This is a genomic window from Diaphorobacter limosus (assembly GCF_033100095.1).
GTDB classification, from domain to species: Bacteria; Pseudomonadota; Gammaproteobacteria; order Burkholderiales; family Burkholderiaceae_C; genus Alicycliphilus; species Alicycliphilus limosus.
Genome location: NZ_CP136921.1, coordinates 3,065,001 through 3,177,824, shown reverse-complemented (window position 1 = coordinate 3,177,824; position 112,824 = coordinate 3,065,001). Strand labels below are relative to the sequence as shown.

107 protein-coding genes, 1 tRNA gene, 2 rRNA genes and 2 pseudogenes (2 of these 112 running past the window's edge) are annotated in these 112,824 nt (G+C 67.2%); 46 read left to right on the top strand and 66 right to left on the bottom strand.

What is annotated here, in order from left to right; genetic code table 11:
* The 3 genes from P4826_RS15205 to priA form a co-directional block, all read left to right on the top strand.
* Window positions 1-591, top strand: the 3' portion of a protein-coding gene (locus tag P4826_RS15205; RefSeq protein WP_317701215.1) for a L,D-transpeptidase family protein. The gene continues 432 nt to the left of window position 1, outside the view; only the last 591 of its 1,023 coding nucleotides appear in the window; the start codon falls outside the window, past its left edge; its stop codon occupies window positions 589-591.
* A 19-nt stretch (window positions 592-610) separates the two neighbouring features.
* Window positions 611-1,729: a uroporphyrinogen decarboxylase gene (hemE, locus tag P4826_RS15200; protein ID WP_317701214.1), complete on the top strand. Its 1,119-nt coding sequence runs from the start codon at window positions 611-613 to the stop codon at window positions 1,727-1,729.
* 617 nt (window positions 1,730-2,346) lie between these two features.
* Window positions 2,347-4,551: a replication restart helicase PriA gene (priA, locus tag P4826_RS15195; RefSeq protein ID WP_317701213.1), complete on the top strand. Its 2,205-nt coding sequence runs from the start codon at window positions 2,347-2,349 to the stop codon at window positions 4,549-4,551.
* Window positions 4,552-4,560: 9 nt separating this feature from the next.
* Here the strand turns inward: priA and P4826_RS15190 are convergent, their stop codons facing one another.
* Together P4826_RS15190 and P4826_RS15185 are read right to left on the bottom strand one after the other, a co-directional pair.
* The gene (locus P4826_RS15190; RefSeq protein WP_317701212.1) at window positions 4,561-5,013 is read right to left on the bottom strand and encodes a helix-turn-helix domain-containing protein; all 453 of its coding nucleotides are present in this window, start codon (window positions 5,011-5,013) and stop codon (window positions 4,561-4,563) included.
* Window positions 5,010-5,183: a DUF4160 domain-containing protein gene (locus P4826_RS15185; RefSeq protein WP_317701211.1), complete on the bottom strand. Its 174-nt coding sequence runs from the start codon at window positions 5,181-5,183 to the stop codon at window positions 5,010-5,012. Before P4826_RS15185 ends, P4826_RS15190 begins: the two co-directional genes overlap by 4 nt.
* 246 nt (window positions 5,184-5,429) lie before the next feature.
* Between P4826_RS15185 and P4826_RS15180 the strand changes: the two genes are divergently transcribed.
* Window positions 5,430-6,554 carry a type II asparaginase gene (locus P4826_RS15180; protein ID WP_317701210.1) on the top strand — a complete coding sequence of 375 codons (1,125 nt, stop codon included), beginning with the start codon at window positions 5,430-5,432 and terminating at the stop codon, window positions 6,552-6,554.
* Window positions 6,555-7,518: 964 nt separating this feature from the next.
* On the opposite strand, the gene P4826_RS15175 is transcribed toward P4826_RS15180, so the two are convergent.
* From P4826_RS15175 to P4826_RS15145, 7 genes are all read right to left on the bottom strand, one after another.
* Window positions 7,519-8,325: a ChbG/HpnK family deacetylase gene (locus P4826_RS15175; RefSeq protein WP_317701209.1), complete on the bottom strand. Its 807-nt coding sequence runs from the start codon at window positions 8,323-8,325 to the stop codon at window positions 7,519-7,521.
* The gene (locus P4826_RS15170; RefSeq protein WP_317701208.1) at window positions 8,322-8,729 is read right to left on the bottom strand and encodes a GtrA family protein; all 408 of its coding nucleotides are present in this window, start codon (window positions 8,727-8,729) and stop codon (window positions 8,322-8,324) included. The genes P4826_RS15175 and P4826_RS15170 overlap by 4 nt, the downstream gene beginning before the upstream one ends.
* Window positions 8,726-9,679 (bottom strand): glycosyltransferase family 2 protein, encoded by a 954-nt coding sequence (locus P4826_RS15165; protein ID WP_317703771.1) that lies wholly within the window; start codon window positions 9,677-9,679, stop codon window positions 8,726-8,728. The genes P4826_RS15170 and P4826_RS15165 overlap by 4 nt, the downstream gene beginning before the upstream one ends.
* Entirely contained in the window at window positions 9,655-9,822 is a 168-nt protein-coding gene (locus P4826_RS15160; protein WP_317701207.1) for a hypothetical protein, read from the bottom strand. Before P4826_RS15160 ends, P4826_RS15165 begins: the two co-directional genes overlap by 25 nt.
* Window positions 9,823-9,838: 16 nt before the next feature.
* Window positions 9,839-11,416 (bottom strand): glycosyltransferase family 39 protein, encoded by a 1,578-nt coding sequence (locus P4826_RS15155; RefSeq protein ID WP_317701206.1) that lies wholly within the window; start codon window positions 11,414-11,416, stop codon window positions 9,839-9,841.
* Between the two features lie 352 nt (window positions 11,417-11,768).
* A complete protein-coding gene (locus P4826_RS15150) occupies window positions 11,769-12,722 on the bottom strand; it encodes an AEC family transporter (protein ID WP_317701205.1) in 954 nt (317 codons plus the stop codon).
* Between the two features lie 28 nt (window positions 12,723-12,750).
* Window positions 12,751-13,863 (bottom strand): ABC transporter substrate-binding protein, encoded by a 1,113-nt coding sequence (locus tag P4826_RS15145; protein WP_317701204.1) that lies wholly within the window; start codon window positions 13,861-13,863, stop codon window positions 12,751-12,753.
* 61 nt (window positions 13,864-13,924) lie between these two features.
* Between P4826_RS15145 and P4826_RS15140 the strand changes: the two genes are divergently transcribed.
* From P4826_RS15140 to P4826_RS15090, 11 genes are all read left to right on the top strand, one after another.
* Window positions 13,925-14,605 (top strand): response regulator, encoded by a 681-nt coding sequence (locus P4826_RS15140; RefSeq protein WP_317701203.1) that lies wholly within the window; start codon window positions 13,925-13,927, stop codon window positions 14,603-14,605.
* Complete coding sequence (locus P4826_RS15135; RefSeq protein WP_317701202.1) at window positions 14,592-15,962, top strand: sensor histidine kinase; 1,371 nt, start codon at window positions 14,592-14,594, stop codon at window positions 15,960-15,962. The genes P4826_RS15140 and P4826_RS15135 overlap by 14 nt, the downstream gene beginning before the upstream one ends.
* Before the next feature lie 120 nt (window positions 15,963-16,082).
* The gene (locus P4826_RS15130; protein WP_317701201.1) at window positions 16,083-17,372 is read left to right on the top strand and encodes an ATP citrate lyase citrate-binding domain-containing protein; all 1,290 of its coding nucleotides are present in this window, start codon (window positions 16,083-16,085) and stop codon (window positions 17,370-17,372) included.
* Window positions 17,373-17,385: 13 nt separating this feature from the next.
* Entirely contained in the window at window positions 17,386-20,106 is a 2,721-nt protein-coding gene (locus P4826_RS15125; RefSeq protein ID WP_317701200.1) for a CoA-binding protein, read from the top strand.
* A gap of 26 nt (window positions 20,107-20,132) precedes the next feature.
* Complete coding sequence (locus P4826_RS15120; protein WP_317701199.1) at window positions 20,133-21,449, top strand: CitMHS family transporter; 1,317 nt, start codon at window positions 20,133-20,135, stop codon at window positions 21,447-21,449.
* Window positions 21,446-21,934, top strand: a complete 489-nt coding sequence (locus P4826_RS15115) for a universal stress protein (protein WP_317701198.1) — start codon at window positions 21,446-21,448, stop codon at window positions 21,932-21,934. Before P4826_RS15120 ends, P4826_RS15115 begins: the two co-directional genes overlap by 4 nt.
* Complete coding sequence (locus P4826_RS15110; protein ID WP_317701197.1) at window positions 21,934-23,109, top strand: ABC transporter substrate-binding protein; 1,176 nt, start codon at window positions 21,934-21,936, stop codon at window positions 23,107-23,109. Before P4826_RS15115 ends, P4826_RS15110 begins: the two co-directional genes overlap by 1 nt.
* A gap of 53 nt (window positions 23,110-23,162) precedes the next feature.
* Complete coding sequence (locus tag P4826_RS15105; protein WP_317701196.1) at window positions 23,163-25,226, top strand: ATP-dependent helicase; 2,064 nt, start codon at window positions 23,163-23,165, stop codon at window positions 25,224-25,226.
* Window positions 25,227-25,496: 270 nt separating this feature from the next.
* A complete protein-coding gene (locus tag P4826_RS15100; protein ID WP_317701195.1) occupies window positions 25,497-25,814 on the top strand; it encodes a hypothetical protein in 318 nt (105 codons plus the stop codon).
* Entirely contained in the window at window positions 25,811-26,977 is a 1,167-nt protein-coding gene (locus tag P4826_RS15095) for a phospholipase A (RefSeq protein WP_317701194.1), read from the top strand. Before P4826_RS15100 ends, P4826_RS15095 begins: the two co-directional genes overlap by 4 nt.
* Before the next feature lie 224 nt (window positions 26,978-27,201).
* A complete protein-coding gene (locus P4826_RS15090; RefSeq protein WP_317701193.1) occupies window positions 27,202-27,588 on the top strand; it encodes a hypothetical protein in 387 nt (128 codons plus the stop codon).
* A 63-nt stretch (window positions 27,589-27,651) separates the two neighbouring features.
* On the opposite strand, the gene P4826_RS15085 is transcribed toward P4826_RS15090, so the two are convergent.
* The gene (locus P4826_RS15085) at window positions 27,652-28,152 is read right to left on the bottom strand and encodes a universal stress protein (RefSeq protein ID WP_317701192.1); all 501 of its coding nucleotides are present in this window, start codon (window positions 28,150-28,152) and stop codon (window positions 27,652-27,654) included.
* 60 nt (window positions 28,153-28,212) lie between these two features.
* On the opposite strand from P4826_RS15085, the gene tgt reads away from it, so the two are divergent.
* Together tgt and P4826_RS15075 are read left to right on the top strand one after the other, a co-directional pair.
* The gene (gene tgt / locus P4826_RS15080; protein WP_317701191.1) at window positions 28,213-29,385 is read left to right on the top strand and encodes a tRNA guanosine(34) transglycosylase Tgt; all 1,173 of its coding nucleotides are present in this window, start codon (window positions 28,213-28,215) and stop codon (window positions 29,383-29,385) included.
* A gap of 96 nt (window positions 29,386-29,481) precedes the next feature.
* The gene (locus tag P4826_RS15075; protein ID WP_317701190.1) at window positions 29,482-30,909 is read left to right on the top strand and encodes a GGDEF domain-containing protein; all 1,428 of its coding nucleotides are present in this window, start codon (window positions 29,482-29,484) and stop codon (window positions 30,907-30,909) included.
* A gap of 138 nt (window positions 30,910-31,047) precedes the next feature.
* On the opposite strand, the gene P4826_RS15070 is transcribed toward P4826_RS15075, so the two are convergent.
* The gene (locus P4826_RS15070) at window positions 31,048-32,109 is read right to left on the bottom strand and encodes a zinc ribbon domain-containing protein (protein WP_317701189.1); all 1,062 of its coding nucleotides are present in this window, start codon (window positions 32,107-32,109) and stop codon (window positions 31,048-31,050) included.
* A gap of 133 nt (window positions 32,110-32,242) precedes the next feature.
* Here P4826_RS15070 and P4826_RS15065 point away from each other — a divergent pair, with 133 nt between their 5' ends.
* Window positions 32,243-32,659: a PAS domain-containing protein gene (locus tag P4826_RS15065; protein ID WP_317701188.1), complete on the top strand. Its 417-nt coding sequence runs from the start codon at window positions 32,243-32,245 to the stop codon at window positions 32,657-32,659.
* A gap of 6 nt (window positions 32,660-32,665) precedes the next feature.
* Here the strand turns inward: P4826_RS15065 and P4826_RS15060 are convergent, their stop codons facing one another.
* The gene (locus P4826_RS15060; RefSeq protein ID WP_317701187.1) at window positions 32,666-34,570 is read right to left on the bottom strand and encodes an MFS transporter; all 1,905 of its coding nucleotides are present in this window, start codon (window positions 34,568-34,570) and stop codon (window positions 32,666-32,668) included.
* A 282-nt stretch (window positions 34,571-34,852) separates the two neighbouring features.
* On the opposite strand from P4826_RS15060, the gene P4826_RS15055 reads away from it, so the two are divergent.
* The 4 genes and pseudogenes from P4826_RS15055 (at window position 34,853) to P4826_RS15040 (ending at window position 38,769) form a co-directional block, all read left to right on the top strand.
* Entirely contained in the window at window positions 34,853-35,263 is a 411-nt protein-coding gene (locus P4826_RS15055; protein ID WP_317701186.1) for a YXWGXW repeat-containing protein, read from the top strand.
* A 91-nt stretch (window positions 35,264-35,354) separates the two neighbouring features.
* A pseudogene (locus P4826_RS15050) lies at window positions 35,355-36,158 on the top strand (Bug family tripartite tricarboxylate transporter substrate binding protein); the annotation flags it as partial.
* Between the two features lie 20 nt (window positions 36,159-36,178).
* Complete coding sequence (locus P4826_RS15045; RefSeq protein WP_317701185.1) at window positions 36,179-37,666, top strand: NAD(P)-binding domain-containing protein; 1,488 nt, start codon at window positions 36,179-36,181, stop codon at window positions 37,664-37,666.
* A complete protein-coding gene (locus tag P4826_RS15040) occupies window positions 37,663-38,769 on the top strand; it encodes a CMD domain-containing protein (RefSeq protein ID WP_317701184.1) in 1,107 nt (368 codons plus the stop codon). The genes P4826_RS15045 and P4826_RS15040 overlap by 4 nt, the downstream gene beginning before the upstream one ends.
* Window positions 38,770-38,809: 40 nt before the next feature.
* On the opposite strand, the gene P4826_RS15035 is transcribed toward P4826_RS15040, so the two are convergent.
* Both P4826_RS15035 and P4826_RS15030 read right to left on the bottom strand, forming a co-directional pair.
* The gene (locus tag P4826_RS15035; protein WP_317701183.1) at window positions 38,810-40,045 is read right to left on the bottom strand and encodes an FIST signal transduction protein; all 1,236 of its coding nucleotides are present in this window, start codon (window positions 40,043-40,045) and stop codon (window positions 38,810-38,812) included.
* A 50-nt stretch (window positions 40,046-40,095) separates the two neighbouring features.
* Window positions 40,096-40,872 carry a PhaM family polyhydroxyalkanoate granule multifunctional regulatory protein gene (locus P4826_RS15030; RefSeq protein WP_317701182.1) on the bottom strand — a complete coding sequence of 259 codons (777 nt, stop codon included), beginning with the start codon at window positions 40,870-40,872 and terminating at the stop codon, window positions 40,096-40,098.
* Window positions 40,873-41,113: 241 nt separating this feature from the next.
* Here P4826_RS15030 and P4826_RS15025 point away from each other — a divergent pair, with 241 nt between their 5' ends.
* On the top strand, window positions 41,114-41,545 hold the full coding sequence (locus P4826_RS15025; protein ID WP_317701181.1) for an HU family DNA-binding protein: 432 nt from the start codon (window positions 41,114-41,116) through the stop codon (window positions 41,543-41,545).
* A gap of 56 nt (window positions 41,546-41,601) precedes the next feature.
* On the opposite strand, the gene P4826_RS15020 is transcribed toward P4826_RS15025, so the two are convergent.
* The 20 genes from P4826_RS15020 to P4826_RS14925 form a co-directional block, all read right to left on the bottom strand.
* Complete coding sequence (locus P4826_RS15020; protein ID WP_317701180.1) at window positions 41,602-42,354, bottom strand: tyrosine-protein phosphatase; 753 nt, start codon at window positions 42,352-42,354, stop codon at window positions 41,602-41,604.
* Between the two features lie 91 nt (window positions 42,355-42,445).
* Window positions 42,446-42,522: transfer RNA gene (locus P4826_RS15015), tRNA-Met, on the bottom strand.
* Window positions 42,523-42,546: 24 nt separating this feature from the next.
* The gene (gene rplQ, locus P4826_RS15010; protein ID WP_317701179.1) at window positions 42,547-42,936 is read right to left on the bottom strand and encodes a 50S ribosomal protein L17; all 390 of its coding nucleotides are present in this window, start codon (window positions 42,934-42,936) and stop codon (window positions 42,547-42,549) included.
* 90 nt (window positions 42,937-43,026) lie between these two features.
* Window positions 43,027-44,022 (bottom strand): DNA-directed RNA polymerase subunit alpha, encoded by a 996-nt coding sequence (locus P4826_RS15005; RefSeq protein WP_317701178.1) that lies wholly within the window; start codon window positions 44,020-44,022, stop codon window positions 43,027-43,029.
* Window positions 44,023-44,134: 112 nt separating this feature from the next.
* A complete protein-coding gene (rpsD, locus tag P4826_RS15000) occupies window positions 44,135-44,758 on the bottom strand; it encodes a 30S ribosomal protein S4 (RefSeq protein ID WP_317701177.1) in 624 nt (207 codons plus the stop codon).
* A 92-nt stretch (window positions 44,759-44,850) separates the two neighbouring features.
* Window positions 44,851-45,255, bottom strand: a complete 405-nt coding sequence (gene rpsK, locus P4826_RS14995) for a 30S ribosomal protein S11 (protein ID WP_011793799.1) — start codon at window positions 45,253-45,255, stop codon at window positions 44,851-44,853.
* A gap of 15 nt (window positions 45,256-45,270) precedes the next feature.
* Window positions 45,271-45,636 carry a 30S ribosomal protein S13 gene (gene rpsM, locus P4826_RS14990; protein WP_317701176.1) on the bottom strand — a complete coding sequence of 122 codons (366 nt, stop codon included), beginning with the start codon at window positions 45,634-45,636 and terminating at the stop codon, window positions 45,271-45,273.
* A gap of 23 nt (window positions 45,637-45,659) precedes the next feature.
* Window positions 45,660-45,773, bottom strand: a complete 114-nt coding sequence (gene rpmJ, locus P4826_RS14985; RefSeq protein ID WP_003050535.1) for a 50S ribosomal protein L36 — start codon at window positions 45,771-45,773, stop codon at window positions 45,660-45,662.
* A 156-nt stretch (window positions 45,774-45,929) separates the two neighbouring features.
* On the bottom strand, window positions 45,930-47,249 hold the full coding sequence (gene secY / locus P4826_RS14980; protein ID WP_317701175.1) for a preprotein translocase subunit SecY: 1,320 nt from the start codon (window positions 47,247-47,249) through the stop codon (window positions 45,930-45,932).
* 23 nt (window positions 47,250-47,272) lie between these two features.
* The gene (gene rplO / locus P4826_RS14975) at window positions 47,273-47,704 is read right to left on the bottom strand and encodes a 50S ribosomal protein L15 (RefSeq protein ID WP_317703770.1); all 432 of its coding nucleotides are present in this window, start codon (window positions 47,702-47,704) and stop codon (window positions 47,273-47,275) included.
* Window positions 47,705-47,714: 10 nt separating this feature from the next.
* The gene (gene rpmD / locus P4826_RS14970) at window positions 47,715-47,897 is read right to left on the bottom strand and encodes a 50S ribosomal protein L30 (protein ID WP_317701174.1); all 183 of its coding nucleotides are present in this window, start codon (window positions 47,895-47,897) and stop codon (window positions 47,715-47,717) included.
* Window positions 47,898-47,911: 14 nt separating this feature from the next.
* Complete coding sequence (rpsE, locus tag P4826_RS14965) at window positions 47,912-48,433, bottom strand: 30S ribosomal protein S5 (RefSeq protein WP_317701173.1); 522 nt, start codon at window positions 48,431-48,433, stop codon at window positions 47,912-47,914.
* Between the two features lie 15 nt (window positions 48,434-48,448).
* Window positions 48,449-48,814 carry a 50S ribosomal protein L18 gene (gene rplR / locus P4826_RS14960; protein WP_317701172.1) on the bottom strand — a complete coding sequence of 122 codons (366 nt, stop codon included), beginning with the start codon at window positions 48,812-48,814 and terminating at the stop codon, window positions 48,449-48,451.
* Between the two features lie 11 nt (window positions 48,815-48,825).
* Window positions 48,826-49,359 carry a 50S ribosomal protein L6 gene (gene rplF / locus P4826_RS14955; RefSeq protein WP_317701171.1) on the bottom strand — a complete coding sequence of 178 codons (534 nt, stop codon included), beginning with the start codon at window positions 49,357-49,359 and terminating at the stop codon, window positions 48,826-48,828.
* Between the two features lie 27 nt (window positions 49,360-49,386).
* Complete coding sequence (rpsH, locus tag P4826_RS14950) at window positions 49,387-49,782, bottom strand: 30S ribosomal protein S8 (RefSeq protein ID WP_317701170.1); 396 nt, start codon at window positions 49,780-49,782, stop codon at window positions 49,387-49,389.
* 21 nt (window positions 49,783-49,803) lie between these two features.
* Window positions 49,804-50,109 carry a 30S ribosomal protein S14 gene (gene rpsN / locus P4826_RS14945; RefSeq protein ID WP_166067736.1) on the bottom strand — a complete coding sequence of 102 codons (306 nt, stop codon included), beginning with the start codon at window positions 50,107-50,109 and terminating at the stop codon, window positions 49,804-49,806.
* Between the two features lie 9 nt (window positions 50,110-50,118).
* Window positions 50,119-50,658 carry a 50S ribosomal protein L5 gene (gene rplE / locus P4826_RS14940; protein WP_317701169.1) on the bottom strand — a complete coding sequence of 180 codons (540 nt, stop codon included), beginning with the start codon at window positions 50,656-50,658 and terminating at the stop codon, window positions 50,119-50,121.
* A gap of 10 nt (window positions 50,659-50,668) precedes the next feature.
* Window positions 50,669-50,989 carry a 50S ribosomal protein L24 gene (gene rplX / locus P4826_RS14935; protein ID WP_317701168.1) on the bottom strand — a complete coding sequence of 107 codons (321 nt, stop codon included), beginning with the start codon at window positions 50,987-50,989 and terminating at the stop codon, window positions 50,669-50,671.
* A 10-nt stretch (window positions 50,990-50,999) separates the two neighbouring features.
* A complete protein-coding gene (rplN, locus tag P4826_RS14930) occupies window positions 51,000-51,368 on the bottom strand; it encodes a 50S ribosomal protein L14 (protein ID WP_047350286.1) in 369 nt (122 codons plus the stop codon).
* 208 nt (window positions 51,369-51,576) lie between these two features.
* Window positions 51,577-53,175 (bottom strand): glycerol-3-phosphate dehydrogenase/oxidase, encoded by a 1,599-nt coding sequence (locus P4826_RS14925; protein WP_317701167.1) that lies wholly within the window; start codon window positions 53,173-53,175, stop codon window positions 51,577-51,579.
* 127 nt (window positions 53,176-53,302) lie between these two features.
* On the opposite strand from P4826_RS14925, the gene P4826_RS14920 reads away from it, so the two are divergent.
* From P4826_RS14920 to P4826_RS14905, 4 genes are all read left to right on the top strand, one after another.
* A complete protein-coding gene (locus P4826_RS14920; protein WP_317701166.1) occupies window positions 53,303-54,070 on the top strand; it encodes a DeoR/GlpR family DNA-binding transcription regulator in 768 nt (255 codons plus the stop codon).
* Window positions 54,071-54,132: 62 nt separating this feature from the next.
* Window positions 54,133-55,629 carry a glycerol kinase GlpK gene (gene glpK, locus P4826_RS14915; RefSeq protein WP_317701165.1) on the top strand — a complete coding sequence of 499 codons (1,497 nt, stop codon included), beginning with the start codon at window positions 54,133-54,135 and terminating at the stop codon, window positions 55,627-55,629.
* 157 nt (window positions 55,630-55,786) lie between these two features.
* Window positions 55,787-56,623 carry a pyrroline-5-carboxylate reductase gene (gene proC, locus P4826_RS14910; RefSeq protein WP_317701164.1) on the top strand — a complete coding sequence of 279 codons (837 nt, stop codon included), beginning with the start codon at window positions 55,787-55,789 and terminating at the stop codon, window positions 56,621-56,623.
* A 314-nt stretch (window positions 56,624-56,937) separates the two neighbouring features.
* Window positions 56,938-57,870, top strand: a complete 933-nt coding sequence (locus tag P4826_RS14905; protein WP_317701163.1) for a CotH kinase family protein — start codon at window positions 56,938-56,940, stop codon at window positions 57,868-57,870.
* 79 nt (window positions 57,871-57,949) lie between these two features.
* On the opposite strand, the gene ubiA is transcribed toward P4826_RS14905, so the two are convergent.
* The 4 genes from ubiA to recG form a co-directional block, all read right to left on the bottom strand.
* Complete coding sequence (gene ubiA / locus P4826_RS14900) at window positions 57,950-58,822, bottom strand: 4-hydroxybenzoate octaprenyltransferase (protein ID WP_317701162.1); 873 nt, start codon at window positions 58,820-58,822, stop codon at window positions 57,950-57,952.
* Window positions 58,823-58,881: 59 nt separating this feature from the next.
* On the bottom strand, window positions 58,882-59,421 hold the full coding sequence (locus tag P4826_RS14895; RefSeq protein WP_013723143.1) for a Dps family protein: 540 nt from the start codon (window positions 59,419-59,421) through the stop codon (window positions 58,882-58,884).
* Between the two features lie 99 nt (window positions 59,422-59,520).
* Complete coding sequence (locus P4826_RS14890) at window positions 59,521-60,486, bottom strand: LysR substrate-binding domain-containing protein (RefSeq protein ID WP_317701161.1); 966 nt, start codon at window positions 60,484-60,486, stop codon at window positions 59,521-59,523.
* 74 nt (window positions 60,487-60,560) lie between these two features.
* Window positions 60,561-62,651 carry an ATP-dependent DNA helicase RecG gene (recG, locus tag P4826_RS14885; RefSeq protein WP_317701160.1) on the bottom strand — a complete coding sequence of 697 codons (2,091 nt, stop codon included), beginning with the start codon at window positions 62,649-62,651 and terminating at the stop codon, window positions 60,561-60,563.
* A gap of 94 nt (window positions 62,652-62,745) precedes the next feature.
* Between recG and P4826_RS14880 the strand changes: the two are divergent.
* Window positions 62,746-63,986, top strand: a pseudogene (locus P4826_RS14880) (cyclic di-GMP phosphodiesterase).
* Window positions 63,987-64,165: 179 nt separating this feature from the next.
* Here P4826_RS14880 and P4826_RS14875 read toward each other — a convergent pair.
* Complete coding sequence (locus tag P4826_RS14875; protein WP_317701159.1) at window positions 64,166-65,341, bottom strand: GGDEF domain-containing protein; 1,176 nt, start codon at window positions 65,339-65,341, stop codon at window positions 64,166-64,168.
* Window positions 65,342-65,504: 163 nt separating this feature from the next.
* Between P4826_RS14875 and queA the strand changes: the two genes are divergently transcribed.
* A complete protein-coding gene (gene queA, locus P4826_RS14870) occupies window positions 65,505-66,605 on the top strand; it encodes a tRNA preQ1(34) S-adenosylmethionine ribosyltransferase-isomerase QueA (protein WP_317701158.1) in 1,101 nt (366 codons plus the stop codon).
* 220 nt (window positions 66,606-66,825) lie between these two features.
* Entirely contained in the window at window positions 66,826-70,413 is a 3,588-nt protein-coding gene (locus tag P4826_RS14865) for a patatin-like phospholipase family protein (RefSeq protein ID WP_317701157.1), read from the top strand.
* Between the two features lie 57 nt (window positions 70,414-70,470).
* Here P4826_RS14865 and P4826_RS14860 read toward each other — a convergent pair whose 3' ends face one another.
* The 11 genes from P4826_RS14860 to trpE form a co-directional block, all read right to left on the bottom strand.
* On the bottom strand, window positions 70,471-72,075 hold the full coding sequence (locus P4826_RS14860; protein WP_317701156.1) for a gamma-glutamyltransferase family protein: 1,605 nt from the start codon (window positions 72,073-72,075) through the stop codon (window positions 70,471-70,473).
* 14 nt (window positions 72,076-72,089) lie between these two features.
* Entirely contained in the window at window positions 72,090-72,800 is a 711-nt protein-coding gene (locus P4826_RS14855) for a uracil-DNA glycosylase (RefSeq protein WP_317701155.1), read from the bottom strand.
* Between the two features lie 51 nt (window positions 72,801-72,851).
* Entirely contained in the window at window positions 72,852-75,149 is a 2,298-nt protein-coding gene (locus P4826_RS14850; protein WP_317701154.1) for a diguanylate cyclase domain-containing protein, read from the bottom strand.
* 129 nt (window positions 75,150-75,278) lie between these two features.
* Window positions 75,279-77,573, bottom strand: a complete 2,295-nt coding sequence (locus tag P4826_RS14845; protein ID WP_317701153.1) for a diguanylate cyclase domain-containing protein — start codon at window positions 77,571-77,573, stop codon at window positions 75,279-75,281.
* Between the two features lie 2 nt (window positions 77,574-77,575).
* Complete coding sequence (trpC, locus tag P4826_RS14840; protein ID WP_317701152.1) at window positions 77,576-78,376, bottom strand: indole-3-glycerol phosphate synthase TrpC; 801 nt, start codon at window positions 78,374-78,376, stop codon at window positions 77,576-77,578.
* A gap of 22 nt (window positions 78,377-78,398) precedes the next feature.
* Complete coding sequence (locus P4826_RS14835) at window positions 78,399-78,536, bottom strand: hypothetical protein (RefSeq protein WP_317701151.1); 138 nt, start codon at window positions 78,534-78,536, stop codon at window positions 78,399-78,401.
* A gap of 9 nt (window positions 78,537-78,545) precedes the next feature.
* Window positions 78,546-79,577 (bottom strand): anthranilate phosphoribosyltransferase, encoded by a 1,032-nt coding sequence (trpD, locus tag P4826_RS14830; protein ID WP_317701150.1) that lies wholly within the window; start codon window positions 79,575-79,577, stop codon window positions 78,546-78,548.
* Window positions 79,578-79,597: 20 nt separating this feature from the next.
* Window positions 79,598-80,257: a LysE family translocator gene (locus P4826_RS14825; protein WP_317701149.1), complete on the bottom strand. Its 660-nt coding sequence runs from the start codon at window positions 80,255-80,257 to the stop codon at window positions 79,598-79,600.
* Window positions 80,254-80,826, bottom strand: a complete 573-nt coding sequence (locus P4826_RS14820; RefSeq protein WP_317701148.1) for an aminodeoxychorismate/anthranilate synthase component II — start codon at window positions 80,824-80,826, stop codon at window positions 80,254-80,256. The genes P4826_RS14825 and P4826_RS14820 overlap by 4 nt, the downstream gene beginning before the upstream one ends.
* Window positions 80,823-81,149, bottom strand: a complete 327-nt coding sequence (locus tag P4826_RS14815; RefSeq protein WP_317701147.1) for a chorismate mutase — start codon at window positions 81,147-81,149, stop codon at window positions 80,823-80,825. The genes P4826_RS14820 and P4826_RS14815 overlap by 4 nt, the downstream gene beginning before the upstream one ends.
* A complete protein-coding gene (gene trpE, locus P4826_RS14810; RefSeq protein WP_317701146.1) occupies window positions 81,146-82,645 on the bottom strand; it encodes an anthranilate synthase component I in 1,500 nt (499 codons plus the stop codon). Before trpE ends, P4826_RS14815 begins: the two co-directional genes overlap by 4 nt.
* Before the next feature lie 354 nt (window positions 82,646-82,999).
* On the opposite strand from trpE, the gene P4826_RS14805 reads away from it, so the two are divergent.
* On the top strand, window positions 83,000-84,742 hold the full coding sequence (locus tag P4826_RS14805) for a methyl-accepting chemotaxis protein (protein WP_317701145.1): 1,743 nt from the start codon (window positions 83,000-83,002) through the stop codon (window positions 84,740-84,742).
* A 112-nt stretch (window positions 84,743-84,854) separates the two neighbouring features.
* Here P4826_RS14805 and gph read toward each other — a convergent pair whose 3' ends face one another.
* Window positions 84,855-85,568: a phosphoglycolate phosphatase gene (gph, locus tag P4826_RS14800; RefSeq protein WP_317701144.1), complete on the bottom strand. Its 714-nt coding sequence runs from the start codon at window positions 85,566-85,568 to the stop codon at window positions 84,855-84,857.
* Entirely contained in the window at window positions 85,565-86,245 is a 681-nt protein-coding gene (rpe, locus tag P4826_RS14795; RefSeq protein WP_317701143.1) for a ribulose-phosphate 3-epimerase, read from the bottom strand. Before rpe ends, gph begins: the two co-directional genes overlap by 4 nt.
* A 39-nt stretch (window positions 86,246-86,284) precedes the next feature.
* On the opposite strand from rpe, the gene apaG reads away from it, so the two are divergent.
* The 8 genes from apaG to P4826_RS14755 all read left to right on the top strand — a co-directional run bounded on the left by apaG (window position 86,285) and on the right by P4826_RS14755 (window position 93,771).
* Window positions 86,285-86,692, top strand: a complete 408-nt coding sequence (apaG, locus tag P4826_RS14790) for a Co2+/Mg2+ efflux protein ApaG (RefSeq protein WP_317701142.1) — start codon at window positions 86,285-86,287, stop codon at window positions 86,690-86,692.
* Complete coding sequence (locus P4826_RS14785) at window positions 86,689-88,677, top strand: site-specific recombinase (RefSeq protein WP_317701141.1); 1,989 nt, start codon at window positions 86,689-86,691, stop codon at window positions 88,675-88,677. Before apaG ends, P4826_RS14785 begins: the two co-directional genes overlap by 4 nt.
* Window positions 88,678-88,829: 152 nt before the next feature.
* The gene (locus P4826_RS14780; protein ID WP_317701140.1) at window positions 88,830-90,092 is read left to right on the top strand and encodes a cation:proton antiporter; all 1,263 of its coding nucleotides are present in this window, start codon (window positions 88,830-88,832) and stop codon (window positions 90,090-90,092) included.
* Window positions 90,082-91,206, top strand: a complete 1,125-nt coding sequence (locus P4826_RS14775; protein ID WP_317701139.1) for a YbdK family carboxylate-amine ligase — start codon at window positions 90,082-90,084, stop codon at window positions 91,204-91,206. The genes P4826_RS14780 and P4826_RS14775 overlap by 11 nt, the downstream gene beginning before the upstream one ends.
* The gene (gene thiL, locus P4826_RS14770) at window positions 91,199-92,173 is read left to right on the top strand and encodes a thiamine-phosphate kinase (RefSeq protein WP_317701138.1); all 975 of its coding nucleotides are present in this window, start codon (window positions 91,199-91,201) and stop codon (window positions 92,171-92,173) included. Before P4826_RS14775 ends, thiL begins: the two co-directional genes overlap by 8 nt.
* Window positions 92,174-92,254: 81 nt before the next feature.
* Complete coding sequence (locus tag P4826_RS14765) at window positions 92,255-92,713, top strand: low molecular weight protein-tyrosine-phosphatase (RefSeq protein WP_317703769.1); 459 nt, start codon at window positions 92,255-92,257, stop codon at window positions 92,711-92,713.
* An 18-nt stretch (window positions 92,714-92,731) separates the two neighbouring features.
* Entirely contained in the window at window positions 92,732-93,250 is a 519-nt protein-coding gene (locus P4826_RS14760; RefSeq protein ID WP_317701137.1) for a phosphatidylglycerophosphatase A family protein, read from the top strand.
* A 5-nt stretch (window positions 93,251-93,255) separates the two neighbouring features.
* The gene (locus P4826_RS14755) at window positions 93,256-93,771 is read left to right on the top strand and encodes a CinA family protein (RefSeq protein ID WP_317701136.1); all 516 of its coding nucleotides are present in this window, start codon (window positions 93,256-93,258) and stop codon (window positions 93,769-93,771) included.
* A gap of 15 nt (window positions 93,772-93,786) precedes the next feature.
* Here P4826_RS14755 and P4826_RS14750 read toward each other — a convergent pair whose 3' ends face one another.
* The 3 genes from P4826_RS14750 to P4826_RS14740 form a co-directional block, all read right to left on the bottom strand.
* Complete coding sequence (locus P4826_RS14750; protein WP_317701135.1) at window positions 93,787-94,611, bottom strand: YecA/YgfB family protein; 825 nt, start codon at window positions 94,609-94,611, stop codon at window positions 93,787-93,789.
* 447 nt (window positions 94,612-95,058) lie between these two features.
* Window positions 95,059-95,541 carry a putative toxin-antitoxin system toxin component, PIN family gene (locus tag P4826_RS14745; RefSeq protein WP_317701134.1) on the bottom strand — a complete coding sequence of 161 codons (483 nt, stop codon included), beginning with the start codon at window positions 95,539-95,541 and terminating at the stop codon, window positions 95,059-95,061.
* The gene (locus P4826_RS14740) at window positions 95,531-96,811 is read right to left on the bottom strand and encodes a THUMP domain-containing class I SAM-dependent RNA methyltransferase (protein WP_317701133.1); all 1,281 of its coding nucleotides are present in this window, start codon (window positions 96,809-96,811) and stop codon (window positions 95,531-95,533) included. The genes P4826_RS14745 and P4826_RS14740 overlap by 11 nt, the downstream gene beginning before the upstream one ends.
* Before the next feature lie 112 nt (window positions 96,812-96,923).
* Here P4826_RS14740 and P4826_RS14735 point away from each other — a divergent pair, with 112 nt between their 5' ends.
* Window positions 96,924-98,747, top strand: a complete 1,824-nt coding sequence (locus P4826_RS14735; protein WP_317701132.1) for a methyl-accepting chemotaxis protein — start codon at window positions 96,924-96,926, stop codon at window positions 98,745-98,747.
* A gap of 134 nt (window positions 98,748-98,881) precedes the next feature.
* Window positions 98,882-99,544: a PEP-CTERM sorting domain-containing protein gene (locus tag P4826_RS14730; protein ID WP_317701131.1), complete on the top strand. Its 663-nt coding sequence runs from the start codon at window positions 98,882-98,884 to the stop codon at window positions 99,542-99,544.
* A gap of 6 nt (window positions 99,545-99,550) precedes the next feature.
* Here the strand turns inward: P4826_RS14730 and P4826_RS14725 are convergent, their stop codons facing one another.
* From P4826_RS14725 to argS, 7 genes are all read right to left on the bottom strand, one after another.
* Entirely contained in the window at window positions 99,551-99,988 is a 438-nt protein-coding gene (locus P4826_RS14725) for an acyl-CoA thioesterase (RefSeq protein WP_317701130.1), read from the bottom strand.
* Window positions 99,989-100,007: 19 nt separating this feature from the next.
* The gene (locus P4826_RS14720) at window positions 100,008-101,552 is read right to left on the bottom strand and encodes an RNA polymerase factor sigma-54 (protein ID WP_317701129.1); all 1,545 of its coding nucleotides are present in this window, start codon (window positions 101,550-101,552) and stop codon (window positions 100,008-100,010) included.
* A 43-nt stretch (window positions 101,553-101,595) separates the two neighbouring features.
* A complete protein-coding gene (gene lptB / locus P4826_RS14715) occupies window positions 101,596-102,384 on the bottom strand; it encodes an LPS export ABC transporter ATP-binding protein (RefSeq protein WP_317701128.1) in 789 nt (262 codons plus the stop codon).
* A gap of 8 nt (window positions 102,385-102,392) precedes the next feature.
* Window positions 102,393-103,034, bottom strand: coding sequence for a lipopolysaccharide transport periplasmic protein LptA (gene lptA, locus P4826_RS14710; RefSeq protein ID WP_317701127.1), 642 nt, complete (start codon window positions 103,032-103,034; stop codon window positions 102,393-102,395).
* Window positions 103,035-103,150: 116 nt separating this feature from the next.
* A complete protein-coding gene (locus tag P4826_RS14705; protein ID WP_317701126.1) occupies window positions 103,151-103,783 on the bottom strand; it encodes a thiol:disulfide interchange protein DsbA/DsbL in 633 nt (210 codons plus the stop codon).
* 59 nt (window positions 103,784-103,842) lie between these two features.
* Window positions 103,843-104,472, bottom strand: a complete 630-nt coding sequence (locus P4826_RS14700) for an SPOR domain-containing protein (protein WP_317701125.1) — start codon at window positions 104,470-104,472, stop codon at window positions 103,843-103,845.
* A gap of 12 nt (window positions 104,473-104,484) precedes the next feature.
* The gene (gene argS, locus P4826_RS14695) at window positions 104,485-106,164 is read right to left on the bottom strand and encodes an arginine--tRNA ligase (RefSeq protein WP_317701124.1); all 1,680 of its coding nucleotides are present in this window, start codon (window positions 106,162-106,164) and stop codon (window positions 104,485-104,487) included.
* A gap of 122 nt (window positions 106,165-106,286) precedes the next feature.
* Between argS and P4826_RS14690 the strand changes: the two genes are divergently transcribed.
* Entirely contained in the window at window positions 106,287-106,619 is a 333-nt protein-coding gene (locus P4826_RS14690; protein WP_317701123.1) for a PsiF family protein, read from the top strand.
* A gap of 57 nt (window positions 106,620-106,676) precedes the next feature.
* On the opposite strand, the gene P4826_RS14685 is transcribed toward P4826_RS14690, so the two are convergent.
* The gene (locus P4826_RS14685) at window positions 106,677-107,132 is read right to left on the bottom strand and encodes a DUF2214 family protein (protein ID WP_317701122.1); all 456 of its coding nucleotides are present in this window, start codon (window positions 107,130-107,132) and stop codon (window positions 106,677-106,679) included.
* 21 nt (window positions 107,133-107,153) lie between these two features.
* Window positions 107,154-108,095, bottom strand: a complete 942-nt coding sequence (locus P4826_RS14680) for a LysR family transcriptional regulator (protein WP_317701121.1) — start codon at window positions 108,093-108,095, stop codon at window positions 107,154-107,156.
* Window positions 108,096-108,327: 232 nt separating this feature from the next.
* Between P4826_RS14680 and P4826_RS14675 the strand changes: the two genes are divergently transcribed.
* From P4826_RS14675 to P4826_RS14660, 4 genes are all read left to right on the top strand, one after another.
* Complete coding sequence (locus P4826_RS14675) at window positions 108,328-110,523, top strand: malate synthase G (RefSeq protein ID WP_317701120.1); 2,196 nt, start codon at window positions 108,328-108,330, stop codon at window positions 110,521-110,523.
* A gap of 103 nt (window positions 110,524-110,626) precedes the next feature.
* Window positions 110,627-110,839 (top strand): cysteine-rich CWC family protein, encoded by a 213-nt coding sequence (locus P4826_RS14670; protein WP_317701119.1) that lies wholly within the window; start codon window positions 110,627-110,629, stop codon window positions 110,837-110,839.
* A 26-nt stretch (window positions 110,840-110,865) separates the two neighbouring features.
* On the top strand, window positions 110,866-111,054 hold the full coding sequence (locus tag P4826_RS14665; RefSeq protein ID WP_317701118.1) for a 4-oxalocrotonate tautomerase: 189 nt from the start codon (window positions 110,866-110,868) through the stop codon (window positions 111,052-111,054).
* Between the two features lie 13 nt (window positions 111,055-111,067).
* On the top strand, window positions 111,068-111,835 hold the full coding sequence (locus P4826_RS14660; RefSeq protein ID WP_317701117.1) for a class II glutamine amidotransferase: 768 nt from the start codon (window positions 111,068-111,070) through the stop codon (window positions 111,833-111,835).
* A gap of 96 nt (window positions 111,836-111,931) precedes the next feature.
* On the opposite strand, the gene rrf is transcribed toward P4826_RS14660, so the two are convergent.
* Window positions 111,932-112,044 (bottom strand): 5S ribosomal RNA (gene rrf, locus P4826_RS14655).
* Between the two features lie 124 nt (window positions 112,045-112,168).
* Window positions 112,169-112,824 (bottom strand): 23S ribosomal RNA (locus P4826_RS14650) (it continues 2,217 nt past the right edge of the window).

The window sequence follows — 112,824 nt, the reverse complement described above, 5'->3', positions numbered from 1 at the left end:
CAGCACCGCCTGAAGCAGGTAGGCCATTACCAGGGCGCCGTGGACGGCCAGTACCAGCAGGCCACGCAGCAGGCGATTGCCGGCTTTCGCACCCAGGTCGGCCTGCCGGCCAGCACAGTGATGGACGAGCGCACCTGGGCGCGCCTGATCGCCAAGACGCGCAACCCGCGCTACGCCCAGCTGTTCGACAAGCCGCCTACCAGCCAGATGACGCAGGAGCTGGACACGCGCTGCCTGACGGGCAAGGTGGTGTGCATCTCCTGGGAGCAAAAGAAGATGTCGCTGGTGCAGGACGGCCGCACGCTGTTCACGCGCGCGGCGCGCTTTGCCCGGCCGGGCTGGGAGAGCGAGCGCGGCGAGTTCCGCATCTGGTACATGAACAGCGACACGGTCTCGACCATCTTTGGCGAGCGCACGCCCATGCCGTATGCCATCTTTTATGACAAGAACGTGGCCATCCATTACTCGGACGATTTCGACCAGGTGGGCTACGAGGGCGGCTCGCACGGCTGCAGCCAGCTGAACGACTACCAGACCGCCAAATGGCTGTATGAGCAGGTGAAGGTGGGTGACAAGGTGGTGGTGTATTGAGGCTGCGACAATCGGCCCCATGACTACCTCCTTTGCCCCCCTCGCCAACGACACTTTTTTGCGCGCCTGCCGCCGCCAGGCCACCGACTACACGCCCCTGTGGCTGATGCGCCAGGCCGGCCGCTACCTGCCCGAGTACAAGGCCACGCGCGCCAAGGCCGGCAGCTTCATGGGCCTGGCCACCAACGTGGATTACGCCACCGAGGTGACGCTGCAGCCGCTGGATCGCTTTGCGCTGGATGCGGCGATTTTGTTCAGCGACATCCTGACCGTGCCCGACGCCATGGGCCTGGGCCTGTCCTTTGCCGAGGGCGAGGGGCCGAAGTTCGCCAAGACCGTGCGCACCGAGGCCGACGTGGCCCAGCTGGCCGTGCCCGACATGGACAGGTTGCGCTATGTGTTCGACGCCGTCACCAGCATTCGCCGCGCCCTGAACGGCCGCGTGCCGCTGATCGGCTTCTCGGGCAGCCCCTGGACGCTGGCCTGCTACATGGTCGAGGGCGGCGGCTCGGACGACTACCGCCAGGTGAAGACGCTGATGTACAGCCGCCCGGACCTGATGCACCGCATCCTGGCCGTGAACGCCGACGCCGTGGCGCAGTATCTGAACGCGCAGATTGACGCCGGCGCCCAGGCGGTGATGATTTTTGACAGCTGGGGCGGCGTGCTGGCCGACGGCGCCTTCCAGCAGTTCAGCCTGGAATACACCCGCCGCGTGCTGGCGCAATTGAAGCGCACCGGCGTGGACGGCCAGGACGTGCCGCGCATCTGCTTCACCAAGGGCGGCGGCATCTGGCTGCAGGACATGAAGGCGCTCGACTGCGAGGTGCTGGGCCTGGATTGGACGGCCAACCTGGGCCAGGCGCGCGCCATCGTGGGCGGCAGCGCAGGCGGCCCGGGCAAGGCGCTGCAGGGCAATATCGACCCCAACGTGCTGTTTGCCCCACCCGAGGCCGTGGCGCGCGAGGCACGCGCCGTGCTCGACAGCTTTGGCCAGCCGCACACTGACCGCACGACGACCGGGCCGACGCATATCTTCAACCTGGGCCACGGCATCAGCCAGCACACCCCGCCCGAGCATGTGGCGGCCCTGGTGGAGACGGTGCACGGCTACTCGCGCCAGCTGCGTCAGCGGTGAATACCCACTCACATTGACGCGCATGAGGCTATGACTTATGCACATTTACGCCGGGGTGGCCATGGGGCGACAAAGCCCCACGCAGCCCCCGGCGCAACAGCGTCACGAAAATGAAACAGGCGCGCAAGTTATTGATTTATTTAAACAAGCCGGCCATGCCGCTTTTCTGGGCAGGCTAAACAAAGCCCGCTGCGACAAGGGCTTGCGGGCGCCGGGCCATGGATATCAACAATGTTATCCACAGAAATTCTGGACTTCGCCTGAATACCCTGCCAAATCAAGCACTTGCGGCCCAATGTGCAAGAAAGATCGAGTGCAGCGGCATCTGCCTAGCATATTTTGCGGCGACATCCGGCTATTGACAGCGCAGTTGTGCACATGTTTGGCGCAGCGGTGCCTGGCCAGGGCCAAGCGCCGGCAATTGCCGGGCCACGCCTTGGGGCATGACAAAGATCATTGATTCATATGGGGTTTTCTTTATTCGCGGCTGCAAATGGACTAGCACCCGGGCACGCAGCCATGCGGCCTGGCGGGCTGGTCACACGGGCTTTCAACAAAGTTATCCACAGACCCCCGATTGACTGTGGGCAAGGCGGCGCCAGCCGCGCGCTGCTGCCATGAACCTGCCCGCTGCAGCGCCCGCCGCGCATCTGCTGCAGGTGGCGGTGAGCACGCCCGCGCACAGCGCCCTGGGCGACTTGCTGAGCTATGCCTGCGACCGCCCGCTGCCCCCCGGCACCCTGGTGCGCGTGCCACTGGGCCGGCGCGAGGTGCTGGGCGTGGTCTGGGACGCACCCGCCGAACCCCCGCCCCTGCCCGCCGGCATGGCGCCGCGCGCCGTCGCCGGGGTGCTGGAGGGGATGGCCCCACTGGACGCCGCCTGGCGCCGCCTGGTGGCCTTTGCCGCGCGCTACTACCAGCGTGCCCTGGGCGAGCTGGCCCTGGCCGCCCTGCCGCCGCAGCTGCGCGAGCTGACGCCCGAGCAGCTGGCGCGGCGCATGCGCCGCACCAGTCCTGCCTTCCCCCCTCTCCCGCAGGCGGGAGAGGGGGGGGGTGAGGGTTGCAAAAATGGGCACAACGCCCAATCACCCGCTCACCCCTGCCCTCTCCCCCAAGGGGGCGAGGGAGTTGTCGGCTCAATCAGCCTGAGCGCAGAACAGGCAAGCGCCGCAGCCCAAATTGACACCAATCCCGGCCCCTTTCTGCTGTTCGGCAGCACCGGCAGCGGCAAGACCGAGGTCTATCTGCACAGCGTGCAGCAGGCGCTGGCCGCCAGCCCAGCCGCCCAGGCGCTGGTGATGGTGCCCGAGATCAACCTGACGCCCCAGCTGGAGGCGCGCTTTCGCGAGCGCTTTGCGCCGCTGTATGGCGACGCGGCCGTGGTCAGCCTGCACAGCGGCATGACCAACCCGCAGCGCCTGAAGAGTTGGCTGGCGGCGCACGCCGGCGCCGCGCGCATCGTGCTGGGCACGCGCATGGCCATTTTTGCCAGCCTGCCGGGGCTACGGCTCATCGTGGTCGATGAGGAGCATGACGCCAGCTACAAGCAGCAGGAGGGCGCGCGCTACTCGGCGCGCGACCTGGCGCTGTGGCGCGCGCGCGACCAGGGCGCCAAGGTCATCCTGGGCAGCGCCACGCCCTCGCTGGAGAGCTGGCATGCGAGCGACCCGGCCGTGGGCCGCTACCAGCGCCTGGAGATGCCCAGCCGCATAGGCGCGGGCGCGCTGCCGCGCCTGCGCCTGATCGACATGGGCCAGCAGCCGCGCGGCGCAATATTTGCCCCGCCGCTGCTGGCGGCGATTACCGAGCGCGTGGAGCGCGGCGAGCAATGCCTGGTGCTGCTCAACCGCCGCGGCTTCGCCCCGGTGCTGCACTGCCACGCCTGCGGCTGGAAGAGCGACTGCCCACATTGCAGCGCGCACCAGGTGTTCCACAAGATAGACCGCACGCTGCGCTGCCACCACTGCGGCTTTGCCCAGCGCGTGCCGCGCGCCTGCCCGTCCTGTGGCAACCCCGACATCGCCCCCGTGGGCAGGGGCACGGAGCAGCTCGAAGAGCAGCTGGCGCAATTGCTGCGCAACGTCATCACCCCCGAGCGCCGCGCCGCCCGCGTGGCGCGCATAGACGCCGACACGACGAAGGCCAAGGGCGCGCTGGAGGAGCAGCTGGCCCAGGTGCACGCCGGCGATGTGGACGTGCTGGTGGGCACGCAGATGGTGGCCAAGGGGCACGACTTTCGCCGCATCACCCTGGTGGCCGCCGTGCAGCCCGACGGGGCGCTGTTTTCCAGCGACTTTCGCGCGCCGGAGCGGCTGTTTGCCCTGCTGATGCAGGCCGCCGGCCGCGCCGGGCGCGACGCGCGCTATGTGGCCGCGCAGGAGAGCCACCCCGAGATGTGGCTGCAGACCTGGCACCCGGATCACGCCCTCTACGCCGCCCTGCGCCACCACGACTACCCGGCCTTCGCCGCGCAACAGCTGGCCGAGCGCGCGGGCGCCGGCATGCCGCCCTTTGCCCACCAGGCCCTGGTGCGCGCCGACGCGCGCAGCCAGGAGACTGCCCAGGCCTTCCTGCAGGCCGCAGCCGAGGCCGCACGCACCGCCGCCCTGCCGGGGCTGGAGCAGGTGTTCATTTTCCCGCCCGTGCCCCTGGCCGTGCAGCGCGTGGCGGGCGTGGAACGGGCGCAAATGCTGCTGGAGAGCCCCCAGCGCGGCGCGCTACAGCGCTTTCTGGCCGCCTGGCAGCCCCTGCTGCATGCCGAGCGCGCGCGGCACAAGGGGCTGGTGCGCTGGCTGGTGGATGTGGACCCGCAGGGGATTTGAGGGTGAGCCTCAGGCGGGCGCCGACTCCTTCATCGCCTCCCAGCCCAGGCAGGCCAGCCAGACGGTCTTGGGTATTGCCTTCGCACCCGACAGGTAGTAGTTCAGCATGCGGCGCGATACGCCAATAGCATCGGCGGCGCGCTCCTGCGTCAGGCCGTGCTTGTGCATCCAGTTGGCAAGGCGTTCGCTTCCAATGCCGCCGGCCTGTTCGACCGCCATGTTGCGCAGGTTGTCGGCCGCCAGTTCAAGGTCATCGTCAATCCACACCACATATCCACCCCGCGCATCGATGCGCGCCGTGGCAAACAACGCCGGGTCGGCAAGGGCCGCCAGCGCCGGGCGGGCATGGGCCACCTCGGCCAGGTCGACGGGTAGCGTCACGCCATCTGCAAATGTCAGCGTCAGGGCGCAAGGCGGCTTCACTGCCAGGGCGGCGATGGTGTGATGGAGATCGTGGATCATGGGTTGCACTCCTTGAAAACTTGCACGCAATACGCCCGGTTTGCCTCTATCCACGCCAGTGCATCGGCAATTTCAGAGGCCCGCAGCGTGCGGCTGGTGACTGCCAGCGTCGTCAAATCCACCAGCGCATCACGCCTGTCCGCCATCACCACATGCAGATGGGGCGGCAAGTGGTCTGGCACGTTGACGCGGATACTCTTGTTTGGCAACTTGTGAAGCGTTGGTATGCATGTATTTTAGTGCAACCATTGCACAAACATCAACGGAATGAGCCCCCAGGACCAAGCAAGGCCGCTGTGCCAATACCGCTCCTGGCGCAGCGGTTTTGCCGGGTTTCCACCATTGGCAACTGCGCGACCATGCGACACAGTGCAGCCCCGGTTCACAAGACCGCTTTTTTGTTTATGGATTCCCACATGACCTTCCAAGCCTTGCGCATGTCCCTGGTGGCCACCGCCATCGCCGTTGCCGGTTTTGCCGCCGCCCCCACCCTCGCACTGGCGCAGGACGCCAGCGCCGCGGCCGCGGCAGCAGCCAAGGCCGCAGCCATGGCCAAGCCGAATGTGGTGGTGCTGGCCACCGGCGGCACCATTGCCGGCGCAGGCGCATCAGCGGCCAACAGCGCCACCTACACGGCAGCCAAGGTGCCGGTGGACAAGCTGCTGGCCGGCCTGCCGGAGCTGGCGAATGTGGCCAACGTCAAGGGCGAACAGGTGTTCCAGATCGCCTCGGAAAGCTTTGCCAACGACAACCTGCTGACCCTGGCCAAGCGCGTCTCGCAGCTGGCCAAGCAGGCCGACGTGGACGGCATCGTCATCACCCACGGCACCGACACCCTGGCCGAAACGGCGTACTTCCTGAGCCTGACGGTGCACACCGACAAGCCCATCGCCGTGGTCGGCTCGATGCGCCCGGGCACTGCCCTGTCGGCCGACGGCGCGCTGAACCTGCTGAGCGCCGTGAGCGTGGCCGCCTCCAAGGACGCCAAGGGCAAGGGCGTGCTGATCACCATGAACGACCAGATCCAGAGCGCGCGCGACACCAACAAGGACGTGAACATCGAGACCCGAGCCTTCCAGAGCCAGTGGGGCTCGCTGGGCATGGTGGTCGAGGGCAAGAACTACTGGTTCCGCGCCCCGGTCAAGCGCCACACCACGCAGTCCGAGTTCAACATCGACGACATCACCAGCCTGCCCTCGGTGGAGATCGTCTACTCCTACGGCAACGTGCAGCCCACCGCCGTGCAGGCCCTGGCCGCCGCCGGCGCCAAGGCCATCATCCACGCCGGCACGGGCAATGGCTCGGTCGCCAACCGCATGGTCGAGCCGCTGCGCCAGGTGCAGGCCCAGGGCGTGACCATCGTGCGCTCCTCGCGCGTGCCCTACGGCTTCGTGCTGCGCAACGCCGAGCAGCCCGACGACAAGTACGACTGGGTGGTGGCGCACGACATGCGCCCCGAGAAGGCACGCATCCTGACCATGCTGGCCCTGGCCAAGGGCGCCAATACCAAGGAACTGCAGCGCATGTTCTGGGAGTATTGAGACTCCCGCGCATATGTCGTGGCCTTTGCTCATGGTATTGATCAAGGTGTTCGCAGCCGGCCTGCTCGCCCTGTTTGGCGCCTGGTGATGGGCCGTGGCGCTGGCGCTGATCTGGGTGCTGCCTTGGCTGGCTGTTGTAATTTTGACCTCCAACGCTTGGTGGTATTGCGCTTGTAGCTCTTCTTTTTGATGTTGCTGGCCGGGATGTGCGCCCGGCGGCGCACCTACCTTTCTTTGCTTCGTCAAAGAAAGGTAGGCCAAAGAAAGACGACCCTACTGTCCGTGTCCCTTCGCTTCGCTACGGGCAACCTGCGATGCTCGTGCGCGGGGCGTGCCGCAGAACTCGCTACGCGCCTGCGGCGCTGCGCTCAAACAACTGCGGCAAGTCAGATCACGAAGGCTGGCGTCCTGCGGCGCCAGCCCGCCCCGCGCCCTGCGCTTCTCGGCACGGCCAGAAGGGCACCCGTGATACGGGCCATCGCTGCGCTCGGCCCCCAACGGCGCGGGCGCTTCGCGCCGCGCAGCACCAGGCCGAGCGCAGCGATGGCCCGTGTCGGGCTATTCAACCCCCTGGGGCTGCGCCTGGGGCGGGGTGCTTGCGGGGTGAGCATGCGCGTCGAAGCGCGCATGCTTGCGTAGACTGATTTGCCGCAGTTGTCTGAACGAAGCGCGTAGCGCGCAGTGAGTTCTGCGGCACACCCCGCAAGCACCCCGCCACAGGTTTGCCCCGTAGCGCAGCGAAGGGGTCGCAGACTTGGGGGGGTGTTCTTTGCCTCCTTTCTTGCACGAGCAAGAAAGGAGGTCACCCGCCGGGGCGAGTCCCGGCCAGCAAACATCAAGAAGAAGAGCTACTCACGCAATACCAGCAAGCCCTAGAGGCCAAAATTAATTGGAATCTGACCCCAATTAACGCCGGCGCTCCCGGCCGCCAGCGCAATACCAGCAAGCGCCAGCAGCTACCGTTTTAGAACTGCTTGATCTGGCAGCCCTGCCGCTGCAGCGCCTGGGCAAAGGCGTCCGACATCAGGTAGGCGAACTCCACCGGACGCTGGCGACCTATGGCGTCACCCGGCACCTCGGCGGTGGCGGGGTGGCACATCAGCAGGCTGCCGTCACGCGCCTCCTCCAGCCAGGCCTGCATCAGCGCGCCGTACTCCCCGGGCGTGGCCGCGTCAAAGCCATACACGCCGCCAAAGCCCTGGTTCTGCAGCACGCCAGCGCGGCGCAGCAGCCGTGTGGCGCTCCAGCCGCCCAGCAGGGCGATAACAAAGGCCTTGGGGTCGCGCCACAGCCGGCCGGCGGGCGCGGTGGAGCGCACCCAAGGCATGGCGCGGCCGGCGTAGCGCCGCTGCAGCTCGGCCAGCAAGGCGCGCCGCACGCCGGGCAGTTGGTGCACATGCTGGTGGCCGTCGATGAAGTCGGGCGCACTGCCGATGGCGTCCTCGAAGGCGTCAAGCTGGGCGCGCCAGGCGTCCTGCAGCGCGCTGGCGGGCAGACGCCGGGTGTAGGCCGCCGTCAGCACCTGGCCCAGGCTGTGCGCCGCGTGGGCGCCGCCATGGCCCTCGGTCAGGTTGAAATGCAGGCCCAGCTGGATGCGCCCGCGCAGGGGCAATAGCTGCGGCGCGGCCTCGCGCCAGCGCGGGGCGGTGCTCATGCAGCTGGTGGCGGACAGGCGGCCGGCCTGGGCCAGCAGCACCACAGCCTCGTCCACCAGGGGGTGCAGCGCGTAGTCGTCGGCGCACAGGGTGATGCCGCGGGTGCCGGCGCTCATGCCTTGAAGGCCCAGAATTTGCTCAGGACAAAGGTGGCCACCGCCACCAGCAGCAGCACACCGGCCAGGCTCCACAGGTAATGCCAGTGCAACCAGTCAAGCGCCAGGGCATACAGCAGCTCGTTGCCCACGAAGGACAGGCAGGCCACGGCGAAGTAGCGCCCCACCACGGGCCAGCCGCGCGCGCCGGCGCTGGCAAAGGTGAGCAGCGCATGGCCGTTGTAGCTGACGACGAAGGCCGCCAGAAAGGCCAGCACATTGGCCACCAGCGGCGCCATCTGCGTGAGCTGCACCAGCAGCGCCACCAGCGCCAGGTGCGTGGCCGCGGCGCAGCCCCCCACCAGCGCGAACTGCAACGGCTGGGGCAGGCGCGTGAGCTGGCTGGCCAGGGCTTGCGCGCTCATGAGTCGCGCCAGGGGCTGTTGTCCTCGTCGCGCGCGACGAGGTAGGTGGGGCGGCGCTTGACCTCTTCGTAGATGCGGCCGATGTACTCGCCCAGGATGCCGATGGACATGAGCTGTACGCCCGAGAACAGCATGATGCCGGCGGCCAGCGTGGGCCAGCCCTGCAGGTCGGTGCCATGCAGGATGGTGTCCAGCGTGATCCAGGCGCCGTAGACCAGCGCCAGCAGGGCCACCAGGCTGCCGACCACGCTCCACACACGCAGCGGCAGGGTGGTGAAAGAGGTCAACCCCAAGAGCGCCAGCGAGCCCAGGCGGCGCATGCTGAAGCTGGTCTGCCCGCCCGCGCGGTCGTGCGGCACGAAGGGCAGGGCCGCGGCCTTGAAGCCCACCCAGGCGTACAGGCCCTTCATGAACCGGTTGCGCTCGGGCAGGGCGTTCAGGGCGTCGGCCACGCGCCTGTCCATCCAGCGGAAGTCGCCCGCGTTGGGCGGCACCTTGACCTGCTTGCCGGTGTTGATCAGGCGGTAGAACAGGCCGGTGCCGACGCGCTTGGTGCCGCTCTCAAAGCCGCGATCGACGATCACGCCATAGACCATGTCGTAACCCGCCAGCCACAGCGCGTGCATCTCGGGCAGCAGCTCCAGGGGATGCTGGAAATCGGCATCTATCAGCAGCACGGCGCTGCCGCGCGCGTGCGCCAGGCCGGCCGTCAGCGCCGCCTCCTTGCCGAAGTTGCGCGACAGGGCCAGGTAGCGCACCGGCAGATCCTGCGCCAGGCGCAGCGCCACGGCGTGGGTGGCGTCGCGGCTGCCGTCGTTGACGATGATGATTTCAAACTCGGGCGTGAGCCGGCCCGCCGCCTGCGCCAGGGCGCGCACAAAGTCTTCGAGGTTGGCCTCCTCGTTGTGCGCCGGCACCACGCAGCTCAGGCGCAGCGGCGCACGCGGCAGTTGCGCGGGCGGCGCGGCCGGGGCGTAGTCGGCGTGGTAGTCCGCATTCGACGCGGCAGTTGCGCGGGCGGCGCGGCCGGGGCGTAGTCGGCGTGGTAGTCCGCATTCGGCGTGACGCGGTAGGGGGCGGGCGTTTCGGTCATGGTGTCGATTGTCTGTTCAGCGTGCAGGGGCTGCATCCACGTCATACACCGCATAGGCCCAGGCCTGCGGGCGCGGAAAGCGCCAGCCGCCGCGCTGCACCTGCAGCACCCGTGCCTGCACCGGCAGGCCCTGCGCGCCCAGCCAGTCCTGCGCCTGGCGCTGGCAGTCGCTGGCCGGCTGCGGCGCCGCCACCGGCCCCAGCGGGCACAGCAGCAGGCCGTTGCGCCCCTGCCAGGCGCCCAGGGCGGACAGGCGCGCGATCTCGGTACCGGGCACGCCCGGCACGGTGAGCAGATGCGGCTGGGCATAGAAGGCCAGCATGGCGTTCTCGGCCCAGTCGCCGCCCACCCAGTCCAGCCGCTGGCCCGGGTGGCGCTGCTGCCAGGCCTGCAGGATGGCGCGCGCCGCATCCTGCGTGGGCCGGTAATAGCCCTTGTCGCCCCGCAGCGCATTCACCGTGGCCCATGCCACGCCCAGCAGCAGCACCAGCGCCAGCATCGGCCACCAGGCGCGGCCCAGGCGCTGCAGCGCCCCATCCGCTGCGGCGGGGGCCAGCCGCTGCAGGTTGCGCAGCCACAGCAGCGCAAAGGCGTAGCCGATGGGGATCGCCCAGGGCGTGGACAGCTCCACCACCCCGGCCAGGCCGAAGGCCAGCGTCAGCGCCCAGGGCATGCAGGCCAGCCAGAACAACACGTCGTCCCAGCCGCGCGGCAGCCAGCTGCGCGCCAGCAGGCGCAGGGCGGCGCGCGCCCAGGGTGCGCCGTCCTCGCGCGCCTGCACCCGGGCCCAGGCCAGGCACAGCGCCAGCCAGGCCGGCAGCCAGTAGAACAGCGGCGCCAGCGCAAAGCGCGCCACGTAGCGCCACACCACCTGCCCGCCGCCCTGGTCCATGGCGTAGCCCAGCGGCGCCCAGTCGTGCGACGCCACCCAGGCCACGTGCGGGAACAGCGCCAGCGCGAACACCGCCAGCGCCAGATAGGGCCGGGGCGTGGCCAGCCAGCGCCGGCCTTCGCCGTGCAGCAGAACGGGCACCAGGAAGCCGGCCAGGAACACGCCGCTGTAATACTTGCTCAGCATGCAGGCCGCGGCCACCAGCCCCAGCCAGGCGCTGAACCAGGCGCCGCGCCAGCCGCGCTCCTGCCAGCTGGCCAGCAGCAGCGCCGCGGCCCAGGGCCACAGCGACAGCAGCTGGCTGTTGGCGTTGAACTTGCCGGCCAGGTTGGTGTAGGGCAGGCTCCACAAGAGCAGCAGCGCACCCCAGGGCGCCAGCTGCCCCAGCCGCAGGCGCCGCCCCAGCATCCACACGCCGCACAGGCCCGCGAGCACGTTGGCGTAGGACAGCAGCCGGTAGGCCAGGTCGTTCTGCGGGAACACCGCAAACCACAGGCCGACGGCCCAGGCGAAGAACGGCGGATGCTTGTGCGTGCCCCAGCGCAGCGGCTGGGACCAGGCGTAGTTCTCCAGCATGTCGTTGTAGCCGTCCAGGTTGGCACTGGCCAGCCACGAGGCCACGGCCCAGGCCAGACAGGCCGCAACGAGCCACGGCAGGACGCGCGGCGTTCTCAACAGTACCGGATCGACGGAATGGTGCATTTCAGTTCTCCGTAGCGCTGCGCGCTACCCGAATCGCATGAAACTGGCGCGGCCGCCGCTCCCTCCCCCTCTGGGGGAGGGTTGGGGTAGGGGCCAGCGACGCCGAGCACGCCAGCGCCGGGCGAGCCCCCATCCCAGCCTTCCCCCAGAGGGGGAAGGAGTCTGGCGCGCTCATCGTGGGGCTCTGTTTCACTTCAGCTCTCCACGATGCTGCGCATCACCCGCGCCGCATGAAACTGGCGCGCCCCATGCGCGGGCAGCCGAGCAAGGGCCGCCCCGCAGCGAGGGCTGCGTCCCCCTCCCACGCGCAGCGTGAGAGAGGGGGAAGGCGCGAAGCGACTCAGGGGGTGTTTCACTTCATCAGCGCGACGGCCGCAGAAAAGCTGACGAAGGCCAGCGCGGTAGACACCAGGATGATGCGCGCCACGCGCCCGCCGTGCGCGCCGAAGCGCTCCACCAGCAGCGCCACGTTGCTGGCGCTGGGCAGCGCGGCCAGCAGCACGAGCACGGTGAACGTGAACGGCGACAGCGGCGCGCCCAGCGCGATCGCCGCGCGGCCCACGCACCACACGAGCAGCGGGTGCAGCAGCAGCTTGGCCAGCGCCAGCGGCACATAGAGGCGCGGCGGCACGTATTCATGCTGGTTCATCTGCGAGCGCGCCAGCACCGCGCCGATGGTGAACAGCGCCACGGGCGAGGCCGCACCCGCGAGCATGGCCAGGGTCTTGTCCATCGGGCCGGGCAGCCGCCACTGCAGCGCCGACGCCACGCCGCCGAGCACGATGGACCACGGCATGGGGTTGGTGGCCATGCCCCTGAAGGCATTGCGCAGCGCCACGGCCACGCCGTGCGCGCCCGCGCCATCCAGGCGCGACAGCGCGATGCACAGCGACGTGGTGACGACCATGTCCACCGCCATGGTCAGGATCACCGGGCCCGCGCTCTGCTCGCCCAGCAGCGCCACCAGCAGCGGCACGCCCATGAAGCCGGTGTTGGGAAAGGCCGCGACCAGGGCGCCGAAGGCCGCGTCGTTCCAGCCGATGGCGCCGCGCCGGGTCAGCGCGATGGTGCCCGCCACCATGAGCAGCGCGCACAGCAGGTACACGCCGGCCACGGCCGGGTCCAGCAGCTGCGCGACCGGCGTGCCGGCACCGAAGCGGTACAGCATGCACGGCAGCGCGAAGTACAGCACGAAGGTGTTGAGCCCGCCGATGGCGGACACGGGCAGCACGCCCGCGCGCGTGGCCAGGTAGCCGCAGAGGACGAGGGCGAAGAAGGGGAAGGTGACGAGCAGGACGGACAGCACGGGCCGTATTCTCCCTGCCTTCCGTGCCTCACTTCCCCTGGGATTCAGCGCCCGGCGGCGGCAGCGCCTGCTGCCAGCGGCGCAGGAAGTCCTGCCGCTTATGGCGGTCGAGGTAGGTGATCAGGCTGGGCCCGATGCCGATGGGCCGCAGGTTGCCCGCGGCCTCCTGCTGCAGCGCGGCGGCGGTCTGTGCGCCCTGGATGCCGCTGCGCAGCGCGATCAGCCCTGCCTGGCTGGCCAGCAGGCTCTGGCCGCGCCGCGACAGCAGGTAGTCCAGCCAGAGCCTGGCGGCGTTCGGGTGCGCCGCCCGCCGGTGGATGAAGGCGATGCGCGAGCCCACCAGCGTGTAGTCCACCGGGTAGACGAAGCCGATCGCGGGGTGGGCGCGCATCTTCTCGCCGGCGTAGGAGCCGAGCAGGTTGTAGGCCAGCAGGCTTTCGCCCGCGGCAATGCTGTCCAGCATGGCGGCCGTGCTGGTCATCTGCCGGGCCTTGAGCCGCCCCAGCTCGCGCCCCACCTCCCACAGCATGCCCGACGCCCGGGCGTCCTGCGTGGCGACCAGGAAGCCCAGGCCCGAGTTCTCCAGGTCATAGGTGGCGACCCGCCCGTGCAGGCGCTGCGGCTGCGCGCGCAGCAGGCGGATGAAATCGGCATGCGTGCGCGGTACCTCGCCCTTGGCCAGCAACTCCTTGTTGTAGGCGAAGCCCACCGGCTCCAGCGTGGTGCCGTAAGCCTCGTTGCGCCATACGGCCCAGTCCGGCAGCGCGGCGCGCTCGGGCGAGGCATAGGCCAGCGCATGGCCGTCGTTGACCAGCTTCATCTGCAGGTCCATGGCCGAGCTCCACAGCACGTCCGCACCGGGCAGGCCGTCGCTGCTTTCCTGCAGGAAGCGCTGGTAGATGCCCATGCTGTCGCCTTCGTGGTAGCGCACCGCGACACCCGGGTAGAGCGCCTGGAAATCGTCGATCAGCGGCTGCGCCGCCCGCGTGTCGGTGGACGCATAGACCACCACCTGCCCCTCGCGCCGCGCCGCCGCCACCGTGGCCGCATACTCCACGGGGTAACCCTCTTGCTGCGCCGCCTGGGCCACGGCTAACGTCAACAGCAGAAGGCAGGCGCCCAACCACACTCGCAATGACATCGTTCCTCCTGTCGCTGACCCATTATTCCGCAGGCCGGCGCAGAGCGGCCCCACCCTCCCGATGCGAACCCTGTTGATCGAAGACAACCCCAAGCTGGTGCGCACCCTGGCGGCCGAGTTGCGCACCGCCGGCATGGTGCTGGACACCGTGGCCGACGGCCTGCACGCCGACGCCCTGCTGCAGGTGGAGCGCTACGACGTGGTGATTCTCGACCTGGGCCTGCCCAGCCTGGACGGCATCGAGGTGCTGCGGCGCATCCGGGCGCGCGGCGACGACGTGCCGGTGCTGATCCTGACCGCATCGGGCGAAGTGCCCGACCGCGTGCGCGGCCTGAACGCGGGCGCGGACGACTACCTGCCCAAGCCCTTCGACCTGCACGAGCTGGTGGCGCGCCTGCGCGCCCTGGCGCGCCGCCACCGGGGCCGCGCGCATGCGGTTTTCAAGGTGGGCGCGTTGAGCTACGACAGCGTGGCCATGCAGTTCCACATCGCCGGCAAGCCGCTGGAGCTGCCGCGGCGCGAGCATGGCGTGCTGGAAATCCTCGTCACCCGCAGCGGCCAGCCGGTGAGCAAGCGCGACATCAGCGGTCAGCTGTGCTCGCTGGACGACGCCGTGAGCCCCGAGGCTCTGGAGCTGTACGTGCACCGGCTGCGCCGCCGGCTCGAAGGCAGCGGCGCCTCCATCCGCACGCTGCGCGGGCTGGGCTACCGCCTGGAGGCGGTGGACGATGCGCCTGCGTAGCCACCTGCTGCGCTGGCTGCTGGTGCCGCTCATCGCGCTGTGGGCCATCGGCTTTCGCGTGCAATACGCGCGCACGCTGGCGCTGGCCAACGAGGCCTACGACCGCACCCTGCTGGGCTCCGCGCTGGCCATGGCCGAACAGGTGTCGGTGCAGGACGGGCGCCTGGGCGTGGACGTGCCCGATGCCGCGCTGGAAATGCTCGAATCGCGTGCCCAGGACCGCATCTTCTACCGGGTCGGCTGCCTGGACCCGCCGGTGGCCGTGACCGGCTACGACGACCTGCCGGCACCGCCATCCGCATCCGGCCCCGGCGATGGCCAGCCGGTCTTCTTCGACGCCCGCTACCGCGGCGAGCCGGTGCGCATCGTGGCCCTGCGGCGGCCGCTGTACGACCCGCACCTGTGCGGCCAGCTGCTGATCCAGGTGGCCGAGACCCTGGGCGCGCGCCAGGCCCTGTCGCGGCGCGTGCTGCTGGACGCCGGCGCGCTGCAGCTTGCGCTGGTTGCGATGGCCGCGCTGCTCATCACGCTGGGCGTGCACCGCGGCCTGCTGCCGCTCAAGCGCATCCGCGACGAAATCCGCGCGCGCGGACAGGCCGACCTGACTCCCATCCGCCTCGGAAGCGTGCCGCGCGAGGTGGTGCCGCTGATCGAGGCCATCAACCTGCACACCAACCGCCAGCGGCGCCTGAACGAGGCGCACCGCCAGTTCATCGCCGATGCCTCGCACCAGCTCAAGACGCCGTTGACAGTGCTCAAGGCCCAGGCCGCGCAGGCCCTGGCGCAGCAGGACGTTCAGGCCATGCGCGACATCGTCCAGGAGATCCACGACAGCACCGACACCACCTCGCGCATGGTGCACCAGCTGCTGGCGCTGGCGCGCAGCGACCCGGCGGCCACGACCGCACAGGAGCCGGTGGAGCTGGTGGAGCTGGCGCGCACGGTCTGCTTCGACCTGCTGACGCCGGCGCTGGCGCGCGGCATCGAGCTGGGCTTCGACGGCCATGCCCCGGTGACCGTGCCAGGCCAGCCGCTGCTGCTGCGCGAACTGGTGGCCAACCTGGTGGACAACGCCATCCGCTATACGCCCGCGGGCGGGCAGGTGGCCGTGGCAGTGCGCCGCGACGACACAGGCCACGCCTGCATCGAGGTGCTGGACGACGGCCCGGGCATTGCGCCCGCCGAACGCGAGACGGTGTTCGAGCGCTTTTACCGCCTGCATGGCTCCGGGGCCGACGGCTGCGGCCTGGGCCTGGCCATCGTGCGCCAGATCGCCGAGCGGCACGGCGCGCGGGTCACGCTGGGCGACCCGCCCCATGGACACGGCCTGCTGGCCAGCGTGCGCTTTCCTGGCTGACGCAGCACCCGCACCCGCATGGGGAAATCCACGAGAGTTCAATGAAAGCTTGCCGAAAGGTCATGCTTTCTATCATGATGACAACCGACATAAATCGGCCTGATCCAAGGAGACAACACCATGCAAATCACCGGCATGCTACATGGCGCCCGCCTGCTCGAGTTCGCGGGATTTCCTGTTACCGAGGTGCTTGGCCCAGCGGCCAGCGAAGAAGAGATCAAGGCCATGCTTGCCAAGCATGGCTTGATCTTCATCAAGCCCGTCTTCAAGGGCGGCATCGGCAAGAAGGGCAAGGCCGGCCTGCTGGGCAAGGCCAAGGACCTGCAGACCGCGCTGGCCGAAAAAGAGCGCCTGTACTTCGCAGAACACAAGGTCGGCCACAACAAGGCCAAGGCCAACGGCGTGACCTTCGAAGCCGGCGTGCCCGCCGAGCACGAGGTGTATTTCTCGATCACCGACTCCACGCATTTCCGCGCCCCGATGATGACGCTCACGCACATGGGCGGCATGGACATCGAGGAGTTGGAAAAGAAGCACGTGGCGATGGTGCCCTTCGATCCGCTGACGGGCCTGAAGGCCTTCGTGGTGGCCAACGCGCTGACCGAGATCGGCGCGCCCAAGGAGATCATCTCGCCGCTGGTGCAGCAGCTGCCCAAGCTCTGGGAGCTGTACCACAACTTCGGCATGACCACGCTGGAGCTCAACCCCATCCGCATGCGGCCCGACAAGAAGGGACGCCTGACGCCCGTGGCCTGCGACTTCAAGTGCGGCTTCGACCGCGACGACCCGCGCTGGCAGCGCCTGAAGCTGCCGCTGCAGCTGTTCGCCGCCGACTATTCGGCCTTCGAGCAGGAGATCAACACGCTGCGCACCCACCAGGGCCAGAGCGACGTGTACGTGATCAACGACAAGGGCACGGTGCTCGCTCCCACCTTCGGCGGCGGCGCCAACTCGCTGGTCACCGAAATGCTGGGCGACGCGGCCATCATCAGCTCGGACTTCGGCGGCAACCCGCCCTACGAGAAGATGAAGGAGGTGGCGCGCATCTGCTTCAAGCACTGGCTCAAGCAGGCCAACGTGCTGTTCATCATCGGCGGCAAGAGCAACAACACCGACATCTTCGAAACGCTGCGCGCCATGGCCGACGCGCTGCGCGAGCACTTCAGCAAGCACGGCCCCACGCCGCTGTACGTGGTGCTGGGCCGCGGCGGCCCCAACCTGGTGCGCGGCATGGGCGCGCTGCGCGACACCTGCGACGCGCTAGGCCTGCCCTACCGCCTGTTCGGCTTCGACTCCGACATGAGCGAGGTGATCCAGTTCGCCAAGGACGTGGATACGTGGATGCAGGGCGGCGGGCGCGCGCAGATCGCGCGGCGCCTGGGAATCGAAGCACCGGTCGCGGCAGCCTGAGGAGACAACCACCATGCCAAGCAACGTTCAAATGCGCAGTGTCGGCGACTTCAAGTACTACGTCGGCATCAGCTCGCTCACGCAGGTCGCCTCGCGCGATGACCGCGTCTGCGTGCTCAACATCCTGGGCGGCGAATCGAGCGACGTCACGCCCGTGAGCCATGCCTACTCGGGCGGCAACGTGGTCTGCGGCACCGCGCCCGGCAAGGGCGGCTCGGTGCTCGAAACGCCGATCGGCAACATCCCCGTCTACAACAACGTGCGCGACGCGCTGGCTGCGGGTCACCGCTTCAACTGCGGCGTGGTCTACCTGCCGCCCTCGGCGGCGCGCGACGGCGTGGCCGAGCTGATCCGCGTGAACCCCGACCTGCGCAAGATCTTCATCATCACCGAGAAGATCGCGGTGCACGATGCGCGCGAAATCCGCGCCATGGGGCAGCACAACGGCATCGACATCTTCGGCGCCAACGGCCTGGGCGTGGCCGACTCGTGGAACCAGGTGCGCATCGGCGGCGCCCTGGGCGGCGACAAGCCTGGCGATTCGCTCAAACCCGGCTCCGTCGCCATCTTCTCCAACTCCGGCGGCTTCTCGACCACCATCGCGCAGTACCTGCGCATGGCCGGCTGGGGCACGACCACGGTCATCAGCAGCGGCAAGGACGTCTACATCCACTACGCCGCGCCCGAATTCGCGTTCGCGCTGGCCAACGACGCGCGCAGCAAGGCAGCGGTGCTGTACTGCGAGCCCGGCGGCTACTACGAATATGACGCGCACTTCACCAAGCCCGTGGTGGCCTGCGTTGTCGGCCGCTGGAAGAGCAAGCTCACGCGCGCCGTGGGCCACGCAGGCGCCATGGCCGGCGGCAACGACGACGCCCAGGCCAAGGAACGCTGGTTCATGGAGAAGTTCGGCGTTGACGGCATCTTCTCGCCCGAGAACCCGGTGTGTTCGGCCAAGGGCGCGGTGGTGACCAACATCGCCCACATCCCAGCCGCGCTCACCGCCGTGATGCGCAAGAACGCCACCATGCCGGACTTCGCGCCCGAAGGCAGCCTGGCCCTCAAGCCCTGGTTCGGTTCCGACGAGGGGCTCGACCTGCCAGAGGCGCTGCGCATCCCCGTGGTGGAAGCCATCGAGCCCTACGGCGAGCAGATCGCCATCCTGAACACCCAGATCGGCGGTGTGGTGCCGCGCCAGTCCATGAAGGACGCCTCCGGCGCCTCGCAGATGGACGCCAAGACGCAGGTCACCAGCCTGCATGGCACCAGCATGCTCACCGCCGCCACGCTGCCGCTGGAGTCGAACGTGGCACTGGCCCTGGTGCACGACGCGGGCGGCGAGAACGACCGCAAGCTGATTGCGCCCACCATCGCCGCTTACATCAACCTGCACGGCAAGCCCGAGCTGGTCGCCGCGCAAGCCAGCCGCGAGGCCGGCAATGCGCCCAACGCGGTGCTGGCCGCCGCTGCCGCCATCGTCGGCCCCAAGCGCCAGCAGGCAGCGCGCGAGGCACTGCGCAGCATCATCGAGCGCTTCCACGCAGCGGGCCTGGGCAACGAGTTCGGCGCTTCGCTGTCCGACAGTTTCGACATCGCCAAGGTGGATGCCAGCGGTTTGAACCTGACCGGCGACAAACCCGACGCGCAGGCCGAACGTCTGCTGGCGGGAGTCAAGGCGCGCGGCGCGCGCTCGGTGTTCCTGCGCTGGCTGGCCAGCCAGCCCGGCCATCCAACCGAAGCAGCAGCCCTGGCGGCGATTTGCGCCACGCTGGCCTGGGGACCGCTGTCGCGCAAGCGCATCTCGCGCGCCACGGCCGAAAGCTTCCCATGGTGGCTGCAATTGTTCGGCACGCTGATCGGCGCATCGGCGGATGCCAGCAAGCACGAGGCGGGCGCTTTCTGCGGCATCGACGATGCCAAGCTGCTGGGCGAGCTGAGCCTTGGAGAAACCGCCTTCGCCGCTCTGCTGGGCCAGTTGCCCAGCGAAGGCGACCTGTTCGCCTTCCAGACCCTGGTGGGCCTGCTGCTGACCAACGGACCCGGCGCCATCTCGGCCCAGGGCGCCAAGGGCGCGGTTTCGTCCGACGGGCCGGAGCAGCCCGATCGCGTGCAGCTGAACAAGGCGCTGGTGGGCTTCCTGAGCCACACCGGCTATGCGCACGGCGGCAACGGCTACGAGGGCATCGCCTATCTGTGCGAACAGTTCAAGGGCAGCGGCCTGACGGACCCTGCAGCCGCCGAGCACGGCGTCGACCTGAAGGCACTGGCCACACGCGCGGTGGAGCAGTACGCACAGTACAAGGCCGCCAAGAAGGGTTCAGGCAGCCTGGACATCGCCAAGCTGCCCGGCGTGAACCACCCGGTGTTCAAGGACAAGCCCGTCAACTACGACCCGCGCGAGGTGTTCATCGGCAAGCTGTTCGAGCAGCGCGGCGAGACCAACGTGTTCCACCAGTTCTACCGCGCGCTGGTGCAGCAGTTGTTCGATGCCGGCGTCTCGCGCAACGTGTATTGTGTGAACATCGACGCGGTGATCGCGGCACTGTTGCTGAAGATGCTGTGGCAGCCTTTGAATGCAGGGCGGATCGGCGAGCGCGAGTTGGAAACGGCCGCCTTCACCATCTTCCTGTACCCTCGCATGCTGGGCTGCGCCGCCGAGGCGGACGACCACCTCAACCGTGGCCGCAACATGGATACGCGCACGCCGGCATCGCAATGCCGTTTCGTGGCCTGAACCAGCAATAACCAAGAGACCTCTCCATGCTGACCGCACTCGCCTACACCATGATCATCGTCTTCATGGCGTTGATCATGACCAAACGTCTGTCGGCCATGGTGGCACTGATCGTGGTGCCCATCGTGTTCGGCCTCATCGGCGGATTCGGCATGGGGCTGGGACCGATGATGATGGATGGCATCAAAAAGCTCGCACCCACGGGCGTGATGCTGATGTTTGCCATCCTCTACTTCGGCATCATGATCGACGCCGGGCTGTTCGACCCCATCGTCAAGCTGGTGCTGCGCATCGTGGGCGGCAGCCCGACCAAGATCGTGGTCGGCACCTTCCTGCTGGCCGCTGGCGTCTCGCTGGACGGCGACGGCTCCACCACCTACATGATCACCTGCGCAGCCATGCTGCCGCTGTACCAGCGGCTGGGCCTCAACCGCCTGGTGCTGGCCTGCGTGGTGATGATGGCGGGCCAGCTGATGAACATCCTGCCCTGGGGCGGACCCACGGCCCGGGCCGTGAGTGCGCTGCACGTGGAGATGGGCGACGTCTTCGTGCCCATGATCCTGCCGATGATCATCACCGGCGCCTGGTGCACCTTCGTCGCCTTCATCCTCGGGCGGCGCGAGGCTCGGCGCCTGGGCACCATCCGCGCGGACGACCTGCACGGCGGCGACCAGTCCATCGCCGAAGTCACGGGCGGCGACCCGACGCTGGCGCGCCCCAAGCTGCTGTGGGTCAACGCCCTGCTCACCATTGGCCTGATGGTGGTGCTGATCATGGACAAGCTGCCCCTGCAGGTGCTGTTCATGGTGGCCTCGGCCATTGCGCTGATGATCAACTACCCCAAACTGCAGCAGCAGAAGGAACGCCTGGAGACCCACGCCGCCAACATCGTGCCCGTGGTTTCGCTGATCTTCGCGGCCGGCATCTTCGTGGGCATCCTCTCGGGCACCAAGATGGTGGACGCCATCGCCAACAGCGTGATCGCCATGGTGCCCGACTGGATGGGCCCCTACATGGCCGTGGTGACGGCCGTGTTGAGCATCCCGTTCACCTTCTTCATCTCCAACGACGCCTTCTACTTCGGCATCCTGCCCATCCTGGCCAAAACGGCCGCCGTCTACGGCATCGGCCCGGTCGAGATCGCCCGTGCCTCGCTCGTGGGCCAGCAGGTGCACCTGCTGAGTCCGCTGGTGGCCTCGACCTATCTGCTGGTCGGCTTGGCCAAGGTGGAATTCGGCGACCACCAGCGCTTCACGCTGCTGTGGGCGCTGTCCGCAGCCATCGTGATGCTGGTGGCCATGCTGGTGCTGGGCGTCATACCGCTGACGGGGAGCGCCACATGAGCACCGACATCCAGACCATTCTCTATGCGTCCGGCCTGGGCGACGGCTGCGAAACCACGCTGGCCTATGCGATCAATCTCGCCAACCGCCTCGGTGCCCGGCTGCTGGTGCTGACAGTGATCGACGAGGAGCGCGAGCGCTCGCTGATCGACATCGATTCGCATGTGCCGCAGGAGGCGTTGAACCAGTACCACGACGACCGCGCCGCACGGGCCCGTGCGCACATCGACGCACAGATCTCCGCCTTCTACGCCGTGCGTGCCGGCAACGCGCCGCAGCGCCCCATCACCGAGCTGCTGGTCCACGAGGGCGACGACGTGCCGCAAGCCATCCTGGATGAAGCCGAGCGCAGCGGTGTCGATCTGATCCTGCTCGGGTCGCGCGGCGCCGGACTGCTGGCCGGCCTGCTGTTCGGCTCGGTCGCGCAGGAGGTGGCACGCCGCACGCGCAAGCCGCTGCTGCTGGTGCCGTCGGAGGACTGCTGATGCAAGCGATATCCACCGGCCATCCGCTCTCGCGCCGCTCTGCGCTGGGCCGGCTGGCAGTCCTGGGCGCAGCCCCCCTCGCGGCAGGGCATGCGCTGGCGCAAAGCGACATCGAACTGCTGGACTACGCCGTGCGCGGCACGGCCCCGGCAGGCTACCCCGCCGCCTACGCCACCACGGTGCGCGCCGCCGAGGACGAGGGGCGCCTGACCATTCACTCCACCACTGACGAGCGCGTGGCCGCGCCGCTGGTGGCGGACTTCCGGCGCATGTATCCGCGCATCACCGTCACCTACGAAGACCTGAACAGCACCGAGCTGTACCACCGCTTCATCGCCGAGAACCAGCTCGGCCGCGAAGCCGCCGACGTGCTCTGGAGTTCGGCCATGGACCAGATGGTCGCGCTGGCCACCGCCGGGCATGCGCTGGCCTACGGCTCGCCCGAAAAGGGCCACCTGCCCGCCTGGGCCCAGTGGCAGGATCGCCTGTGGGCCACGACCTATGAGCCCGTGGTGTTCGCCCACCACAAGCCCTCGCTGCCCGAGGCCGAGGCGCCGCGCAGCCACGCAGCGCTGGCGCAGTGGCTCGCGAAATCCCAGGGCACGCAGGGTGGCGTGGTGAGCTACGACATCCAGAAATCCGGCGTGGGCTACTTCCTCGCCGTACAGGACGCGGCCGCCAGCGCCGACACCTTCTGGGCCACGGCCCAGGCCCTGAGCGCCGCCCGCCCGCACCTGTTGCTGACCACCGATGCGATGGTGCGCCAATTGGCCGACGGCCGTGCGCGCTTCGGCATGAACCTGCTGGGCGCCTACACCGTGGCCCAGGCGCGCAGCCTGCCCACCCTGGGCGTGATCTTCCCCGAGGACTACACGCTGGTCACGTCGCGCGTGCTGCTCATCAACGGCCGCGCGGCGCATCCCAACGCGGCGCGCCTGTGGCTGGACTACCTGCTGTCGCGGCGCGGCCAGACGGTGATGGCCACCGCCTCGCGCCTCTACGCGCTGCGCGAGGACGCCCAGGGCGAGACCACCGGCGCCGCGCTGCGCCAGCTGCTGGGCAATCGTGCACGCCCCGTGGCCCTGGGCCCCGAATTGGCGGCGCCGCTCGCCAATGCGGCCTACCGCGACTTCATCCTGCGCTGGCGCGCGGCACTGGGTTACACGAAGGGGTAGGCCGGTATCATCGGCGCCCCGTTCGCGCTTTCACGCGCTCCTGTTTGCTCTTCATGTCCGGACTCAACCTCGCCCAACTCCAGGCCGTGCACTACACCGACGGCCCCTGCCTGGTGCTGGCCGGCGCGGGCTCGGGCAAGACGCGCGTCATCACGCACAAGATCGCGCACCTGATCGAGAAGGGCCTGGCGCCGCGGCGCATTGCCGCCATCACCTTCACCAACAAGGCCGCCGCCGAGATGCGCGAGCGCGCCGCCGGGCTGATAGGCCGCGCCGCCAAGGAGGTGCTGGTCTGCACCTTCCACGCCCTGGGCGTGCGCATGGTGCGCGAGGACGGCCATATGCTGGGGCTCAAGCCCAGCTTCAGCATCCTGGATCAGGACGACGTGACCAGCATCCTGAAGGACTGCGCCGGCGGCACCACCGACCTGGCCACGGCGCGCCAGTGGCAGTGGACGATCAGCAACTGGAAGAACCAGGGCTGGGACGCGCGCCGCGCGCTGGCCATGGCCGGCGACGACCATGAGCGCTCCATCGCCCTGATCATGCAGCGCTACGAGGAGCGACTCACTGCATACCAAAGCGTGGACTTCGACGACCTGATCGGCATGCCCATGCGGCTATTGAAGGGCCACCCCGAGGTGCGCGAGAAATGGCAGCGCCTGCTGGGCCATGTGCTGGTCGATGAATACCAGGACACCAACGCCACGCAGTACGAGCTGCTGAAATTCCTGGTGGGCGAACGCGCGCGCTTCACCGCCGTGGGCGACGACGACCAGAGCATCTACGGCTGGCGCGGCGCCACGCTGGACAATTTGAAGAAGCTGCCGCAGGACTTTCCGCAGCTCAAGGTCATCAAGCTGGAGCAGAACTACCGCTCCACCTCGGCCATCCTGCGCGCGGCCAACAACGTCATCGGCCCGAATCCCAAGCTGTTTCCCAAGACCCTGTTCAGCGAGCTGGGCGAGGGCGAGCCGGTGCGCGTGGTGCCCTGCGACAACGAGGAGCACGAGGCCGAGCGCGCCGTGGCGCGCATCCAATCCCTGCGCGCCGCGGCCAACCCGCCGCCGGCCTGGAAGAACTTCGCCATCCTGTACCGTGCCAACCACCAGGCCAAGCCGTTCGAGAAGGCGCTGCGCAAGGCCAACATCCCCTACAAGGTCTCGGGCGGCACGTCGTTCTTTGACCGCGCCGAGATCCGCGACCTGTGCGCCTGGTTCCGCCTGTGGATCAACAACGACGACGACCCGGCCTTTCTGCGCGCCATCACCGCGCCTAAGCGCGGCGTGGGCCACACCACGCTGGGCGCCCTGGGCGAATTCGCCACGCAGCACAAGCAAAGCATGTTCGGCGCGCTGTTCAACGCCATGCTGCCGGCCGTGGTGCCCAAACGCGGGCTGGAGGGGCTGATGGAGTTCGGCCGCCAGATCAACGAGCTGGAGCACCGCGCGCGCCACACGCACGGCGCGGAAGACGCGCGCGCCTTCCTCACCGACTGGCTCAAGGACATAGCCTACGAGCAGCATCTGTACGACGGGGAGGACAGCGAGAAGGTGGCCGCCGCGCGCTGGAGCAATGTGCTGGAGTTCTGTGACTGGATGGCCCAGCGCGCCGGCGGGCAGATCGACGATGCCGCCGGCACCACGGTGGCACCGACAAAAAACCTGCTGGAGGTGGCGCAGACCATCGCCCTGCTCTCGACCATCTCCGAGCGCGAACAGGAGCAGGACATGGTGGTGCTGTCCACCCTGCACGCCAGCAAGGGACTGGAATGGCCGCATGTGATGCTGGTCGGCGTGACCGAGGGCATGCTGCCCTTCAAGCTCGACGATGACGACGGCCGGCAGCAAAAGGTCAGCGACGACATCGCCGCGCGCCTGCAGGAAGAGCGCCGCCTGATGTACGTGGGCATCACCCGCGCCCAGCGCAGCCTGGCCGTCAGCTGGACAAAAAAGCGCAAGAAGGGCCGCGAAATGGTGGCCTGCCAACCGAGCCGCTTCATCGCCGAGATGAAGCTGGACGCCGCCACCACCCGTGAAGACCCGCGCGAGAAGCTGCGCCAGCTGCGCGCCGAATTCGCCGCCAAGGCCCAGGCCGGCGCCGGCACCAACCCCTGATCGCCCATGCGCAAGAAGCCGTTTTTGACCCATTGGCTACAAGCCTCTCACAAAACCGCAAGCCCTCACCCCCGCCCTCTCCCAGAGGGAGAGGGAGTAAAGCCAGCGCGACCTGTCGCCCTCGCCCCTTTGGGGAGAGGGAGGGGTGAGGGGCCGCAGCGACATCTGCATAGCTATATATTTTTGATAGCTGCAAGCGCTTGTTTGATAAGCGCTTGCGCCGAAAATCCTTCACAACCCGCACGCCCCGCCTGCCCAACGGCCGCGCAGATGGAGCAGCCCGAGCTGGTGGGCCGCTGGCAGGCCGACATGCCGGGCCAGGCCGGCCCCATCGTGCTGGAGCTGGCGCCCCACCCCGAATGGGACGGCACGGTCAAGGGCCGCATCCTGCGCCCCGGCTTCAGCGCCATCGTGGTCGGCGACGTGCACCAGGGCCAGCTGACCATGGAAGAGTCGCGCGACGGCAGCAAGGTCAGCGGCAACTGGAGCGGCGAGGTGGTCGATGGCAGCTGCGCGCGCGAGATCCGCGGCGAATGGACGGACGAGGCCGATCGGCCATTTGCCTTCACCCTGCGCAAGCCGCCATGACACGGTTTTTCACCAGCACCCTGATCGCCGCCGCCCTGCCGCTAATTGCCCAGGCCCAGGCCCAGGCCCAGGCGCAAGGCCCCGCCCCCGTGGCCGGCGATGCCGGCTGGCGCGACTGTGCCGCCCTGGCCGACGGCCAGGCGCGCCTGGTCTGCTTTGACCAATGGGCCGGCCGCCAGGCCTGGGCCGCACCCGCGGCATCGGCCAGCGCACAACCCGTGGACGCCGTGGCGCCCACGCCGACCACGCCGCTGGCCGGCCTCAAGCCCGCCAACGCCACCGATGACAGCCCCGGCGACGGCTGCCGTGGCACCGAATACACCACCCTGTCGCGCTTCTGGGAGCTGGAGGCCGGCACCGACTGCGGCGCGCTGCGCTTTCGCGGCTACCGGCCCATGAGCGTGTCCATCGTCGGCTCGGACAGCGTGAACCAGCAGCCCCAGTCGCCCAGCGCCGACCACAGCGCCAGCAAGGCCGTGGACTACCGCAACACCGAGATGCGCCTGCAGCTGTCGGTGCGCACCAAGCTGGCCAAGGGGCTGCTCACCAGCGGCGACTCGCAGCGGCGCGACTCGCTGTGGTTTGGCTACAGCCAGCAGTCGTACTGGCAGCTCTTCAGCCCCGGCATCTCGCGGCCGTTTCGCACCACGGATCACGAGCCCGAAATCCTCTACGTCTACCCCACCGACGCGCAGCTGCCCTGGGGCTGGCGCTGGCGCTACAGCGGCATAGGCCTGGTGCACCAGTCCAACGGCCAGAGCCTGCCGCTGTCGCGCAGCTGGAACCGCGTGTACCTGATGACCGGCCTGGAGCTGGATGACCGCTGGCGGCTCAACGCCCGCATCTGGAAGCGCCTGCCCGAAAGCGCCGCGAACGACGACAACCCCGGCATCAGCAACTACATCGGCCGCGCCGAGCTGGGCCTGGGCTGGAACGTGAACCAGGACCACAGCCTGGCATTCACGGCGCGCCACTCGCTCAGCTCCACCGCGCGCGGCTCGGCGCGGCTGGAATGGCTCTACAGCCTGGGCACCAGCTGGGTCGGCCAAAGCACCAACCTGCGCCTGTACACGCAGCTGTTTTCCGGCTACGGCGACAGCCTGATCGACTACAACCGCAAGCGCACCGTGTTCGGCGTGGGCGTGAGTCTGGTGGACTTCTGAACATCACGTCCGGTTACCGTTTGCCCCGCGCCGCGCCTTGAAGCGCCCCCGGGTCGGGCAGACAATCGCGGGCAGCCACCGTCGCTATCGGCATCGGGGTGGCGATAAGGCTTTGACTATCGGAATGCAGACGCCCAGCCCCGGATAAGGCGCGGGCCTTGCCCGGTTTTCAGGCCTTTGCCCGCGGGTCTTGCCCGCAACAATGCCCACCGGAGGACGAGACCATGGATCTGCAATACGAGCTCAAGGCCGGCAACTACTACCTGTACGACATGCGCGACGCGCCCAGCGCCGCCACCGGCGAGCGCCGCTGCAGGCTCAAGACCGACAGTGTGGCCATCGCCTTCGACCAGCACACCGGCCAGGTGCACCAGCATGGCAGCCCGGCGCGCATCCAGTCCTGGGCCCTGCACCAGCGCCGGCGCCTGCGCGCGGCCGGCGCGCTGGACCAGGCCAACGACATCGTCGTCGTCTCCGGCCCGCTGCCGGTGGACGAGCTGAACAAATGCCTGTGGATCAGCGGCTACTGCCGGCGCATGTTCACGCGCCTGGCCAGCCTGCCGCATGGCAAGCTGCAAGGCCACAATAATCAATGGAAAAAAGCCGCCTAAGGCTTATCAAAAAAGCGTCAACAGCTCACTATTTAATAGCGAACGGGCCCTCTGGCCCGTTCTTCATTCGCCTGCTGCAGGCTCGTCGTCCTCATCGTCCTCGTCATCGTCATCGTCCGGCAGCTCCTGCGGCTCGGCATGCTTGACCACGGTGACCGGCACCGGGCTGATGTGCACCAGGCTTTGCGACACCGATCCCAGGAAGGCCCCGCGCAGGCCGCCCAGGCCGCGCGCGCCTATGAACAGCAGGTCGCAGCCGCAGCGCTCCACCATGTCCACCAGCGTGGCGGCCACCGCACCCAGGCCGATCTCGGTCTCGTAGGGCACGCCGGCGGCGTCCACCAGGGCCACGGCCGAGGCCATCAGATCCTGCGCCGCCTCCACGCTGGCGGCGGCCACCATGTCGGCGCCGCGCGTGGCCAGCTCCATCAGCGTGGCCTCTTCCTGCACATGACCCAGCACCAGCGTGGCCTGCAGGCCGCCGCGGCGCACCAGGGCGATGCCATGGCGCACGGCGTCCAGCGCCAGGTCGGATCCATCAACGGCAATCATGATTCTGTACATGCGTCCTCCTTGTGCTGTGGCTGCCAGTGTAGGCCAGCGGGGTCTGGGAAAATGCCGCCCATGCTGCAATTCGACCTCTTGACAACCGACCCCGCAAGCCACGCCCGCCGCGGCCGGCTCACGCTCAACCACGGCGTGGTGCAGACCCCCATCTTCATGCCCGTGGGCACCTACGGCACCGTCAAGGGCGTGATGCCGCGCAGCCTGCATGAGATGGGCGCGCAAATCATCCTGGGCAACACCTTCCACCTGTGGATGCGCCCGGGGTTGGACATCGTCCAAAGCTTTGGCGGCCTGCACCGCTTTGAGCAGTGGGACAAGCCCATACTCACCGACTCGGGGGGCTTCCAGGTCTGGAGCTTAGGTGCCATGCGCAAGATCACCGAAGAGGGCGTGACCTTTGCCAGCCCGGTCAACGGCGACAAGCTCTTCATGTCGCCCGAGGTCAGCATACAGATCCAGACCATCCTGAACTCCGACATCGTGATGCAGCTCGACGAGTGCACGCCCTACGAGACCAACGGCCACAAGACCACCGAGGCCGAGGCGCGCAAGAGCATGGAGATGAGCCGGCGCTGGGCCGCGAGGTCCAAGGCCGAGTTCGAGCGCCTGGCCAACCCCAACGCGCTGTTCGGCATCGTCCAGGGCGGCATGTACGAGCACCTGCGCCAGGAGTCGCTGGACGCCCTGGTGGAGATGGACTTCCCCGGCTACGCCATCGGCGGCGTGAGCGTGGGCGAGCCCAAGGAAGAGATGCTGGCCATCATGGCGCACACGCCGCACCGCCTGCCCCAGCACAAGCCGCGCTACCTGATGGGCGTGGGCACGCCCGAGGATCTGGTGGAGGGCGTGGCCTGCGGCGTGGACATGTTCGACTGCGTCATGCCCACGCGCAATGCGCGCAACGGCACGCTGTTCACGCGCCATGGCGACCTGAAGATCCGCAATGCGCGCCACAAGAGCGACCACCAGCCGCTGGACGCGAGCTGCCGCTGCCACGCCTGCGCGGGCAGCGAGGGCGTGGCCTGGCAGGACGGCGGGCGCGGCGGTTTCTCGCGCGCCTACCTGCACCACCTCGATCGCTGCGGCGAGATGCTGGGCCCCATGCTCACCACCATCCACAACCTGCACTACTACCTGAATCTGATGCAGGAGATACGCGACGCGCTGGACGCCGGTCGCTTTGCCGAGTTCCGCGCGCGCTTCAAGGCCGACCGGGCGCGTGGCGTTTAGCCCTGCACCAGTTGAACATGATTTGCACTTGCTGACACCCCGGCGTCAATAACCCACGGACACTGTCAACTTTTTGCCAAGGCCAAGCGCCCCTACATGAGCACGCCCCCCATCGCCACGCAGCAGTCCGCCGCCCCCTGGCGCGATCCGCTGTTGCTGCTGGCCAGCGTGTTCGCCGCCTGCCTGCTGGGCATAGCCAGCCGCCCGGCGGGGTATTCCGCCGCCATCTGGCCCGCCAATGCCGTGCTGCTGGGGCTGCTGCTGCGCAACCCGTCCTGGGCACGCGGCCCCACGGCCTGGATATGCGCGCTGGTCGGCTACCTGACCGCCGACATGCTGACGGGTGCGCCCTGGCTGCGCGCCCTGGGCATGAACGGCGCCAACCTGCTGGGCGTGGCGGTGGGCTGGCTGTTCTTCAGGCCGTATGCGGCAAGCATCGTCGGCTTCACGCGTCAGCGCGCCGTATTGACCCTGCTGGCCGGCAGCAGCGTGGCCGCCCTGGGCAGCGCGCTGCCGGCCACCCCGGTGATGCAATGGGCGTTCGCATCCCAGGCGTGGACGGACATGCTGATGTGGCTGTCGTCCGAGATGTACAACCTGCTGCTCTTCCTGCCCCTGGTGCTGGCCGCGCCCCGGGGCTGGTTCTGGCAGTGGGACTGGGCGCGGCTGCTGCGACCGCTGCGGCAGGCAGGTGTGGCGCCCCTGCTGGCCCTGCTGGCCTGCGAGGCCCTGGCCTACTTTGTCAACGGGCCCGGCATGCTGGGCTTTGCGGTGCCCGCGCTGGTGTGGTGCGCCATGGCCTACGGGGTGTTCCCCATCACGGTGCTGAACCTGCTGGTGTGCAGCTGGAAGACGGCCGTGGCCGCCCTGGACACCATCAGCTTCTTGCCCGATCAGCTGGCCGCCGTGACCTCATTCCGCCTGGGCATGGCCCTCTTGTCACTGGCGCCACTGGCCGTGGCGGTGGCGCACCAGCTGCGCTCGCAGACCCTGAGCCAGTTGCAGCAGGCCGTGGATCACGACCATCTGACCGGCGCCCTGTCGCGGCGCAAGCTGATGGAGCAGGGCGCCCGCCTGGTGCAGCGCCTGCACCAGCAGGGCGCGCCCGTGGCCGTGCTGCTGATGGATCTGGACCACTTCAAGCGCATCAACGACAGCCATGGCCACGCCCAGGGCGACACCGTGCTGCGCGAGTTCGCCGCCCTGGTGCAGCGCAACCTGCGCCCGCAGGACCTGTTCGGGCGCATAGGCGGCGAGGAGTTCGCGCTGATCCTGCCGGCCACCGCAGCCAGCCACGCCCAGCTGATCGGCGAGCGCCTGCGCAGCCAGCTGCGCGAACACCCGTTCAGGCTGCAGGACGGCAGCGCGCTGCAGGTCACGCTCAGCGTCGGCCTGCACGCCACCCAGCCGCCCAGCCAGCAGCACAGCCTGGAGCGCCTGCTGGCCTGGGCCGACGCCGCGCTCTACCAGGCCAAGGCACTGGGGCGCGACCAGGTGCGCGGGCATTGGGCGGACCAGGGCTGAAAACCTGCCGCGCCGCAGCGCCGCCCACCCCCGTGGGGGTTATGAATTTTCATAGCTATACACGCTTATTCCATAAGCGCTATAGGCAGTTTTATCGATGTTTTACGCAGCTGCCTGGCCTGGCCGCGCCAAGCCGGCCTATGGGGCTTCATACCCGCCGGCAACGCCGCCCGCCGCCTGGCCGCAGGCCTGGCAGAACCTGGCAAAGGCGCTCTTGCGCGCGTTGCAGTGCCCGCAATGGTCGAACAGGCCCATGCCGCAATGCGGGCAGAAGTCGGTCTTGCCGTCCTTCAAATCCACCGGGCGCTCGCAGCCGGGGCAGACGTTTTTCGCCAGGCGCGCCAGGGCCAGGTCGTAGCCCAAGCCCTGGCGCCGCTGCGGGGCGGGCATGGCCTCGGCGCGCCTTTGCCGCTCCAGGTAGCGGTTCAAGGCGACGATGGCCTGGCGCCCCACCAGCGCCGTGAGCGCTATGCCGACGATGTAGCGCACATAGCCGCCGTAGCTGGGCAGGTAGGGCACCAGTTCGACGAAGAAGGCGAACAGCGCAAAGAAGATGAAGCCCCAGACAAAGGGCCACCAGGTGCCCTGGCGTTTCTTGGCAAACAGCCAGCCGGCGACGGCCAGCAGCGGCAGCGTGAGCGCCAGGCGGTACAGAAACACGCGCAGCTCGACGCGCCGGCGCTCGGCGGCCAGCTTGTCGTGGGCATCGCGCTCCATGGCGTTCAGCCGCTGCTGCGCGGCCTGCCCGCCCTGGCGCGCGTCCAGCAGGGCCTGGTCTTGCGCCTGCACGGCCTGCTGGGCCTGCAGCTCGGTGGCCTTGAGGGCGTCCAGCGCCTGGGTGCGGTCGATGACCTCGGGGTCGTGCTCGGCGCGCTGGGTGGCGCTGCGCGTGGCCAGCCAGTTGGCCAGGGTCTCGCGCTCGGCCTGGGTGGCGCCGCGCGCCCGGGCGTGGCGCAGGCGCGCCTGCTCCAGCGCGGCCTGGGCGTCCTGCTCGGCCTGTTGCGCTTGCTGAATCTGGCCGCGCAGCGCCGTGGCCGCGCCGCTATCCAGAAAGTCGTCCAGCAGCAGCGGCTGCTCCACCTTGGGCAGGTCGCCGACGATGGTGCCGCCCAGGCCGATCAGAAAGCCGGCGAACACCAGCGCCACCAGCCACAGGCCGCGACGAAACCATTTTTCAGACAGACGCAATGCCTTGCCCATGTTGTTCTCCAGTTTTTTTCAACTACTATTTTTATAGCTATTGACGCATTACACAAGGGCGCTACAGGCTATTTTCATTCAAACCTTCGGGCCCGGGCTTGCCAGTGCCGCACCCGCGCGGACAATGGCCGCCATGAGCACAGACACCCTTGCCCCGCCGCCCTGGGAGCGTATCGTGGCCGATGTGGCCGATGCGCTGATCTTCATCGACCGCGCGGGCGTGATCCGTGCCTGGAACGCCGGTGCCGAGGCGCTGTTCGGCTTTGCCGCCGTCCAGACCCTGGGCCAGAGCGTGGACATGATCATCCCGCCGCACCTGCGCGAGGCGCATTGGCGCGGCTTTGAGCGCGCCATGCAGCGCGGCGCCTGCAGCCGCCCGGCCGAGGTGCGCACCACGCGCGGCCTGCACCAGGACGGGCGCAGGCTGTACGTGGACATGAGCTTCTCGGTGGTCAAGGACGCGGCCGGCCAGGTGCTGGGTTCGGCCGCGATGGCGCGCGACGCCACGGCGCGCTATCTGGCCGAGCAGGCCATGCGTGCGGGCGGCTGAGAACTGTCACCCCAGCGCCAGCAGGCCGGCCACGCGCGCGCGCAGCGGCTCGGGCCGCACCTCGGCCGCCGCCAGGGGCGCGCCCACGTTCAGGCCCACGCGCGTGAACATGCCGCGGCGAAACGGCCGCACCATGGCCCCGCCCTGCTCGATGCGGCTGAAGAAAGAGCCCCACAGGTTGGTCAGCGCCATGGGCACCACGGGCGCCTGCACGCCGTCGGCCTGCGCGCGCTCGATGATCTTCATGATGCCGCCCTTGAACTCCTGCAGCTGCCCGTCGCGCGTGATGCCGCCCTCGGGGAAGATGGCCAGCAGGTCACCCGCCTTGAGCACCTGGGCGGCGCGCTCGAACGCGGCCTGGTAGGTGGCGGGGTCGTCCTTCTGCGGCGCCACGGGGATGGCCTTGGCCAGGCGGAACAACCAGCCCAGCACCGGCACGCGGAAGATGCGGTGGTCCATCAAAAAGTAGATGGGCCGCGGGCTGGCGGCCATCAGCAGCACGGCATCGACAAAGCTCACATGGTTGCAGGCCAGGATGGCCGCGCCCGCCGTGGGGATGTGCTCATCGCCGCGCACGCGAAAGCGGTACACGCAGCGCGACAGCACCCAGGCCACGAAGCGCAGCAGGTATTCGGGCACCAGCAAAAAGATGTAGGCCGCCACCACGGCGTTGGCGATGGCCGTGAACAGAAAAATCTGCGGCACCGTGAAGCCCGCCTGCAGCAGCAGCCCGGCCAGAACGGCGCTGACGATCATGAACAGCGCGTTCAGGATGTTGTTGGCGGCGATGATGCGCGCGCGGTGCGTGGCCTGGCTGCGCATCTGGATCAGCGCGTACATGGGCACGCTATACAGGCCGGTGAACAGGCTCAGCAAGAACAGGTCCAGCATCACGCGCCAGTACGCGGGCTGCGTCAGAAAGGCGCCCAGGGCCATGACACCCGAAGGCGGCAGGCCGCGCGAGGCAAAGTACAGGTCACCAGCGAACACGCTCATGCCAATCGCCCCCAGCGGCACCAGGCCAATCTCGATATGGCGCCGGCTCAAGACCTCGCACAGCAGCGCGCCCGTGCCTATGCCCAGCGAGAACACCACCAGCAGGGCCGACGCCACCTGCTCGTCGCCGCGCAGCACATCCTTGGCAAAGCTGGGGAACTGGGAGAGGAACACCGCGCCGAAGAACCACATCCACGAGATGCCCAGCAGCGAGCGGAAGACGACGATGTTGCCGTGCGCCAGCTGGAGGTTGCGCCAGGTCTCGCTCACCGGGTTCCAGTTGACCACCAGTCCCGGGTCGGTGGCCGGCGCGCCGGGAATGAACTGCGCCGCCAGCCGCCCTGCCAGCGCCAGGCCCAGGCAGGCCAGGGCGACGGCGCCATGACCCACGCCGGGCATGGCCACCAGCAGGCCGCCGGCCACATTGCCCAGCAAGATGGCGACGAAGGTGCCCATCTCCACCATGCCATTGCCGCCGGTGAGCTCGCGCTCGCTCAAGACCTGCGGCAGATAGGCGAACTTGACCGGCCCGAACAGCGTGGAATGCAGGCCCATCAGAAACACGCAGGCCAGCAACAGCGCGGCATGGCCGGCCATGAAGCCCAGAGCCGCCAGCAGCATGATGGCGATCTCCAGGTTCTTCACGAAGCGGATGATGCGCGTCTTCTCCAGCTTGTCGGTGATCTGCCCGGCCGTGGCCGAGAACAGCAAGAACGGCAGTATGAACAGCGCCCCTATCACCAGCCCCGCCAGGGACGGCGGCAGCCAGGACACGCCGAGCTGGTAGGTAACCATCACGGTGAAGGCGAACTTGAACAGGTTGTCGTTGGCGGCGCCGGCGGCCTGGGTCCAGAAAAACGGTGCAAAGCGACGCTGGCCGAGCAGCGCAAACTGGTTGGGATGGGGGGCGCTCATGGGGGTGCTGCTGTGGAAGTGCCGCGCATTGTGCGCAAAAACCCGCCGCCGGGCGGCAAACATGCGGGCCAAGGACGAGCTGCCGGGGGCGCCAGGCAGGTTGGCAGATATTCCTATATTGATAGCTGTCAGCGCTTAACCAGAAAGCGCTACAGCCCAATTTTTCATAAATTCACACAGAGCTTTGCGCGCCAGCCATGCAGGCTTCCGTGGCGTTGACACAAGGCGGGCAGCATGGAGTCTCCCGCGGCCAATCCGGCCGCAATCTGCAAGGAGAACACCATGGCCTACCCCCTGACCCACGCATTGGCCCGCCCCCTCGGGCTTGCCGCAGCCACGCTGACTGCACTGCTGGCCCTGGCCGGCGCCGCCCATGCCGCGCCCGGCGTGCCACAGCATCAGACCCACGCCGCGCAGCCCGCGCACTACCGCCCAGCCCCGCCGCCGCCGCGCTATGAACGCGCACCGGCCGCACGCCGTGGCATGGCCTGGTCGCAGGGGTATTGGCAATGGCGCGGCCAGCGCTATGCCTGGGTGCCGGGCCATTGGGTGCAGGCGCGCCACGGCCAGCATTACCGCCAGCCAGGCTGGGAGCAACGACAGGGGCAGTGGCATTTCACCGGCGGCGGCTGGGGCCATGGTGGCCGGCCGGCGCCACAGGGCCCGCGCCCCGGCGGCAGCCATCGGCATTGAAGGGTGGCGCGGTCATGAGGCGCCATAAGCTTATGGCGCCCCTGCATGTGGTTTTGCGCACAATGCCGAACGTCGAACGCGCTTAGGTGATTTCGACGATATCGACTACAAGTCCGGCGCGGCCGGCAACATCGCCAGCGAATACGTGGCCCATGCCAAGCCCGACGGCTACACGCTGGCCTTCGGCACGGCCGCCACGCACGGCAGCAACGCCGCGCTGTACAAGAGCCTGCCCTTCGACGTGGAGGCCGACTTCGTGCCCGTGGGCCCGCTGATCGACGTGTCCAACGTGCTGACCATCAACCCCAGCGTGATCGACGCCAACAACCTCAAGGAGTTCGTCGAGATCGTCAAGGCCAACCCGGGCAAGTACAACTACGCCAGCACCGGCAATGGCGCCGGCACGCACATGGCGTTTGCCGAGTTCAATGCGCGCCTGGGCCTGGACATGGTGCATGTTCCCTACAAGGGCGGGCCCGAGGCCATCACCTCGGTGCTGCGCGGCGAGACCTGCTGCATCATGAACCAGGTGCAGACCGTGCTGGCGCACTACAAGAGCGGCAAGGTCCGCCTGCTGGGCATCACCACGGCCAAGCCCGTGGACGCCGTGAAGGAAGTGCCCACCATTGCCGCCAGCGGCCTGCCCGGCACAAAGGGCTTCGACAGCTCGATCTGGTTTGGCATCTTTGCACCCAAGGGCACCGACCCCACCGTGGTCAACAAGCTCAACACGGCATTGCGCCAGGTGCTGGAGCTGCCAGAAATCCGCCAGCGCTTTGAGTCCCAGGGCAACACCGTGCGCATAGAAACGCCCGAGCAGTTCCGCCAGACCGTGCGCAAGGATCGTGCAAAGTGGGCCCAGGTGGTCAAGGACGCCAAAATCAGCATCAACTGATGCCGCCCGCTCCGCACCCCATGCCTGACACCCCCGCCCTGGGCGCGGCCGGACTGGCCGCCCTTGAAGAACGCCTGGCGCATGACCTGCTGACCCTGAACTGGCGCGCGCGCCCCTGGCTGCCCGCACTCAGCCATGGCGGCCAGCCGGTGATCGACGTCCTCATCATCGGCGCCGGCCAGGCCGGACTGGCGGCCAGCATGGCACTGGCACAGCAGGGCATTGCCGCCGTGCTGCTGGACCGCGCCGCCACCGACTACGAGGGCCCCTGGGCCACCACGGCGCGCATGGAGACGCTGCGCTCGCCCAAGGAGCTGACCGGCCCGGCGCTGGGCCTGCCCTCGCTGACCTTCCGCGCCTGGTTCGAGGCGCAGTGGGGTCGGTCCGCCTGGGACGCGCTGGACAAGATACCGCGCCTGCAGTGGATGGACTATCTGCGCTGGTACCGCCGTGTCACCCGGGCCGATGTGCGCAATGAACATGCGGTGACGGCCGTGCGCCCGCGCGCCGACGCGCTGGTGGAGGTGGATGTGCACACACCGACCGGCAGCGCCACCTGGCTGGCGCGCCGCGTGGTGCTGGCCACCGGCCGCGACGGCCTGGGCGGGGCGCAGATACCGGCCTTCATGGACGGCGTGGGGCACGCCAGCAAGGGTGGTTTGTGGGCGCATTCCAGCGATGTGCTGGACTACGCCACGCTGGCAGGCAAACGCGTGGGCGTGATCGGCATGGGCTCATCGGCCATGGACAGCGCGGGCACGGCGCTGGAATGCGGCGCGGCCAGCGTGGATCTGATCGCACGCCGCACCGCCATGCCCACCATCAACAAGTCCAAGGGCTCGGGCTTGCCCGGCCTGACGCAGGGCCACCACGAGCTGCCCGATGCCTGGAAATGGCGCATACGCCACTACATCAACGTGCAGCAGGTGCCGCCACCGCGTGGCAGCACGCTGCGCGTGTCGCGGCATGCGCACGCGTTCTTCCACTTCGGCTGCGCGGTGCAGCAGGTCACGCAGCAGGGTCAGGCGCTGCAGGTCGCCACATCGCAGGGCCGATTCGCCTTCGACTTCCTGATCCTGGCCACTGGCTTTGCCATCGACTGGGCACAAAAGCCCGAGTTCGCCGCCTTCGCGCCGCATGTGCGCAGCTGGGGCGAGCGCTACCAGAGCCCGCCGGGCGAGGACGACCGCGAGCTGTTCGACTCGCCCGACCTGGGCCCGGTGTTCGAGCTGCGCGAGAAGTCCCCCGGTGCCTGTCCGGGCCTCGATCGCATCCACTGCTTTTGCTACCCGGCGGCGCTGTCGCACGGCACGGTGTCGGGCGATATCCCCGCCATCAGCGATGGCGCCAGACGCCTGGCCAGCGGCATCGCCGGCCTGTTGTATGCCGAGGATGTGGAGCAGCATTTCGCCGCCCTGCAGGCCTATGCCGAACCCGAACTGCTGGGCGACGAATGGACGCCCGCCGACACCCGCCAACGCGTACTGCCCGAATCGCCACCGACATGACCGACACCATCGCCCGGCTCACCCACCTGCAAGACACACCCCAGACCCAGGCCACGCGCCAGCAGCGCGCCAAAGCCATCAGCGCCACCCAGGCCTGCGAAGACCTGCTGCTGGCGCCCGACCTACCCGGCGGCCTGCCGCTGGCGCAGCGCCTGGCCGTGGCCCAGACCGTGTCCGCCGCCAGCGGCGTGACGGCCCTGGGCGAGCACTACGCAGCACAGCTGCAGCGCCTGCCCACGGCCACGCCAGATGCCCGCTGGCAGGCCATGCACCACTTCACGCAGCTGCTGGTCACGCAGCCCGCGGCTGCCGACCGGGCCGTGCTGCTGGCGCTGCCCGCCGCGGGCCTGACCACCGCAGACGTGGTGTTGCTGGCACAGCTCATAGGCTTTGCGGCCTTCCAGGCGCGCCTGGTGGCGGGCGTGGCAGCACTGGCTGCGCTGGGCCCGGCAGGCAGCACTGCGGCCCCGGCCGCGCCCGCCGCCGAGGCGCCCTTCATCCACCCGGCGAATCTGCCCGCGCCGGGCGAACCACTGCGCCTGAACGGCTACACCAGCGAGACACTGGACTGGAAGGCCTGGCTGCCGGTGGTGGACGCGACCCAGGCCAGCGCCGAACAGAACGCCGTGCTGGACGCCAGCCACCCGAAGGCGCGCGTATCCGACTTCTACCTGCTGCTGGTGCACCAGCCGCGCGTGCTGGCCGAGCGCTCCGAGGCCTTCAACGCCATCATGTATGCACCCGGCGGCCTGCCGCGATCCGAACGCGAACTGGCCACCGCCGTGGTCTCGCGTATCAACGGCTGCGTCTACTGCGCTTCGGTGCACGCCCAGCGTTTTGAACAACTGGCCAAGCGCAATGACGTGATCGCACAGGTCTTCATCGACCCCGATCAGGCGGGTACGAATGCGCGCGAGCGCGCCATCGTGCAGGCCAGCGCGGCCCTGACGCGCGCGCCCGGCAGCTTCGGCGCGCACCACCTGGCGGCGCTGCGCGACGCCGGCCTGAGCGATCTGGAGATACTGGATACCGTGCATGCTGTGGCCCTGTTTGCCTGGGCCAACCGCCTGATGCTCAACCTGGGCGAAGCCGTGTACCCTTGACACGCCCATCGGCCACCCAGCCAACGGCAGGCGGGCAGGTTCACGCCGTGTCGGCAGGCGCCACGAACACCGTCAGCAGGCCGGTGTAGCCATAAAGCCAATGCGCGGCAATTTCGCCCGAGGCAAAGAACCCCACCAGGGGCACGTCGCCCAGCGCACGGTGCACGGTTTGCAGCTCGGCACTGGGCCCGCCAAAATGTCGCCCGCCGCGGCCGGAGCAGCTGACATACAGCGCGCCGCAGATGCGCCGCTGCGTCGCCGCCTGCTCATCCGGCAACGCCGGGGACTCGGGCGCAAGCTCTTCACGGATCTCGGCGCAAATGCGCGTCAGGTCGGCACGCGCGGCCGCCATGTGACGCTGGCAGAACGCTAGGTGCATGCCCTCATGCACCCGATCGGCCAGCGCCACGCCACCGCGCGCCACATCCAGCCCGACGATATGGCGCACGCGCGTATCGGCACCAAAATGCCCCGTGCCCTGCAACGCCGGCGCATCCGCATTCGACAGGCCCGCCAGCGTGTGGCGCACCGCGCGCAAGGCGGGCTGCGGGTCGCCATTGAGCTCCACACCCAGAGTCTGCAACAGCACGTCCAGCGCGGGCTGGCCATCCAGGCGCAGCACCACGTTGTCCTGCGCCTGGGTCACGACGGCTTGTGGGCCAATGGGCTGGCAGTCCTGCGTGACACGCGACACCAGGCCCACCTGGTCGGAAAACGCCACCCCGGACAGCCCCCCCGACAGCACTCCACTCGCGGCGCCATCGCCGCCGGCATGCTGCGCAAACGCCAGGCTGGCGCCACGGCTGGCAGCCACGCCGCCAAACAGGTAGCCGCTGCTGGTGCGGCCCGCCATTTCCACCAGCAACTCGGCCAGGTCGGGGGTGCGGCCATCGGCATGCACCAGGGCCGTGTGTGCGGAAAAAGCAGATGCCCCCAGAGGTAGTGGCGCCACACCGGAAAACACGCGGTACTGTTCGGGTGGCAGGTCGCACAACATGATCGACAGCGCAGGTTCGTCGAAGTACTCCACATTGTTGCCGGCTACGCCCACACCCACGGTACCGCTCCAATCGGCCACCGAGGGCAGTTGCTGACCCAGATAGCGCAGCAGCGCAACGGCGTCCGCCACATAGTGATCGGTGATGTAGAGCAGGCCCAGCGAGGGCTTGCGCGCATATTGCGGCTGGGCCATCTGGGCCTGCAGCTGAGCCAACACCAGGGCCGCCGCCATGCGCCATTGCGGGTGGGTGGCATGGGCGTTGGGAAAGAGCTTCATCGATGACCCCGGGGAATGCGCAAGGCCACGGATGCCGCAGCCTGGCCGTTTCAGCGCGGCGCCGCGGCCTTCTTGGTGGCTGTCGCCTTCGATGCGGCGCGTGGCTTGGCAGCCGGCTTGGCCGCAGCCTCGGGTGTCGCCGCGGGCGCTGCCGCCCGGGCCTTGGGTTTGGCGGCTACGGCGCCCGGCATGCCCTGGGTGGCCATCTTCGCTGCCATGTCGGTGGCTGTTTTCAGCGCCCCGCTCGCCATCTCACGTGTGGCCTCGAAGGCTGCATGGTGCGTGCCCGCGTCCTTCATGGCATTGGCCGCCAACTGCTGAAACTGGTTGGTCAACGCTCCCCACCATTGCATCGGATCGACCATGCCCGGCGCCTTGGCCTCGGCCTGCGCCGCGTCGGCCTGAGGCGATGCGGCTTCCGCACTCTTGGGCGCTGCGGCTGGCGCCGGTGCCGCTGGCGCGGGCTGTGGCTCGGGTGCGGCGCTGGCTTGGGGCGGTGCCTTGAACGGTTGCGCGGCACCAAAGGCACCCACCATATCTCCCATGGCCACATTCATGCCCTGCAGCGTGGCCAGGGTCATCTTCTGCACCTCCAGTGCCTGCACCGTTGCCGTGATGGCGCGGGCGTTCTGCTCCAGCCAGAACTGCACCGCCTTGAGCTCCTGTATGCGCTTGTCCAGCTCCTCCACGCTCATCGTCGGTGCCACCCAGCCCGACAGCGCCGCCGGCATGGCAGGCATGCCAGCGGCCGCGCCTTTGGCCAGGTTCTGCAGAAAATCAAAGCCCGGGACGAAGCGCCCGAAACCGAAGGGGGTTGTGTCGCTCATGGCAGCTCCTATGCATCACGTGAAATACGTGGCCGAGAGCTTACCGCTAATGCCCAGTCCTGGCATATCCCTCGGGCCCACCGCCCGGGTACATTGCAAACAATGCACCAACGGTCGGCCTGACGCAGCTTTCGCGGGCAACCGCGCGCAAACCCATGGTATCGCGCACGCCTGTACCACCTAGAATCCACTCGCCGGCCTGGCTGGCATGCATTCAGACATTCCAAAACCATCCAACACCATGGCAACTGCAAAGAAAACCACCGCCCCGGTAAAAAAGACCACTGCCAGCGCCAAGAAGGCTGCAGAACCTGCCAAGACCGCAGCCGCGAAGAAGACCGCGGCGCCTGCGGCACCCAAGCCCGTAAAGGATCCGTTCAACAAAACCACGCTGGTGGCCCACCTCGCCTCGCAGGCAGGCGTCGAGCCCAAGACGGCCAAGGCCGTGCTGGCAGCGCTGGAAACCGCCATCCTGGGCGCCGTGCACAAAAAGGGTTGCGGGGAGTTCACCCTGCCCGGCCTGCTGAAGATCGGCCTGTTGCAGGTGCCGGCGAAAAAGAAACGCTTCGGCAAAGACCCCTTCACGGGCGAAGAGCGCTGGTTCCCGGCCAAGCCCGCATCGGTCAAGATCAAGACCCGCGCCCTGAAGAAGCTCAAGGACGCAACGCTCTGATCGATGCCATGCCTTGACCGAAAAGCAGCCTATGGGCTGCTTTTTTCATGGGCGCGTCAAGCAGCATGTGGCTGCAGATAGAGCTCCGCCAGACGCTTGGTCGCTGCCTCGTGCATCCCCAGCCGATGCTTCAGGTACCGCTGCACACCACCATGGTCATGATCCACAGCCTGCAGCGCGGCCTGCAGAAACTCCGCCTGCACGCGCCAAATCACGTTCAACACCTCCTCGGGCGCTGAACTGACAAGACCAGCCGGGCGCCTGTACAGGCCGTTGGTCAGCAGGTAGTCCTGCATCACCACTTCCCGGGATACCCCCAGGGCAAGCAAAACCAGGGCGGCTGCGAAGCCGGTGCGATCCTTGCCTGCGGTGCAATGGAATACCAACGGCGTGTCCTCGAGCAGCAACTGCTCGAACAGGCTTGCAAACTGGCTGGTGTTGTCCGACACAAAGGCGCGATAGGTGTCCTGCATCAGCCGCACCGCCGTTGGTGCCGTCATTGGCTGGCCAGCCAGAGCCATTTCCTTGGCGCGCTGCACCACGATGGGCTCGATGGGTAGCGCTTGATAGCGTACATGCGGCAGTTCATAGGACAGTGCAGCGCTCTCCGCCTGCCCACGGAAATCCACCGCACGCGCCACGCCCAAACCGGCCAGCAACTGCCTGTCCTGCGGTGTCAGACTGGCAAGGTGGTCAGAACGAAAAATCCGGCGCCAACGGACAAGGCGTCCGTCCTGGCTTGCATAGCCGCCAAGATCGCGAAAATTGGAAGCTCCCGACAGATCCAGAGAGCGAGAGAAGTCAGCCATGCCAGGCAGTCCTTGTAACGTAGCAACCGCTGCGGAATGCGCCCAAACGAAAAAAGGGGCTACGACGATGTCGTAACCCCTTTTCTCTGACTGGTTGCGCGAGAAGGATTTGAACCTCCGACCTTTGGGTTATGAGCCCAACGAGCTACCAGACTGCTCCATCGCGCGGTAGACAGAAATTATAACCTATTTTTAGGCTTCGTTGTTGGTCTCGTCTGCAACTTCGGGACGATCGACGAGCTCAACAAACGCCATGGGTGCATTGTCGCCAACGCGGAAGCCCATCTTCAGAATGCGGGTGTAGCCACCGGGACGGGTCTTGAAGCGCGGGCCCAGGTCGTTGAACAGCTTGGTCACGCTATCGCGATCGCGCAGGCGGTTGAAGGCCAAGCGGCGATTGGCAACGGAGTCGTCCTTGGCCAGGGTGATCATGGGTTCGATCACACGGCGCAGCTCCTTGGCCTTGGGAACGGTGGTCTTGATGGCCTCGTGCTCGATGAGCGAGTTCATCATGTTCTGCAGCATCGCGAGGCGGTGCGAACTGGTGCGGTTGAGTTTACGGAGGCCGTGTCCGTGGCGCATGGTGCTTTCCTTATCAGTAAATTAAATCGGGCAGCCGTATCAGGTACTGCCCGAGGCACTGGCTCTTTCAAAAGAGCCGAAAATTATAGCTTAACGCTTGTCCAAGCCGGCGGGCGGCCAGTTCTCGAGCTTCATGCCCAGTGTCAGACCGCGCGAAGCCAGAACTTCCTTGATCTCGTTGAGCGACTTGCGGCCGAGGTTGGGCGTCTTGAGCAGCTCGTTCTCGGTGCGCTGGATGAGGTCGCCGATGTAATAGATGTTCTCCGCCTTGAGGCAGTTGGCCGAGCGCACGGTGAGTTCCAGCTCGTCTACGGGACGCAGCAGAATCGGATCAAACGTGGCGCCGCTGGGAGGATGTGAACCCCGCGGCTGACCTTCGAAGATCTCGCCGCCATCGAGCTGCGCGAATACGGCCAGTTGCTCGACCAGGATCTTGGCAGAAGCGCGTACGGCCTCCTCGGCCGAAATGGCGCCGTTGGTTTCGATCTCCAGAACCAGCTTGTCCAGGTCGGTACGCTGCTCAACGCGGGCGCTTTCCACCGTATAGCTCACCCGCTTCACCGGCGAGAACGATGCATCCAGCACGATGCGGCCGATGGATTTGGTGGCCTCGTCGGCATAGCGGCGCAGGTTCCCGGGCACGTAGCCGCGACCCTTCTCAACCTTGATCTGCATGTCCAGCTTGCCGCCGGCCGACAGTGTGGCGATGACGTGATCGGGATTGATGATCTCGACGTCATGAGGGGTCTGGATGTCGCGTGCGGTCACGATACCTTCGCCGTCCTTGCGCAGGCTCAGGGTGACCTCATCACGGTTGTGCAGCTTGAACACCACCCCTTTGAGATTCAAGAGGATGTTGACCACGTCTTCCTGCACGCCGTCGATGGACGAGTACTCGTGCACGACTCCGGCAATGGTCACCTCGGTTGCTGCGTAACCCACCATGGACGAGAGCAGGACACGGCGAATGGCGTTGCCCAGCGTGTGGCCATAGCCACGCTCGAACGGCTCCAGCTCGACCTTGGCCCGGTTGTGGCCAAGTTGCTCGACGTTGATTGCCTTGGGTTTCAGCAAATTGGTTTGCATGCAGACTTCCTTCTCAATGCCCCCAGCTCGTTACACCGGTAAGGCTGATGAAGCACCTAAACCGCGATGCCTCGCGGTTCAGGAACGATTTACGCTAACGGTGGCTTCAGGATTAACGCGAGTACAACTCAACGATCAGGGATTCGTTGATGTCCGCACCGAACTGATCACGATCGGGGATTTGCTTGAAGGTGCCTTCGACCTTGTCGGCGCTTACTTCCACCCACGCAGGCATGCCCACCTGCTGCGCCAGTTGCAGTGCCTCAACGATACGGGCCTGCTTCTTTGACTTTTCGCGCACGGCGACAACGTCACCGGCCTTCACCAGGTAGGAGGCAATGTTCACACTTTGACCATTCACCGTGATGGCCTTGTGCGACACCAGCTGGCGTGCCTCGGCGCGCGTCGAGCCGAAACCCATGCGATACACCACGTTGTCCAGGCGCGATTCCAGCAGCGCCAGCAGGTTGGCACCGGTGTTGCCCTTGCGGCGCTCGGCGGCTTCGAAGTAGCGGCGGAACTGCTTCTCCAGCACGCCGTACATGCGCTTGACCTTTTGCTTCTCGCGCAGCTGCAAACCGTAGTCGGAGGTACGCTGACCCGAAGTGCGGCCATGCTGGCCAGGCTTGGAGTCGAACTTGGCCTTGTCGGCGATCGAGCGACGCGCGCTCTTCAGGAACAGGTCGGTGCCTTCGCGGCGGGAGAGTTTGGCCTTCGGGCCGAGATAACGTGCCACTTGTATATCCTTGGAACTAATCAACTACCGCAGAAACCTGCGGGAGCCACCATCGCACCAGGCGATCGGTGGCGGTGGGCTTACTGAAAAAATCAGATGCGGCGGCGCTTTTGCGGGCGGCAGCCGTTGTGCGGAACCGGCGTCACATCCGAAATGGACGTGATGCGGATGCCCAGGGCACCCAGGGCGCGCACCGACGACTCGCGACCAGGGCCGGGACCCTTGATTTCGACGTCAAGGTTTTTGATGCCCTGCTCGATGGCGGCACGACCGGCCACTTCAGAGGCGACCTGTGCGGCAAACGGGGTCGATTTACGCGAACCCTTGAAACCCTGGCCACCAGACGAAGCCCAGGACAGAGCATTGCCCTGGCGATCGGTGATGGTGATGATGGTGTTGTTGAAGGAGGCATGCACGTGGGCAATGCCATCCGACACGTTCTTGCGAACCTTCTTGCGCACACGCTGCGCAGCGTTATTGGCAGGAGACTTGGCCATATTGATCTTTCAGTCTTACTTCTTCAGTGCCGCCGCACCCTTGCGCGGGCCCTTGCGGGTACGGGCATTGGTGCGCGTACGCTGACCGCGCATGGGCAGGCCACGGCGATGGCGGAAACCGCGATAGCAGCCGATGTCCATCAGGCGCTTGATGTTCATCGTGGTTTCACGACGCAGGTCACCTTCGATGGTGAACTGGGCGATCTGGTCACGAATCTTTTCCAGGTCGCCGTCAGTCAATTCCTTGACCTTCTTCGAATAAGCAATTCCGCATGCCTCGCAAATCTTGCGAGCACGGGTACGCCCAATCCCGTAGATGGCCGTCAGGCCAATCTCGGTGTGCTGATGGGGCGGGATGTTGATACCAGCGATACGAGCCATGTGCGTCCTCTAATATTTCCCAATCAACCTTGGCGCTGCTTGTGACGCTGATCCGTGCAGATCACGCGCACAACGCCCTTGCGGCGGATAATTTTGCAGTTGCGGCAAATTTTCTTGACCGAAGCCGAAACTCTCATTGCATTCTCCTAAACTCTTGTCCAATCGTTCCGGCCACTTACTCAATGCGCGCGGAACACAAAACATGTGCCCGCGATGGATCGAAGGGCATCGAAAAACCGTTGCTTCTTTGGCGAACCCGCGACTATAACGCATCCACCAAAGCCACGCCGGTGTCAGGTACCTGGTGTCGTCTTGAAGTTGGCCTTCTTGAGCAGCGATTCGTACTGCTGCGACATCATGTAGTTCTGCACCTGAGCCATGAAGTCCATCGTCACCACCACGATGATGAGCAACGAGGTGCCACCAAAATAGAACGGCACGTTGTACTTCAGAATCAAGAACTCGGGCAGCAGGCACACGAAGGTGATGTACACGGCTCCGGCCAGCGTCAGGCGTACCAGAATCTTGTCGATGTAGCGGGCCGTGTGTTCACCTGGTCGAATCCCGGGAATGAATGCCCCGCTCTTCTTCAGGTTGTCTGCGGTCTCGCGGCTGTTGAAGACCAACGCCGTATAGAAGAAGCAGAAAAACACGATGGCGGCAGCGTACAGCAACACATAGATCGGTTGTCCGGGTGTCAGCGTGGAGGCGATGTCACGCAACCAACGCATGGATTCACCCGCACTGAACCAGTTCACCACGGTAGCCGGCAGCAAGATGATGGACGAAGCAAAGATCGGAGGGATCACGCCTGCCATGTTCAGCTTCAAGGGCAGATGCGACGACTGTCCACCATAGACCTTGTTGCCCACCTGACGGCGCGCGTAGTTCACCAGGATCTTGCGCTGTCCACGCTCGACGAAGACCACGAAGTAGGTCACCAAGCCGACGATGGCCACGATGAAGATGGCCGCCAGGATGCTCATGGCACCCGTGCGCACCAACTCCAGCAGGCCACCGATGGAGCTCGGCAGGCCGGCTGCGATACCTGCAAAAATCAGGATCGAAATGCCGTTGCCCAGGCCGCGCTCGGTGATCTGCTCGCCGAGCCACATCAGGAACATGGTGCCCGCCGTCAGGCTGACCACAGCCGTCATGCGAAAGCCAAAGCCCGGCGCTATCACCAGCCCGGCCGTGCTCTCCAGCGCCACGGCGATGCCGAGCGACTGAAAGATGGCCAGGCCCAACGTGCCATAGCGGGTGTACTGCGTGATCTTGCGGCGGCCGGCCTCGCCCTCCTTCTTCAACTGCTCGAACGTGGGCATCACATAGGTCATCAACTGCATGATGATCGATGCCGAGATGTACGGCATGATCCCCAGCGCGAAGACCGTGAAGCGCGACAGCGCCCCGCCCGAGAACATGTTGAACAGGTTGAGGATGCCACCCTGCTGGCCACTGAACAGCTGCTGCAGCTGCGCGGGGTCGATTCCCGGAACGGGAATATGCGCCCCCACGCGGTACACCACCAACGCGAGCAACAAGAACACCAGGCGCCGGCGCAGATCGCCGAACTTTCCGGTTTTTGCCAGTTGAGCTGCGTTAGTAGCCACAGATGCCTTTCTTCAGAACCAAATCAGGCCAGGCTGCCACCGGCGGCCTCGATGGCAGCCTTGGCACCGGCGGTCGCGACGACGCCCGACAGCTTCACGGCCGTGGAGATCTCGCCACTCTTGATGACCTTCACGACCTTGGCCAGCTCGCTGACCAGGCCAGCCTGCTTCAGTGCCAGCACGTCAACCTCGGCCAGGCCGAGATTGTTCAGGGCCGTCAGAGAAATCTCGGCGTTGAACTTCAGCAGGTGCGACTTGAAACCGCGCTTGGGCAGACGGCGCTGCAAAGGCATTTGGCCGCCTTCGAAGCCCACCTTGTGGTAGCCGCCGGAACGCGACTTCTGGCCCTTGTGACCGCGACCGGCGGTCTTGCCCAGGCCGGAGCCGATGCCACGGCCGACACGGCGCTTGGCGTGCTTGGCACCCGCTGCAGGCTTGATGCTATTGAGTTCCATCATCAACCTTTCAGAGGATTTTGACCAGATAGCTGATCTTGTTGATCATGCCGCGCACCTCGGGTGTGTCCTTGAGTTCGCTGACGCTGTTGAGCTTGCGAAGACCCAGGCCACGCACGGTGGCGCGGTGCGATTCCTTGGTGCCAATCGGGCTGCGCACCAGCTGAATCTTGATGGTTTGTTGCGTTGTCATTGGTCGCCTCCCTATCAGGCAGCGAAGAGGTCTTCGACCGTCTTGCCACGCTTGGCGGCCACTTCGGCCGGCGTTGTGGAATTGGTCAAGGCATCGAACGTTGCACGAACCATGTTGTAGGGGTTGGACGAACCGTGGCTCTTGGCCACGATATCGGTAATGCCCATCACCTCGAACACGGCGCGCATCGGGCCGCCGGCGATGATGCCGGTACCCTTGGGAGCCGGCGCCATCTGCACCACGGCGGCGCCGTGGTGACCCATCACGTTATGGAAGATGGTGCCGTTCTTCAGCGACACCTTCACCATGTTGCGGCGGGCCTCTTCCATGGCCTTCTGCACGGCAGCGGGCACTTCCTTGGACTTGCCCTTGCCCATGCCAACGCGGCCGTCACCGTCGCCAACCACGGTCAGTGCAGCGAAGCCGAGGATACGACCGCCCTTCACGACCTTGGTCACGCGGTTGACCGCGATCATTTTTTCGCGCAGACCGTCGTCACGACCTTCGTCTTGCACCTTGGGGGTAAATTTAGCCATTTTTATCCGCTCCGCTTAGAACTGCAGACCTGCTTCACGGGCTGCGTCGGCCAGGGCCTTGACGCGACCGTGGTAGGCAAAACCCGCGCGGTCAAACGCAACCTTCTCAACACCGGCAGCCTTGGCCTTCTCGGCAATGCGCTTGCCGATCAGCGTGGCGGCGGCCACGTTGCCACCCTTGCCGGCGGCGCCGAGCTGGGCACGCACTTCTGCTTCGGCCGTCGAGGCCGATGCCAGCACCTTGGTGCCGCAGCCAGAAATCACGCTGGCGTAGATGTGGAGGTTGGTACGGTTCACCGACAGACGCGCGACGCCTTGCTGTGCAATGCGGATACGTGTCTGACGGGCACGACGAAGACGCTGCTCTTTCTTGGTCAACATATTGCAGCTCCTTACTTCTTCTTGGTCTCTTTGATCACGACCTTCTCATCCGCATAACGGATGCCCTTGCCCTTGTAGGGCTCGGGAGGACGAACGGCGCGGATCTCGGCGGCCAGCTGGCCCACCACCTGGCGATTCGCACCCTTGATCACGATTTCTGTCGGCGTGGGGGTGGCCACGGTGATGCCGGCGGGCATGTCAAAGTTGACGGGGTGCGAGAAACCCACGTTCAGATTCAGCTTGGAGCCGGAGGCTGCCGCCTTGAAGCCCACGCCGATCAGCGTCAGCTTCTTTTCGAAGCCCTTGCTGACGCCCAGCACCATGTTGTTCACCAACTGGCGCACGGTACCGCTCATGGCATTGGCTTCACGCGAGTCATTGACGGGCTCGAAGCTCAGCTTGCCTTCATTGCTAGAGACCTTCACCAGTGCATTCTGTGCCAGCGACAGCGAGCCGCCTGCACCCTTGACACTGATCTGATCTTCCTTGATGGACACATCCACGCCTGCGGGGATGGTCACCGGGGATTTTGCTACGCGAGACATTTCAGTATTTCTCCTTCATGCCCGCGCTTAAGCGACGTAGCAAAGCACTTCGCCGCCGACACCGGTAGCGCGCGCCTTGCGATCGGTCATCACACCCTTGGGCGTGGTGACAATCGCCACACCCAGGCCGTTCATGACTTGCGGAATGGAATCGCGACCCTTGTACACGCGCAGGCCGGGACGGCTGACGCGCTCGATGCGCTCGATCACGGGGCGACCGGCGTAGTACTTCAGGGCGATTTGCAGCTCGGACTTGCCGGCTTCGGTCTTGACTTCGAAGCCGTCGATGTAACCCTCGTCCTTCAGCACCTGTGCGATGGCAATCTTCACCTTGGAAGAAGGCACCGAAACGGTGGCCTTGGACACCATTTGCGCATTGCGGATGCGGGTCAGCAAGTCAGCGATGGGATCACTCATGCTCATGTTGTATCTCTCCTGCTTCGCTTACCAGCTGGCCTTGGTGACACCGGGGATGTCACCGGCGAATGCCAGTTCACGGATCTTGGCGCGGCCCAGACCGAATTGACGGAAGGTGCCACGGGGACGACCGGTGATTTCGCAGCGGTTGCGTTGACGCGTGGGGTTGGCGTTGCGGGGCAACTTCTGCAGCCCCAGGCGTGCAGCGTCGCGCTCTTCGTCGCTGCGCTTGGCATCGCCGGCAATCGCCTTCAGTTCCGCGTACTTGGCGGCGTACTTGGCGGCCAGTTTTTCGCGCTTGAGTTCGCGCTGGATCAAAGCTACTTTAGCCATACGCTGCCTTTAGTTCTTGAACGGGAAACGGAAGCCGGTCAGAAGCGCCTTGGCTTCTGCGTCGGTCTTGGCCGTCGTGGTGATGCTGATGTTGAGGCCACGCAAGGCATCCACCTTGTCGTACTCGATCTCAGGGAAAATGATCTGCTCTTTGACGCCGATGTTGTAGTTGCCACGGCCATCGAAGGCGCGGCCGGAGATACCACGGAAGTCACGCACACGCGGCAGGGCCACGGTCACGAAACGATCCAGGAACTCATACATCTGCGCGCCACGCAGGGTCACCATGCAGCCGATGGCCTGGCCTTCGCGGATCTTGAAACCGGCGATGGCCTTCTTGGCCTTGGTCACCACGGGCTTCTGGCCGGCGATCTTGGTCAGATCGGCAACGGCGTTGTCCATGATCTTCTTGTCGGCCACAGCCTCGCTCACGCCCATATTCAGGGTGATCTTGGTCAGGCGCGGAACTTCCATGATCGACTTGTAGCCAAACTTTTCCTTGAGTTCGGCCGCGATCTTTTCGCGATAGATTTTTTGCAGTCGTGCCATGTGCTACTCCTTAGGCGGCCTTGATTTCGGCGCCGCTGGACTTGAACACGCGCACACGCGTACCGTCGGCCTGCACCTTGATGCCCACGCGATCAGCCTTGCCGGTAGCGGCATTGAAGATGGCCACGTTGGACTGATGAATCGGCATGGCCTTTTCCACGATGCCGCCGTTGGTACCCTTCATGGGGTTCGGCTTGACATGCTTTTTGACCAGGTTGATGCCTTCGATGACCAGATGGGAGTCATCCTTGCGCAGCGTGACCGTGCCACGCTTGCCCTTGTCGCGGCCGGCGAGCACGATGACCTCGTCGCCCTTGCGGATCTTGTTCATGGTGCGTCCTTCAGAGAACTTCGGGAGCCAGGGACACGATCTTCATGAAACGCTCGGTACGCAGCTCACGCGTCACGGGGCCGAAGATGCGGGTGCCGATGGGCTCCAGCTTTGCATTCAGCAACACTGCCGCGTTGCCATCGAATTTGACGAGCGAACCGTCGCCGCGGCGAATGCCCTTGGCCGTACGAACGACCACAGCACTGTAGATCTCGCCTTTTTTGACGCGACCACGCGGAGCAGCTTCCTTCACGCTCACCTTGATGATGTCGCCAACGCTTGCATAGCGACGCTTGGAACCACCCAGCACCTTGATGCACAGGACGGACTTCGCGCCGGTATTGTCGGCAACGTCTAACCGAGATTCTGTTTGGATCATTTCAATATTCCCAACTTGCACCAGCACATCCCGACAGCCCCAGAGTCCTTCTCAAGGGCCGCCAGGCAGCCAGTCAGTCTTGGGCCCGTCGTCCACGCCGCGAACCATTTCGCAGCGCTTCCACTGGGCAGAAACCTCGCGCTTTTCACGCGAAGCTTTGGATTATGACCCAGCTGGAAATCAAAGTCAACAACTGGCGGCCAAATGCTCAGGTCGGCAGTTGCTGGTACTGCTGCGCCAGGGCCAGGAACTCCGCCAGCCGTGGATCACGGCCCAGCTCTTCCTGCAGGATGGCCGCCACGCGTGGTGCCAGCTCGGCGGCCAGGCGCGCATCCAGGAACAGCATGCGGCTGCGCCGCGCCAACATATCCTCCACGGTGCGGGCGTACTCAAAACGCGCAGCAAAGCGCACCATGGCTTCACTCAGCCCCTCGGCCAGCCATTGTTCCGCACCGGGCAGCTGCCTGACGGCCGCAGCCTCGCTGCCATAGGAATGCAAACCCTGGGCGTCGCAGATGCGCTGGTGTGGCGGCTGCGCCGGCGTGCCCACCATGCGCAACAGGTTGGTCACGCCAGCCGCACGCGCCGGCAGCAGTCCCGCGTCGAAGCATTTTTGCAACACATCCTCGGCCATGGCCCGGTAGGTGGTCCATTTGCCGCCCGTCACGGTGACCAGGCCGCTCTTGCTCGCCAGCACCGTGTGCTCGCGGCTGATGGCCTTGGTGTTGCCACCCTCTTCATCCTGCGGCTTGACGAGCGGGCGCAGGCCAACCCAGATGCTGCGCACGTCCTGCGCCCCGGGTGCGCGGCGCAGGTACTTGGCCGATTCGCCAAGGATGAAATCCACCTCTTCCTTGAAGGCCAACGGCTCACGCGCCAGATCCTTGCGCGGGCTGTCCGTCGTCCCCAGGATGAGTTTGCCGAGCCAGGGCACGGCAAACAGCACGCGACCGTCTGCCGTCTTGGGCACCAGCAACGCGTGGTCTGAGGGCAGAAAATCGCGATCGACGACGATGTGCACGCCCTGGCTGGGCGCGACCATGGGGCGCACCGGCTTGCCCATGGCCTGGCCGTCCTGCTGGCGCAACTCGTCCACCCAGACGCCGGTGGCGTTGACCACGGCGCGGGCCTGCAGCTCAAAGCGCTGGCCGCTTTCAGCATCCTCGCAGACCAGGCCAGCCAGCTTGCCACCCTCGTGCAGCAGGCCGCGCACCGGGCAATAGTTGACCAGCAACGCACCCTTGAGCGCCGCCGTGCGCGCCAGCGCCAGCGCCAGGCGGGCATCGTCAAACTGGCCGTCCCAGTACTTGACGCCGCCCTTGAGCCCGTCAGCGCGCGCCGTGGGCAGGCAGCGCAGTGTTTCCATGCGCCCGAGGAATTGCGTCGAGCCCAGGCCAGCCTGGCCCGCCAGCGCGTCATACATCTTCAGGCCGACGCCGTAGAACGGCGTCTCCCACAGCTTGTACGAGGGCATGACGAAGGCCAGCGGCTGCGCCAGGTGCGGCGCGTTATGCAAGAGCGTGGTGCGCTCGTGCAGCGCCTCGCGCACCAGCGCGATGTTGCCCTGCGCCAGATAGCGCACGCCGCCGTGCACCAATTTAGTGGCGCGCGACGAGGTGCCCTTGGCAAAGTCGTGCGACTCCAGCAACACCACCGAAAAGCCGCGCGCCGCCGCGTCCAGCGCCACGCCCAGTCCGGTGGCGCCGCCGCCGACCACCGCCAGATCGTAGGTATGGGGCTGGGCCAGGCGCGCCAGCAGCTGGGCACGGTCAGTGCCCAGGGGCTGGTCTTGGTTTGCAGTGTTCATATCCGGCTTTCAGTTGGCGGCGCCCAGGCATTGCCGCAATGGTTCGAATATTTTCGTTTAAATTCGTTTTTGATTATATTTCTTCTTATGTGACACTGTGAATCCCCTGCCGCCGCGAGCCACCGCCGTGAACCACAACCCCCGCCAACTCCAGCTGCTCGCTCATGTGCGCCAGCATCACAGCGCCAGCGTGGAGCAGCTGGCCGAGGCCCTGGGCGTGACCCTGCAGACCGTGCGTCGCGACGTGCAGCGCCTGACCGAGGAGGGTTTGCTGACCCGCTTTCACGGCGGCGCGCGGCTGCCGGGCTCCACCGTCGAGAACCTGGCCCATACCCAGCGCGAGAGCCTGCATGCCGAGGGCAAGGCACGCATCGCGCGTGCCGTGGCGGCGCAGGTGCCCAACGGCTGCTCGCTGATCCTGAACATAGGCACCACCACCGAGGCCATTGCGCGCGCCCTGATGCAGCACCGTGGACTGCGCGTGATCACCAACAACCTGAACGTCGCCGCCATTCTGTGCGCCAACCCGGACTGCGAGGTGATCGTTGCCGGCGGCGTGGTGCGTGCGCGCGACCGCGCCATCGTGGGCGAAGCGGCGGTGGACTTCATCCGCCAGTTCCGCGTGGACATCGCCCTCATAGGCATCTCCGGCATAGAGAGCGACGGCACGCTGCGCGACTTCGACCTGCGCGAGGTGAAGGTGGCGCAGACCATCATCGCCCAGGCGCGCGAGGTCTGGCTGGCCGCCGACCACAGCAAGTTCAACCGCCCGGCCATGGTGCAGCTGGCCCGGCTGGCGCAGATCGACCGCCTGTTCACCGACGCGCCGCCGCCCGAGCCCTTCCCCGCCCTGCTGCAAGAGGCCCAGGTGCAATGCACCATTGCCGACGGTTGAGCGTGGTGCGCCAGGCGTTTAGCGACATTCACCACTCACCACTCACCACTCACCGCCCAACCATGACCTACCTGCTCGCCCTAGACCAAGGCACCTCCAGTTCGCGCAGCATCGTCTTCGACCCGCGCGGGCGCATCGTGGCGCAGGCCCAGCAAGAGCTGCCTCAGATCTATCCCCAGCCCGGCTGGGTGGAGCATGACCCGATGGAAATCTGGCGCACCCAGCTGGCCACGGCGCAGCAGGCGCTGCGCCAGGCAGGCATAGGCGCGGCCGATATACGCGCCCTGGGCATCACCAACCAGCGCGAAACCACCGTGCTGTGGAACCGCGCCACCGGCGCGCCGCTGCACCACGCCATCGTCTGGCAAGACCGGCGCGGCGAACCGAGCTGCGCGCAGCTGCGCAGCCAGGGGCTGGAGGCCACCATCCAGGCCAAGACCGGCCTGCTGGTCGACGCCTACTTCTCGGCCACCAAGCTGCAGTGGCTGCTCGATAACGTGCCCGGCGCACGCGCCCAGGCCGAGCGCGGCGAGCTGGCCTTTGGCACGGTCGACAGCTGGCTCATCTGGCAGCTGACCGGCGGGCGCCGCCACGTGACGGACGTGAGCAACGCCAGCCGCACCATGCTGTTCAACGTGCGCAGCAACCAGTGGGACGACGAGCTGCTGGCGCTCCTGAATATCCCGCGCTCGCTGCTGCCCGAGGTGCTGCCGTCCAGCGGCGACTTCGGCGCCAGCGACGCTGGGCTGCTAGGCGCCGCCATACCGATTGGCGGCGTGGCCGGCGACCAGCAAAGCGCGCTGTTCGGCCAGGCCTGCTTCAAGGCCGGCATGGCCAAGAACACCTACGGCACCGGCTGCTTCATGCTGATGCACACCGGCGCCAACTTCCAGACCAGCCGCAACGGCCTGCTCACCACCAGCGCGGCGCAGCCCAGCAGCGCCACGCAGTACGCGCTGGAGGGCAGCGTCTTCGTCGGCGGCGCCGTGGTGCAGTGGCTGCGCGACGGCTTGCAAGCGATTCGCGCCAGCAGCGAAGTGCAGGCGCTGGCCGAGAGCGTACCCGACTCGGGCGGCGTGATGCTGGTGCCGGCCTTCACCGGCCTGGGCGCGCCCTACTGGAACCCGGACGCGCGCGGCACCATCACCGGCCTGACGCGCGGCAGCACGCTGGCGCACATTGCGCGCGCCGCGCTCGAATCGATTGCCTACCAAAGCGCCGCGCTGCTGTCGGCCATGAGCCGCGACGCCGTGGCCAACGGCGGCGCCCCGGTGAGCGAACTGCGCGTGGACGGCGGTGCCTGCGTCAACGACCTGCTGATGCAGTTCCAGGCCGACCTGCTGGGCATTCCCGTGGTGCGCCCGGCCGTGGTCGAAACCACCGCCCTGGGCGCGGCCTACCTGGCGGGCCTGGCCAGCGGCGTGTACGCCGGTCAGGACGAGCTGACCACGCTGTGGCAGGCCGAGCGCCGCTTCATGCCCACGCTGGCGCGCGAGCAGGCCCAGGCGCTGATGGCGCGCTGGGAGCATGCCGTGGCCCAGGCCGTGCTGCCAGCCTGAGGGCGAGATAAAAAACATAGCTGCTCCCGCTTGGTGGACCTTGATTTCAGGCAAGAACAGCCTGTAACTGAATACTGGCAAGCGCAAACAGCTATTGTTTTTGGGACAGGACACCAGTGCACAATGGCGCCCCACGCCCTTTCTGCACGCCCATCCCATGAGCCACAGCCACCAGCCCCTTCCCCCCATCGCCTTCATCGGCGGCGGCAACATGGCCAGCGCCATCATCGGCGGCCTGATCCAGCAAGGCCTGCCCGCCAGCCAAATCGAGGTCGTCGAGCCCTTCGAGCCGGCGCGCGCCGCGCTGCTGCAAGGTTTCGGCGTCAGCGCCCAGCCCACGGCCACGGCGGCGCTGGCGCGTGCTGCCCTGGTGGTTTGGGCCGTCAAGCCGCAGACCTTCAAGGATGCCGCGCAGCAGGCGGCGGCGCACACCCAGGGCGCGCTGCACCTGAGCGTGGCCGCCGGCATTCGTTCCGGCAGCATTGCGCAATGGCTCTCCAGCGAGCGCATCGTGCGCGCCATGCCCAACACCCCGGCGCTGATCGCCCAGGGCATGACCGGCCTGTATGCACGCGCCGCCGTCACTGCGGATGAGCGCACGCTGGTCGAGCAGGTGGTGGCCACCACCGGCGCCTGGCTGTGGCTGGAGCAGGAGTCGCTGCTGGACGCCGTCACCGCCCTGTCGGGATCGGGCCCGGCCTACGTGTTCTACTTTCTGGAGGCCATGACCGATGCCGGCGAAGACATGGGCCTGACGCGCGAGCAGGCGCACCAGCTGGCCGTGGCCACGTTCGCCGGCGCCTCCGAGCTGGCGCGCCGCTCGGACGAACCGCCGGCCGTGCTGCGCCAGCGCGTGACCAGCAAGGGCGGCACCACGCATGCGGCCATAGAGTCCATGGAAGCCGACGACATGGCCCAGCGCTTCATGCGTGCGCTCGACGCGGCCGAGCACCGGGCGCGCGAGCTGGGCGACGAGTTCGGCGCCACCAACTGAAACACATAGCCATCGCCGCGCCACGCCGCCCGCAGGTACAGCCCATACCCCATCTCACCCGTCCCTGGTTCCGCCTGTCCCTGCTGGGCGCCTGCCTGGCCCTGTCGTCCTGCGGCGGTGGCGGCTATGAAACTCCGCCGACGGCGCCCGCACCGCAGCCCCAGCCACAACCGCCGCAAAGCCAGGCCCCATTCACCCCCGGCCCCGGCGACCTGCCGCAGGCCCAGGGCCTCTACCCGTATGCGGCGCCCCAGCTGCTGACGCTGGACCTGCGCTACCAGAGCACCCCCGTCTCCGGCGCTGGCCTGTATTTGGTGGACAAGAACACCTGCGCGCAGCTGGCCAGCCCGCCACCGAGCTACCCCGGCGGCATGGTCACGCTGGACACGGTAAACCTGGACGAGAACAAGGCCGACGACTGCGAGCCCGAGATCAAGGTGCTGGCCACAAGCGGCGACGGCCTGCTCAAGGGCGCCGCCGCCAAGATGCGCCTGCCCGGCAGCAGCACGCGCCTGGCCACGCTCAAGTCCTACCGCGTCAAGTTCGACAAGGGTGCGGACTGGCAGGGCGAGGACACGCTGAACCTGAACAAGCACCCCTACGACCTGACCCGCGTGCGCAACAAGCTGGCCTTCGACCTGATGCGCCAGGTGCCCTACCACCAAAGCCTGCGCACGCAGTTCGTCGAGATCCGCTACGACGCGGGCGCGGGCACGGGTGCCGGCGCGCAACCCATGGGCCTGTTCACCCATATCGAAAAGCTGGGCGGCAAGAGCTACCTGGAGCGCCGCGGCTGGGTCGCCGGCTCCAACGTCTACAAGGTCGCCGCGTTCAACTTCAACCCGGACGCGCGATTGCAGACGCTGGCCGACGGCAAGGCCGGGCCGGGCTTTGAAGAACTGCTGGAGATCGAGAACGATTCCGGCAACCATGGCGCCATCGTGCAGACGGTGAAGGCGCTGGCCGACGATGGCACGCCGTTTGCGACCAGCTTCAACCGCCACTTCGACCGCAACAACTACCTGGCCTGGCTGGCCAGCGCCATCCTGCTGGGCAACTGGGACACGGTGAACCAGAACTTCGGCCTGTACCAGCCGCTGGGCGGCCTTTGCCGACGGCACCCTGGCGCTGCAACCCGCGCCGGTCTCGGGCCGCACGCTGCTGAACCTGGGGGCGCTGCCCGCCGGGCAATACCTGGTGCGTGTGACCGCCAGCGACGCCGACGGCAACCGCAGCAACGCCTTTGACAGCACCAGCTTCGACGGCCAGACCGTGGACGGCGCCATCTGCCTGAACATGCCCGGCGCCACGCCCTGCTGAACGCCTTCAGCGCAGCGCGAACCCCAGGGCCACGCCGGCAAAGATGGCCGCGCCAATCCAGTGGCTCTTGCTGAAGGCGACAAAGCAGCCCGCGCGCGTGCGCGTGCGGATCAGCCGGTAATGCCACAGCACCTGGGCCGCCGCCAGGCCCAGGCCCAGCCACAGCGGCCAGCCCAGCCGCAAGGGCACCAGCACCGCCGCCGTCAGTGCCAGGCAGGCCACGAAGAACAGCATGATGGCGGCCACATCAAAGCGCCCCAGCGTGATGGCCGAGGTCTTCATGCCGATCAGCAGGTCGTCGTCACGGTCCACCATGGCGTACTCGGTGTCGTAGGCCAGCACCAGGAACATGTTCGCCAGCCACAGCACCCAGGCCTGGCCCGGCACGCCGCCCGTCACCGCGGCAAAGGCGATCACGATGCCAAAGTTGAAGGCAATGCCCAGAAACGCCTGCGGCATGGCAAAGAAGCGCTTGGTGAACGGATACAGGATGGTGAAGACCACCGCCGGCACCGACCAGGCCACGGCCTGCCAGCGCGTGGTCAGCACCAGGGCCAGGGCCACCAGCGCCAGCGCCGCGCCCAGCAGGGCCGCCTCGGTCACGCTGACCAGGCCGCTGGTGATGGGGCGCGCCTGCGTGCGCTTCACATGGCGGTCAAAGCCGCGGTCGGCAATGTCGTTGATGCAGCAGCCGGCGCTGCGCATGAGCACCGTTCCGGCGACGAACACGGTCAGCAGATGCCACCCCGGAAAGCCGCCCGCCGCCACCCACAGCGCCACCAGCGTGGGCCAGACCAGCACCAGCCAGCCGGCCGGGCGGTTGAAGCGGATCAGATCCAGGTAGAGCGAGAGCCTGGAGCGCGGCGGCGTGGCGGTCATGAACGGAGTCTTCAAATAAAAAAGGGCCGAAGCCCTTGTGTACAAAGCGTAAAACGCTATTAATCTTCTAGCAAAGAGCGCAGCATCCAGGCCGTCTGCTCATGCACCGTCATGCGCTGGGTGAGCAGGTCGGCGGTGGGCTCGTCGCAGGCCTTGTCGGCCAGGGGAAAGAGCTCGCGCGCGGTGCGTGCCACGGCCTCGTGGCCCAGCACCAGGATGCGCACCATCTCCAGCGCCTTGGGCGGATCGGCGGGTACGTCGTCCAGCGACGACAGCTTGCCAAACGCCGCGTACGAGCCCGGCGCCACATGGCCCAGCGCGCGTATGCGCTCGGCGATCGGGTCAACGGCATTCCACAGCTCGGTGTACTGCTCCATGAACATGGTGTGCAGCGTGTTGAACATGGTGCCGGTCACGTTCCAGTGGAAGTTGTGCGTGGTCAGGTACAGCGTGTAGGTGTCGGCCAGCAGGCGCGACAGGCCCTGGGCAATGGCGGCTCTGTCCTTGTCGCTGATGCCGATGCGGATGCCCGGGGCGGCAATGCCCTGGGCGGAAGCGGGCGTCTTCACGGTCTTGCTGGTTTTTGCGGCTTTGGCCATGGTGCTTTCTCCTTCGGTTGACTTGATAAAGACTGTAGCGCAGCAGGGCTGCCGCACCATGACTTGTGGCAATTGCGGGCATAGCCAACGCGGCCCGCTTCAGCTCAGGCGCTTGACCCCCGGCAGCTCGCAGGCGTAGATGGCGTTGCGCAGCGCGGCGATGGCCTCGTAGCGCGTGAAGCTGCGGCGCCAGGCCAGCACCACGCGGCGCATGGGCGGGGCGCTGCCGTCGCTCTCCTTGATGGGCAGGTAGCGGATATGCGCGTCGTCGCTCTTGCGCCGGCGCACGCCGGTGTGCAGCGCGTCGCGCGGCACCGACAGGCGCGGCACCAGGGTCACGCCCATGCCGGCCGAGACCATGTGCTTGATGGTCTCCAGCGAGCTGCCCTCGAAGGTGCGGCGTATGCCCTCGGCATTGCTGGCAAAGCGCGCGAACTCGGGGCAGACCTCCAGCACATGGTCGCGAAAGCAGTGGCCCGCGCCCAGCAGCAACATGGTCTCGTTCTTCAGCTCCAGGGCCGACACGTTCTTGCGCTCGGCCAGCGGGTGGCTGGATGGCACGGCCGCCAGAAAGGGCTCGTCGTACAGCGGCGCGATGGCCAGGCCCGTGTCGGGAAAGGGCTCGGCAAGGATGGCGCAGTCGATCTCGCCGGTGCGCAGCATCTCCAGCAGCTTGACGGTGAAGTTCTCCTGCAGCATCAGCGGCATCTGCGGCGTGAGCGCGATCGCGTGGCGCACCAGGTCGGGCAGCAGATAGGGGCCTATGGTGTAAATCACGCCCAGGGTCAGCGCGCCGGCCAGCGGGTCCTTGCCGCGCTTGGCGATCTCCTTGATCTCGGCGGCCTGCTCCAGCACGCTTTGCGCCTGGCGCACGATCTCCTCGCCCAGCGGCGTCACCGAGACATCGCCCGCGCTGCGCTCGAACAGCTTGACCTCCAGCTCGTCCTCGAGCTTCTTCACCGCCACCGACAGCGTGGGCTGCGAGACATAGCAGGCCTCGGCCGCGCGGCCAAAATGCTTTTCACGGGCGACGGCGACGATGTATTTGAGTTCGGTAAGAGTCATCTCGTGGCAATAGCGAAAGACTAAAACGCGACATTGTGCAATGCGCGGCCGCGGCGCGGTTGCCGCGCGCCGGCTCACGCCTTCAGATAGTCGGACTTTGTGCCCAGCCAGCGCTGTATGTGCTGCTCGGCCAGCAGCGGGTGCTGGTCCAGCATCTGCGGCGCGGCCTCGCGCGCCCAGTCCAGCAGCGCACCATCGGTGGCCAGGTCGGCAAAGCGCAACAGCGCGTCGCCAGACTGGCGCGCGCCCAAAAATTCACCCGGGCCGCGTATCTCCAGGTCGCGCCGCGCGATCTCGAAGCCGTCTGTCGTCTCCGCCATGGCTTTCAGGCGGCCCTTCGCCGTCTCGCCCAGGCGGCCGCTGTCGCCCGTGGAGTACAGCAGCACGCAGGCCGAGGCCGCAGCCCCCCGCCCCACGCGCCCGCGCAGCTGGTGCAGCTGCGACAGGCCGAAGCGCTCGGCATGCTCGATCACCATCAGGCTGGCGTTGGGCACGTCCACGCCGACCTCGATGACGGTGGTGGAGACCAGCACGCCCATGGTGCCGCTCTTGAATGCCTCCATCACCGCCTTTTTCTCGGCGGATGGCATGCGCGAATGCAGCAGGCCCACGGTGACGCCAGGAAGGGCCTCGCTCAACGCCACATGGGTGGCCGTGGCGTTGGACAGATCCAGCGCCTCGCTCTCCTCGATCAAGGGGCAGACCCAGTACACCTGCCGCCCCGCCGCCACCTGCGCGGCGATGCGCTCGACCACCTGATCCTTGCGGCTGTCGGCGATCAGCTTGGTGACCACTGGCGTGCGCCCGGGCGGCAGCTCGTCTATGGTGGAGACGTCCAGATCCGCGTAGTAGCTCATGGCCAGGGTGCGCGGTATGGGCGTGGCACTCATCATCAGCAGGTGCGGCTCCAAGCCATGGCGAGCCAACTTCTGCCGCAGCGCCAGGCGCTGGGCCACACCAAAGCGGTGCTGCTCGTCGATCACCGCCAGGGCCAGGTTCTTGAACTGCACCTGCTCCTGGATGACCGCATGCGTGCCCACCACCAGGGCCGCCGCGCCGCTGGCGATGCGCTCCAGCATGGCGGCGCGCTCCTTCTTCTTCTGCCCGCCAACCAGCCAGGCCACCTGCTGGCCGCGCTCGGCCAGGAGCGGCTCCAGCCAGCCAATGAGCTTGGTGAAATGCTGCTCGGCCAGGATCTCGGTGGGCGCCATCAGCGCACATTGCCAGCCGGCATCCATGCAGACGCAGGCGGCGAGCGCCGCGACCACGGTCTTGCCCGAGCCCACATCGCCCTGCAGCAGGCGGTGCATGGGCACGGGCCTGGCCAGGTCATGCGCGATTTCTTCGCCCACGCGGCGCTGGGCCGCGGTCAGCGCAAAGGGCAGCGCTGCCAGCAGGCGCTCGTGCAGGGCCGGTGCGCCCGCCGCCTGCGCCGGGCGCAGCTCGGGCGCGCGCAGCAAGGCGCGCTCGCGCTTGGCCGTCAGTTGCGACAGCTGCTGCGCCAGCAGCTCCTCGGCCTTCAGGCGCTGCCAGGCCGGGTGGCTGTGATCCTGCAACGTGGCCAGCGCCACGTCGGGTGATGGGTGATGCAAAAATAATAGCGATTCGCGCAGATTCCACGGTCTTTGTAGCCCGTTTTCCCTATCAAACCGCGCCACGGGCGGCTGCAGTCCTGGCGGCAGGGTCTCGGGCAGCTCCACGCGCGCCATGGCGCTCGCCACGGCGCGGCGCAGATAGGCCTGGGGCAGCTGGGCCACGGTGGGATAGATGGGGGTCAATGCCTGGGGCAGCTCGCCTTCAGCCTTGCGAAAGGCCGGGTGCAGCATCTGCCGGCCCCAGAAGCCGCCCCTGACCTCGCCGCGCACGCGCAGCCGCGCACCCACGGCCATGGTCTTCTGGTGCGATGGGTAGAAGCTGAAGAAGCGCAGCTCGCAGCTGCCGGTGCCATCCTCCACCGTCACCACCAGCTGGCGGCGCGGGTGCAGCTGCACCTCGCTGGCGGTCACCGTGGCCTCGATCTGCACCATGTCGCCCTCGCGTGTGTTCCGCAAAGGGGTGATGCGCGTTTCGTCCTCGTAGCGCAGCGGCAGGTGCAGGGCCAGGTCGATGGGGCGCGTCAGGCCCAGCTTGACCAGGGCCTTTTGCGCGGGGCTTTGATCAACCATTGTCAAAGCCGCGCCGGCGTCCGGGCAAGGGGTTTCAGTGTGGTTTTGAAACAATTAAAATAGGAAGTTACTTTCGTCATCCTGATCAGTTTTCATGCTCAAACGCATCCATGTGCAGCAGCTCAGCCTGGGAATGTACCTGCACGAACTTTGCGGCTCGTGGATGGAGCATCCGTTCTGGCGCACGCGTTTTCTGCTCGAAGACCCGCAGGATCTGCTGCGCATACGCGAAACCAGCATCCAGGAGGTGTTGATCGACATCTCCAAGGGACTGGATCTGGCCAACGCAGCCACAGCACAGGCCGAAGGCGAGGTGAGTGAAGCCCCCCAGGCGTCGCCGGTGCAGGCAGAGCCGGTACAGGCAGAGCCGCCGTCGGCCGCCACACCCATGGCGCAGGAGCTGCAGCGCGCCGCCAGCATTTGCGCCAACGCCAAGCAGGCCGTGATCAGCATGTTCAGCGAGGCGCGCATGGGCCGTGCGGTGGACGCCAGCAGCGCCCCGGGCCTGGTCAGCGAGATAGCGGACTCGGTGACGCGAAACCCCAGCGCCCTGATCAGCCTGGCGCGCATCAAGACCGCCGACGAATACACCTTCATGCACTCGGTGGCCGTGTGCGCGCTGATGGTGGGGCTGGCGCGGCAGATGGGCCTGAACGACGAGGCCACGCAGCAGGCGGGCCTGGCCGGCCTGCTGCACGACCTTGGCAAGGCCCATGTTCCGCTGGCGATCCTGAACAAGCCGGGCAAGCTCAGCGACGCCGAGTTCGCCCTGATGCGCGGCCACCCCGGCGCCGGCCACGCCCTGCTGCAGGGCCAGGGTCTGCCCGCGCCGGTGCTGGACGCCTGCCTGCACCACCACGAGAAGATCGACGGCACGGGCTATCCGCACCGCCTGCCGGCCGAGCAGATCACCACCCTGGCGCGCATGGCGGCGATCTGCGATGTGTACGACGCCATCACCTCGGACCGCCCCTACAAGGCCGGCTGGGACCCGGCCGAATCGCTGCGCCGCATGGCCGAGTGGACGCGCGACCATCTGGACCAGCGCCTGTACCAGGCCTTCGTGAAAAGCCTGGGCATCTACCCCGTGGGCTCGCTGGTGCGCCTGACATCGGGGCGCCTGGGCGTGGTCACCGAGCAGTCGCCCGGCACGCTGCTCACGCCGCGCGTGAAGGTTTCTATTCCACCAAGTCGGACATGCGCATACCGCCCGAGCTGATCGACCTGTCCGCGCCCGGCTGCCGCGAGCAGATCGCCGGGCGCGAAGACCCGGCGCGCTGGCAGTTCCCGGATCTGAACGAACTGTGGTCCGGGCTGCCGCACCAGCCCTGGTGAGCGCCGGCGACGGCAAAAAAACCACCGCCGTTCTGATCCAGCCATAGCGGCCTGCGAGGGGCAAGCTATGGCATCAGGAGCGCGCCGCGCTCGCCACTGCAACGATTTCTATCGAATGCCCGAGAAGTAGCGGTTCAGGCAATATTTCATTAAAACCGCCACGCAGCAAGCGCGAATACCTATATTTTCGAGAGCATTCCAGCGGCATCCCCACCCTCCGCATGCGCCACGCAACGGTTGCGCCCCTGGTGCTTGGCCTGGTAGAGCGCGGCGTCGGCGTGGGCGATCAACGCCGCCGAGCCGCTGGCGCCGTCCGCACCCGCATGGGGCACCTGGCTGCACACGCCGGCGCTGATGGTCACGCAGGGCCCGACCGGCGAGTCGGCATGCGGCAGGGCCAGCGCCTGCACGGCCTGCACCATGCGCTGCGCCAGGGCCGTGGCGCCGGCCATGCCGGTATCGGGCAACACCACCACCAGCTCCTCGCCGCCGTAGCGCGCCACCAGGTCGGCGTCGCGGCGCAGGCAGCCGGCCACGGCGCGCGCCACGGCCTGCAGGCAGGTGTCGCCCTGCTGGTGGCCGTAGCGGTCGTTGTAGCGCTTGAAACAGTCCACGTCGATCATCACCAGGCCCAGTGGCCGCTGGGTGCGGCGCGCCAGGGTGCAGGCCTGCTCCAGCCATTCGTTGAAATGCGCGCGGTTGGCGATGTCCAGCAGCGCATCGGTGCGCGAGAGCAGGCGCAGGCGCTCGTTGGCCAGCTCCAGCTCGCGCGTGCGCTGGGTCACGCGCTCCTCCAGATCCTGGTTGGCGCTGGCCAGCTGGGTGTTCTGCACCGACAGCGCCGAATACAGCCGGTTGATCATCTTCAGCAGCGTCTGCATGCCGTCGTCATGCCTTGCGCGCTGGCGCTCGCGCTCGAAGGCCTCGGCCGCGTCCAGCCCCTGGCGCCGGGACGCGATCTGCCGCGCCATCGACCGGTCTATGCCCAGGATATGCAGACCCAGCCACGCGGTCAGAAAGTCGACCAGCATGGCGCCCAAATCGGCCTGCGTGCCGCGCCGCGCCCACATCACGCGTATCTGCTGCACGAACTGCTGGTGCAGCCGGCAATGCGCCTGGACATGGCGCGCGTCCAGGCCGCTTTGCGCCATCAGCTGCTCCTCTTCGCGGAAGTGGTACTCGGCATAGGCCAGCAGGCGGGCGTAGATATCGGCCAGCAGCGCCTGGCGGTCGCCGGCCGGCGAGAACAGCGCCTGGTTCAGCTCGTTGAACAGATCCACCAACGCATGGTGCTGCGCATCCACCACATCCAGGCCGGTGACAAAGCCATCATCCCAAATGAAAGAGGTATCCATACGCCGTCGAACGATTGCTTGACAAAAGACAAAGTCTATGGGATTTGGAGTGCGATAGCTTGACCTTTCTAAAGTGCCCACGCCGCCACGGGGCCGCGCCGCAGTTGCGACAATCGCCCCCTGCGCCTGCCGCCATGGCCGGCCGCCTTTGTCAAGAATACGCATGTCCCCCAGCCCCCGCATCCATACCCTCAGCGACTTCGACTTCGAGCTGCCCGAGCTGCTCATCGCCCAGCACCCCGCCCCCGAGAGGAGCAGCTCGCGCCTGCTCGACGGGCGCCAGAGTCCGCCCACCGACCGCATCTTCCGCGAGCTGCCCGGTCTGCTGCAGCCGGGCGACCTGGTGGTGTTCAACGACACCAAGGTGGTCAAGGCGCGCGTCTTTGGCGAGAAGGCCAGCGGCGGCCAGCTGGAGCTCTTGATCGAGCGCGTGCTGACGGGCAACGAAGTCGTGGCGCACATGAAGGTCAGCAAAAAGCCCCTGCCCGGCGCCACCATCCACATGGCCGGCGGGCGCCGCGCGGGCGGCTTCGACGCCACCCTGCTCGCGCGCTGGCCCGACGAGAACGGCCCGCTGTTTCACTTCGCCCTGCATGGCCCGGCCGGCGAGAGCGCCTGGGAGCTGATGGAGCGCCACGGCCACCTGCCGCTGCCGCCCTACATAGAGCGCCAGCAAAACGCCGCCCACGACCCGGACGCGGCCGAGGACGCCGAGCGCTACCAGACCGTGTTCGCCCGCGCCCCCGGCGCCGTGGCCGCGCCCACGGCGGCGCTGCATTTCGACGCCGCCGTGCTGGCGCAGCTGCAGCAGCGCGGCGTGGAGACCGCCAACGTCACCCTGCATGTGGGCGCCGGCACCTTCCAGCCGGTGAAGACCGAGAACCTGGCCGAACATCAGATGCACAGCGAGTGGTATGAGATCCCGCTGGCCACGCTGGCCGCCCTGGAGCGCTGCCGCCAGCGCGGCGGGCGGGTGCTGGCCGTGGGCACGACCACCGTGCGCACGCTCGAGTCCTGGGCGCAGAGCGGCCAGGCCCGGGGCGACACGCGCATCTTCATCACGCCGGGCTTTGCATTCCAGGTGGTGGACCTGCTGCTGACCAACTTCCACCTGCCCAAGAGCACGCTGATGATGCTGGTCAGCGCCTTCGCCGGCTACGAGCACATCATGCTGCTGTACCGCCACGCCATCGCCCAGCGCTACCGTTTCTTCAGCTACGGCGACGCCATGCTGCTGCAGCGTAGGGAGAGGACAACCCCCTGAGCGGCTTCGCCGCTTCCCCCTTCTCTCGAATGGCGGCGCCATTCGGGAAGGGGGACGACGCCAGCGCGGCGGGGCGGCCCTTGCGCGGCGCCTGCTGGCCTGGGGTGTGCCAGTTTCATGCGCCGCGCCCCTTCTTCACCCCAAAAAAGCGGTTGCTCACTACGCCGGCGCATTCGGCCGGCTGTTGACGTGGCCCTGGCGCGCGCCTACCGTATGCGCCATGGCCGCCCAACCGTCCACCCGCTCGGCGCAGCAGCAATTGCAGCGCGATGAACGCGCGGCGGTTCTGCGCCGGCGCCGCCATGCCGGCCTGGGCAACGCCCAGGCGCGCCAGCTGCCCACGGTGGGGCTGGCGCTGTCGGGCGGCGGCGTGCGCAGCGCCACCTTTGGCCTGGGCCTGTTGCGTGGCCTCGCGGCGCAGGGGCTGTTCAGGCGCGTGGACTACCTGTCCACCATCTCCGGCGGCGGCTACGTGGGCGCCATGCTGGGGCGACTGATCAGCGCGCTGGGCCTGGCGCAGGCGCAGCAGATGCTGGCCGCGGGCCACTCCGACATGCTCGGCTGGCTGCGCAGCAACGGCCGCTACCTCACGCCCGCCGGCTCGCGCGACGTGGGCATTCTCATCGTCACCTATCTGCGCGCCTTTCTGGCGGTGCATATCGAGGCCTTCTTCGCGCTGGTGCCGGTGGCGCTGGCGCTGACCCTGCCGCATCTGCTGCAGCACAGCCTGGGCTGGCTGCAGGCCACGGCCTGGCAGGGCTGGGCCTCGCCCTGGTTTGCCCTGGCTCTGCTGTGGGCCGCGGCCCTGCTGCCCGGCCTGCTGGTGGGCTACTGGGCGGCGCCCGAGACGCGCAGCCCGGATCCCGCCGGGCGCCGCCTCTACCCCGGCGACGCTTTTTTGCTGGCGGGGCTGATCCTGGTGGCCCTGGCGCTCACGCTGCGCCCGGGCCGGCTGCCACTGCTGCAGGCCTGGCGCCAGGCCGAGCTGGTGCTGCCCCTGCTGGTGCTGGCGCTGTGGTCGGCCGCGCTGGGCCATGCCAGCGCCATGGCCCGCCTGGCGCTGGCCCGCGAGCCGCGCCTGCTGGCCGTGGCGCGGCTGCGCAACCAGCTGACCCGGTGGCTGCGCGGTGCCCTGCTGGCCTGTCTGCTGCTGGCCGGCGCCGGCGCGCTGGACTGGGCCAGCTGGTGGCTGCTGCTGATGCTCTCCAGCAGCCAGCCGTCGGGCTGGGTCTGGGGCGGCGTGGGCGCGGGCGGCGCCCTGCTGTTCGTGCTGCGCGGGCTGGCGCCGGTCTTGCAACAGCTGGCGGCCCAGGCCGAGGCGCGCCACACCATGGCGCTGGGCCCGCTGCTGCTGAACGTTGCCGGCCACCTGGGGGCCCTGGTGCTGCTGCTGGCCTGGCTGCTGGCCGTGCAGTGGTGGGTGTTTGCCGAGGCCCCGCTGGCGCTGCTGCGCGGCTTTCCGGCCTGGATGCGCTGGGCCATGCTGGCGCTGGCGGCCCTGGGGTGGTGGCTGACCACGGCGCGGCTGGCGCAGGCGGCGAATGCCTCCTCGCTGTCGGGCTTCTACCAGGCGCGCCTGGTGCGCGCCTGGCTGGCGGTGGGCAACCGGCGGCGCGGCATCTGCACGCCCTTCACGCCGGCCGATGCCCGCCTGCGCAGCGTGACCGAGGTGGCCGCGGGCGACGACGTGGATCTGGCCTGCCACCACCCCGAGGCCGACGGCGGCCCGCTGCACCTGATAGGCGCCTGCCTGAACCAGACGCGCGACGACGCCTCGGGCCTGTTCAACGCCGACCGCAAGGGGCGGCTGGTGATCGCCTCGGCGCGCGCGCTGGAGGTCGGCACGCAAGAGGTGCTGCGCTGGGACGACGGCGCCGCCACGGCCAGCGCCGGCCGCGCCGCCGGCACGCTGGGCGGCTGGGTGGCCGTCTCGGGCGCGGCGGCGGCGCCGGGCGCGGGCGCCTACACCTCGCGCGGCTGGGCGCTGGTGATGTTTCTGCTCGGCATACGCCTGGGCCACTGGATAGAGTCGCCCCTGCCCCAGGCGCTGACACCGCTGAAGACCTGGTTGTGGCGGCGCGGGCCCAAGCCGCTGATGCTCTGGAGCGAGGCGCGCGCCCGGTTCTTCGGGCCGGCGCGGCCCTGGTGGTATCTGTCGGACGGCGGGCATTTCGACAACACCGGTGTGTACGCGCTGATCAAGCGCGAGTGCGACTTCATCATCCTGTCGGACGCCAGCGCCGACCCCGAGTACCGCTTTGCCGACATCGAGAACCTGGTGCGCAAGGCGCGCATCGACCTGGACGCCGAGATCGAGTTCTACAGCCGCCAGGAGGCCGCGCGCCTGCTCAGCCTGCCCGGCGACAACCTGACCGTGCTCTCGCCCGACGAGCTGGCCGACAACAGCACGCGCCGCGGCGTGCTGCTGGCGCGCATACGCTACCGCCACAGCGACCCGGCGCGCGGCGAGCGCGAGGGCACGCTGCTGGTCGTCAAGCCCAACCTGCATGTCGGCCTGGATCTGGACCTGCTGTCCTACGCCCAGCGCCACCCCAGCTTTCCGCACGAGTCCACGGGCGACCAGTTCTTCGACGAGGCGCAGTGGGAGAGCTACCAACGCCTGGGCCAGGACCTGGGCCAGGCCGTGTACGACCGCTGGCTGGCCCAGCTGCCCGGCTGGGACAGGGTGCAGCTGCACAAGCTGGCCCTGCCCGAGCGCCTGCAGCAGCCGCGCGAGACCCAGGCACCGCCGGCGCCGGACGCCCAGGCGCGCCTGCCGCGCTGGCGCCGCAGCGTGCGTGCGGCGGCCATAGGCACATCGGTCGGCGTGGGCGTGACCGGCACGCTGCTGCTGTCGCTGTGGCAGCTGCAGGAGCAGCTCAACCGCAGCACCGACGCGCGCCAGGCCGAGATCAGCAAGCTGCTGGACGACTCCTCGCGCGAGCTGCTCGAGGTGTCCGGCAGCTGCAGGCGCGTGGGCGCGCACACCCTGGGCCATGTGGAGCAGCTGCGCGCCCTCGACGGCAGCGAGGCCCTGAGCCCGGCCGAGCAGATCACCGTGAAGCGGCTGCTCGACCGCCTGAACGAACAATGCACGGGCAACGCCCAGGCCATTGCCGCCTGCGCCGAGACCGAACGCCAGCACCAGAGGGATTTGTGCGAGGTCGCGCAAAAGAAAATCGGCAGCGGCAGTGCGCTGAACTACTGGCAGCCCCTGCCCCGCCCGCCCGACGCCATCCACAACCTGGCGCAGGCATGGGCGCTGCTGCGCGGCCGCGAACAGTCCGCCAGCGTGGCCGCCGCCCCAGCCGCGTCCGTGTCCACGCCCGCGCCGGCGCCCACGGCGACCAGCACCGAGGCGCCCGCCGCCGGCGCCATGCCCGAACTGATCACCGCCATCAGCGCCGCCGAGGCGGCGGGCCTGCGCGACGACTGCCCGGCCGGCACCCTGCTGTACACGCAGATCTACGACGAAGCGACGCGCGAGCGTGCCGAGCAGCTGCGCCAGCGCCTGCAGCAGGCCGGTGCCGGCGCGCTGCGCATCCCGCGCATAGAAAACGTGGCGCGCACCGCCGCCATGCGCCAGCAGCGCCCGCCCGTGCCCTGGCAGCAACCGACCTTCGTCGTCCACCAGGCCCGGCTACGCCCCTGCGCCCAGGCCCTGGCGCAGCTGGTGCAGCCGCGCTGGTCGCCGGCCAGCCGGCAAAAGGTCTGGGTCACCGGCCTGCCCACTGGCCTCAAGGGCCAGCCGGGCACGCTGGAGCTGTGGCTGCCAGCGCCGGAGCCGGAGCGCACCGGTGCGTATTGAATTCCTAAAATCATAGCTGCTTGCGCTTATCTGACAAGCGTTGACGGCAAATTTCGCCTAAAACGCCACCGCGCAACCATCCTTGCGCGAATCCGAGCCGGCGATGTAGATGTCGCCCTGGCGCAGCACCAGCTGGGCGCCGCCGAAGGCGAACACACCGTTGCCCGCCTCCACCGTCACCTCATGGCCCAGCGCGCGCAGCCCGGCCACCACGGCGGCGTCGAAATGCGGCTCCACGGCCACGCCCTTGCCCCCGGTCACGCGCCAGCGCGGCGCGTCGGCGGCGGCCTGGGGGTTCTGGCCATAGCGCAGCACGCGCAGCGCCATCTGCACATGGCCCTGGCTCTGCATGGGCCCGCCCATGACGCCAAAGGCCATTTGCGGCCTGCCGTCGGCGTGCATGGCAAAGGCCGGGATGATGGTGTGCGAGGGCCGCTTGCCCGGCCCCACCTGGTTGGCATGGCCCGGCACCAGGTTGAAACCATGACCGCGGTTTTGCAGGCTGATGCCCGTGCCCGGCACCACCACGCCCGAGCCAAAACCCATGTAGTTGGACTGGATGAACGAGACCATCATGCCGGAGGCGTCGGCCGCCGCCAGGTACACCGTGCCGCCGGGGCGCGGCGCGCCATAGCTCGGGGCGCCGGCGCGCGCCGGGTCGATCAGCGCGGCGCGCTGGCGCAGGTAGTCGGCATGCAGCAGCTCGGCTGGCGCGACCTGCATGTGATCCATGTCGGCGTTGTACTGGTGCAGGTCGGCCAGGGCCAGTTTCATGGCCTCGATGCTGGCGTGCACCGTCCGTACATCGTCCACCGGGTGGGCGCCCACGCCATGTTCATCGAGCATGCCCAGCGCCATCAGCGCGGCGATGCCCTGGCCATTCGGCGGAATCTCGTGGATCACCGAATCGCCAAAGCGCTGGCTCACCGTGCCCACCCAATCGGGCTGGTGCGCGGCCAGGTCTTCGACGGTCATCGCGCCGCCATGGGCCTGGGCGTGCGCGGCCATCTTCTCGGCCAGCTCGCCGCGGTAGAAGGCCTCGCCCTCGGTCGCGGCGATCAGCTCCAGCGTGCGTGCATGGGCCTCGCTGCGGAAGATCTCGCCGGCGCGCAGCGGCCGGCCGGCGGGCAGGAAGCATTCGGCAAAGCCGGGCTGGTCGCCCAGCCTGGCGGCGCCGAGTTCCCACAGGCGCGCAATCGTCGGCGAGACCGGAAAGCCATGGCGCGCGTAATCGATGGCCGGCTGGGCCAGCCGGGCAAACGGCAGCCGGCCCAGGCGTTTGGACAGCGTCACCCAGGCGGATACGGCGCCGGGCACGGTGACGGCGTTCCAGCCCTTCTCGGGAATGCCGCCCAGGCGCGCAAAGTATTCCGGCGTCCAGGCTGCGGGCGAGCGGCCCGAGGCATTCAGGCCGTGCAGCTGCCTGCCGTCCCAGCAGATGGCGAAACCGTCGCTGCCGATGCCGCAGCCCGAGGGCTCGACCACTGTCAGCGCCATGGCAGCGGCAATGGCTGCGTCCACCGCGTTGCCGCCGGCCTGCAGCATGGCCAGGCCGGCCTGGGCCGCCAGCGGCTGCGAGGTGGCGACCACGTTGCGCCCCAGCACCGCGCTGCGCTGCGAGGCATAGGGCAGGGTCCAGTCGAGGGTCTGTGCGTTGTGCATGGTGCGGGTTTGCGTCAAGCCCCTTGCCGTTCGCGAAACGCGCGCGCCTGGCCGAAATGGCCGTTGCCGATAAAGGGCGCGGGCGGGCGCAGCGCCGACAGCGGCGAGGGGTGGTTGGAGGTGAGCACCAGATGCCCGCGATCGGCGGGAATCAGCGCACGCTTGGTTTGCGCATGGTTGCCCCAGAGCATGAAGACCACCGGCCGCGCGCCTTCGGCCACATGGCGGATCACGGCGTCGGTCAGGCGCTCCCAGCCGCGGCCGGAATGGCTGGCGGCCTGGCCCTCCTCCACCGTCAGGCAGGTGTTGAGCAGCAGCACGCCGTTCGTGGCCCATTGCACCAGGCTGCCGCCGGGGTCGGGGAAGGGCGGGAAGGGCGTGCCCAGGTCGCGTCGCATTTCCTTGAAGATGTTTTGCAGCGAGGGCGGCAGGCGCACGCCGGGCGCGACCGAGAACGCCAGCCCCTCGGCCTGGCCGCGGCCGTGGTAGGGGTCTTGCCCCAGGATGAGCACGCGCACGGCCTCGGGCGGCGTGAGCGCCAGCGCGCGCAGCGGCTCGGGCGGAAACAGCACCGCCCCGGCCTGCAGCCGCTGGCGCAGAAAGTCCAGCAGCGAGCGACCTTCGGCGCTGGCAAAAAAGCCCGCCGTCAGGGCCTGCCAGCCCGGCGCCACGGGCCAGTCGTCCGGGTTGGCGCTGCGCAGCTGCGTGGCCGCTTCGGCATGCATGTTTTCAAGCATTAAATCAACCTATAACGCCCGTCAATAAAGCGCAAACAGCTATTGTAATTGTAGTGTTTCAACACCCTGATCGACACGGTCGCGCCCGGCAGACTTGGCGCGGTAGAGGTTGGCGTCGGCCAGCGCCAGCAGCGCCTCGGGGCTGTTGCGCTCGTCGGGCACCAGGCAGGCCACGCCAGCACTCAGCGTGACCACCGGCGCTACGGGCGAGGCACTGTGCGCGAGGCCCAGGCTGCGCACGGCCTGGCACAGCTCCTGCGCCTTGGCGCGGGCGTCCTGTGGCCCGCAGTCGGGCAGCAGGCAGACGAATTCCTCGCCGCCATAGCGCGCCGCCAGATCATGCGGGCGGCCCAGGCCGGCGCGCAGCACCGCCGCCACGGCCTTGATGCAGCCGTCGCCGCGCTGGTGGCCGTAAAAGTCGTTATAGGCCTTGAAATGGTCGATGTCGAACATCAGCAGCGCCAGTGGCTTGCCCTTGCGCAGGCAGTCGCGCCATTCACGCTGCAAGGCCTCGTCAAAGCGCCGGCGGTTGGCAATGCCGGTGACGCCATCGACAAAGGCCAGATGCCGCAGCAGGTCGCTGTGCGCCTTTTGCTCGGTCAGGTCGATGAAGCTGGCCATGAAGCGCCCGCCCATCGCTATGCCGCCAATGGCCATGATGCGCTGCGTGCCGTAGCGCGTGGTCACGCGGTACTCATGGCCGGGTAGGGTGCCGTCATGTGCGTCGGCATGGTCCATGGCTTCGTTCCAGAGCGCCAGCACGCGGGCGCGGTAGTCGGCGTCGGGGTAGACCTCCTGCCACCAGCGCTGCAGCGTCAGCGGCTCGCTCGCCGGATAGCCGAAGTACTCGGCAAAGCGCTGGTTGCGAAAGCTGAAATGCCCGGACTCATCGACGATGCACAGCCCGATGGGCATTTGCTCCATCAGGTGGCGCAGCAGCCGCTCCTTCTCCTGCAGCTCCATGGCCTGGCGCTTGGCCTCGGTGATGTCATGCACATAGCCATGCCAAAGCACGGCGCCGCTGCGCAGCCGCTGCGGCCGCGCCTGGCCGCTGAGCCAGCGCTCGCCACGGCCGGGCAGGGTCACGCGGTACTCGCCCTGCCAGACGCCCAGCGTGCGCGCCGACTCCTGCATGGCCGCCTCGCCCGCGACCCGATCCGCCGGGTGGATGCGCGCCAGGGCGGGCCCGGCGTCAGCGCGCAAGGACTCGGGCGGATGGCCGAAAACATCGGTCACGCCCGGACTGGCGTAGGGGAAATGGCTGCGGCCGTCGGGCTCCAGCTGGTACTGGTACAAGAGCCCGGGCAGGTTGTCCGCCAGGCGGCGCAGCATGTCCTCCTGCTGGCGCTGCAGGGCCTGCTGGCGCTCCAGCAGCTCCTGCGTGTGCCATAGCCGCCATTGCCGGCGCTGCAGAGCCGCCAGGCCGCCGGCCAGCGCTGCGCAAGACAGCAGATACACCAGCGCCAGAAAACGCGCCCGCTGGCGCCACTGCGCCCACATCGCCTGCGTGGCACGCCCCACGCCCACGACCAGCGGCTTGCCCATGTGCAGCCCGGGTGGTTGCAGGTTGCGCATGGCCACCAGGTAGTCCGCACCGCCGGGGCGCAGCGGGCCGCGCAGCAGGTTGTCGCTGCGCTGGCTCTGCAGATGCTGCATGAACAGGCTGCCAGGCATGGCCAGGTTGTCGCCAGCGCGCTCATTGGCGTCGCCCAGCGCCATCAGGCGCTGGCCGTCGCCATGCGTGAGCGAGGTGAACAGATCACTGGCGTAGCGCACCGACTGCAGCACCACATGCAGGTACTCGGGGTTCAGCGAGGCCGTCAGCAGGCCATCGAAGCTGCCGTCCGCAGCCGTCAGCGTACGCCCCAGCACCAGCACCCAGCCGCCCAGCGCGCCCTGGAAGGGCCGGCTCACCAGCAGCGTCTCGGGCGCCATGCCGGTGCGCGCCATCTGAAAGTAGTCACGCCGGCCAAAGTCCTGTCCCAGCGCCTCGTCATGGCTGGAGGCCAGTACCCGCCCCTGCCCATCGAGCACATTCAGGCTGCGCACACCCGGCAGGGCCGCAAAAAACAGCTGCAGGCGCTGGTTCAGCTCGGCCATGCCGCCGGGGCGCTGGCGCCAGCGCGGCACATCGGCCTGCAGGCTGGCCAGCACATGGTTGATGGCGCCCAGCTGCGGCACCAGGTTGTCGTGCAGCATGCGCGCCTGTTGCGCCAGGTGCTGGCGCTCGCGTGCCTCGGTCTGCTGGCGCTCATGCCATAGGCCCAGCGCCAGCATCGCGCCCACCAGCAGCGCGCCCAGACCCAGCCACCACCATTCGCGGCGGAAACGCTGCATATGTGACGGCGCGATGGGCTGCAAGAACACCTCGGCGTGGGCTGTGGGCGTGGCTATGGCCTGCCACGGAGACGATGCAGGCCATTGTAGGCAGCGGGCCGGCGCCGGCGTCATGCGCCGACATCAAAGTCAGTGCGCACCCAGCGCGCGGTTGCGCCCCTGCGCCTTGGCCTGGTAGAGCTGCATGTCGGCCTGCTGCAGCAGGGCCGCCGGGCTGCCCTCGCCGTCGGGCACCTGGCAGGCCACACCGACGCTGATGGTGACCACATCCGCCACCCGCGATTGCGCATGCGCCAGGCCCAGTGCCTGTACCGCATGGCACAGCTCCTGCCCCTTGTGCAGCGCGCCGGCGGCGTCGCACTCGGGCAGCAGACAGACGAATTCCTCGCCGCCGTAGCGCGCCACCAGGTCATGCGAACGCCCCAGCTGACCGCGCAGCGCAGTGGCCACGGCCTTGAGGCATTCGTCGCCCTGCTGGTGGCCGTACAGGTCGTTGTATTGCTTGAAGTAGTCAATGTCCAGCAGCAGCACGGCCAGCGGCTTGCCGCTGCGACGGCAGCGGCGCCATTCGGCTTCGAGCTGCTGGTCGAACTGGCGCCGGTTGGCGATGCCGGTCAGGCCATCCACATAGGCCAGCCGGTGCAGCAGCTCGCTTTGCGCCTGCTGCTCGGTGCGGTCCTGGAAGGTGGCCAGGAAATGCTCGCCAAACAGCAGGCCGCCGATGTCCATCACATGCTGCGCGCCATCGCGCGCCGTGACGCGGTAGGGCTGGGCCGCGATCACCCCCCCTTGCGCGCGCGCGCCGGCCATGGCCTGGCCCCAGGCATGCGCCGCCTGCTGGCGATAGTCGCCGTCCGGGTAGGCGAGCAAGGCCCATTCGTGCAGCGTCGGCACCTCGGCCTCTGTGTAGCCGAAATGCTCCAGAAAGCGCCGGTTGCGAAAGTAGATGCGGCGCTGCGCGTCCACCATGCACAGGCCCACCGGCATATCGTTCATCAGCTGCTGCAGCAGGCGCTCGGTCTCCTGCAGCTGCAGGGCCTGGCGCTTCATGTCGGTCACGTCGTGGATGTAGCCATGCCAGAGCACGGCGCCGCCGTCCAGGCGCTGCGGCCGCGCCTGGCCGCTGAGCCAGCGCTCGCCAATGCCGGGCAGGATGACGCGGTACTCGCTCTTCCAGTCGGCCAGCGTGCGCGCCGATTCCTGGATGTTGACCTGACCCTTTGGCAAGTCCTCGGGGTGGATGCGCGCGAATACGGGCGCCGCATCGGCCAGCAGCTGCTCGGGGGCAAAGCCATAGATATCGGTCACGCCGGGGCTGGCGTAGGGGAAGTGGCTGCGCCCGTCAGGCTCCAGCTGGTATTGGTACAGCATGCCGGGCAGGCTTTCCACCAGCCGGCGCAGCATCTCCTGCTGCCTGCGCTGCCCGGCCTCCAGCAACTGCGCCTGGTCGCGTGCTTCATTCTGCCTACGGTGCATGAGCCGCAGCGCCACGCCGGCCGCTGAAAAGGCGAGCAGGTAGACCAGTGCAAAGCGCCAGGCTTGGTCGCGCCAGCCGGCAAATACATCGTCCAGCGGCCGCCCGGCCGCCACCACCAGCGGTTTGTCCATCCGCAGGTTGGACGGTTGCACCTTATGCAAGGCCATCACATAGGGCGGGTAGCCAGGCTGGGGAAAGCCCTGCAGCACGCTGGCCGCCTGCCTGCTTTCGCGGTGGCGCGTGAACAGGGTGCCCGCCTGCGCCAGGTTCACGCCATCGGGCTCGTTGTCGGCCCCCAGGACCATGAAGCGCATGCCGTCACCATGGCTCAGGCTGACGCGCATGTCCGGCGCATAGCGCACGGATTGCAGCAGGGTCTGGAAATGCTCCACATCCAGCGCCGCCACCAGCAGGCCGCCAAAAGCGCCATCCGCCCCGGGCACGGTGCGTCCCAATACCAGCACCCAGCCGCCCAGCATGCCGAAGAAAGGCCGCCCCACGAGCAGCGCATCGGTCTGCCCGATCTGCTTGGCGGTCTGGAAATATTCACGCCCGCTCAGGTCGCGCCCGACCAAATCGGCGGCGCTGGAGGCCAGCACCCGGCCATCGGCATCGAGCAGGCTGAAGGTACGCACGGCAGGCATGGCATCGGCAAAATTGTGCATGCGCTCCATGAGGCGGGCATGGCCATCGGCCCCGTCCAGGCCCTTGCGCTGGTCGGCCTGGAGATGGCGCATGGCATTGTTGATGGCCTCCAGCTGCATCCCCAGGTTGTCATGCATCACCCCCGCCTGCTTGGCCAGCAGGACACGCTCGCGCGCCGCTACACGCTGGTGCTCAAGCCACAGGCCGGCGACCAGCAAACCCGCGGCGAGCAGCGCCACCCATGCCAGCCACCACCATTCACGGCGCTGGGGATCGGCGGGGGGGCGCAGCAGGCGCAGCACGCTCAGGCGAATAAACGCGCCAAGGCCAGGCCGGGGTCGCTCGCGCGCATGAAGGCCTCGCCCACCAGGAAGGCATGCACGCCGGCGTCGCGCATCAGGCGCACGTCGGCGGGCGCGAGGATGCCGGACTCGGTCACCAGCAGACGGTCGGCGGGCACCTGTTTTTGCAGCGCCAGCGTGGTCTGCAGGCTGACCTCGAAGCTGCGCAGGTCGCGGTTGTTGATGCCCACCAGCGGCGTCTTCAGCTTCAGGGCGCGCTGCAGCTCGGGGGCGTCATGCACCTCCACCAGCACGGCCATGTCCAGGCTGCGGGCAATGGCCTCCATCTCGGCCATCAGACCGTCGTCGAGGCAGGCGGCGATCAGGAGCACGCAGTCCGCTCCCATGGCGCGCGACTCGTAGATCTGGTAGGGATCGACCATGAAATCCTTGCGCAGCACCGGCAGCTGACAGCTGGCGCGCGCCTGCTTCAGGTAGTCGGGCTGGCCCTGGAAGAACTGGCGGTCGGTGAGCACCGACAGGCAGGCGGCACTGACCTTGCCGTCGCCCTCGGCATAGCTTTGCGCGATGTCGGCTGGGATGAAATCGGCGCGGATCACGCCCTTGCTCGGGCTGGCCTTCTTGATCTCGGCGATCACCGCGGCCTGGCCGGCCGTGATCTTGGCGCGCAGCGCGCCGACGAAGTCGCGCGTGAGCACGCGGCTCTCGGCGTCGCGGCGCATGTCGGCCAGGGGCATGCGCCGCTTGGCCGCGGCCACCTCTTCGAACTTCACATCGACGATTTTTTTCAGGATGTCGGACATGGCGGGTTTTCCAATGCAATGGTCAATGTTCGGGGGGCTTGCGCAGCACCCGGCGGATGACCTGGTGCATCACCAGGCCGACAACGATGAACAGCAGCGACACGCCGAGCACGATCCAGGTGCCGGCATCGTTCCAGATGGGGGCGTCCAGCAGGCTCATGGCGCAGCCTCAAGCCGCGAGCTTTTGCGTGTAGGCAACGAGCTCGTGCAGCTTGGCCAGGGCCGCGCCGCTGGCCAGCGCCTGCTGCGCGCGCTGCAGCCCCTCGGCCATGGTGGGTGCCACGTTCGCCGCATACAGCGCGGCGCCGGCGTTCAGGCAGACGATGTCGCGCGCCGGGCCTTCTTCGCCCTGCAGCACGGCGAGCAGCATGGCCTTGGACTGGTCGGGGTTCTCGACGCGCAGCGCGCGCGTGCCGGCCATGCGCAGGCCGAAGTCCTCGGGGTGGATCTCGTACTCGCGCACCACGCCGTCCTTGAGCTCGCCCACCAGGGTGCCGGCGCCCAGGCTGATCTCATCGAGCCCGTCGCGGCCATAGACCACCAGCGCATGCTGCGCGCCCAGGCGCTGCAGCGCGCGCACCTGTATGCCCACCAGGTCTTCGTGGAACACGCCCATCAGGATGTTGGGCGCGCTCGCCGGGTTGGTCAGCGGCCCCAGGATGTTGAAGATGGTGCGCACGCCCAGCTCCTTCCTCACCGGGGCCACGTTCTTCATGGCCGGGTGGTGGTTGGGCGCGAACATGAAGCCTATGCCCACGTCCTGGATGCACTGCGCGATCTGCGCCGGCGTGAGCTGTATGTTCACGCCCAGCGCCTCCATGGCATCAGCGCTGCCCGATGTGCTGCTGACGCTGCGCCCGCCATGCTTGCTGACCTTGGCGCCGGCGGCGGCGATGACGAAGGTGGCGCAGGTGGAGATGTTGAAGGTGCCGGCACCGTCGCCGCCCGTGCCCACGATGTCCACCAGGTGCGTGGTGTCGGCCACGCTGACCTTGCGCGAGAACTCGCGCATGACCTGCGCCGCGGCGGTGATCTCGCCAATGGTTTCCTTCTTCACGCGCAGGCCGGTGACGATGGCAGCGGTCATGACGGGCGAGAGCTCGCCGCTCATGATCATGCGCATCAGGTGCAGCATCTCGTCGTGAAAGATCTCGCGGTGCTCGATGGTGCGCTGCAGCGCCTCTTGCGGGGTGATGGACATGGAGTCTCCAGATGTCGTTGTCAAACGGCAGGCGCGTCGGTCAGCGCCAGACGCACGCCAAAGCCTATGAACAGCAGGCCGGCAACGCGGTCGAGCCAATGCATGCCGCGCTGCACCGCGCCGACACGGCGCACCAGCCAGGCCGCCGCCAGCGCCCACAGCCCATTGACCGGAATGGCGTTGACGGTGAACAGCACGCCCAGCAGCACAAAGGCCAGCGCCTTGTTGCCGGCGCCGGGGGCAATGAACTGCGGCACGAAGGCCAGGAAGAAGATGGCCACCTTGGGATTCAGCACATTCGTCCAGAAGCCGCCCAGGAATACCTCCTTGAGCGCGACCGGCACCGCTGCGTGACCGGCTGTCTCGCGCACCACGCCGGCCAGCGCACCGTCGCCGCGCGCGCGCAGCAGGCGCAGGCCCAGCCACAGCAGATAGGCCGCGCCCAGCCACTTGAGCAGCGTGAACGCCGTGCTGGACGCCGCCAGCAGCGCGCCCACGCCCACGGCGGCGGCACCCACATGCACCAGGCAGCCGGCGGCAATGCCCAGGCCCGCCACCAGGCCGGCGCGCAGCCCGTTCTGCAACGCACGCGTGACGATGTAGAGCACGTCGGGGCCCGGCGTCAGGTTGAGCAGCCAGCCGGCGGCGATGAACAGCAGCAGCTGCTGCGCGTCGATCAAGCGCGCTGCTCCAGGAAGTTCTTCAGCATGGCATGGCCATGCTCGGTCAGGATGCTCTCGGGGTGGAACTGCACGCCCTCTATGGGCAGCTCTTTGTGGCGCACGCCCATGATCTCGCCGTCCTCCGTCCAGGCGGTGACGGCCAGCACCTCGGGGCAGCTGGCGCGCTCTATCGCCAGCGAGTGGTAACGGTTCACGGTGAACTGCCGCGGCAGGCCGGCGAACACGCCTTGCTCGTCGGTAGTGATGACGCTGGTCTTGCCGTGCATCAGCTCCTGCGCACGAATGATCTTGCCGCCAAAGGCCGCGCCAATGCTCTGGTGGCCCAGGCACACGCCCAGGATGGACAGCCTGCCGGCAAAGTGCTGTATCGCGGCCACCGAGATGCCGGCCTCCAGCGGCGAGCAGGGGCCGGGCGAGATCACCAGCCGATCGGGCGCGCGCGCGGCAATGCCCTCCAGGGTGATCTCGTCGTTGCGAAACACCTCCACCTCGGCGCCCAGCTCGCCAAAGTACTGGACGATGTTGTAGGTGAAGCTGTCGTAGTTATCGACCATCAAGAGCTTCATGACTCATCTCCCGGTGCGCGCATGCGCGCGAACTCACGGTGTTCGTAGGCGATGTAGGCCTCCATCATGCTGCGGTAGATAGCCTCCATCACCTCGGGCTGGCCGCCCTCGGTCGCGGCGCGTGCGCGCACGCGGGCCACGATGGCCTCGATGCGGTCCTCGTCACGCACCTGGGTGTTGCACTGTTTGATGCGTGCCGCCTGCGTCATGTAGCCGCCACGCGTGACCAGCAGGGGCACGAGCACATCATCGAGCGCATCGATGAAGCGGCGCACATCCTCCATCGTGGTGCAGTGCTGAACGTGATCTATGGCGCGCGTCATTCCAAACCTTCCTCTACCAGTTCCGCCGCACGCAGCAGGGCGCGGGCCTTGTGTTCCGTTTCTTTCCATTCCAGCTCGGGCACCGAGTCCGCCACGACGCCGGCCGCCGCCTGCACATACAGCATGCCGTCCTTGACGATGCCCGTGCGGATGGCAATGGCCACGTCCATGTCGCCGGCGTAGCTCAAATACCCGCAGGCGCCGCCGTACAGGCCGCGCTTGGTGGGCTCCAGCCGGTCGATCAGCTCCATGGCATGCACCTTGGGCGCGCCGGTGAGCGTGCCTGCCGGGAACGTGGCCCTGAGCACGTCCATGCTGGTCATGCCCTCGTTCAGGATGCCTTCCACGTTGCTGACGATATGCATCACATGGCTGTAGCGCTCTATGCAGAAGGCCTCGGTCACCTTCACCGTGCCGGTCTTGGCGATGCGGCCGATGTCGTTGCGCGCCAGGTCGATGAGCATCACATGCTCGGCGCGCTCCTTCGGGTCGCCCATCAGCTCCAGCTCGGCCGCCTTGTCCTTCTCGGGCGTGGCGCCGCGCGGCCGCGTGCCGGCCAGCGGGCGTATCGTGACCTTGGTGCCCTCCTCCACGGCCTCCTGGCGCACCAGGATCTCCGGGCTGGCCCCCACCACCTGGAAATCGCCAAAGTGGTAGTAATACATGTAGGGGCTGGGGTTGAGCGAGCGCAGCGCGCGGTACAGCGACAGCGGGCTTTCGGTGTAGCGCTTCTGGATGCGCTGGCCCACCTGCACCTGCATGAAGTCGCCGGCGGCGATCAGCTCCTTGGCCTGCTCCACGGCCGCCAGGTAGTCCGCCTTGGCAAAGCTGCGCTCGGCCGGGTGGCTTTCGCTGGGCTTGACCTGCGGCGCGCTGACCGAGTATTTGAGCTGATCCTTCAACTCGCGCAAGCGCTTCTTGGCGCGCGCGTAGGCCTCAGGCTGGGCCGGGTCGGCGTAGACGATGAGGTAGAGCTTGCCCGAGAGGTTGTCGATGACCGCCAGCTCCTCGCACTGCAGCAGCAGGATGTCCGGGCAGCCCAGGCTGTCCGGCGGGCAGCTGCCCTCCAGCTTCTTCTCGATATAGCGCACCGCGTCGTAGCCAAAGTAGCCCGCCAGGCCACCGCAGAAACGCGGCAGGCCCGGGCGCAGCGCCACCTTGAAGCGCTTTTGGTAGGCGGCGATGAAGTCCAGCGGGTTGCCGCCGGCGCTCTCCACCACCTGACCGTCGGTCACCACCTCGGTGCGCGCCGCGGCGCCGAAGCCGCTGGCGCGCAACAACGTGCGCGCCGGCAGGCCGATGAAGCTGTAGCGCCCGAAGCGCTCGCCACCCACCACCGATTCAAGCAAAAAGCTGTGCCGACCATCGCCCTTGCCATGGGCGAGCTTCAGGTACAGCGACAGCGGGGTTTCCAGATCCGCGAAGGCCTCGGCCATCAGCGGGATGCGGTTGTAGCCCTCCAGGGCCAGGCTTTTGAATTCCAGTTCAGTGATCACGACAAGAGTTCCCAGCTCGTGCGGCGCGCTGCAGGGGTGCGGGCCGCGGGTTCATTCGGGAGACGATCCCCCATGCGTTGGGGATCACGGGCGCACGCGGGGCGGTGCCCAGGTGCTGTCAGGAGGCAAGCGACGCTGGCTTGCGCCAGGGCCAGGCTCCCCGGTCGCTGCGACCTGCAATAACGGTGCGGTGAATGAACATGGCGGCAAAGTGTAGCAAAGGCCCCGCCGCGGCCCGCCAAAGATCCAAAAAGGCCTGTAGCACCCGCAGCTTCTGCCGAAGTTGTCGATAGACAGCGCCAAGGCTTGTTGATACATTTACTTTCGTTTCACACTTGAATTAATAGGTATTCCATGCGACTGAACGACATCAAGGTAGGCCCGCGCCTGGCCCTGTCCTTTGGCCTGGTGCTGCTGATCACCGCAGTGATCGCCGCCGTGGGCGTGTGGCGCCTACAGGATCTGGCGGCCGCGACCCAGCGGCTGACCAGCACCGACAACGAGCGCCTGCGCGCCGCCGTGCAGTGGCGCCAGGGCATAGACCAGAACTGGATACGCACGCGCGCCGCCCTGCTCAATGCCGACAGCAGCCACCTGGCGCAATGGCAGGCGGAGATGGATGCCACCTCCAAGGGCGTGGACGTCTCGCGCAAGACGGTGGAGCGGCTGCTCGAGACCGACGAGGGCCGGCGCCAGATCGCCGACATCGACAAGGCGCGCGAGGCCTACCGCAAGCCGCGTGCCGACCTGTTCAAGCGCAAGGCCGCGGGCGAGGACGTGGGCCCGCTGGTGGACAGCCAGCTCAAGCCCCTGTCGGACGCCTACATTGCCACACTGCGCACCCTCGAAGAGCGCCAGCTGATGCTGTATGAGCGTACCCGTGACCAGGCCACTGCCGAGGCCGCCCAGGGGCGCATGATCCTCATCGCAGCCGCGGCACTGGCCCTGCTGCTGGGCGCCGGCCTGGCCTGGCTGCTCAGCCGATCCATCACCGCGCCGCTGCAGCTGGCCGCGCGCCGCGCCGGCCAGATTGCCGAGGGCGACCTGACCCAGCCCATAGCGGCCCAGGGCCGTGACGAGGCCGCGAACCTGCTGCATGCGCTGGGTGAGATGCAGGCCAGCCTGACCCGCGTGGTCGCCGGCGTGCGCGGCAATGCCGAGAGCGTGGCCACGGCCAGTGCCCAGATCGCCCAGGGCAACCATGACCTGTCGGCGCGCACCGAATCCCAGGCCAGCGCGCTGGAGCAAACGGCAGCCTCCATGGAGCAGCTGGGCGCCACCGTGCGCCAGAACGCCGACAACGCCGCCCAGGCCAACCAGCTGGCCATGAACGCCAGCACCGTCGCCGTACAGGGCGGCGCGGTGGTGGCCGAGGTGGTGGACACCATGCGCGGCATCAACGATGCCAGCCGCAAGATCGCCGACATCATCGGCGTCATCGACGGCATTGCCTTCCAGACCAACATCCTGGCACTGAACGCCGCGGTCGAGGCCGCGCGCGCGGGCGAGCAGGGCCGCGGCTTTGCCGTGGTGGCCGGCGAGGTGCGCTCGCTGGCGCAGCGCAGCGCAGAGGCTGCCAAGGAGATCAAACAACTGATCACCGACAGCGTGGGGCGGGTGGAACAGGGCACGCAGCTGGTGGACAAGGCCGGCAACACCATGACCGAGGTGGTGAACGCTATTCGCCGCGTCACCGACATCATGGGCGAGATCAGCGCCGCAAGCCGCGAGCAAAGCTCGGGCGTGGCCCAGGTCGGCGAGGCCATCACGCAGATGGATCAGGCCACGCAGCAAAACGCCGCGCTGGTGGAGGAAAGCTCGGCCGCCGCCAGCAGCCTGAACCAGCAGGCCGGCGACCTGGTGCAGGCCGTGGCCGTGTTCAAGCTGGCGGGCCATGCCGGCATCACCACGGGCAAAGCATCCGCTGCCAGCCAGGCCAGGCCGGCGCCGGCGCCACGCGTGGCGCCGCGCCCGGCTACCGCCCCCAAGCCCGTGGCACGCGCCGCCAGCAAGCCCGCCGCCGTTCTGAGCGCACCCAGCAAGGCCAGCCCCGCGGCCGTGGCGGCGGGGGGCGATGATGACTGGGATAGTTTTTAAGCCCAAGCCGGCAGCGCGCTGACAAGCCGCATGCACCGGGGCCCTGCACGCTCGTGCCGGGCCCTTTTGGTCTTCATGGCCTCAGCTCCCCGCACAGCGGGCGCAACCCGGTTCACCTGAGCCCGCACACCCACTTGGGCATAAGTTCGTGCAGCGCGTCCACGTAACAGTCGGCATCCACCGCGCGCACCGGCTGGCCGTGGTTGTAGCCGTAGGTGACCAGGGCCACCGGGCAGCCGGCGGCACGCGCGGCAGCCGCGTCGTTGCTGGAGTCGCCGACCATCAGCGTGCGCGCCGGCAGCGTGCCCAGGGCCGCGCAGGTCTTGAGGACGGGCAGCGGGTCGGGCTTCTTGCGCTCGAAGGCATCGCCGCCGAACACATGCTCGAAGAAACCGTCCAGGCCCTTGGCGCGCAAGAGCGGCAGGGCAAAGCTGGTGGGCTTGTTGGTCAGGCAGGCCAGGCGCAGCCCGGCGCCGCGCAGCGCCATCAGGCCCTGGCGCACGCCGGGGTAGACGCTGGAATGACGCCCGTTGATGGCCAGGTAATGCTGCTGGTAGCGCTCCCAGGCGTTGGGATAGAACGCTTCTATTTTTGAAGCATCTGGCGCTTGCCCTGCTTGCGTCAGCGCATGATTGAGCACAGAACGCAGCAAATGCTCGCTGCCCTTGCCCACCATCTGCGCGATGAACGCCGGCTCTATGGCGGGCAGCCCCAGGTCGTCCAGCATGGCGCCCAGCGCCTGGGCGAAGTCGCCCAGGGTGTCCACCATGGTGCCGTCCAGGTCGATGATGGCCGCGTCCAGGCCCTGCAGGACCGGCGCCGTCATGCCAGGGCCCGGCGCATGGCGTCTATGACGGCCTTGTAATCGGGCTTGCCGAAGATGGCGCTGCCGGCGACGAAGGTGTCGGCGCCGGCGTCGGCCACGCGGCGGATGTTGTCTGCCTTGATGCCGCCGTCCACCTCCAGGCGAATGTCCTTGCCAGAGGCTTCAATACGCCTGCGGGCCGCTTCCACCTTGCGCAACGTGCTATCAATAAATGACTGCCCGCCAAAACCGGGGTTGACGCTCATGAGCAGGATCAGGTCGATGTCCTCGATCACCCAGTCCAGCACATCCAGCGACATGGCCGGGTTGAAGGTCAGGCCGGCCTGGCAGCCCTGGGCCTTGATGGCCTGGATGCTGCGGTGCACATGCGCCGATGCGTCGGGGTGGAAGCTGATCAGGTCGGCGCCGGCCTGGGCAAAGGCCTCGGCCAGCGCGTCCACGGGCTGCACCATCAGGTGCACGTCGATCGGCACGGGCCGGCCGTCGGGCGTGACAGCATGGGGCTTGAGCGCCTGGCAGACCATGGGTCCGAAGGTCAGGTTGGGCACATAGTGGTTGTCCATCACGTCGAAGTGGATCCAGTCGGCGCCGGCGGCGACGACATTGCGCACTTCCTCACCCAGACGGGCAAAGTCGGCGGACAGGATGGAGGGGGCGATGCGGTAGGTGCGGCTCATGGCGCGCATTGTCGCAGCTGGCAAAGCTACCATTGCGCCATGCCCAAGTACCAATTCACCGTAGAGGTGCAACCCCAGTACCTGCCCGAGCAGTCCAGCCCCGACGAGGACGCGTACGGCTTTGCCTACACCATCACCATCAGCAACACCGGCGACACCGCCGCGCAGCTGATCGCGCGCCACTGGATCATCTGCGACGCCAACGGCCACCGGCAGGAGGTCAAGGGCCTGGGCGTGGTCGGCCAGCAGCCGCTGCTCAAGCCCGGCGAGGCCTTTGAATACACCAGCGGCTGCCGCCTGCGCACGGCCAGCGGCAGCATGCATGGCAGCTACCTGTGCGTGGCCGAGGACGGCGAGCAGTTCGACTGCCCCATCGCCCTGTTCCTGCTCGAGGCCGACTCCGGCGGCGACCCGGGCCGGCCGGCCACGCCACGGGTGCTGCATTGAGCCGCAAGCGCGCCGATCTGGCGCAACTGCTGGCCGCCCTGGACCCCGAGGCGGCCGCCGCACAGCGCCATCTGCAGCTCATCGCCCTGCTGGACTGGGTGCGCGGCGACAGCCAGGTGGTGCAGGCGGCCACCGACCGCGTGGCCCAGCTGGTGCAGGCCGCCGAGCAGTCGGCCGACACCCGCACGCGCCTGCAGGCCTGGTGGGCGGCGCTGACCGGGCAGCTGGACATCACCACGCTGCTGGCCGACTTCGGCTTTGCGCAGCGCAGCTCCATGGCCAGCGAGCTGGCCGAGCGCCTGCGCCACAAGCTGCTGCCCACCAGCCCCGACACGCTGGACGCGTCCGAGCTGTTCATGCTGGCCCTGCCGCATGAATTCGACGCGCGCTGGCTGGCGGCGCTGGACGCGGCGCTGCTCGAGCGCCTGCTGGCCGTGCTGATCCCCGCACCGGAGGACAGCAGCGCCGGCGCCAGCGCCTGGCAGCGCGACCTGCTGGACGCCATCAGCTACTGCGCCGGGCAGATCCTGGCCACCGGCTTTGCGCCCGAGCTGCGCCTGCGCATGAGCGAGGCCACGCGCCAGGCCCAGCCCTTCCATGTGCTGCTGCGCGACACCGAGAGCCTGCGCGTGGAGGTGTTGCACCCGCTGCGCACCGACGACCGGCTGCAGGAAGCGGTGCAGCGCCTGCGCGAGCACCTGGACGCCTGCCGCGCCGCTGCCGGCAGCGTGTATGCGCATTTCGAGGACGAGGGCATCTCGGTGGGCCTGGTGTTTCGCCTGCGCCAGCTGCGCGAGCGCATCCTGCGGGTGCGCGAGCTGCTGGAATGCCTGCTCGCGCCGCGCCCGGTGGTGGCCGCCACCAGGTTCATGGCGCGGCTGGTGAACGTGGGGCGCGAGCGGCGCAGCCTGCGCGCGCTGATCGCCGTCAACTCCTCGCTGCTGGCGGCCAAGGTGGCCGAGCGCAGCGCCGAGACGGGCGAACACTACATCACGCGCACCGGCGGCGAATACCTGGCCATGGTGCGCCAGGCCGCGGGCGGCGGCCTGGTGATGGCCGCCACCACGCTGGTCAAGTTCGGCCTGTACGCGCTGGCGCTGTCGGCCTTCTGGGGCGGCTTCATGGCCGGTGTCAACTACGCGATCAGCTTCGTGCTGATACAGCTGCTGCATTTCACCGTGGCCACCAAGCAGCCGGCGATGACGGCGCCGGCCATGGCCGCCAAGCTCAAGGAGCTGGACGACGACGCGGACGTGCAGGCCTTCGTGGACAAGGTCACGCAACTGGTGCGCTCGCAGGTGGCGGCGGTGCTGGGCAACGTGCTGCTGGTGTTTCCGGCGGCGCTGGCGCTGGCCTGGCTCATCGCCCAGGCGCTGGGCCGGCCCGCCATCGATGCCGGGCACGCCATGCAAACGCTGGATACGCTGCACCTGCTCGGGCCATCGCTGCTGTTTGCCGCCTTTACCGGCGTGCTGCTGTTTGCCTCCAGCATCTTTGCCGGCTGGGTGGAAAACTGGTTCGTGCTGCACCGCCTGGATTCGGCCATCCAGTACAACCCGCGCATCACCGGCGTGCTGGGCCGGCGCCGCGCCGCGCGCTGGGCGCATTTCCTGCGCGGCAACATCTCGGGCCTGGCGGCGAATGTCTCGCTGGGCTTCATGCTCGGGCTGACGCCGGCGTTTGCCGCCTTCTTCGGCCTGGGGCTGGAGGTGCGCCACGTCACGCTGACCACGGGCCAGATCGGCGTGGCCGCCGCCACGCTGGGCATGGACGCGGTGCACAGCCAGGCCTTCTGGTGGGCCGTGGCGCTGATACCGTTCAACGGCGCGCTCAACGTCATCGTGAGCTTTTACCTGGCGTTCCATCTGGCGCTGCGCGCGCACAACGTGGCGCGCGTGGACCGCAGGCGCATCTACCGCGCGCTGCGCGCACGCTGGCGCCATGCACCGCTGAGCTTCTTTGCCCCTACGCGCGGCAGCGTCTGATAAGGTGGAACCAGGCGCGCCGCATGGCGCGCAGCATGCAGACCGCCGAGCGGCTGCATCCGTTCCGGGCACACAAGGCGCTGGGAGTGCAGCCGACTCCCCCCTGCTCCGGCATCAGGCGGGCCACGCCCGCGCGAGACGGAAGGACAAGCATGAATGAACTGACAGACTTTTGGGCACAGTGGCTTCGCCCATCGGCCGGGCTGCCCACCGTGCAGTGGGCGCTCTTGCTGGCCGTGGCCACGGTGGCCGGCTATCTGGTGCAGCGCCACAGCGGCCTGCCCAAGGTGGTGGGCTACACGCTGGTGGGCACGATTGCCGGCCTGGCCGGCTTTGGCGGCGCGGTCTGGCCGCTGCAGGGCATAGGCCTGTTCCTGGTGGAGCTGGCCGTGGCCGTGGTGCTGTTCGAGGCCGGCGGGCGCATCCCGCTGCGCTGGTTCCGCCACAACCCCATGGTGCTGGTGCAAAGCGTGGCCGAGTCGGCCCTGACCTATGCCGCGGTGTATTGGGTCATGCTGTGGCTGGGCGTGCCCGCGCCTGCCGCCGCTCCGCTGGCCATGGTGGCGCTGGCGGCGTCGCCGGCGGTGCTCACGCGCGTGGTCAACGACACGCGCGCCGCCGGCCCGGTGACGGACCGCGCCGTGGTGCTGGCCACGCTGTCCTCGCTGTACGCGCTGGCCCTGGGCAGCGCCCAGGCCGGCCTGCTGCAGCGGCCGGCCAGCAGCCTGCTGGGCCAGATCTACCCGGTGCTGGTGGTGCTGGGCGTGTCGGTGGCGGTGGGTGCGCTGCTGTCGCTGGTGATGCGCCTGGCGCTGCGCGTGATGAGCCCGACGAGCGAAAACACCACTATCTTGCTGCTGGCGCTGATAGCCGCCAGCACCGCCGTCACCGCGCACATGGGCGGCTCGGCGCCGCTGGCGGCGCTGCTGGGCGGCATGCTGCTCAAGCAGCTGCACCCGCGCCCCTGGGCCTGGCCAAGGCAGATGGGCACGGCCACGTCGCTCTTGACCATGCTGATGTTCGTGCTCGTCTCCACCGTGGCCGCGCAGGGGCAGTGGAGCGCGCCGGTGGCCGGCAGCGTGCTGGCGCTGATCGTGGTGCGCCTGGTGGCCAAGGCGGTGGGCGTGGGCCTGGGCAATGTGGGCAGCGGCGCCAGCTGGCGCCAGGCACTGTGGGTGGGCTGCGCCATGACGCCGATGTCGGCCATCGCGCTGCTCGTGGCCTCGCAGTTCGTGCAGGCCAACGCCGACACCGGCGAGCTGATCGCGCGCATCGCCCTGCCGGCCATCCTGGTCATGGAGCTGCTGGGCGCGGTGATCGCCGCGTTCGCCATCTACCGCGCGGGCGAAAGCTCCAAGCCCTGGCTGACGCCCGGCGGCCGCAACCAACGTGGAGGATCCGGCCGTGAGTCTTGAAGCCTTTTCCCACTCCGAACCGCTGACCCTGGGCGTGGAGCTGGAGCTGCAACTCGTCAGCACCCACGACTACGACCTGGCGCCCTATGCCGAGGACATGCTGCGCCTGATGCACAAGACGCCGCTGCCCGGCAGCGTGGTGCCGGAGATGACCAACAGCATGATCGAGATCTCCACCGGCGTGTGCCACAGCAGCTCCGAGGTGCTGGGCCAGCTGACGCAGATCCGCGACGCGCTGGTGAAGAGCGCCGACAAGCTGAACATCGCCGTGGTCGGCGGCGGCACCCACCCCTTCCAGCAGTGGCACGAGCGGCGCATCTACGACAAGCCGCGTTTTCAGGAGCTCTCAACGCTCTACGGCTACCTGTCCAAGCAGTTCACCATCTTTGGCCAGCATGTGCACATAGGCTGCCCGGACGCGGACGCGGCCCTCTTGATGCTGCACCGCATGAGCCGCTACATCCCGCACTGCATCGCGCTGTCGGCGTCCAGCCCCTATGTGCAGGGGCAGGACACGGCGTTTGACTCGGCGCGCCTGAACTCGGTGTTTGCCTTTCCGCTGTCGGGGCGCGCGCCCTTTGTGCTGACCTGGGACGAGTTCGGCCAGTACTTCGAGAAGATGACGCACACCGGCGTGGTCAAGAGCATGAAGGACTTCTACTGGGACATCCGCCCCAAGCCCGAGTACGGCACGATTGAGATCCGCGTCTTCGACACCCCGCTGACGATCGAGCGCGCCGCCGCCCTGGCCGGTTTCGTACAGTCGCTGGCCGCCTGGTTCCTGGCCGAGCAGCCCTTCATGCCGACCGAGGACGATTACCTGGTCTACACCTACAACCGCTTCCAGGCCTGCCGCTTCGGGCTGGACGCGGTCTATGTCGATCCGGCCACCGGCAAGCATATGCCCCTGCGCGAGCACATTCTGCAGACCCTGGACCATATCGCGCGCCACGCCGGCGCCCATGGCGCATCGGGCGCGCTGCATGTGCTGCGCGGCGAAACGGCGGCCGGCCAGAACGACGCGCGCTGGCTGCGCGAACGCATGCGCGAGGAGCAGCTGCTGGCCGAGGTCTCGCGCCAGGCGGCGCTGCGTTTTCGGGGCCAGCATGGGTGAATTCGACCTGATCGCACGCTTTTTCACGCGCCCCGTGCGCCACGCCGCACTCGGCGTGGGCGACGACTGCGCGCTGCTCGCGCCCGCGCCCGGCATGCAGCTGGCGGTGTCCAGCGACATGCTGGTCGAGGGCCGGCATTTCTTTGCCGACGTCGATCCCGAGACCCTGGGCCACAAGGCCCTGGCGGTGAACCTGTCAGATCTGGCGGCCTGCGGCGCGCGGCCGCTGGCCTTCACGCTGGCCCTGGCGCTGCCGTGCGTCGATGAAGCCTGGCTGCAGGGTTTTGCCAACGGCCTGTTCGCCCTGGCCGACCAGCATGGCTGCGAGCTGGTCGGCGGCGACACCACGGCCGGGCCGCTCAACATCTGCGTCACCATCTTTGGCGAGGTGCCCGCGGGCCAGGCGCTGCTGCGCGGCGGCGCACGCGCGGGCGACGACATCTGGGTCAGCGGCCGCCCGGGCGAGGCGCGCCTGGCGCTGGATGCGCTGCGCGGCCAGATGGATCTGCCCGCCGCCACGCTGGCGCGCCTGCGCGCCAGGCTGGAGCGCCCCACGCCGCGCGTGGCGCTGGGGCTGGCGCTGCGCGGCCTGGCGAGCAGCGCCATCGATGTCAGCGACGGCCTGCTGGGCGACCTGGGCCATGTCCTCAAGTCCTCCCGCGTCGGGGCCGAGATCGACGTCCACATCACTACTGATTTGCTAGCTTCTGGCGCGCTACAGGAAAGTGCTAAAGGCATTTTTGATGCAGAAACCATGATGCCATGTGCACTCGCCGGTGGCGACGACTACGAGCTGGTCTTCACCGCCCCTGCCGCACGGCGCGCCGCCGTGCAGGCCGCATCCAGTGCCAGCGGTACGCAGGTCACACGCATAGGCCGCATCACGCCCGCGCCCGGCCTGCGCCTGCTCGATCGCACGGGCCAGCCATTGCCGGGGCGCTTCGCCTCGTTCGACCACTTTGCCTGAATGACCCACCCTCACCCCCCATTGCCCCCAACCCTGCTGGAGCGCGCACGCACGCCGGGCAGCCCGTCCGTGGATCTGCTCATGGTGTGCATGGGCAACATCTGCCGCAGCCCCACGGCCGAGGGCGTGCTGCGCGCCCTGGTGCAGCGCGCCGGCCTGCAAAGGCGCATCACGGTGGATTCGGCCGGCACCCATGGCTTTCATGTCGGCGTGGCGCCCGACAAGCGCTCCCAGCAGCATGCGGCGCGGCGCGGCTACGACCTCTCGCGCCTGCGCGCACGCCAGCTCACGGCGCGCGACTTCGAGCGCTTCGACCTGGTGCTGGTCATGGACGAGGCCAATGAGCAGGCCGCCCTGGCGCTGTGCCCGCCCGCCCATGCCGGGCGCGTGCACCGCCTCACGCAGTTCTGCCTGCGCCACCAAGCCAACGCCGTGCCCGATCCCTACTATGGCGGCGCCCAGGGCTTTGAGCAGGTGCTGGATCTGGTGGAGGACGCCTGCGCCGGCCTGCTCGCCGCGCTGCAGGCGCGTCAGCCCTGATGGCATGATGCGCCCCTCATGAATCCTGCCGCCGCCCCCCGCCGCCCCACGCCGGCCTTTCTGCTCGCCCACCCGGCCCACTGCATCGCGCTGGGCTTTGGCAGCGGCCTGTCGCCCAAGGCACCGGGCACGGTGGGCACGGCCTGGGGCTGGCTGGCGTTTCTGGTGCTTGAGCTGTGGCTCACACCCCTCGGCATGGGCCTGGTGATCGGCTTCTCGCTGTTGCTCGGCTGGTGGGCCTGCACCGTCACCGCGCGCCACATGGGCGCGGCCGATCCGGGCAGCATCGTCTGGGACGAGATCGTCGCCATCTGGATCGTGCTCTGGCTGGCCATGCCCATGGGCTTCTGGGGCCAGCTCGCGGCATTCGCGCTGTTTCGCTACTTCGACGCCGCCAAGCCCGGCCCCGTGGCCTGGGCAGATCGGCTGTTCAAGGGCTTTGGCTGGCGCGGCGGCTGGGGCATTCTGTTTGACGACCTGGTGGCCGCGGGCTGCACGCTGCTGGTGCTGGCGCTGTGGCGCCACCTTTTCGGGTGAGCCCCATGACACTATCAAAACATGAGCTTTCAGCACTTGATGACAAAGCGCTACAGGCCGATTTGACTCATATTTCCAGCAGCCTGCTGGCGCATGGCTGGATGCTGGCCACGGCCGAGAGCTGCACCGGCGGCCTGATCGCCGCCGCCTGCACCGACCTGGCGGGCTCCAGCCAATGGTTCGAGCGCGGCTTTGTGACCTACTCCAACGCCGCCAAGGTGCAATGCCTGGGCGTGCCCGCCGACCTCATCGAGCGCCATGGCGCGGTCAGCGAGGCCGTGGCCCGCGCCATGGCCCAGGGCGCCGTGGCGCACAGCGCGGCCCAGGTGGCCCTGGCCGTGACCGGCGTGGCCGGCCCTACGGGCGGCTCGGCCGACAAACCCGTGGGCACGGTGTGGTTTGGCTGGCAGGTACAGGGCGCCACGCACAGCGAGCTGCGCCGCTTTGCCGGTGACCGCGCCGCCGTGCGCGCGCAGACGGTGCGCCATGCGCTGGCGCGGCTGGCGCGGCTGCTGGGCTGAGAGCCTGAGCCGGGCTCACGCCCCGCAGCACTTCTTGTACTTCTTGCCGCTGCCGCAGGGGCAGGGGTCGTTGCGACCGGGTTGGGGGCCGTGGACTATGGCCTGCACACGCGGGCCCAGGCTGCGCCAGAGCTGGCGCAGGTCGTACACCGCCCAGATGGCCTCGCCGAAATCCTCCAGGCGCTGCTGGCTGGTGCTGGGCGGGCCGTCCTCGTCATACATGCAGATCGTCGGCTTGCCGGTGTCGTCCTCGGCCAGGGCGACGATGGCCTGCAGCGCATCGTCCAGCCACTGGGCAGCCTCCTTGTCGCGCGGCGCCTGCCATTCGTCGTCCCAGTTCTCCACGGCGAACATGAAGCCCAGGGCCCAGATCTGGCCGAAGGACGGTATCGGCTGACCCTCCATCTCGGCGCGCTCGTCCTCGGGCAGGCTGGCGATGGCGCCACGCATGTCCAGCACCTCGGGCTGGAAGGCGTCATCGGCATCCAGCGACTCGGCCTGGGCGTCCAGCTGGGCCGCCACTTCGGCGCTGCGCAACTGGCACCAATGCACAAAGCGCTGCTGCTGCGCCAGATCCTTGAACGGAGGCATGAGCGGCAGTGCACCCGCCGCATCCAGCCCCAGCTCCAGGCCATCGCCCACCAGCATGGGCAGCCATTCGGCGACCGAAATCGCACGGCGCGTGCAGACCAGCGCAGTCAGGAAGCCGTCGCAGAACTCCCACTGCGGCACCTCGTCCTCGCGCGTGCGCAGGTCTTCGAGGATCAGGTCGAGTTCGTCGAGCGCGTCGGGCCCGAGGGCCGGATCGGGGGCGGCCCGGTTGTTTTCGATGGTGGTCATGGCGGTATTCCGGTGCAAAGCAGCGAGGGGGATAGGATGCGCCAGTGTAGCGCCTCGCCTGCCGTGGAACTATTGTTTTCATAGCTTGTTCGCATTGCAATGCGCGGCCTACGGGTCATAAAGCAGCACAAAACAAAACGCCCCATGCCGGTCAGGCAGTGGGGCGTGAACATGGTGATGCGGGCCCGCAGGCCGCGCGCATCACTGATAGGCGACGGGCAGGCGTGCCTGGCGGGCTTCTTGGATGAACTCGATGATCGAGAGGATGGTTGCGCGCATGATTATTCCTGTTTGAGATGCCCATCCAGTGCATGGTGGCACGCATCTCAAGCGCCTCCCAGCACCGGGTTAACCCCTAAGTGTTAACCCTATGGCATTAGTATAAACCACATCCCTTGTTTTATGGATGGCGCGGCATACCCACCTGCTTGTGCAGGCGTTCACAGATCAGCCGATACAGGACGATGCGCCCTCAAAAACAATAGCTTTCGTCACCTGCACATCCAGGGTCAGCAGCCGTTTTCGCATACAGAGAACGGCCTTGTCCTTGGACACCAGAATCGCGCCATGTCCGACCGCCAGGTCGATGAACTTCTGGTCATCCAAGTCCTTGCATGTGTAAGGGGCATGAACCGGCGCCGGCACCAGCGTGCTGCCGGCGTCGAAGGCCGCCAGCAGATCCGGTGCAGACACGGCGTAGTACTGCATGCGTGCTTGCAGGTGTGCGTATTGCAGCACGCGCTCCAGCTCATCGCGCATGGACTGGGTGGCCAGCCAGTGCAGGCGCCGCGCCTGCAGCAGGCCGCGCAGCGGGGCCACGGCCGGGTCGGCAAAGATGAACAGATCCAGCACGATGTTGGTGTCCAGCACCACGGCTCGCGCGCCCTCGCCGGCCTGGGCCCGTGCCGGCAGGCGCAGCTCAGGATGCATCGGGCGCCCCCGCATCGGCCGGCGGCTGGGCACGCGCGCGCGCCGATCCAGCCACCAGGTCAAAGCGCAGCAACCGGCATTCGATGGGGCCGTTCCACATGGGCACGCGGCGCGATTCCTTCAGGCGCATCTTGCCCGGCAGCTTGAGGTCGGGCGTGAGCATCCAGGCCTGCCAGCCGGCGTAGTGGCGCTTCCAGTGCGCAGCCAGCTGGGCGAAGAAGTCCACACCGTCGTCTGTCTGCGCCGTCTCGCGCCCGGCGCGCTGCACCTGGCCCATGCGCTCGCGTGCGTTGCGGCCCGCGCTGCCGGCGGCGGCGATGCGCTCGCCATAGGGCGGATTCAGCAGCATCACACCCGGCTGCTCACAGGGCGGCAGGCGCTGCAGCGCGTCGCCACCGCGCAACTGCACGCTTGCTGCCACGCCGGCACGCTCGGCATTGCGTTGGGCAAAATCCACCATGCGGTGCGACACATCACTGCCAAAAATGGGCGTAACGCTCTTAGTTACTACGCTGACAGCTTCATTTTTTATAGCGATCCAGACATGTTGCTGGTAGGGCAGCAGCTTCTCGAAGGCAAAGCGGCGCTGGCTGCCGGGTGCGATGCGGCAGGCCATCTGCGCTGCCTCTATCAGCACCGTGCCGCTGCCGCAGCAGGGGTCATACAGCGGCAGGGGCTGCTCGCCCAGCGGATCCCAGCCGGTGGCGGCGATCATGGCGGCGGCCAGGGTTTCCTTCAACGGCGCGTCACCCTTGTCCACGCGCCAGCCGCGCTTGAAGAGTGGCTCGCCCGAGGTGTCGATATACACCGTGGCCAGCTCGCGCGTCAGGTGCAGGTGGATGCGCACGTCGGGCCACTGCGTCTCGACATTCGGGCGGCTGCCGGCCTTGGCGCGAAAGCGGTCGGCGACGGCGTCCTTCACGCGCAGCGCGGCGAAGTTCAGGCTCTTGAGCGGGCTGTGCTGGGCCGTGACCTCGACCTTGAAGCTCTGGCGCGGGGTGAACCAGATCTCCCAGGCCACATCCGCTGCCAGGGCGTAGATGTCGTCCTCGCCGCGGTAGGGCCGCTCGCCCAGTTGCACCAGTACGCGTTGGGCCAGGCGGCTGTGCAGGTTGAGAAGCAGCGCATCGCGCCAGCTGGAGCGCACCAGCACGCCGCCACGGCCGACGAGCAGATCCTGGCCCGTCAGCCCGGTGAGCGCGTGCACCTCATCGGCCAGAAAGCCCTCGACGCCGGCGGCGCAGGGCAGGAATAGTTGCAGGGTATTCATAAAGCCCGCCAAGCATACGCGCTGCGCGGTAGTGGTTTACCCGAGGCTACTGAAATCACAAAATACAACCGTTAACATTTAAAACGAATTCAACACATACGCTGGAGACCCCATGTTTCAGACCCTGCGCGCTCGCCTGATCGGCATGAGCATTGCCGTCGCCACCCTGTCCCTGCTGGGGCTGTCGCTGGTGGTGTACGTGGTGGTACGCGCCAACATGCTGCAGGCGCTGGACGAGCGCGTGGGCGGCCTGACGCGGCAGTACGCCGCCGAGCTGACGCAGTGGATTGGCGACAAGCAACAGCTCACCAGCTCCATCGAGGTGGCAGTGCGCGAGGACAACCCCCTGCCCTTTTTGCAGGCCGCCGAAAAGGCCGGGCTGGATCTGGCCTACTTCGTGATGGCCGACAAGCGCCATGCCTTCACCAAGCCGCGCCCCGCTGGCTATGACGGCACGGCACGCGGCTGGTACAAGCAGGCCGTGGCCGCCGGCGGCCCCGCCATCACACCCGTATACCCCGATTCGGCGACCGGCAACCTCACGGTCAGCCTGGTGCGGCCGGTACTCGAAGGCGGCCGGGCGGTCGCCGTGGTGGGCTCGGACATCGAGCTGTCCACGGTGGTGAAAAAGGTCACCGGCATACGCGCCACGGAGAAGAGCTTTGCCTTCCTGCTCGACAGTGCCACGGGCAACATCCTGGCGCACGCCAACAGCGCACTGACGCTCAAGCCGGTGGCCGACCTGGCGGCGGGGCTGGACAACGCCTTGTTCACGCGCCTGGCCGGCCAGCGCGGGCATGAGGTGGTGAACATCGATGGCCGGCCGCAACTGGTCTACGCCGCCAGGGTCGATGGCACGCCCTGGATGCTGGCCGTGGTGGCCGACGAGGCCGACGCCCTGTCCGCCCTGACCCGGCTGGGCCAGACCGCCATGCTCAGCACCATCGTCTTTGTGCTGCTGGCCAGCGTGGTGATGGCGGCCGTGGTGGGGCGCATGCTGCGCCGCCTGACACTGGTGCGCGACGCGCTGCAGGGCATTGCCTCGGGCGAGGGCGACCTGACAAGACGCCTGGATGCGCAGGGCCGCGATGAGCTGGCGCAGATCGCCCAGGGCTTCAACCAGTTTGCCGACAAGATCGCCGCCGTGCTGCTGCGCATCCGCCAATCCGCCGAATCGGTGCGCCTGGCCACCAGCGAGATCGCCAGCGGCAACCAGGATCTGTCCTCGCGCACCGAGGGCCAGGCCAGTTCGCTGGAGGAAACCGCGGCCGCCATGGAAGAGCTCACGGCCACGGTGCAGCAGAATGCCGCCAACGCCAGGCAGGCCAATCAGCTGGCGCAGGAGGCCTCGCAGGTCACGGCGCAGGGCGGCGCTGCCGTGCAGCAGGTGGTGCAGACCATGGACGGCATACACCACGCCTCGCGCAAGATCGAGGACATCATCAGTGTCATCGACGGCATTGCCTTCCAGACCAACATCCTGGCACTGAACGCAGCGGTCGAGGCCGCCCGCGCCGGCGAACAGGGCCGCGGCTTTGCCGTGGTGGCCACCGAGGTGCGCCAGCTGGCGCAACGCAGCGCCACGGCCGCCAAGGAGATCAAGGCCCTGATCGACGACTCGGTGAGCCAGGTGAACGCCGGCAGTCGCCTGGTGCAGGACGCGGGCCAGACCATGGAAAAGGTGGAGCACAGCATTCGCCGCGTCAGCGCCATCGTGGCCGAGATCAGCAACGCCAGCCAGGAACAAAGCACGGGCATTGCCGAGATCGGCGACGCCGTCTCACAAATGGATCAGGCCACGCAGCAGAACGCCGCCCTGGTGGAGCAGGCCAGCGCCGCCGCCCAGTCGCTGCAGCAGCAGGCCCATGAACTGGCCGAAGTGGTGGCGGCCTTCAGGCTCCCGCAGGGGACGGCCGCGCAAAAGTTGCTGGCCTGACGCTGAAATTTGTCAGATTTCTTTACATCACTCGCGGGGCAATCGAGACCAAGTCATAAAAATCAACAGCTTGGGGTGCTGGCACATGATATGCATGGGTGTTTCACGTCTTACAACTGACGGGAGATGCCACCATGCAAATGACCACTGTTGTGACCGCCCTTGCGGGGGCATTGTTGGCGGGTGCCGTTGGCAACGCCCAGGCGGATGTGGTTGATTTTCAGGACGTGCCTTCGGGCAGCTCCCCCTGTTATGTCGATTTCACCGCCACCTCACTGCAAAGCCGGGGCTATACCTTCACCGGCAACCCCGCAGACCCCTATTTGTATGTCTGCGAATCAGGGGTTGTGCAAAACAATCCATCGGCAGCCCTGGTCAACGCGAATCTCCGATCCGTCGTGACCATGACCAATAGCAGCGGGGCTGCGTTTTCCCTGGAGTCATTTTTTGCGGGTGGCAGAACGGAAGATTTTGACCCGTCGCTGCCCGTGAGCTTGTACAGCGTCGCCACCAGCATCGACATCCTTGGGCACCTCATGGGCGGCGGCACGGTGTTTACCAGTATCACGTTGGACAGCCAGGCCCCCTATGACTGGACGCAGTTCTTCCTGCCGTCATCGTTCACCAACCTGAGTTCGGTGGTGTTCACTGCACAAGGCAACGGTGAGACGCCGGAATTCGTGATCGACGATATCGTGGTCACGTTGCCCCACCAGTCCATTCCCGAGCCGGCATCCCTCGCCTTGCTCGGCGCCGCGCTGGCTGGTATTGGCCTGTTGGGGCGAAAGAAAACCTGACGCGCGTCAGCGTGTCGCCACGGCCTCCAGGGCCTTGCGCACGACATCCGGAATGGGCGCCGGCTTGCGTGCCACGCGGTCGATGAGGACCACGCCGGTCTTGCCGCGAGCCACCTCTCGGCCCGAGGAGACCTCTGTCATGCAGAACACCAGGTCACAGCCGTAGCGGTTGAAGTCCCTCGGCGTCATCTGCACGCGCAGCGTCTCGCCGTGAAAGGCCTCGGACTTGTATTGCGCCAGCATGTCGCCGACCACGATGGCCAGGCCCGCCACATCACCCTCGGTGTAGCCGAGCGACTGGAAGAAGCGCATGCGCGCCTCGGACACCAGGCTCAGCAGCTGGGCGTTGTCCAGATGGCCGCCGTAGTTGACGTGGCTGATATAGACCTGCAACTCGGTGGTGAAGCCGAAGCGTTCGGGCAGGTCGAAGAGGATGCGGGCCATGGGAATCTATGCCTTGTGTCTATAGCGCCTTGCGCAGATTGGCCGGCGCGATCTTCAGCGCCTCGCGGTACTTGGCCACGGTGCGACGCGCGCACTCTATGCCCTGCTCCTTGAGCATCTCCGCGATCTGGTTGTCCGACAACGGTTTCTTCACATCCTCGGCGGCGACGAACTGCTTGATCAGCGCGCGCACCGCGGTGCTCGACGCGTTGCCGCCGGTCTCGGTGCCCAGGCCGGAGCCAAAGAAGTACTTCAACTCGAACGTACCCTGCGGCGTGGCCATGTACTTGGCACTGGTCACGCGGCTGATGGTGGACTCGTGCAGGCCCAGCTCGTCGGCGATCTCGCGCAGCACCAGCGGCCGCATGGCCAGCTCGCCATGCACGAAAAAGCTCTTTTGCCGCTCGACGATGGCGCGCGATACACGCAAGATAGTGTCAAATCGCTGCTGTATGTTCTTGATGAACCAGCGTGCCTCCTGCAGCCGGGACTGCAGCGCCTGGTGCCCGTCGCCGCCGCGCGCACCACGCAGGGCGCTGGCATAGATCTCGTGCACGCGCAGGCGCGGCATGACGTCGGGGTTGAGCTGCACGCTGAAGTCCTGCTGCGCGCCGCGTCCGGTTTTTTTCACGATGACATCGGGCGCGATGACGTTGCGCTCCACGTCGGCAAAGCGCCGGCCCGGGCGCGGCTCCAGGCGCGCGATCAGCGCCATGGCGGCACGCGTGTCGTCGTCGCTGCTGCCTGTGGCCTGGGCCAGGCGGCGCAGGTCGCGCCGCGCCAGCAGATCCAGCGGCTGGCTGCAGATGGCGAGCGCGGTCTGAATCACCGCCGGGTCGCCCTCTTCGTCGCGGTTCATGGCGTGCAGCTGTAGCGTCAGGCATTCGGCCAGGTCGCGCGCGCCCACGCCGGTCGGCTCCAGGTTTTGCAGCAGGCGCAGGGCCACAGTGAAGCGGTGCACCAGCTCTTCGAGCTGCTCGGGGTCGTCGGCCCCCGCCAGGCTGGCCGCCAGGGATTCCAGCGGCTCGTCCAGGTAGCCATCGTCGTTCAGCGACTCGATGAGAAAGCGCAGCGCCGCCATGTCGACATCGGACAGGCGCAGTGACAATGCCTGGCGATGCAGGAAATCGGTCAGGGATTCGTGGCTGCGCGCCAGCTCGCTGACCTCGGTGTCGTCACCGTCATGCGCGCCGCTGGCGGGCGCGATTCCGTCGCTGCCCCATTCGCCGTCTTCCACCGCCGCATCCATGCTGCCGTCACCGTCCCAGTCACTGGGCTCGGCAACCGCTGAGGTTTCGGCATCATTTTCGGCTCCAGCGCCCTCTGCATCAGCGCTAGCAGCTTCTGAATATGTAGCATTGTCAATCGGTTGCTGCGCTTCATGGATCTCAGGCTCATGCGTCCCATCGTCGGACGCCAGCTCCAGAAACGGGTTGTCATCGAGCATCTGCTCGACTTCCTGCGCCAGCTCCAGGGTGGACAGCTGCAGCAGGCGAATCGATTGCTGCAACTGCGGCGTAAGCGCCAGATGCTGCGAAACGCGCAGTGACAGGCCGGGCTTCATGGCCGCCCTCCTTGCATCTGGATGCTGCGCCTGCTCACCACGCTCACATGCGGAAATGCTCACCCAGGTACACCCGGCGCACTTCCGCGTTGTCCACAATGTCCGACGGCGTGCCCTGGGCGAGTACATGGCCGTCGCTGATGATGAAGGCGTGGTCGCAGATGCCCAGCGTCTCGCGCACGTTGTGGTCGGTGATCAAGACGCCAATGCCGCGCTCTTTCAGGAAGCCGATGATGCGCTGGATCTCGATCACGGCAATGGGATCGATGCCGGCAAAGGGCTCGTCCAGCAGGATGAAGCGCGGCTGCGTGGCCAGCGCCCGGGCGATTTCCACGCGCCGGCGCTCGCCGCCGGACAGGGCCAGCGCCGGCGACTGGCGCAAATGCTCCACGCGCAGTTCCTGCAGCAGGCCGGTGAGCTGTGCCTCGATCTCGGCGCGCGAGAGCGGGCGCCCGGCGGCGTCGGTCTGCAGCTCCAGCACCGCGCGCACGTTGTCTTCCACGTTGAGCTTGCGAAAGATCGAGGCCTCTTGCGGCAGGTAGGACAGGCCCAGGCGCGAACGCCGGTGGATCGGCATGTTGGCCACCGACTGGCCGTCGATGCGGATGTCGCCGCCATCGCTGCGCACCAGGCCCACGATCATGTAGAACGAGGTGGTCTTGCCCGCGCCATTGGGGCCCAGCAGGCCCACCACCTCGCCCTTTTGCACTACCAGGGACACATCCTTGACCACCTTGCGGCTACCGTAGGACTTTTGCAGGTGCAAGGCCTCCAGCCGGCTCGCACCCGCAGGGGAGCTGGGCCCCACGCCCACGGCGCGCTCGTCGCTCACGGCCTGGCTCACTTGGCGCCGCCCAGGCTGGGGGCGGTGCGCAGCGCGGGCGGTTCCCCGCGCACCGGCGCCGCCGCGCCCGATGCCGGCTCCTTGGGCGCCAGCACGGCACGCACGCGCCCGCCCGGCGTGCCCGCCGGGGTGCCGGCCGGAGCCGTCTTTTGCCCATCCACCGTGAACACGTCGGTAAGGTTGTTGTAGACGATGATCGCGCCCTCCAGCTCATCGGTGAGCTGGGCCTCGCGGTAGCGGCGCAGCTCGGCACGGCGCATCAGCTTGACGATGTCGGTACGGCCGTCGTACTCGATGACCTCGCCCTCGCCCTCGACGAACTCATCCGGCGCCCCCGCCAGCGTGTCGCGCTTCTGGCGGAAGAAGGCGCGCTTGCCTGGCTCGGCCGTGACCACGCCATGCTGGAAACCGTCTGGATCCTGGCGCACCTCCAGCTGCGCGCCACGCAGCACGATGGTGCCCTTGGTCATCACCACACGGCCGGTGAACACGCTGGTCTGCTTGAGCTCATCGTGGCGCAGCGCATCGGCCTCGATGTTCATCGGCTTGTTGCGGTCGGCCTTTTCGGCATGGGCCGCGGGCAGCAAGGCCAGCGCCAGGGCGCCAAGCGAAAGAAGGATGGTCAGTCGGTTTCTCATAAGGCACGATTCTTGCGGTCATTGTACTGATCACCGTGGCCATCCTGGAGAGCGGCCGCGCAGGGGCGAAAAAAAGCGCGCCCAGGGCGCGCTCTTGTGTGTTGCCACGGCTCGCTTCAGCCCTTGCCCACCTGCGCGGCCAGTTGCTCCACGATGCGCAGCACGTTCTCCATGCTGCCGGCCATGGTGCCGTCCACATAGTAGCGCCCGGCCACGCCCATCGAGGGTACACCCTCCACGTCATAGGCCTGCTGCAGCTGCGTGGCCTTGCGTATCTGGTTGGCGACGCCGAAGGAGTTGTACATCTCCTTGAACTTCGGCAAGTCCAGGCCCTGCCCCTTGGCCCAGGCAAACACCTGCTCGTCCTCCTGCAGGGGCTTGCGCTCCACATGGATGTAGCGGAAAGCCTGGGCGTGCAGCGGCTCGAGCTTGCCCATGCCCTCGAGCGTGTAGTACAGCTTCTGCATGGGCACGGTCTTGGCGTTGAAGTTGACCGGCACACGGTGCAGCACGATGTCCTTGGGCGCCGTCTTGGCCCAGGCGTTGAGCGTGGGCTCGAAGGTATTGCAATGCGGGCAGAAATAGCCAAAGAACTCGACCACCTCGACCTTGCCGGCGGGCGCCTCGACGGGAGCGGGCTTGGCCAGTTTGCGGTAGTCCTTGCCCTCGCGCGGCTGGGCCCAGGCGGGCAGGGTCACGGCGCCAGCGGCCACTGCGGCTGCGGAAAGAGAAAACTCACGGCGTTTCATGGGGTTTGAACACTCCTATGTCGGTACGCCGGCTTGGAAGCCGGCGCGGGGATAAAAGTTCAACGCTGCACGCGCACCAGGGCCGACTCGACGCCGGCACCGTCCAGCTTGTCCTTCAGCGACTCGGCATCGTCACGCTTGGAGAACGGGCCTATGCGCACCCGGAACACCACGCGGCCATTGGTTTCACGCTCGCTCACGCGCGCCTCCCAACCCAGCATGGCCAGCTTGGCACGCTGCGCGTCGGCATCCTGCTGGGTGCGAAAGGCACCGGCCTGGACAAAATATTCAAACGGATCCACGCCGGCCGCGGGCGCGGCCTTGGACTTGGCGCGGGCCAGATCGCCCAGCGGGTCGGCCGACGGCGGCAATGCCTCAGGGTTGCCGGGCGCGGCGCGCGGCGCAGGCGCCGCGGCCGTGGGCGCCTCCGGTGTGGCTGCGGGCGCCGCTTCCGGCGCCAGCGTCACCGGTCGCGCCGGGTTCTTGCCGTACAGCGGCGCGTTGGGATCCCAGTCCTTGTTGCGCTTGGCCTCGGCCGCATCCTGATCGGGCGCACGCGTGCCGTTCTTGTTCAGGAATGGCACCGGCACCTTCGTAACGTACACGGCCACGGCCAGCGCGCCCCCCAACCCGACAATCACCCCGAGGATGAATCCCACGACGGTGCCGCCGCGTTGCTGCTTTTTCATATGCATCGTGACCTACATTCTGGCCGGCGCGGACACGCCCAGCACCGCCAGCCCATTGTGCAATACCTGAGCGGTGGCGGCGACGAGTGCCAGGCGGGCCAGCTTCACGGCCTCGTCATCGACCAGGATGCGCTCGGCGTCGTAATAGCTGTGGTAAGCGGCTGCCAGCTCGCGCAGGTAAAAGCTCACGTCATGCGGCGCGTTGCCGCTGGCGGCGGCGCTCAGCATCTCGGGGTACTTGGCCAGCAGCAGCATCAGCGCCTGGGCCTGTTCGCCCTGCAGGGGCGAAAGATCCACACCCTGCAATGCCGCCACATCAAAGTCTTCACGCCAGCCACGCAGCACCGAGCAGATGCGCGCATGCGCGTACTGCACGTAATACACCGGGTTGTCATTGTTCTGGGCCACGGCCAGATCGACGTCGAAGGTGTATTCGGTGTCGGGCTTGCGGCTCAAGAGGAAGAAACGCACCGCGTCCTTGCTGGTCCACTCGATCAGGTCGCGCAGCGTGACGTAGGAGCCGGCGCGCTTGCTGATCTTGACCTCCTCGCCGCCACGCACCACGCGCACCATGGTGTGCAGCACATAGTCGGGGTAGCCCTGGGGAATGCCGACATCGGCCGCCTGCAGGCCGGCGCGCACGCGGGCGATGGTGCCGTGGTGGTCCGTGCCCTGGATGTTCACCACCTTGTGAAAGCCGCGCTGCCATTTCTGGATGTGGTAGGCCACGTCCGGCACAAAGTAGGTGTAGCCGCCGTCGCTCTTCTTCATGACGCGGTCTTTGTCGTCGCCGTAGTCGGTGCTCTTGAGCCACAGCGCGCCGTCCTGCTCGTAGGTATGGCCGTTGGCGACCAGGCGCGCCACCGTGGCCTCCACATGGCCGTTGCTGTACAGGCTGGACTCGAGGTAGTACTCGTCGAACTTCAGGTTGAACGCCTGCAGATCCTTGTCCTGCTCGTTGCGCAGATAGGCCACGGCGAACTGGCGCACGTTGTCGTAGTCCTGTACGTCGCCATTGGCCGTGAAGCTGCGGTCGTCGGCCTGTACCGTGCTCCTGGCCAGAAAGGCCTGGGCAATGTCCTGGATGTAGTCGCCGTTATAGGCGGCCTCGGGCCAGCCGGCATCACCGGGCTTGAGCCCTTGTGCGCGCAACTGTGTGCTCCTGGTCAGGGTGTCGATCTGCACGCCGGCGTCGTTGTAATAGAACTCGCGGTGCACAGCCCAGCCCTGGGTGGCGTAGAGGTTGCAGATCGCGTCGCCCAGGGCCGCCTGGCGGCCATGGCCCACATGCAGCGGCCCCGTCGGGTTGGCGGAGACGAACTCGACCAGGATTTTTTCACCGCGTTGGGCCTGATAGCCGAACCGGGCACCCTGCGTGAGCACCTCATGCACCACCTGCTGCCTGGCAGCCGGCTTCAAGCGAATGTTCAAGAAGCCGGGGCCGGCGATCTCGATGGCGTCCACCCACTGCTGAAACGCGGGGGTCGCCAGCAAAGCGGTTTGCAATTGTTCACCCAGCGCACGCGGATTGGCCTTGAGCGGCTTGGCCAGCTGCATGGCGGCCGTGCAGGCCAGGTCGCCATGGGCGGCGAGCTTGGGGTTTTCAAAGGCGGCCCGGACGCCCGCGCCTGGCGAGAGTTTTTCCAGCTCGCCGGCCAGCGCCGCGAGCAATTCCTGTTTGACAGAGAGCATGGGGGCGGATTCTACGGGTCGCCCCGTCATCGCGGCGCACCATCCGGGCGTTATGCTGGGTGCCCCGCATGGCACAGCGCGTCCGGCGGGCCCATCACTATCCACCATTGGAGGAGCGTTACATGAAGAAGCTGCTTTCCCTGCTGGCCGCCGCCGGTCTTGCCCTTTCGTTCGCCGCCCAGGCAGCCGATGCCCCAGCCGCAGGCGCCGCTGCCCCTGCCAAGGCTCCCACGGCCCAGCAAAGCAAGATGAAGACATGCAATGCCGACGCCGGCGCCAAGAACCTCAAGGGCGACGAGCGCAAGGCCTTCATGAAGGACTGCCTGTCCGCCGACAAGCAGGCCAAGCAGCAGGACAAGATGAAGTCCTGCAACGCCGACGCCAAGACCAAGAACCTCAAGGGTGACGAGCGCAAGGCCTTCATGAAGGAATGCCTGAGCAACAAGCCTGCCTGAACCGCACTGCCGACACCCGCCACCCCGTGCGCCGCTTGCCGGCCCACGGGTTTTTGCTTATCGCGTGCCAACACCCCGCGCCAGGAACACCGCCAACAGAGGCACCAACACCATCAGGTGCGCGGCCCACATGACCAGGCGGCGCGTACCGCGCAGATCGGACTCGGCCGGCAGGCTGCCCTGCGTGTCCAGCGTCTGGCGCCAGCGCAGGTAACGCCGCCGCGCCAGCAGGGCCAGGCCCAGCATCATCACCAGCAGCGTGATCTTGGCGTGCAACAGCGGCTGACCCCAGTACCAGGCACTGCCCTTGACGCCCCAGGCGATGCGCGCCAGCCCGGTGGCCAGCACCAGCGCGCCGGACACCAGGGTCAACAGATTCACCCAGACCAGGCGCCGCACGACGGCAGGATTGATCCAGTCCTGGCGGCACAGCGCGGTCTCGCTGGTCATAAAGGTGGCCAGCATCAAGAACGCCATGATGTGGGCGTAGGCCAGCAAGGCTTCGGTGATCACAAACTTCCTTTCATCAATGCGTCAAAGGCTGCCGGCTGGCCGGCCCCAGAATTCGGTCTGCGCGTAATGGTGCTTGAGGTATTCGATCCACAGCCGCACCCGCAGAGGCAGGTGCTTGCGCTGGGGAAAGACCACGTAGATGCCATTGGGCGGGGCGGCGAAATCCTCCAGCACCGCCACCAGACGGCCGGCGGCGATCTCGGCCTCAACCTCCCAGGTGCTGCGCCAGGCTATGCCCCAGCCGCCCAGGCACCAGTCGTGCAGCACTTGTCCATCCGAACAGTCGAGCGGCCCGCCGGGCTTCAGGTGCACAACCTCGGTGGCGCCGCCGCCACCTTCCACCGGCACACGAAACGCCCAGCCACGGGTCTGCGAGGCATCGCTGGACAGGGTCAGGCAGTCGTGCTGGGCCAGCTCACCCGGGTGCATGGGCGTGCCGTGGCGCTGCAGATACCGCGGTGTGGCGACGCACAGGCGTCGATTGTCGGCCATGCGCACGCTGACCAGGGACGAATCCGGCAGATCGCCCACGCGCACGGCGCAGTCGTAACCCTCACCGGCCAGATCCACCACACGGTCACTCAAATTGAGGGAAATCGTCACCTCGGGATGCAGGTCATGAAACCGTGGCACCAACGGTGCGACATGGCGCCGGCCAAAACCAGCCGGCGCCGTGATGCGCAAATGCCCCGTGGCCCTGACCCCACCCGCCGAGACGCTGGCCTCGGCATTGGCTACATCGGCCAGCACGCGCTGGCAGTCCTCCAAAAAGGCGCTGCCTTCGTGCGTCAGGCTGATGCGCCGCGTGGTACGCACCAGGAGCTTGACACCCAGATGCTCTTCCAGCGCATCCAGGCGCCGCCCCATGATGGCGGGCGCCACGCCCTCGGCCCTGGCAGCAGCTGTCAGGCTGCCCTTGGTAGCCACGGAGACGAAAGACTCGAATGCCTTGAGTTTGTCCATGTATCGGGCTCCAATCAGGCTTACGCGAAGGACTGATAAGCGCAGAATACTATAATTTTAGTAGCATTCATACAAGACGAAAAACCCGCGTATGCGCGGTCTATTTTTACAAAAAAGTCATTGGTTAAGAGATATTCACGCAGTTTATTAATGCAAATATTTCCAATACAGTGCTGTGCAAGGCTCGGGGCTACAAGCACCGAACGTCGTCAATCATTGTCAGGGGATTCTCATGACCGCACGTACCCAAGTCCATGGCCTGCAGGTAGCCAATGAGCTGCACAGCTTCATCAACCAGCAGGTGTTGCCCGGCACAGGGGTCGATCCCGCCGCTTTTTGGCAGGGTTTCGACGCCATCGTCGCCGATCTGGCGCCAAAAAACGCCGCCTTGCTGGCCGAGCGCGATCGCCTGCAAAAAGAGCTGGACACCTGGCACAAGGCCAATCCAGGCCCCATCTCGGACATGGCGGCATACCGCGCTTTTCTCTCGCGCATTGGCTATCTGGTCGAGCCACCCCAGGGAGCCAAGGCCAGCACGGCCAACGTGGACGCCGAGCTAGCCATCCAGGCCGGCCCCCAGCTGGTGGTGCCCATCCTGAATGCGCGCTACGCACTCAATGCCGCAAATGCGCGCTGGGGTTCGCTGTATGACGCCCTGTACGGCACGGACGTCATCGACGAAGAGGGCGGCGCCGAGAAGGGCAAGGGCTACAACCCGGTTCGTGGTGCCAAAGTCATCGAATTTGCGCGCAACTTCCTCGATCAGGCTGCCCCTCTGGGCGCTGGCTCGCACCGTGATGCCATCGCCTATACGGTCGCAGACGGTAAGCTGGCTGTCACGCTCAAGGGTGGCACAGCCACCGGCCTGAAGGACGCAGCGCAGTTTGTCGGCTACCAGGGCGACGCCGGTGCGCCTGCATCCGTGCTGCTGGTGAACAACGGCCTGCATATCGATATTCAGATCGACAAGAATACCGCCATCGGCAAGAGCGATGCCGCCGGCGTGGCCGACATCGTGCTGGAATCGGCGCTGTCCACCATCCTGGACCTGGAAGACTCGGTGGCTGCCGTGGATGCTGACGACAAGGTGCTGGGTTACAGCAACTGGCTGGGCATCCTGAAAGGAACGCTGACGGAAACCTTCGACAAGGGCGGCAAGCAGCTGACCCGCGGCCTGAACCCCGACCGCGAATATCTGGCCGGCGACGGCAAGAGCGTGAAGCTACATGGCCGCTCGCTGCTTTTTGTGCGCAACGTCGGCCATTTGATGACAAATCCTTCCATTCTTTGGGGCAAGGAAGGGCGCGAGATTCCCGAGGGCATCATGGACGCCGTCGTCACCACGGCCATTGCCCTCCATGATTTGAAGGGGCTTGCCACGGCAGGCATCAAGAACTCGCGCACCGGCAGCGTCTACATCGTCAAGCCCAAAATGCACGGTCCCGCTGAAGTGGGCTTCGCCAACGAATTGTTCGGCCGCGTCGAGCAACTGCTGGGCCTGGCCGAGAACACCGTCAAACTGGGGATCATGGATGAGGAGCGACGAACGTCGGTCAACCTGAAGGCCTGCATCGCCGCCGCTCCGGCGCGCGTGGCCTTCATCAATACCGGCTTCCTGGATCGCACGGGCGACGAAATGCACACCGCCATGCAGGCCGGCCCCATGATCCGCAAGGGCGACATGAAGACCAGCGCCTGGATCCAGGCCTACGAAAAAAGCAATGTGCTCGTCGGCCTGGGCATGGGGCTGCGCGGCAAGGCGCAGATCGGCAAGGGTATGTGGGCCATGCCCGATCTGATGAAGGCCATGCTGGAGCAAAAAATTGCCCACCCGAAAGCCGGAGCCAACACCGCCTGGGTCCCGAGCCCCACCGGCGCCACCTTGCACGCCCTGCATTACCACCAGGTCAAGGTGTCGGACATCCAAATCCAGCTGGAAAAGACCGATGCCGATGCCGAACGCGACAACCTGCTCACCGGCCTGCTGACCGTGCCTGTCTCCAGCAACCCGAATTGGAGTACGGAAGAAAAGCAGCAGGAGCTGGACAACAACATCCAGGGCATCCTGGGTTACGTGGTGCGCTGGGTGGATCAGGGCGTGGGCTGCTCCAAGGTGCCAGACATCAACGACATCGGCCTGATGGAAGACCGCGCCACGCTGCGCATCAGCAGCCAGCATGTGGCCAACTGGCTGCTGCACGGCATCGTCAGCGAAGGCCAGGTGCGTGCCACCTTGGAGCGCATGGCCGCCAAGGTGGATCAACAAAACAGCGGGGATCCGTTGTACCAGCGCATGCATGGTCGCTTTGACCAGTCCATGGCCTACCAGGCTGCGTGCGAGCTGGTGTTCAAGGGTGTGGAGCAACCCAGCGGCTACACCGAACCGCTGCTGCACGCCTGGCGCCTCAAGGTCAAGGCCGCTGCCTGATGCTTCATTTAATATAGCTGTCTGCGCTTGATACATAAGTGCAACCAGCGTATTTTGACAACAGCGGCACCCAAGGGTGCCGTTGTGCTTTTACACTGCGGTCATGCCTGAATCCAACAGTGACTGCCCCCTGTGCGGCCAGTCCAACCAATGCGCCATGGTCGCCGGCCTACCCGCGACACGATGCTGGTGCATGACGCAACCGGTGGCGCCTGCCGCATTGCAGCAACTACCGCCAGAGCGTCGCGGCCTCGCCTGCATCTGCCCCGAATGCGCACGCCCGCTACCGCCCATGCAGCAATCGCTGCCGATATGATCAAGGCCCTTTTTTGGAGAACAACCATGCCCACGTATCACATCGAGATGCTGGAAGGCCGCACCGTCGAGCAAAAACGTCTGTTAGCTGAGGAAATCACCCGTGTCTCGGTCGAAATCCTGGGCGGATCGCCCGATTCAGTGGACATATTGATCACCGACGTGAAGCGCGAAAACTGGGCCACGGGCGGCAAGCTCTGGCTCGATCGGCAATAAGCTAGCGCCACCCATGTGCCAGCTGCTCGGCATGAATGCCAACACTCCAACCGACGTGACCTTCAGCTTCACGGGGTTTGCACAGCGTGCTGGCGGGACAGCAGACCATACCGACGGCTGGGGCATCGCCTTCTTCGAGGGCCGCGGTCTGCGCCACTTCGTCGATCATGAGCGGGCCATAGACTCACCGGTGGCTGAGTTGATCCGGCGCTACCCCATCAAGAGCCGCAACGTCATCGCCCATATCCGCAAGGCGACCCAGGGCGTGGTCAGCCTGGAAAACTGTCACCCCTTTGTGCGCGAACTATGGGGCCGCTACTGGGTATTCGCCCACAACGGCGACCTGAAGGACTTCAGACCCCGCCTGCACACCCACTTTCACCCTGTGGGTAGCACCGACAGCGAGCATGTGTTTTGCTGGCTGATGCAGGAGTTGTCCAAATCCCACGCCGGCATGCCGCGCATAGAAGAGCTCACGCTCACGCTACGCGAACTGGCCGCCCGCATTGCGCCACACGGAACTTTCAACTTCCTGCTCTCCAACGGGCAGGCCTTGTGGGCGCATGCCTCGACGAGTCTGTACTACATCGAGCGCCGCCATCCATTCTCGCAAGCCCAGCTATGTGACGAAGACATGCGGGTGGATTTTTCTGCTCTCACCACGCCCAAGGACAAGGTCGCCGTGGTCGTCACCGCCCCACTGACCACCAACGAGGAATGGACGGCCTTCCAGTCGGGCGAAATGCGTGTGTTTGTGGATGGTGAATGCTTGGTTGAATGAAACCCGCGCAATAAAACCCCTGCTTGCGATTTCTATGGCCCCCAAAGCAAAACGCCCTCCCACTATGTAAGTGGGAGGGCGGTTTGGGCTGTAATAGCCTGACGATGACCTACTTTCACACGGGGATCCGCACTATCATCGGCGCGAAGTCGTTTCACTGTCCTGTTCGGGATGGGAAGGAGTGGGACCGACTTGCTATGGTCATCAGGCATAACTGGGTGCTGTGCAGGTTGTTGGTCTGCACGGCGAATTCATAGAGTTTGGAATCAGGTGTGTATTTGATTGCGTACTTGGCATAACAGTCTTTGCTCGTGTTGGAGCAATCAAAGTTATAGGGTCAAGCCGCACGGGCAATTAGTACTGGTTAGCTTAATGCATTGCTGCACTTCCACACCCAGCCTATCAACGTCGTGGTCTACAACGACCCTTCAGGGGGCTCAAGGCCCCGGCAGATCTCATCTTGAAACGAGTTTCCCGCTTAGATGCTTTCAGCGGTTATCTCTTCCACACTTAGCTACTCGGCAATGCCACTGGCGTGACAACCGATACACCAGAGGTGTGTCCACTCCATCCTCTCGTACTAGGAGCAGGCTTCCTCAAATCTGCAGCGCCCACGGAAGATAGGGACAAAACTGTCTCACGACGTTTTAAACCCAGCTCACGTACCTCTTTAAATGGCGAACAGCCATACCCTTGGGACCGACTACAGCCCCAGGATGAGATGAGCCGACATCGAGGTGCCAAACACCGCCGTCGATATGAACTCTTGGGCGGTATCAGCCTGTTATCCCCAGAGTACCTTTTATCCGTTGAGCGATGGCCCTTCCATACAGAACCACCGGATCACTATGTCCTGCTTTCGCATCTGCTCGACTTGTCAGTCTCGCAGTTAAGCACGCTTATGCCATTGCACTATCGTCACGATGTCCGACCGTAACTAGCGTACCTTCGAACTCCTCCGTTACGCTTTGGGAGGAGACCGCCCCAGT

Coding starts and splice junctions, on each gene's coding strand:
- hemE (WP_317701214.1), top strand. CDS start 611: ATGACTACCTCCTTTGCCCCCCTCGCCAACGACACTTTTTTGCGCGCC.
- priA (WP_317701213.1), top strand. CDS start 2,347: ATGAACCTGCCCGCTGCAGCGCCCGCCGCGCATCTGCTGCAGGTGGCG.
- P4826_RS15190 (WP_317701212.1), bottom strand. CDS start 5,013: ATGATCCACGATCTCCATCACACCATCGCCGCCCTGGCAGTGAAGCCG.
- P4826_RS15180 (WP_317701210.1), top strand. CDS start 5,430: ATGACCTTCCAAGCCTTGCGCATGTCCCTGGTGGCCACCGCCATCGCC.
- P4826_RS15175 (WP_317701209.1), bottom strand. CDS start 8,325: ATGAGCGCCGGCACCCGCGGCATCACCCTGTGCGCCGACGACTACGCG.
- P4826_RS15170 (WP_317701208.1), bottom strand. CDS start 8,729: ATGAGCGCGCAAGCCCTGGCCAGCCAGCTCACGCGCCTGCCCCAGCCG.
- P4826_RS15160 (WP_317701207.1), bottom strand. CDS start 9,822: ATGACCGAAACGCCCGCCCCCTACCGCGTCACGCCGAATGCGGACTAC.
- P4826_RS15155 (WP_317701206.1), bottom strand. CDS start 11,416: ATGCACCATTCCGTCGATCCGGTACTGTTGAGAACGCCGCGCGTCCTG.
- P4826_RS15145 (WP_317701204.1), bottom strand. CDS start 13,863: ATGTCATTGCGAGTGTGGTTGGGCGCCTGCCTTCTGCTGTTGACGTTA.
- P4826_RS15140 (WP_317701203.1), top strand. CDS start 13,925: ATGCGAACCCTGTTGATCGAAGACAACCCCAAGCTGGTGCGCACCCTG.
- P4826_RS15135 (WP_317701202.1), top strand. CDS start 14,592: ATGCGCCTGCGTAGCCACCTGCTGCGCTGGCTGCTGGTGCCGCTCATC.
- P4826_RS15130 (WP_317701201.1), top strand. CDS start 16,083: ATGCAAATCACCGGCATGCTACATGGCGCCCGCCTGCTCGAGTTCGCG.
- P4826_RS15125 (WP_317701200.1), top strand. CDS start 17,386: ATGCCAAGCAACGTTCAAATGCGCAGTGTCGGCGACTTCAAGTACTAC.
- P4826_RS15120 (WP_317701199.1), top strand. CDS start 20,133: ATGCTGACCGCACTCGCCTACACCATGATCATCGTCTTCATGGCGTTG.
- P4826_RS15115 (WP_317701198.1), top strand. CDS start 21,446: ATGAGCACCGACATCCAGACCATTCTCTATGCGTCCGGCCTGGGCGAC.
- P4826_RS15110 (WP_317701197.1), top strand. CDS start 21,934: ATGCAAGCGATATCCACCGGCCATCCGCTCTCGCGCCGCTCTGCGCTG.
- P4826_RS15105 (WP_317701196.1), top strand. CDS start 23,163: ATGTCCGGACTCAACCTCGCCCAACTCCAGGCCGTGCACTACACCGAC.
- P4826_RS15100 (WP_317701195.1), top strand. CDS start 25,497: ATGGAGCAGCCCGAGCTGGTGGGCCGCTGGCAGGCCGACATGCCGGGC.
- P4826_RS15095 (WP_317701194.1), top strand. CDS start 25,811: ATGACACGGTTTTTCACCAGCACCCTGATCGCCGCCGCCCTGCCGCTA.
- P4826_RS15090 (WP_317701193.1), top strand. CDS start 27,202: ATGGATCTGCAATACGAGCTCAAGGCCGGCAACTACTACCTGTACGAC.
- P4826_RS15085 (WP_317701192.1), bottom strand. CDS start 28,152: ATGTACAGAATCATGATTGCCGTTGATGGATCCGACCTGGCGCTGGAC.
- tgt (WP_317701191.1), top strand. CDS start 28,213: ATGCTGCAATTCGACCTCTTGACAACCGACCCCGCAAGCCACGCCCGC.
- P4826_RS15075 (WP_317701190.1), top strand. CDS start 29,482: ATGAGCACGCCCCCCATCGCCACGCAGCAGTCCGCCGCCCCCTGGCGC.
- P4826_RS15070 (WP_317701189.1), bottom strand. CDS start 32,109: ATGGGCAAGGCATTGCGTCTGTCTGAAAAATGGTTTCGTCGCGGCCTG.
- P4826_RS15065 (WP_317701188.1), top strand. CDS start 32,243: ATGAGCACAGACACCCTTGCCCCGCCGCCCTGGGAGCGTATCGTGGCC.
- P4826_RS15060 (WP_317701187.1), bottom strand. CDS start 34,570: ATGAGCGCCCCCCATCCCAACCAGTTTGCGCTGCTCGGCCAGCGTCGC.
- P4826_RS15055 (WP_317701186.1), top strand. CDS start 34,853: ATGGCCTACCCCCTGACCCACGCATTGGCCCGCCCCCTCGGGCTTGCC.
- P4826_RS15045 (WP_317701185.1), top strand. CDS start 36,179: ATGCCTGACACCCCCGCCCTGGGCGCGGCCGGACTGGCCGCCCTTGAA.
- P4826_RS15040 (WP_317701184.1), top strand. CDS start 37,663: ATGACCGACACCATCGCCCGGCTCACCCACCTGCAAGACACACCCCAG.
- P4826_RS15035 (WP_317701183.1), bottom strand. CDS start 40,045: ATGAAGCTCTTTCCCAACGCCCATGCCACCCACCCGCAATGGCGCATG.
- P4826_RS15030 (WP_317701182.1), bottom strand. CDS start 40,872: ATGAGCGACACAACCCCCTTCGGTTTCGGGCGCTTCGTCCCGGGCTTT.
- P4826_RS15025 (WP_317701181.1), top strand. CDS start 41,114: ATGGCAACTGCAAAGAAAACCACCGCCCCGGTAAAAAAGACCACTGCC.
- P4826_RS15020 (WP_317701180.1), bottom strand. CDS start 42,354: ATGGCTGACTTCTCTCGCTCTCTGGATCTGTCGGGAGCTTCCAATTTT.
- rplQ (WP_317701179.1), bottom strand. CDS start 42,936: ATGCGCCACGGACACGGCCTCCGTAAACTCAACCGCACCAGTTCGCAC.
- P4826_RS15005 (WP_317701178.1), bottom strand. CDS start 44,022: ATGCAAACCAATTTGCTGAAACCCAAGGCAATCAACGTCGAGCAACTT.
- rpsK (WP_011793799.1), bottom strand. CDS start 45,255: ATGGCCAAGTCTCCTGCCAATAACGCTGCGCAGCGTGTGCGCAAGAAG.
- rpsM (WP_317701176.1), bottom strand. CDS start 45,636: ATGGCTCGTATCGCTGGTATCAACATCCCGCCCCATCAGCACACCGAG.
- rpmJ (WP_003050535.1), bottom strand. CDS start 45,773: ATGAGAGTTTCGGCTTCGGTCAAGAAAATTTGCCGCAACTGCAAAATT.
- rplO (WP_317703770.1), bottom strand. CDS start 47,704: ATGGAACTCAATAGCATCAAGCCTGCAGCGGGTGCCAAGCACGCCAAG.
- rpmD (WP_317701174.1), bottom strand. CDS start 47,897: ATGACAACGCAACAAACCATCAAGATTCAGCTGGTGCGCAGCCCGATT.
- rpsE (WP_317701173.1), bottom strand. CDS start 48,433: ATGGCTAAATTTACCCCCAAGGTGCAAGACGAAGGTCGTGACGACGGT.
- rplR (WP_317701172.1), bottom strand. CDS start 48,814: ATGTTGACCAAGAAAGAGCAGCGTCTTCGTCGTGCCCGTCAGACACGT.
- rplF (WP_317701171.1), bottom strand. CDS start 49,359: ATGTCTCGCGTAGCAAAATCCCCGGTGACCATCCCCGCAGGCGTGGAT.
- rpsH (WP_317701170.1), bottom strand. CDS start 49,782: ATGAGCATGAGTGATCCCATCGCTGACTTGCTGACCCGCATCCGCAAT.
- rpsN (WP_166067736.1), bottom strand. CDS start 50,109: ATGGCTAAAGTAGCTTTGATCCAGCGCGAACTCAAGCGCGAAAAACTG.
- rplE (WP_317701169.1), bottom strand. CDS start 50,658: ATGGCACGACTGCAAAAAATCTATCGCGAAAAGATCGCGGCCGAACTC.
- rplX (WP_317701168.1), bottom strand. CDS start 50,989: ATGAACAAGATCCGCAAGGGCGACGAGGTCATCGTGCTCGCCGGCCGC.
- rplN (WP_047350286.1), bottom strand. CDS start 51,368: ATGATCCAAACAGAATCTCGGTTAGACGTTGCCGACAATACCGGCGCG.
- P4826_RS14925 (WP_317701167.1), bottom strand. CDS start 53,175: ATGAACACTGCAAACCAAGACCAGCCCCTGGGCACTGACCGTGCCCAG.
- glpK (WP_317701165.1), top strand. CDS start 54,133: ATGACCTACCTGCTCGCCCTAGACCAAGGCACCTCCAGTTCGCGCAGC.
- proC (WP_317701164.1), top strand. CDS start 55,787: ATGAGCCACAGCCACCAGCCCCTTCCCCCCATCGCCTTCATCGGCGGC.
- ubiA (WP_317701162.1), bottom strand. CDS start 58,822: ATGACCGCCACGCCGCCGCGCTCCAGGCTCTCGCTCTACCTGGATCTG.
- P4826_RS14895 (WP_013723143.1), bottom strand. CDS start 59,421: ATGGCCAAAGCCGCAAAAACCAGCAAGACCGTGAAGACGCCCGCTTCC.
- P4826_RS14890 (WP_317701161.1), bottom strand. CDS start 60,486: ATGACTCTTACCGAACTCAAATACATCGTCGCCGTCGCCCGTGAAAAG.
- recG (WP_317701160.1), bottom strand. CDS start 62,651: ATGGTTGATCAAAGCCCCGCGCAAAAGGCCCTGGTCAAGCTGGGCCTG.
- P4826_RS14875 (WP_317701159.1), bottom strand. CDS start 65,341: ATGGATACCTCTTTCATTTGGGATGATGGCTTTGTCACCGGCCTGGAT.
- queA (WP_317701158.1), top strand. CDS start 65,505: ATGTCCCCCAGCCCCCGCATCCATACCCTCAGCGACTTCGACTTCGAG.
- P4826_RS14865 (WP_317701157.1), top strand. CDS start 66,826: ATGGCCGCCCAACCGTCCACCCGCTCGGCGCAGCAGCAATTGCAGCGC.
- P4826_RS14860 (WP_317701156.1), bottom strand. CDS start 72,075: ATGCACAACGCACAGACCCTCGACTGGACCCTGCCCTATGCCTCGCAG.
- P4826_RS14855 (WP_317701155.1), bottom strand. CDS start 72,800: ATGCATGCCGAAGCGGCCACGCAGCTGCGCAGCGCCAACCCGGACGAC.
- P4826_RS14850 (WP_317701154.1), bottom strand. CDS start 75,149: ATGCAGCGTTTCCGCCGCGAATGGTGGTGGCTGGGTCTGGGCGCGCTG.
- trpC (WP_317701152.1), bottom strand. CDS start 78,376: ATGTCCGACATCCTGAAAAAAATCGTCGATGTGAAGTTCGAAGAGGTG.
- P4826_RS14835 (WP_317701151.1), bottom strand. CDS start 78,536: ATGAGCCTGCTGGACGCCCCCATCTGGAACGATGCCGGCACCTGGATC.
- trpD (WP_317701150.1), bottom strand. CDS start 79,577: ATGTCCATCACCCCGCAAGAGGCGCTGCAGCGCACCATCGAGCACCGC.
- P4826_RS14820 (WP_317701148.1), bottom strand. CDS start 80,826: ATGAAGCTCTTGATGGTCGATAACTACGACAGCTTCACCTACAACATC.
- P4826_RS14815 (WP_317701147.1), bottom strand. CDS start 81,149: ATGACGCGCGCCATAGATCACGTTCAGCACTGCACCACGATGGAGGAT.
- P4826_RS14805 (WP_317701145.1), top strand. CDS start 83,000: ATGCGACTGAACGACATCAAGGTAGGCCCGCGCCTGGCCCTGTCCTTT.
- gph (WP_317701144.1), bottom strand. CDS start 85,568: ATGACGGCGCCGGTCCTGCAGGGCCTGGACGCGGCCATCATCGACCTG.
- rpe (WP_317701143.1), bottom strand. CDS start 86,245: ATGAGCCGCACCTACCGCATCGCCCCCTCCATCCTGTCCGCCGACTTT.
- apaG (WP_317701142.1), top strand. CDS start 86,285: ATGCCCAAGTACCAATTCACCGTAGAGGTGCAACCCCAGTACCTGCCC.
- P4826_RS14780 (WP_317701140.1), top strand. CDS start 88,830: ATGAATGAACTGACAGACTTTTGGGCACAGTGGCTTCGCCCATCGGCC.
- thiL (WP_317701138.1), top strand. CDS start 91,199: ATGGGTGAATTCGACCTGATCGCACGCTTTTTCACGCGCCCCGTGCGC.
- P4826_RS14765 (WP_317703769.1), top strand. CDS start 92,255: ATGGTGTGCATGGGCAACATCTGCCGCAGCCCCACGGCCGAGGGCGTG.
- P4826_RS14760 (WP_317701137.1), top strand. CDS start 92,732: ATGAATCCTGCCGCCGCCCCCCGCCGCCCCACGCCGGCCTTTCTGCTC.
- P4826_RS14755 (WP_317701136.1), top strand. CDS start 93,256: ATGACACTATCAAAACATGAGCTTTCAGCACTTGATGACAAAGCGCTA.
- P4826_RS14750 (WP_317701135.1), bottom strand. CDS start 94,611: ATGACCACCATCGAAAACAACCGGGCCGCCCCCGATCCGGCCCTCGGG.
- P4826_RS14745 (WP_317701134.1), bottom strand. CDS start 95,541: ATGCATCCTGAGCTGCGCCTGCCGGCACGGGCCCAGGCCGGCGAGGGC.
- P4826_RS14740 (WP_317701133.1), bottom strand. CDS start 96,811: ATGAATACCCTGCAACTATTCCTGCCCTGCGCCGCCGGCGTCGAGGGC.
- P4826_RS14735 (WP_317701132.1), top strand. CDS start 96,924: ATGTTTCAGACCCTGCGCGCTCGCCTGATCGGCATGAGCATTGCCGTC.
- P4826_RS14730 (WP_317701131.1), top strand. CDS start 98,882: ATGCAAATGACCACTGTTGTGACCGCCCTTGCGGGGGCATTGTTGGCG.
- P4826_RS14725 (WP_317701130.1), bottom strand. CDS start 99,988: ATGGCCCGCATCCTCTTCGACCTGCCCGAACGCTTCGGCTTCACCACC.
- P4826_RS14720 (WP_317701129.1), bottom strand. CDS start 101,552: ATGAAGCCCGGCCTGTCACTGCGCGTTTCGCAGCATCTGGCGCTTACG.
- lptA (WP_317701127.1), bottom strand. CDS start 103,034: ATGAGAAACCGACTGACCATCCTTCTTTCGCTTGGCGCCCTGGCGCTG.
- P4826_RS14705 (WP_317701126.1), bottom strand. CDS start 103,783: ATGAAACGCCGTGAGTTTTCTCTTTCCGCAGCCGCAGTGGCCGCTGGC.
- P4826_RS14700 (WP_317701125.1), bottom strand. CDS start 104,472: ATGAAAAAGCAGCAACGCGGCGGCACCGTCGTGGGATTCATCCTCGGG.
- argS (WP_317701124.1), bottom strand. CDS start 106,164: ATGCTCTCTGTCAAACAGGAATTGCTCGCGGCGCTGGCCGGCGAGCTG.
- P4826_RS14690 (WP_317701123.1), top strand. CDS start 106,287: ATGAAGAAGCTGCTTTCCCTGCTGGCCGCCGCCGGTCTTGCCCTTTCG.
- P4826_RS14680 (WP_317701121.1), bottom strand. CDS start 108,095: ATGGACAAACTCAAGGCATTCGAGTCTTTCGTCTCCGTGGCTACCAAG.
- P4826_RS14675 (WP_317701120.1), top strand. CDS start 108,328: ATGACCGCACGTACCCAAGTCCATGGCCTGCAGGTAGCCAATGAGCTG.
- P4826_RS14670 (WP_317701119.1), top strand. CDS start 110,627: ATGCCTGAATCCAACAGTGACTGCCCCCTGTGCGGCCAGTCCAACCAA.
- P4826_RS14665 (WP_317701118.1), top strand. CDS start 110,866: ATGCCCACGTATCACATCGAGATGCTGGAAGGCCGCACCGTCGAGCAA.
- P4826_RS14660 (WP_317701117.1), top strand. CDS start 111,068: ATGTGCCAGCTGCTCGGCATGAATGCCAACACTCCAACCGACGTGACC.